Origin of the sequence: Mixta theicola, from assembly GCF_002895925.1 — a bacterium.
Lineage (GTDB): Bacteria > Pseudomonadota > Gammaproteobacteria > Enterobacterales > Enterobacteriaceae > Mixta > Mixta theicola.
In genome coordinates, this window is record NZ_NWUO01000004.1 from 115344 (window position 1) to 228816 (window position 113473).

The following is a 113473-nucleotide window of genomic DNA, read 5'->3' on the forward strand; positions in this document are numbered from 1 at the left end:
CGGGCGCACACCTTGCTCTTTGGCAACTTCGGCGATAACCGGCAGCGTAGAGAAAGCGGTATGGCCCGTGCCCGCCAGCAGCGTCATACCATAGGTGACCAGCGGCGCGAGAAAAGTAACGTAGCGGGGATGCTTACGCAGCAGCCGTTCAGCAAGGCTCACCAGATAATCCATGCCGCCTGCCACCTGCATCGCGGCAATGGCGGAAATCACGGCCATAATAATTTCGATCACGTCGAAAGGAATGGCGCCCGGCTTCATCTGGCACAGCAGCGTCAACACCAGCACGCCCAGACCGCCTGCAAAGCCGATGCCGATACCGCCCAGCCGGGCGCCCAGATAGATCGCCAGCAGGACGATAAGCAGCTCTAATCCCACCATAATGTGACTCCTTACAATAATGATAAAAAGCAGTAAATAATTTGTATGCTGCGGCAATAAAAAAGCACGTTGTTCAGGGAACAGACGTGCCTGTAAAAGATTAAGCGTCGGGCTTAGTTTTCATTTTCATCAGTATAGCGTTTTGCTTTATAGGCGGGGCGCATCAGGTTCGATACGGAAAAAATATCGTCCAGTTCGGCTTCGGTCAGCAGCCCGCGCTCCAGCACCACTTCCCTGACGCTTTTGCCGGTTTCAGCACAAACTTTTCCGACAATATCGCCGTTATGGTGACCAATATAAGGATTGAGATAGGTAACGATGCCGATAGAATTAAACACATACGCTTCGCAAACCGCTTTGTTGGCGGTAATGCCGTTAACGCATTTTTCCAGCAGGTTGTAGCAGGCGTTGGTCAGGATCTGAATAGATTCAAACATCGCCTGACCGATAACCGGCTCCATAACGTTAAGCTGGAGCTGACCCGCCTCGGAGGCCATCGTCACGGTGATATCGTTGCCGATCACTTTAAAGCAAACCTGGTTAACCACTTCCGGCACCACCGGGTTCACCTTGGCTGGCATAATAGAAGAACCTGCCTGCAGTTCCGGCAGGTTGATCTCATTCAGGCCGGCGCGCGGGCCGGAAGAGAGCAGGCGCAAATCGTTACAGATTTTCGACAGCTTTACCGCCAGGCGTTTTAGCGCCGAATGCACCATGACATAGGCGCCGCAGTCAGAGGTTGCTTCGATCAGGTCTTCAGCAGGCGTGACCGGCAGATTGCTGACCTCCGCCAGTTTCTCTACTGCCAGCTGCTGATAGCCATCGGGCGTATTCAGGCGCGTGCCGATTGCCGTGGCGCCCAGGTTGACCTCCAGCAGCAGTTCGGCGGTGCGGGTAATGTTTTTAATCTCTTCTTTCAGCAGGACGTTGAAAGCATGAAACTCCTGACCCAGCGTCATTGGCACCGCATCCTGTAGCTGCGTGCGGCCCATCTTCAGGATAGTTTCAAACTCAGCCGCTTTACGCTCAAAGCCGTCGCCCAGCTGAGCGATCGCGTCCAGCAGTTTCAGAATGGAAGCGTAAACCGCGATACGAAAGCCGGTAGGATAAGCATCGTTGGTGGACTGACATTTGTTGACATGGTCGTTAGGGTTCAGATACTGATACTCCCCTTTCTGATGCCCCAGCAGTTCAAGCCCGATGTTGGCCAGCACCTCGTTGGTGTTCATATTTACCGAGGTGCCTGCGCCCCCCTGGTAGACATCAACCGGGAACTGATCCATGCATTTGCCGTTATTCAATACCTCATCACAGGCCTGAATAATGGCGTTGGCAATATTACGAGGGATGGTTTGCAGCTCTTTATTGGCCAGCGCTGCCGCTTTTTTCACCATTACCATGCCGCGCACAAATTCAGGAATGTCGCTGATTTTATGGCTGCTGATACAGAAATTTTCAATCGCACGCAAAGTATGAACGCCGTAATACGCATCCGCCGGAACTTCGCGCATGCCTAACAGGTCTTCTTCGATACGAATGTTATTTGCCATGGGAACCTTCTTGTTAATGCTGCCGGTTACATCATTGATGATGTGTTTATCGTGTCGGGTTAAGCCAGCGCCGATAGGTTGACTCTTATCAGCCAGGCGGCAAAATCATAGGCTTAAGCGACACAAATATCTGAGCCCGGATCGCGATTCGAAGAAAAGCTGGCCCGGAGCCAGCGTTATGTTGTGATCATAATCCCAGAATCGCCGCAGGTGGGAAAAATCCTGCATACTGGTTGAAATTTAACGCCTGCGTACCCATCTCTGTAGCTTGTCTGCGTCATAGTTTGCAGTGACGTAAAACGCGCCGACGAGAGTTGAACGCGTTAGTACCGAAGAATATCGCCGCTGCGCCGCAGGCGTGACGGCCCGACGAAAGGAGAATACGGTGCGCTGGTTACCGTTGTTAATACTGTTTTTATTTGCCTGGATTGAAATCACACTGTTTATTCAGGTTGCGCACGTGCTGGGCGTTCTGCTGACGATGCTATTGGTCATCTTTACCTCCGCCATCGGCGTATCGCTGGTTAAAAATCAGGGCGTGAAGAACTTTATGCTGATGCAGCAGAAACTGGCGCAGGGTGAAAGCCCGGCGGCGGAGATGATCAAAAGCGTTTCGCTGATCATCGCCGGTTTCCTGCTGCTGCTGCCGGGATTCTTTACCGACTTACTTGGCCTGCTATTACTGCTGCCGCCGGTACAGAAACATTTAACGTTGAAGCTGATGCCGCATCTGCGCGTCTGGCGCGGGACGGGCGCTGGCCCTGACAGCGGTTACACCATGGAAGGCGAATACGAACGCAAAGAGAGCGATCGTATTGGCCATGATAAAGATCGCCACGATCGCTAAATTTTTTCACGCAGAGAATGGCGGCAATCAGCCGCCATTCTTTTTTCTTCCGTCGGTTAGCCGTATCGGCAAATTCATCCTGAACAAAAATTTTTTTTGTGTTGCCCCTTGAAAGCGATCGCGGCTGTCCCTATCTCTTGAGCCACGAGGCCGGAAGCCTATAAGCCCGGCATTCATCCCTAAAATGACTGATTGGACTTCTCAAAGGAGAGCTATCAAATGAACATTCGTCCATTGCACGATCGCGTTATCGTCAAGCGTAAAGAAGTTGAATCCAAATCTGCTGGCGGCATCGTTCTGACCGGCTCCGCGGCGGCTAAATCTACCCGTGGCGAAGTATTGGCTGTGGGCAATGGTCGCATCCTGGAAAACGGCAGCGTGAAGCCGCTGGATGTGAAAGTGGGCGACGTTGTGATTTTTAACGAAGGTTACGGCGCTAAAACCGAGAAGATCGACAACGAAGACGTGCTGATTATCTCTGAAAGCGACATTCTGGCAATCGTTGAAGCCTGATTAGGCAAAAACCACATCGAACATACGAATTTAAGGGAAATTTCAAATGGCAGCTAAAGACGTAAAATTCGGTAATGACGCGCGCGTAAAAATGCTGCGCGGCGTGAACATCCTGGCAGACGCAGTTAAAGTTACCCTGGGCCCGAAAGGCCGTAACGTGGTGCTGGATAAATCTTTCGGTTCGCCGACCATCACTAAAGATGGCGTCTCCGTTGCACGCGAAATCGAACTGGAAGACAAGTTCGAAAATATGGGTGCGCAGATGGTGAAAGAAGTTGCCTCTAAAGCGAATGACACCGCAGGCGACGGTACCACCACCGCAACCGTACTGGCTCAGTCCATCGTTAACGAAGGCCTGAAAGCCGTAGCCGCGGGCATGAACCCGATGGACCTGAAACGCGGTATCGATAAAGCCGTTATCGCCGCAGTTGAAGAGCTGAAAGCGCTGTCTGTACCTTGCTCTGACTCTAAAGCTATCGCTCAGGTTGGTACTATTTCTGCTAACTCCGATGAGACTGTCGGTACCCTGATTGCTCAGGCAATGGAAAAAGTGGGTAAAGAAGGCGTTATCACCGTTGAAGAAGGCACCGGCCTGCAGGACGAGCTGGACGTGGTTGAAGGTATGCAGTTCGACCGTGGCTACCTCTCTCCTTACTTCATCAACAAGCCGGAAACTGGCGCAGTAGAGCTGGACAGCCCGTTCATCCTGCTGGTTGATAAAAAAGTTTCTAATATCCGCGAACTGCTGCCGGTACTGGAAGCGGTAGCGAAAGCCAGCAAGCCGCTGCTGATCGTTGCTGAAGACGTTGAAGGCGAAGCGCTGGCAACGCTGGTGGTTAACACCATGCGCGGTATCGTGAAAGTTGCTGCGGTTAAAGCACCGGGCTTCGGCGACCGTCGTAAAGCGATGCTGCAGGATATCGCTATCCTGACTGGCGGTACCGTTATCTCTGAAGAGATCGGTATGGAGCTGGAAAAAGCAACGCTGGAAGACCTGGGCCAGGCAAAACGCGTAGTGATCAACAAAGACACCACTATCATCATCGATGGCGTGGGTGAAGAAGGCGCTATCCAGGGCCGCGTATCTCAGATCCGTCAGCAGATCGAAGAAGCGACCTCTGACTACGACAAAGAAAAACTGCAGGAGCGCGTAGCGAAACTGGCAGGCGGCGTAGCCGTACTGAAAGTGGGTGCCGCAACTGAAGTTGAAATGAAAGAGAAAAAAGCACGCGTTGAAGACGCCCTGCACGCAACCCGTGCTGCGGTGGAAGAAGGCGTGGTAGCTGGCGGCGGTGTTGCACTGGTGCGCGTTGCGGCGAAACTGTCTGAGCTGACTGGCCAGAACGAAGATCAGAACGTCGGTATCAAAGTTGCGCTGCGCGCAATGGAATCACCGCTGCGTCAGATCGTTTCCAACGCCGGTGAAGAGCCGTCCGTGGTGGCTAACATGGTTAAAGCGGGCGACGGTAACTATGGTTACAACGCGGCTACCGAAGAGTACGGCAACATGATCGACTTCGGTATTCTGGACCCGACCAAAGTGACCCGTTCTGCGCTGCAGTACGCTGCTTCTGTCGCTGGCCTGATGATCACCACCGAATGTATGGTGACCGACCTGCCGAAAGACGATAAAGGTGACTTAGGCGCTGCTGGCGGTATGGGCGGCATGGGCGGTATGGGCGGCATGATGTAATTGCCCCCAACGGCTTAGGTTATCTAAACCCCCTGGCAGAAATGGCAGGGGGTTTTTCTTTTGCCGCTGAAAAAGGTATAAGTAAACGCGCAGGTTTATACTGAACGTTTGTGGCAAGGGATGTTTAAGACAACGCTCTCTTTTCTGATACGCTCAGACCGGATACTGACGATAATAAATGAGGAATCACATGCGGATTAAAGTCTTGCTGGGGCTTTCTGCAGCAGCATTGCTGCTGGCGGGGTGTAGCACCTCCAAAGATCTAAGTGCGGCAGGCCAGCGCGTCACCTTTACCGATCAGCAACCGGGCAGTACCTGCCAGCTCTTGGGTGAAATCACCGGTAGCCAGAGCAACTGGCTGAGCGGCGCTGGCGGCGAAAACAGCTCTCTGCGCGGCGCGGCGAATGATTTACGCAACCGGGCGGCGGAGATGGGCGGCAACGTGATTTACGGCGCAACCAGCCCTACGCAAAATATCTGGTCAAGCTTCGCCCCGCTCGACAGCAAAATGACCGGCCAGGTCTATAAATGCCCGTAAGTTCTGTTTAACCGCCATAAATTTTAGCGTTATGCCGGTGCCTGCTGTGACGCTGCCGGCTTAACGCTGTTACCCCGCCCCCGTTTTTCTGCCGATAACAGCGCCTTCGCCGTCAGGATGGTGGCTCTGTTGCTGATATATCCTGTTAATTCACAGAGCCGCGCGATAATGCCTTAGCGCTGACGCGGGTTGATGATTTTTCACCATCATGTTGACCGTCCTGCCTTTTATTACCGGACGCCGCTTCAGGATTGCCTGAGCTGCAGATCGAGCGGCGTTTTACTCGGCTCGCCGCCGATTTCTCGCGCCAGTTTTGGCACCAGATAGCCGGAAACCAGCGCCAGCAGCTGCCGCATAATGGCGCGCGCCGCCTCGTCCGCAACATAAAAGTGCGCCGCGCCCTGAACTTTATCCAGCACGTGCAGGTAATATGGCAGGATCCCAGCATCAAACAGCGCATTGCTGAGCGCCGCCAGCGTGTGCGCATCATCATTAATGCCGCGCAGCAGCACGCTTTGGTTTAGCATCGTGACGCCGGCGCGCTTCAGCATAGTGATGCCGTGGCGCAGCGCATTATCAATTTCCTGGGCATGATTAATATGGGTCACCATAAGCACCTGCAGGCGTGAGCTTGCCAGACGCTGACATAAACCTTCGGTAATCCGCGCGGGAATAACCACCGGCAGGCGGCTGTGAATACGCAGGCGTTTTAAATGCGGGATCGCTTCCAGTTCGCCGATCAGCCAGTCCAGCTCATGATCTTTTGCCATCAGCGGATCGCCGCCGGAAAAAATGATCTCGTCCAGCTCGTGATGATCGCGAATATAGTCCAGCGCCCGCTGCCAATTGCGCTTATTGCCCTGGTTATCCTGATAAGGAAAATGACGGCGGAAACAGTAGCGGCAGTTCACCGCGCAGCCGCCTTTTACCAGCAGCAGCGCCCGGTTTCTATACTTATGCAGCAGGCCAGGCACGACGCTGCTCTGCTCATCCAGCGGATCGGTACTGTAGCCAGGCGCATCAATAAATTCCTGGCGATCGGTGATCACCTGCAGCAGCAGGGGATCGTGCGGATCGCCTTTTTTCATGCGTTGCGCAAACGCACGCGGCACGCGCAGGGCAAAAAGCCGGCGCGCATCCTCTCCGGCAGCCAGCTGCGGATGGTGATCCAATGCTAAAAAGCGTAGCAATTCATGGGGTTCAGTGATGACGTCTGCAAGTTGTTGCAACCAATCTTCTCTGGATGGGGTATTTAGGGTTACAATGTGTGCCATTTTTTTGGCTAAGTACCAGTATTAATTGTAGAGGGCCTTTATGGCGACTTATTCTAGCAACGATTTTCGCAACGGTCTCAAAATCATGTTCGAAGGTGAACCTTACGCCATCGAATTCAGTGAGTTTGTTAAACCGGGCAAAGGTCAGGCGTTCGCACGCGTTAAGATGCGTCGTTTGCTGACCGGCAAGCTGATCGAAAAAACTTTTAAATCTACCGACTCCGCCGAAGGCGCAGACGTGGTAGATATGTCCCTGACTTACCTCTATAACGACGGTGAGTTCTGGCACTTTATGAACAACGAAACTTTCGAACAGCTGGCTGCTGACGCGAAAGCCGTAGGTGAAAATGCAAAATGGCTGCTGGAGCAGGCCGAGTGCATCGTGACCCTGTGGAACGGTAGCCCGATTACCGTTACGCCGCCGAATTTCGTTGAGCTGGAGATTGTTGATACTGATCCAGGCCTGAAAGGCGATACCGCAGGTACCGGCGGCAAACCGGCAACGCTGACTACCGGCGCGGTCGTAAAGGTTCCGCTATTTGTGCAGATCGGCGAAGTGATCAAAGTCGATACTCGCTCTGGCGAATACGTATCTCGCGTAAAATAAGCTTTTATAAAGCGCATTCCACGGATGCGCTTTTTTAATGCAGGCCATTTCCTTTAAGCTCGCCAGCAAGCTGTTAATTTCGGGCTATGCTTTAGTTGCTGTACTTTCAACTGTAACCAACAAGGAAATGGCTATGTCTAAGAAAAGTATTGTCGCTATCTTTTCCGCTTTGATTCTTTCTACCCTGCTGTCCGCTTGTAATACCACGCGTGGCGTAGGCGAGGATGTAGAAGCTGGCGGCCAGGCGATTCAGCGCGGCGCCCAGTAAGTTGAACGGTGCGGAACGCTGTTCCGTACCGACATTTTCAGCCCGCCACGGTTAATCCTTACGCTCCCCGGCGGCTTTAATTTCCCATTTACGATGCCGTAGCGCCGTCCGGTACTACCTCTATCAGCCGATCTACCGGGCAACCAGCCTCTCTTGCCTGCTCTGTTAGCCGTTGTTTAACCGATTCACCCCGCTGCGGCGTCCGCAGCGCCAGCAATAATTTTTCCGCCAGCCCTGGCGGTAAGCCAATGTAAACCTGCTAAAGCCGTTCGCTTCTTCGCCGATAACCTTTCTATTCGAATAACAGTCAGTGAAGAGTTTCTTATCATGGCGACCATTTACACTAATCTGTTATCAGCCAACGTCCTGGAAAATCAGGCAAAGGGTGCCTCACAGCTTAGCCAGACTATTGCGCGTCTTTCATCAGGGTTACGAATTAATGATGCGAAAGATGATGCAGCCGGTCAGGCTATTGCTAACCGTATGACGGCCAACCTCGGTGCCGATAGCGTTATTAGCCGCGGGCTGGACGATGGGATAAGCCTGTCAGAAACCGCTGACGGCGGGCTGGATTCTATTTCTCAGCTGCTGATCCGCGCTAAAGAGCTGGCGATCCGCTCGGTGAACGATGCGTTATCGGACAGCGATCGGCAAAGCCTGCAGGGTGAGTTCCAGCAAATTAGCAGCACTATCGATCAGATCGCCGGCAATACGGAAATATTCGGTAAATATCCGCTGGCTCCGGCGGTGGCGGAACTGCCGGTTATGCTGGGCGACGTTACGCCGGCCACCAGCAAGTTTCCGCTGCCGGGCACCAGCTATGGTTTTACTTCCGGCGTGGTCTCGCTGGCCTATATTCCGGCGGGCGCAACGAACGTCGTGATGGATATTAACTCCCTCTCCTATGACGATGACATCCAGATTTTTACCCGTGATGGCAAACATCTGGTTGGCACGCCGTTACAGGGCAGCGATCCCGATCCGACATGGGTCAGTAAAGGCATTACCAGCGCAGCGCAGGCCAACAGCAGCGTGATGACCGAAGCGAACGGCTTTTTGCCGGGCGCCAGCTATGATGATGCCATGCTGACGCAGGGTGGCAGCACCTACAGCCTGAACGGCAGCGCCACGCAAAGCTATAACGGCATGACCCTGACCTACAGCGGCGATGGCGATCGTTATGAAGATGCGACCACCGGTGGCTTTAATGACGGCAGCGTCTCCAGCGCCAATACCAATGAGCGCGTGCGCATTGATAACGTTACTGAAGATCTGGTGATAATGGTGGTGGGCAACGGTTCATTTAACGCGAAAATGAGCTGGGGAAATATGCCGACGCCAACCTATACGCCCACGCAGCCGGTAAAGGTCAGCACCCCCACGCAAATTGTGACCAGCGCCAATTTTGGCGACGATTTGCAAACCAAAACCATCGCTCCGACCCCTTCCGATAGCGCATCGTTGGGGCTGGCGTCTACCCGCCTTGATCCAAAAGATGAGGCGACGAAAGCGCTGGGCGCGCTGGATAAAGCGCTGCAAACCGTTAGTGGCTATCGGGGCGAGTATGGCAGTACGATAAATAGTCTGGAATCGACTAAGGCGTCGCTGACCGCCCAGACGCAGGCGACTACCGCCGCGCGCAGTCGGATTATGGATGCGGATTATGCGCTGGAAGCCAGTAATCTGACCAAAGCGCAAATTATCCAGCAGGCCAGCAATGCGGTGCTGGTACAGGCCAACCAACAGCCGCAGCTGATGTTATCTTTACTGAAGGGATGATTTACAGCGTTACTACGCCGATAGCGGCAATCACCGTAAGGATCGCCGCCAGCCCGTAGAACCACCATTTGCTGGCGGGAATGTTGAACTGAAGATCGTGCGCGCCATGATGCAGACGATGCAGCGCGCACCACAGCGGCAGCACGATAGCCAGGAAAATCAGCCCGCGCCCAGGGATACTGGCGGCAAATTCCAGAATACGCGCATAGCTTAGCGCCTCGTTCGGCCACCAGCCCAGCGGCAGCAGCAGGCCAGCCAGCAGGACCGCAACCGGCGAAACTACGGCTGCCCACATGCCACCCGCGCCAAATAGTCCCCAAAACAGCGGTTCATCCGATCGTTGTGGTTGTTGCATTTTTCCTCCTTATATTGCCAGGGCCAGCCACAGCGCTGCCAGCGTCACCAGCAGCGTGACGATCCACAGGGCAATAATCATCGGCTGCGGCTTCAGCTTTTCACCTTTGACTATCAGGATGGCCGCTTTGGGCGCCAGCTCAAACCAGGTTTTGCTGTGCAACAGCGCGGCGGCCAGCGTCACCAGATTTAACAGCAGCGTCGCCGGATGCTGGAGAAAATCCACAAAACGCGCCCAGGATTCAGGGCCGCCCTTCAGGGCGTAAAGGCCGAAAATCAGCTCCAGGCTAAACCACAGCGCGGGGATAGCGGTGCCTTCGCGCAGCATATAAAAGCGATAAAAAGCCAGCTGCCGCCACCAGCTGGCCGATACCGGCGCCAGATAAGGTTTGCGTTTACTTATCATCAAAAGCTCCTTAATGCGGTTTTAGTTGGGCAATCAGGTAATCTTTTGCGCTTTCAACCTTGCCCTGCTGGATAGCCGCCGCCGGATCGACACGCTTCGGGCAAACCTCAGAGCAAAAGCCGACAAAGGTGCAGGGCCAGACGCCGTTAGCGCCGTTTAACAGCGGCATACGTTCGGCTTTACCGCGATCGCGGCTGTCCAGATTGTAACGATGCGCCAGGGCGATAACCGCCGGGCCGATAAACTGCGGATTAAGAGCAAACTGTGGGCAGGCTGCATAGCACAGGCCGCAATTGATACAGCCGGAAAACTGATGATAGCGCGCCATCTGCGCCGGGGTTTGTCGGTTTGCTCCCTGCGCCGGAACGCGTGGATTGCCAATAATGTACGGCTTAACCGCCTCAAGGCTTTCGATAAAGTGGCTCATATCCACCACCAAATCGCGCTCAACCGGGAAGTTAGCCAGCGGCGCGATGCGCAGGCCGTCAGGGTAATCGCGCAGAAAGGTTTTACAGGCGAGTTTGGGGATACCGTTGACCATCATGCCGCAGGAGCCGCAAATCGCCATGCGACATGACCAGCGCCAGGCCAGCTCCGGCGCCAGGTTATCTTTGATATAGCCCAGCGCATCCAGCAGCGAAGTTTGCTCATCCCACGGCACCGAAAAATGCTCATCGTGCGGTGCGGCGTCCTGTTCCGGGTTATAGCGCTGGACGATGATATTCAGGGTTGGCTGCTTATTCATTAGTCGCCTCCTGCGCCTGCGCCTGCGCGGCGTCCGCCTGTGCGCCATACAGCCGCCGGGCGGGCGGCAGCCGGGTAATCGTGACCGGGAAGGTCTCAATGCGCGGCGCGCCGTCGGCGTTGAAAAAGGTCAGCGTATGATGCAGAAAGTTTTTATCGTCGCGCTGTTGGCAACCTTCATCCAGCCGCTGATGCGCGCCGCGCGACTCTTTACGATGCATAGCCGCATGCGCCATACACTCAGCCACATTCAGGCTATGTTCCAGTTCAAGGCTGTAAAGCAGTTCAGTATTGTAAACGCTGCTGCTATCGTTGATATGCAGGCGCTGGTAACGTTCTTTCAGATCCGCCAGCGTATCGATAGTTTGCTGCATCAGCGCCGGGGTACGATAGATACCGCAGCCCTGTTCCATGCTGCGGCCCATCTCGTCACGCAGCGCTGACCAGCGTTCCGTGCCCGGCTGGTTAACGCGCGCCAGCAGGCGCTGTTCCACATCTTTCGCCTGCGCGGCTAACGCCCGTTCGCTGCCGGGCTGATGCTCCAGTGCCCGTTCCGCCGCCTGCTCGCCGGCCAGCCGACCAAAGACCACCAGCTCCGCCAGCGAGTTGGAGCCGAGCCGGTTAGCGCCGTGCAGGCCGATAGCGGCGCATTCACCGGCGGCAAACAGCCCGTTGATGCGCGTTTCGCCGCGCGCGTCGGTTTCAATGCCGCCCATAGTGTAATGCGCCGTCGGGCGTACCGGAATCGGGGCGGTAACCGGATCGACGCCGACGTAGGCTTTGCTCAGCTCACAGATAAAAGGCAGCCGCTCATGCAGTTTTTTTGCGCCGAGATGACGCAGATCGAGATGGACCACTTCGCCACGCGGGCTGGAAAGGGTGCGGCCCGCCTGCCATTCATGCCAGAACGCCTGCGAAACTTTATCGCGCGGGCCCAGTTCCATATATTTGTTTTTGGGCGCGCCGGGCGGCGTTTCCGGCCCCAGGCCATAATCCTGCAAATAGCGATAGCCATCCTTATTCACCAGAATCCCGCCTTCACCGCGACAGCCTTCCGTCATTAAAATGCCGGAGCCGGGCAGGCCGGTTGGATGGTACTGCACAAACTCCATGTCGCGCAGGGGAACGCCGTGACGCAGCGCCATGCCCATACCGTCGCCGGTAACGATGCTGCCGTTGGTGTTATAGCGGTAAACGCGCCCGGCTCCGCCCGTTGCCAGTATCACGGCGTTGGCGCGCAGCGTCACCAGCGTGCCTTCCATCATATTCAGCGCCACCAGCCCGCCGACGCGTCCCTCGTCCACCAGCAGATCCAGGACAAAATGCTCATCAAAGCGGCGGATCTGCGGGTATTTAAGCGAGGTTTGAAACAGCGTATGCAGCATATGAAAGCCGGTTTTATCGGCGGCAAACCAGGTACGCTCAATTTTCATGCCGCCGAAGCGGCGTACGTTAACCGTCCCGTCGTCTTTGCGGCTCCACGGGCAGCCCCACTGCTCCAGCTGGATCATTTCCTGCGGGCAGTGTTGCACAAAGTAATCCACCACATCCTGTTCGCACAGCCAGTCGCCGCCGGCGACCGTATCGTGGAAATGGGCATCGAAACTGTCATGCTGTTGCGTAACGGCGGCGGCTCCCCCTTCGGCAGCCACGGTATGGCTACGCATGGGATAGACTTTTGACACAAGGGCGATGGATAACTGCGGTTGCGCAACGGCAGCGGCAATCGCCGCTCGCAAACCCGCGCCGCCCGCACCGACAATCACTAAATCGGCCTGAATGCTCTGCACGGTGACCTCCCGTCGAATGTGAGTAACCCTTTTGGGTTAGGCAGTATATGTCACCTCGGTTGGCGCAAAATTGACGTACTCAGGTATTCCGGTGGGAAAGCGAGTCTGGTCAGGCGGAATAAAATTTGTTGGCTTTACCAGCGGATATTTGTCTGATAACCACGATACGAGTAGACTGCATCCCCTTGTTTGACTGAGGAGTAAACGCCATGAGCGAGACGGCAAGCTGGCAGCCGAGCGCACCCATCTCTAACCTGTTGAAACGCGCGAAAATACTGGCGGAAATTCGTCGTTTCTTTGCCGATCGCGGCGTACTGGAGGTGGAAACCCCGGCGATGAGTCAGGCAACGGTCACCGATATTCATCTGGTCACCTTCCAGACCCGCTTTGTCGGGCCCGGCGCTTCGCAGGGGTTAGATCTCTGGTTAATGACCAGCCCGGAATATCATATGAAGCGTCTGCTGGCAGCGGGCAGCGGGCCGATTTACCAGATGGGTCGCAGCTTCCGTAATGAAGAGGCGGGCCGCCACCATAATCCGGAATTCACTATGCTGGAGTGGTATCGCCCGCATTATGATATGTATCGCCTGATGAATGAGGTGGACGATCTGCTGCAACAGGTGCTGGAGTGCCAGCCGGCGGAATCGCTCTCTTATCAGCAGGCGTTTATTCGTCATCTTGAGATCGATCCGCTGTCTGCCGATAAGGCGCAGCTGCGTGAAGTCGCCGAGAAGCTGGGCGTGGGCGATTTGGCGAATGCCGAAGAGGATCGCGATACGCTGCTGCAGCTGCTGTTTATGCTGGGCGTGGAAACGAAGATTGGCCAGGATAAGCCCGCCTTTATCTACCATTTCCCGGCGACGCAGGCCGCACTGGCGGAAATCAGCACCGAGGACCATCGCGTAGCGGAGCGGTTTGAAGTCTATTTCAAAGGGATCGAGCTGGCGAACGGTTTCCGTGAGCTGACCGATGCGCGCGAGCAGCGCCAGCGCTTTGAACAGGATAACCGCCGTCGCGCCGCGCGCGGCCTGGTGCAGCAGCCGATTGACAATAATCTGCTGGCCGCGCTGGAACACGGTATGCCCGCCTGCTCCGGCGTTGCGCTTGGCGTTGACCGCCTGGTTATGCTGGCGCTGAAGGCGGACTCGCTGAGCGAAGTTATCGCTTTCCCGGTTGATCGCTGTTAAACGCCGCCGGCAGGCACACGATTAACGGCCTGCCGGAAAGCCATCAACGCTACAGCCCGCCTGATTTAAAGGTATGCGACGCGGGCGCGCCGTTACTGGCCGGCTTCCGCTTCGCCGCCGTCTCCATACGTACCTGGAACGGCGGGAACGGCATCTCAATATTATATTCGCGGAAGCCCTGCAGGATCAGCTGGTGCAGCTCATGACGCAGCGGCATACGATGCCCCATCTCCGCCGCATGGATGCGTAGCTCAAACAGTTGGATCCCCTGCTGTAAATCCACCAGGAAAACTTCCGGCGCGGGCGTATCCAGCACATAGTGACAGCGTTCACAGGCGCGTTGCAAAATTGCCGTAACCTGCTCGCTGTCTACGCCAGCCGGAGCCGGCACGGTAAGCACTACGCGCGTTACCGAATCGGAAAGCGACCAGTTAACGAACTGCTCGGTAATAAACGCCTTATTTGGCACGATAATTTCTTTGCGATCCCAGTCGGTAATGGTGGTCGCGCGCGTATTAATGCGCGTAATGCTGCCGGTCAGATCGCGGATGGTGACCGTATCGCCAATGCGGATCGGCTTTTCAAACAGGATAATCAGGCCGGAGATAAAATTGGCAAATATCTCCTGCAGGCCGAATCCCAGCCCCACGCCCAGCGCCGCTACCAGCCACTGCAGTTTAGACCACTCGATGCCGATCATTGAGAAGCCCATCAGGCCGCCAATCAGCAACAGCAGGTACTTGGTTAGCGTAGTGATGGCGTAGCCGGTGCCAGGCGTCAGGTTGAGATGCTGCAACAGCGCCAGCTCCAGCAGGGCGGGCATATTACGTACCAGCTGCGTGGTAATAATAAAAATCAGGATCGCAATCAGCACTGAGCCAAGCGTAATCGGATGCAGGCTTTCCACGCCCTGAACCGTACTGCTGACGTCCCATAGCCGAATATTTTCCAGGAAAGCGAAGGCCGAATGGATTTCAGACCACAGCACAATCACGGAAAGCAGGGCGATCAGCGTCAGAATCGAACGCACCAGACGCAGCGACTGGGCGCTAATGGCGTCCAGATCGATAACCGGTTCGTCAATTTCTATGGCGTCAGCCGTTTGTGCGCTGGTTTCCTCTTCTCCGCGCGCGCGGTGCGCCAGCATTTCAGCACGACGCTGGCGCGCACGATCAAAGGCGATGCGGCGGCGCTGAATCAGCATCCAGCGACGAATAATATGGTAAATCACCAGCAGCAGGAACCAGATGGCAACCGAGGTCTCCAGCCGCGCCAGCAGCGCCTGGGCCGTGGCCAGATAGCCGATGCAGGAGGCCAGCGCCGCCGCCAGCGGAATACAGATCAGGATATTCCAGAAGATCCGGTTAATAACGTTGTCACCGCTGCCTTCCCTATCCAGATAGAGCGGAATACCGGCGCGTTTCAGGCTGACGGTGACCAGGCTCAGCGCGCCGCAGATAAGAATAAAACAGAGACGTCCCAGCGTGGCGGAAAACTGGCGATCCTCCAGGTTAGCGAAGGTAATCAGCAGCATGATCAGCGGGACAATCAGGCCGATAGAGAGCGAGTAGTAGCGCATCGCACGCGCTACCCGCAGCTGAGGCCAGCGGAAATGGATAACAAACAGCCCGTTAGATCGCGCAAAGGCGGCGCTGATCATAAAGACCCACAGCAGCGGCAGCGTGGCGGTGACGCCATCGCCAATGGCGACCGCGACCGGATAAGGCCAGGCATGTTGCAGGCCAAAGCCGAACGCGGCCCACAGCACCGGTAAGGGTAGGGCAACCAGAATAGACCAGAAAACGGTGCGCAGCGTCAGGGTGAAGTGATCCTGCGTCACCTTGCCTACGCGGCTGGCGGCGCGAGCCAGAAAAGCGTTGTAATGGCGACGCGAGCTAATACTGAAGCCAACCAGCAGCAGCGCGCCCAGAATCGGCAGCACGGTTTCACGGCTGGTGACCATCATCATCAATGCGCCGCCCAGCTGGCCCAGCGTATCCAGCGATAGCAGCTGCGTCAGGTCACGCGCTACTTCCAGCGGATAGCTCAGGCTCAGCGGATTCACGTCGGCGGTCCAGAACAGGTAGCGATGGGTGGCTTCTTTAATTTCACCCAGCGCATCTTCCAGCTGGCTGTTCGCGACCTTCAGCTTCGTTACTTCCAGAATCAAGGTATCGCAGCCGGAGATCAGCGAGCTGAGCAGTTCACGCTGGGTTTTTATCTGGGCGTCCAGAATGCGGTTTTGCTCACTGGTCAGCGGTTCGCCGTTTTCCTGCTTCAGCTGGCGCAGCTGCTGTTGCTGGTTCAGTAGATCTTCATAATGCAGGCGCTGCACGCGCAGCTGTCCCATTTCACCGTCCAGCTGCTGCGAGCCAGGCATTTCCGGCAGGCGCGCTACCTGCGCGCGCAGCGCCTCGCCGAGCAAATTAGACGCGCCAAGCCACTGTGACTGCTCGCGGATGGTGCTGAGCGCCTGACGTACCTGAATGGTTTGATTGGTGGCCTGACGCTGTTGGGAAGCAATCAGATCGAGGCGCTGCGCCTGTTGATTCAGCGCGGTGGAAAGTTCGCGGTTAACGTGAAACTGTTCGGTGATCGACGCGGGCAAATCGCCGCTGTTTTCCGCCAGCCGTTCCGTACGCGCCAGCGCCAGCTCCGCTTCGTGCTGGCGCAGGCTGTTTAACTGATTGCGCAGCGCCTGTAGGTAATCGTCCAGCTGCTCCGCTTTTTTCTGATGCACTTCGGCGCGCATCCGCGCCAGTTCCTGGCGATTATTCGCCGACAGCTGCGCCAGCTCCAGCGCATCAACGTGAGCTTTTAACGCCGCCGACTCTGCCTGCCGTGCATAATTTTGCGCCAGGGCAAGGGCGCCTGACGCGGCGGACGGCGCCTGTAAACCGCGCTCGCTTTCGCTTAGCGCACGTCGCGCTTCGGTTTGCTGTTGCGGTAGCTGGCCCAGTGAATCGCTGATCTCTCTGGCGCGATCCTGCTCCTGCTGCGCCTGGCGTCCCTCTTCCAGCAGCTGGCTGCTGATTTGCAGGATCTCCTGATCCAGCTCAGCGCTGCTTATGCCGCTGCGTAGCGAGCGCGCACTATCATTCAAACCGGCAATCTGCTGGCGCAGTTCACGCGCCAGCTTAGGAAAATCATCAATTACCTGCTGATATTGCTTCGCCCGCTCCAGCGACTCGTCGCGCGCGTTCAGAAAGCTTAACGCCGATTCCAGCGTTTGCAGCAGTTCAGCCTGAGCGGGAGTGGGCCTGGCGGATTTCGCCTGCTCCAGCTCCTGGCGCACCTGCGCCGCGTCAGGCACGCTGGCGGCGAAGGCGGACAGGCTAAAAAGAGAGACGAAAATAAAACAGAGGATCAGGCGCACGCTAAAGTCTTATGAATGATGTAAAACGGTTTCCGCATCGGTACGCTGCAGCGCCATAGCCATCGGCTGGCCAAGACGCGTTTTGGTTTCGGCCTCCAGGCTTTCCGCCAGCTTAATACGATCCGGTGCGAACAGATTAATAACGGTAGAGCCGAGCTTAAAGCGACCCATTTCCTGACCTTTCAGCAGCACAACCGCGCCTTCCGCATCGGCGCCTGGCCAGCTCCAGCGTTTAATTACCCCTTCACGCGGCGGCGTAATGGTGCCCGCCCATACGGTTTCAATACTGCCGACAATGGTGGCGCCGACCAGAATCTGTACCATCGGGCCAAATTCGGTATCGAAATAGCAGATAACGCGTTCGTTACGGGCAAACAGGTTAGGAATATTGCGGGCGGTTAGCGGATTCACTGAATAGAGATCGCCCGGCACGTAAATCATTTCGCGCAGGATACCGTTGCAGGGCATATGCACGCGGTGATAATCACGCGGCGCAAGATAGATGGTGGCAAATTCACCATCGCGGAACTGAGCCGCCATCTGACGATCGCCCGCCAGCAGCGCTTCCAGTGAATAATCGTGGCCCTTTGCCTGAAAAATAGTTTCGCCTTCAATATGGCCCAGCTGGCTAATTGCGCCATCGGCCGGCAAAACCAGCAGGTTTGCATCGGCATCAATCGGACGCGCTTCGTCGCGCAGCGGGCGGACAAAAAAGTCATTAAAGGTGCGATAGCTGGCGGTGTCCGGCTTTTGCGCTTCGGACATATCGACCCGGTAGAACCAGACAAAAATATCAATCACTGCTTTGGTCAGCCAACCGGCACGCTTGCTGGCCGCCCAGCCAGCCAGCTCGGTGAGCCACTTTTTAGGGAGCAGATGATTCAGGCCGAGTTTAATTGAATCCAACACGTTAGCCTCCTGGCTTAATCACACGACGTTGAAGAAAAAGGGGGCGAATTGTAGCAGCGACAGCCCGTTTAGGCTAACGCGTCGATGATGCCATAACTGCAGCATTAGTCTTCGCTGCTACCGAAGTTTTTACGCGTTTTTACCTGCGCCATGCTCTCCAGAATACGGTGATAATTTTCGAAGCGGGACTCATCAATGATCCCGTTTTCTACGGCTTCACGGATTGCACAGCCCGGATCGTTATCATGCTTGCAGTCACGGAATTTGCAGCCGCCTAAAAACTCACGGAATTCGACAAAACCCTGGGTGATTTGTTCCGGCTCCAGATGCCACAGACCAAATTCGCGCACGCCAGGTGAATCGATCACGTCGCCACCGTGGGGGAAATGATACAGGCGAGCGGCGGTGGTGGTGTGCTGGCCTAAGCCGGAGGCGTCAGAGACATCGTTGGTCAGGATCGTTTGGTCGATTAACTCCAGACCCAGCAGCGCGTTAAGCAGGCTTGATTTCCCCACGCCCGACTGACCGGCGAAGATACTGATGCGTCCGGTTAGCGCGGCTTCAAGATCGGCAAGGCCCGCTTTTTCGTAGCTGGAAACCATCAGCACGCGATAACCGATATGCCGATAAATATCCATCTGCTTATCCACAAAGGCGCGGCCTTCATCATCCAGCAGATCGGTTTTATTCAGTACCAGCAACGGCTCGATGCCGAGCGTTTCACTGGCGACCAGGTAACGATCGATAATATTCAGCGACAGCTCCGGCACGATGGCGGAAACAATAATGATCTGGTCAATATTCGCCGCAATAGGTTTGATGCCGTCATAAAAGTCAGGACGCGTAAGCACCGTACGGCGCTCGTGTACCGCTTCTACAATGCCTTTTACCGTTGCGCCGCCTTCGACGCCCGGACGCCAGAGAACGCGATCGCCGGTAACCAGAGAGCGAATGGTGCGGCGGATATTGCAGCGGTGAACCTCTCCCGCGCTATCTTCAACGTCCGCATGCATGCCGAAGCGGCTAATGACGATGCCATCCTGCGCTTCACCAAACAGGCTGTCATCTGGTTCAGGCTTATCCGCACGCTGTTTTAATCGACGTTCGTGGTTAGCGTTGACGCGACGCTGCTGGCCTTTAGACAGTTTATTTTTACTCACTCTTCCTCACAGGGATTCCGACGGTTTCGCCTTGTCAGGCAAAACGTCTATGATACACCCTGGGCTGAATTACGGCGAGCGACGCGGAGTGGCTTTGCGCGGTCGGTTCCCGTTCAGCCAGATAAACCAGACTGCCAACTGCGGGATAAAACCATGAGCGGAAATGAAAACAACCTTATCTGGATCGACCTGGAAATGACCGGGCTGGATCCGGAACGCGATCGTATTATTGAAATTGCGACGCTGGTAACCGATGCCAACTTAAATATCCTGGCGGAAGGGCCGGTGCTGGCGGTGCATCAGAGCGCTGAACAGCTGGCGCTGATGGATGACTGGAACGTGCGCACCCATACGCAGAGCGGGCTGGTGGAGCGCGTCAAGGCGAGTCAGTACGGCGATCGCGAGGCGGAACTGGCCACGCTGGCGTTTCTGCGCCAGTGGGTGCCCGCTAACGCTTCGCCGATTTGCGGCAACAGCATTGGGCAGGATCGCCGCTTCCTGTTCAAATATATGCCGGAGTTGGAAGCGTATTTCCACTATCGTTATCTGGATGTCAGCACGCTGAAAGAGCTGGCGCGGCGCTGGAAGCCTGAGATTCTGGCCGGCGTTAAAAAAGCGGAAACGCATCAGGCGCTGGATGACATCCGTGAGTCGGTCGCGGAACTGGCTTACTATCGCAGCCATTTTTTACAGCTGTAGCAGCACGGGCGGCTAAAAAAACGACATTCTGCCGCTAAAATCAGCAAATGCATCGAAAGCGCAAATTTTTGCCCTCCAGGGCTTGCAGGGCAAAAGTTTTCTCGTATAATGCGCTCCCCGTACCGATGAAGTTTTTAATCGGCTACGATTGCGGGAATAGCTCAGTTGGTAGAGCACGACCTTGCCAAGGTCGGGGTCGCGAGTTCGAGTCTCGTTTCCCGCTCCAAAATTTGAAAAGCGTTGAAAAACAGAACGTCCTAATCAAGGATTTCAAGTTGCAACCAGGCGGCAACCGAACGAATCCTCAGAAGCTTACTAAAGTAAGTGACTAAGGTGAGTGAAGGCAGCCAGCGGCAGCTTGCAAGACGAAGATTATGCGGGAATAGCTCAGTTGGTAGAGCACGACCTTGCCAAGGTCGGGGTCGCGAGTTCGAGTCTCGTTTCCCGCTCCAAATTTTGAAAACTGTTGAAAAACAGAGAAGTCCTGACCAGGGATTTCGAGTTGCAACCAGGCGGCAACCGAACGAATCTTCAGACGTTTACTAAAGTAAGTGACTAAGATAAGTGAAAGCAGCCAGCGGCAGCTTGCCAGACAAAGATTATGCGGGAATAGCTCAGTTGGTAGAGCACGACCTTGCCAAGGTCGGGGTCGCGAGTTCGAGTCTCGTTTCCCGCTCCAAATTTTGAAAAACAGAGAAGTCCTGACCAGGGATTTCGAGTTGCAACCAGGCGGCAACAGAACGAATCTTCAGCAGCTTACTAAAGTAAGTGACTAAGGTGAGTGAAAGCAGCCAGCGGCAGCTTGCCAGACAAAGATTATGCGGGAATAGCTCAGTTGGTAGAGCACGACCTTGCCAAGGTCGGGGTCGCGAGTTCGAGTCTCGTTTCCCGCTCCAGTTTCATCACGCGTTGCCCTTATTTCCCCCTCCGCTGTTCAATCGCTTATCATCCCTGTTTGATTGTCGTTATGTTTCTGTCAGGCATTGTCCTGAGCGCTTTATTCATCCGCTTTGACTAATCCAACCTTATGGATCTTCTGTCCGCTGTCCGTTCAACGCGGAATGGCATTATCCTGACGGCGATGCATAATAAAATACCGTTTGCGCAATGTTGCCATCGGCAAACGGTACGGTAGCTTTCAGCGCGTTAAAAAAATAGCGTTGCCCTACCGGGAAAAAATCTTGCGGGTAAACTCTTTCCAAAACGGCTGCGTAGCTTTCTTAGTTTGCGCCGATAATTCAGGCGGCTCTTTTTCATTCACTTCCACAATAATCACGCTTTTATTTATTATCCAGCCGCTACGGGGTTGGGTGGAGATAATATTTTCAAGGCCGACCAGTTGAAAATTTTTACGTATCTCCGAGATGGTCTGGTAAAGCGTATTCGGCGTCGCATCTTTACCATGATATTCCCAGCCAGCCTGATACAGTTGCTGATGCGAAACGGTCTGTCCCGCATTTTCTATTAGCGTTAATAAACAGCGTGAAGCCGTATTATAAAGGATAAACTTTTTTTCTTTATTGAGTGTGGCGATGGTCCTTTGCTCAGGTAGAAAGATAGCTGTTCCGTTTATAATAAATGTCTTACTTGAATTTATTCCCATGATTTAAGTATTCCTTCCAAATAATTTATAATAATGTTCTTGTTTGTGCTGTGTTTATAATAATCCGACAGGCTGGATTTATGTTGTTAACCATTAAGTTATGCTTAATATTATTGGCAAAGATTTATCAGCGCCCTATACTTAAGTATTGTTCTGATAAGCAAAGTCAGCATACGCTATTTATATTGGCATCTTTTTTTAAAGTAACTATAGGGATTTGTCTTTTTTTAAAACTCTTTTATTACTCTGTATTAATTTTCCAGGGCTATTTTCTATGGCAGGATAAGGGCAGGCAGCTTCATTGCTCTGACTTAACCTTCTGGCGCAGTTTGTCGAGCGGCTTTTATGTCTGTCGTTTCGGTTGCGCGTATCGCAGGTTATCGCCAGTAGCGAACCAACAGAAAGGGGCGGGCGGTGCGATAGCGTGGAAATATCGTTGTTAAATGAGCCTGTTACTCTTAACTAAGCTTTCATTATCCATAAAGCTACGCGGCAAGATATTTGCACCGGTATAACCTTATCTTGTTACAGTATTACCGTCCCTCTACAGGCTTAAGATGTCGGAACTGGCGCCTGTGCAAATAAAGCATCTTATTTTATCTTTATTTAAGTTTGTTTGAGTGGAGAGGCGTAGACGGATACGTTATTTTAGTGAGTGACAATCCCCGTCAGGGTCATACCTGGGCAGGCTACGACCAGACCAGGATAATCGATCATAAATAGCGCTTTACAGAACTAATAACTGGGGATGTTATTTCTTTATGTATGCTTATGATGTTTTATTTTTTCCTTAATATGAAGTAGACGCGCGTAGGTCGCATTAAACATTACAGGGATTAATAAATTCAAGGGAAGGAAATGAATAAAAAATTAATGGCGCTGCTGGTTGGTGGGCTTTTTGCCGCGCAGGTGGGTTTGACACATGCAGCAGAAAATCGTGTCGTAAGTTATTTAACCATGTGGACAAGCTATAGCGAAACGGAACTGACAGAGAAGATACCAGCGTCCAAAGCCGATACTTTCCTGCTCTCCTTCGGTGAGTGGGCAGCTGATGGTAAGCTCAGTTTCTCTGAGAATGCCTTAACGATACCGGCATGGGATGCTTACTATCTACCGACGCCTTATGTCAGCTGGACGACGTTTAAATACGATCATCCCGATAGAAAAATAATGGTCGCATTCGGCGGGCAAACTTATGAAGGCATCTGGAGCCATCTTGATAGCCCAGAACAGCGCGAAAAGATTGCTCAGAGCCTGGCTTCCCTACTGAAAAAACCTTTCCCTGTCTATAAAAAGAATATGACACTGGATGAGGTCGTTGGGGAATGTCGTCAGGTGGAGTGGGATCAAACCTGTAATTTAGGTTATTACCAGTACGCGGGCGATATCTACCTGGACGGTATTGACTTTGACTTTGAAAAAGCCGAGCGTTTAACCGCAGAAGAAAACCAGAACCTGCTGGCGCTGACTACCCGTCTGCGTGAATTAGTCGGCGATAAGAAACTGCTTAGCCTGACGACTTACCATGTTGGTGCCGATCCAGAAAACTGTGCCGATCCGTCAGTAATGGAATACTGTTCTTTCATCGAGCCAGAGCGTTCTATACACCACGGTGAAGTCACTCAGCTGCTGAAAGAGAGTAAAGGCCTGTTCGATTTTTTCAACGTAATGACCTATGACGCGGGTAAAAATTTCCGCTATCAGGTAGCGCTGGAAAACTATGCTAACGCCATCGGTGATAAAAGCAAAATACTGGCAGGAGCCACGATCAACCAACAGTGGGGGCCAGAAGCCAGGTTTGTTGATACCGAGGAAAATAATCTGCGCGCGCAGCCTGGCAGGCAAAAAACGGCTATGGCGGTATCTTTGTCTGGACGTTAGGCCACTCAACGGAGAATCTGCCGTTAACCGCTCAGGTTGAATATGTCGGGCGTATTGCCGATGCGGCAGCCTCGGCGTTATCCAGTGACGTTAAGCCAGACGATAAGGCAGAGGAGAATATGGTCGAAGCAATCGACCTGGCTATTCCTGATACGTCTAAAGGCCCGATCCTCTCCTGGGTTGATTACCAGAAGGGAGGCGAAACCCGTCTGTATACCACCGTTAATGACATGAAAAGTCATTATGTCATCAAGCTGAATGGTCAATATGTTTACTCCGTTGATAACGGTAAAGCTTACTACTCTTACAAGATTGAAAATGGTAATAGCGTAAATACCATCATTCATCAGTTTACCCCCGCTGAGTTTAAAGCTGGCGATCTCTTAACCCTGCACAAGGGAAGCCACGGTAACGCTCTGCAAACACTCATCATTAGCGATAAGGTGCGCTATAACGAAGATGATGCTGTTGTGATGGTAAGCACCTTCGCCGATAGCGGAAAGGTTGCTGTTACATTGAAGGAAGAATTTTATCGCAAAGCTAACCGTTATATAGTTCGCCTCAACGGGGAAAATATAATAGAGAGCTTTAAAGGCAAAGCTTATCATTCTGCCGTTGATAAGGCGTCTAATCCTGGTGAGATCGCTATTTCTGCCAAAGTAAAATTTAAGCCTGGCGATAAAATAGAAGTTTTGCGCGCTAGCGGAAAACCGGGCGTACCGAATTATTCATCCAGCGTTATTCATACTTCCTACGTTCCAGATGGGGTTAAGTAAGGTTAATTTATGATACCAGCCCTGTTGGTGAATGCTGGCAGGGCTTTGTTTCCTGCGTAAACGATGAAAAGATGGGTTGAATGAGTGGGTAAAAGATTAATTCAGAAATTATATTATCTGCGCGGCTCAGCGCCTGATGGGCTGTTTCCCTGTTTAACGAGCGCATTATGTGTTAGCGCTATAATATTAATGATGCTTAACAGCTATAACGATTACCGCTATCAGCTGCGTAAAACTATCAATGATGAAGCGCTGGCCGAGCAAAAGCTAAGCGTACCGACGCGGGTAGATAACGATCTGCTTCTCTTACAGAAAAGCGTTTCCGGTATGTTTAAACCTCAGCATCGTCCATCGACATTAACTGAAGAGCAAAAAAAGAGTCAGCGCTATGCATTGTCGGCTAATAATTTAACCGACGACTTCTATCTGTCTTGCCCGCCAGCAAAGGTTGCCGCGCGCGTGATTGGCCTGGTGAGCGGGGATAATAAAAGTAAAGACATAGCCGTTATCAACTACCAGGGGAAAGAAGAGAGCTATAGCGTTTCTGACTCATTAGATGGAATAATTAACATAGTACGAATTTTCCCTGATCGGGTAATAGTTAATGTCCGCGGCTATTGTGCCGCTTTATTGATGGATTAATTAGCCTTGCGCAGCGGCCGTGTAACGTGTCAATGTAAAAGTATCATCCCGGATATTATTGCGTCGGGAACATAAGTTAAAATGCAGGGATTGCAATTGAAAATTTATAAATATCTAAAAATAATCGCTTACTTATGGTTGCCGATGGCGGGATGCCAGACGGTTTACGCAGAATCCTATAGCGTTAATTTTCAAAGCGTCGATATTAAAGAGTTTATTAATACCGTCAGTAAGGTGCTGAATAAAACGATTATTATTCAGCCAAATGTTAAAGGCACCGTGACGGTACGCAGTTACGAATCCCTTGATCCTGAACAATATTACCAGTTTTTTCTTAATGTACTGGATGTGCATGGCTACAGCGTTATTGATGAGGGTAACGACGTTATTAAGGTTGTGCCTGCGCAGCTGGCAAAAGGAAGCGCTTTTTTTGTAGATGAAAATAGCAGTACGGGTGATGCCTTAGTCACCCGCGTGGTTCAGGTGAAACATATGGCGGTGCGCGATATAGTACCGGCATTAAACAAAATCAATTTAAACAATGAAATATTAATCAGCAGTTTTGAGCAATCCAATACGCTGTTATTAACCGGAAAAATGACGGTAACCCGTCGGCTGATCGAAATTTTAGAGCAGGTCGATCGCGAAGAAGATAATGGTATCTCGCTGTTTTCCCTGAACCATGCCTCCGCCACTGACGTCGGCCAGCTGGCGCAAAAAATGATTAGCGATGGCCCCGGCGCTGAAGGATCGGTGGCGCATAAGCCCCGTATCATTATTGATGAACGCACTAACAGCCTGTTAGTCGCAGGGAGTAAAACCTCTCGCGATTACATTTCTAATATCATTCATCAGCTGGACCGATACCATGACCAGCAGGGCAATACTCAGGTTATTTATCTCAAGTACGCGCAGGCTAAGCCGCTGGCTGAAATTCTTTCCGGCGTCAGTGCCAGCCTTGAGGGTGGCGTTAACACCGTGAAATCCGCCGAGCCGGCCCTAATGAAAAACACCACCATTAAGGCTGATGAGCAAACCAACTCGTTGATTATTACCACCAGTCCGGCGCTGATGGCGGAACTTAAAAAGGTGATCGAGCGTCTTGATATTCGCCGGGCGCAGGTGTTGGTTGAGGCGATTATCGTTGAGCTACAGGATGCGGAAGGCCTGAATCTTGGCGTGCAATGGTTTAATAAACATGGGGGCGGCACTAACTTTCCAGATAATAACGGCTCGGCAATCAACCTGGCGAAAAACAATTCGTTGGCGGAAGTGATTAAGGGAATGAGCGGGCTGGCGCTTGGATTTCACAATAATAACTGGGCGGGATTGCTGAATGCGCTTAAGACTAACAGTAACAACGACATATTAGCGACGCCGAGCATTGTCACGCTGGATAATATGGAAGCTGAATTTAACGTTGGGCAGGAAGTGCCGGTACTAACCGGATCGCAAACCACCAATAGCGACAATATTTTCAATACGGTTGAACGAAAAAATGTCGGTATCAAGCTTAAGGTCAAGCCGCAAATTAACCAGGGCGATTCGGTGGTGCTGAAAATAGAGCAGGAAGTCTCCAGCGTCGCAGATGCCTCTAACAGTGCGACGGAAGGGCTGGGCGCCACCTTTAATACGCGAACGATTAACAATACGGTATTAGTCGGCAGCGGTGAAACGGTAGTGGTTGGCGGACTTCTGGATACTACCCAATCCGATGTGCAGTCGAAAGTGCCGCTGCTCGGCGATATTCCGCTTGTTGGCGAATTATTCCGCAGCACGACGACGAAAAAAGTGAAGCGCAATCTGCTGCTGTTTATTCGGCCTACGATTATTCGTAGCGGTGAAAATTACGGGCAGCAAACGTTGCATAAGTTCGCGCAGTTTGAGGCGCTTCAGCCTGAACGCAAACAGCCACTGGCATTGCCGACGGAGCTAACTGAATTAGCGCCTGCGAACGATAAATCCCTCACGTTTAAGCAGGTAGCAGGGCAAATTGCGCAGTTCAACCAGTATGGAAAGCATACTGATGAACAGAAATGAAACCCTGGTGCCCTTTGGCTGGGCCAGACAACACGGCGCGCTGGTGAGCTGGCAGGATAGCGAGGCGGTAATTATTTATCGCGAAGGTAGCGCTATTAGCACGCTAATCGAAGTCCAGCGCTGTTTCCCTGCTGCGCAGCGCCTGTTGCCGGTATCAGCCGAGATATTTGAAACGCGCCTGGCCGAATGCTATCAACAGACCGGGCAGGCGAGTCAGGTAATGGCCAGCATGGGCAACGAGCTGGATTTTTATACGCTGGCGGAGGAACTGCCGGTAAACGGCGACCTGCTGGAAAGCGAGGACGACGCGCCGATTATCCGTTTGATCAATGCCATGCTGAGTGAGGCGGTGAAAGAGGGCGCGTCGGATGTGCATATCGAGCCGTTTGAAAAACGCCTGCTTATTCGCTTTCGTATCGATGGCGTCTTGCACAATGTGCTGGAGCCTCAGCGTCAGCTTGCGGCTTTGCTGGTGTCGCGTATTAAGGTGATGGCAAAGCTGGATATTGCCGAGAAGCGTATTCCTCAGGATGGACGTATTCCGTTACGCATCGGCGGCCGCGCGATAGATGTGCGTATTTCCACCTTGCCCACCCAATACGGCGAGCGGGTCGTGATGCGTTTACTGGATAAGCAGAGCGTTAAGCTTGATTTACGCTATTGCGGTATGTCATCCGCCTGTCTGGCAGGCGTCAATAGTCTGGTCACCCTGCCGCACGGTCTGGTGCTGGTAACCGGGCCGACAGGATCGGGGAAAAGCACCACGCTCTATGCCGCGTTAAACGCTATCGACCGCACCGATCGCAATATCATGACCGTTGAAGATCCGGTGGAATACGAACTGGATGGCATCGCGCAAACCCAGGTAAACAGCAAAGTGGATATGTCATTTGCTCGTGGCCTGCGGGCGCTGTTACGTCAGGATCCGGATGTCGTCCTGGTCGGCGAAATCCGTGATAGCGAAACGGCACAGGTAGCGATTCAGGCTTCCATGACCGGGCATTTGGTGCTCTCCACGCTGCATACCAACACCGCCGTCGGCGCGCTTACGCGCCTGCAGGATATGGGCATTGAGCCTTTTTTATTAGCCAGTTCGCTGCTGGGCGTTTTGGCGCAGCGTCTGGTACGCACGCTGTGCCCGGAATGCCGCCAGTCGGCTCCCGCGACGCAACAGGAACGCGCGCTTTTGCAGCAGCAGGATCCTCAGCTCATGCTGTATCGGGCGGTGGGATGTCCACACTGCAAACAGACCGGCTATCGGGGGCGTACCGGCATTCATGAGCTGATTATTATCGACGCCACCCTGCGCGATTTATTGATACAGGGGAAAAGCGAGCAGGAGATGGAAACGTACCTGCATCGCACCGGCAGCAGCCTGCGTCAGGATGGCTTCGAAAAGGTCCTATCCGGCATTACCACGCTGGAAGAGATCTCCCGCGTAACCAGGGAGAGGTAACGTGGCGACATATCAGTATCAGGTATTAACGGCGGCAGGTAAGCAGCAGCAGGGCAGACTTGTTGCGGAAAATGTCCGTGATGCCCGCCAGCAGCTGCGTGAGAAAGGTCTGGTAGTGCTCATGCTGAAGGAGCAGGAAGCCGGACGTTTTCAACGGAGCAAACGGCTCTCAAGCCGCGATCTTGCCCTTGCGACGCGTCAGCTGGCGACGCTGGTAGCGGCAAGCTTACCGCTCGATCAGGCGTTACAGGCTGTCGCGCAGCAGAGTGAAAAAAAAGAGGTCAGGCACCTTTTTCAGCAGCTCAAAAACAGTATTACCGAAGGGCATTCGCTGGCGTCCGCCTTCGGCGCCTTTCCGGCGGTGTTTAATCGCATGTATTGCGCGATGATCGCCGCCGGCGAGCTATCCGGCCATTTACCGCTGGTATTGCAGCGGCTGGCGGTCTACGAGGAGCAGCGGCAAAAGCTAAAAGGGCAGCTGATGCAGGCGACTATCTATCCGCTGGTGTTAACGCTGGTTGCCTGCAGCGTGGTAACGATACTGCTTGTCGCCGTGGTGCCGAAAGTCGTTGAGCAGTTTATTACCATGAAACAGGCGCTGCCAGCGACCACGCAAATCCTGATTCTGATTAGCGACTTTTTACGCGCCTGGGGCGTGTGGATAGCATTAACCATCGGGCTGCTCGCGCTTGCTAACCGCTACTGGTTAAAAGAGCCTGGGCGATTGCTGAAACGGCATCAACAGCATTTAAGCTGGCCGATAATTGGCCGTTTAATCCGCGTGGTTAATACGGCGCGCTATGCGCGTACGCTGTTCATTCTGAACAGCAGCGCCGTTCCGCTGCTGGATGCGATGCGCATTAGCGCTTCAGTAATCAGCAATGAGTATGCGCGTCAGCTGCTAAGCCAGGCTGAGGAGAGAGTCAGAGAGGGCGAAAGTTTTTATCTGGCATTGCAAAAAACCCAGTTTTTTTCCCCCATGATGCTGCAAATGATTGCCGCAGGGGAGCAAAGCGGCAGGCTGGATGAAATGCTGGAGCGCTCGGCTGATTTGCAGGAAGAACAGCTATCGCAACAAATCACTCTCGCGCTTGGCCTGTTTGAGCCGGCATTAGTGATCGCTATGGCCAGCATCGTACTGTTTATTATCCTGGCGATTTTACAGCCGGTATTACAAATGAATGAAATGATTGGATAAGGAAATAATCATGAAATGCCGTAGGGAGCAAAACCGCAGCGCGCAGCGCGGCTTTACATTGCTGGAAATCATGGTGGTTATCGTGATTTTAGGCTTGCTGGCCAGCCTGACGATTCCACGCCTGATGGGAAGTAAACAGAAGGCGGATATACAAAAAGCCAGGAGCGATATTGCCACGCTGGAAAACGCGCTGGATATGTACAAGCTGGATAATTATCGTTATCCCACCAGCGAACAAGGACTTAACGCGCTGGTGAAAGAGCCGACCAGCGAACCGCTGCCCAAAAATTACCGTGCCGAAGGCTATATCCGCCGCCTGCCGCAGGATCCCTGGGGTAACGACTATCAGCTGCTTAATCCGGGCGAACATAGCGCGATCGATATTTTTTCATTCGGTCCCGGCGGCGAAATGCAGCCGGAACAGTTTATCGGCAACTGGCCTGATGAAAATTCGAACTGATCGCGCATATGCCAGGGGATTCACGCTGCTGGAAGTGCTGTGCGTCATCGCGCTGGTGGGAATGGCGAGCATGATGGTGATGCTCTCTATCCCGCACAACGGTCATCAGCGTCAGGATGAATACCAAAAGATTCAAACCCGGATAGCGCAGACGGCGCAGCAGGCGCAGCTTACGGGAGATGTTTACGGCTTTCGCCTGCTGCCTGATGGCTGGGAGATTGTGGTGCTGCGGCGCAACCAGTCGGCAGCTTCACTTCAACAAACGGAACAAAGCCCGGTTGCTGGCTATCACTGGCAGCTGGCCAGTTACGGCAGGCATGTCGTCAGGCATCAGCTGCCCGCAGATTTTCAGCTAACGCTGCTGACGGACACGCAGCGTTTCGATTCCGGTACGTCGGCGGATCCCGCTGCTGCTCCTCAGGTACTGTTTTTACCCGGAGGGGAAGTAACGCCATTTCGTTTTTATCTGCGGGATATTACTGACAGGCAGGCACAGGCGGTGCAACCGGTTATTCATATTAACGACCGGGGAATAATCGCTGAATCGGAAGGCCAAATTGCCGATACGCCGGGATGAATATGAAAGAGAAGGGAATGACATTATTAGAAGTGCTGGTAGCGATTTTTATTATTGCCGTTTCCGCCAGTGCCGTGGTGAGAATTGGTAGCCAGCAGGCTAATACGCTGAGCCACCTGCAACAGAAACAGCTGGGGATCTGGCTGGCGGATAACAAGCTGGTGGCGTTAAGCGAAAGTCGCACCGCCGTCAGCGCCAACTGGCGGCATGAAGAGACCATTATGGCCGATCGCCAATGGTTTGTTCGTTGGCGCAGCATCGACACAACCGATCCGCAGATCAATGCCCTGGTTGTTGAAGTCCGTAACGATAAAAAACAAAACAAACCACTGACGGCCCTACAAACCTATGTGAGCAGCAATCATGGCGAGCGCTAATCGATACCGCCGAACTCTGCAGCGCGGCTTTACGCTGTTGGAAATATTGATTGCTCTGGCGCTGACCGCTGGCCTGAGCCTGATGTGCTGGCAGGTGATGCACGGCGTGTTGTTAAACAGCGCGACGATAAAGCAACAGTCAACGCGGTTCACGCAGCTACAGTTTGCCGTCACCCTGTTGGAAAGGGATTTTAGCCAGGCGATGGTGTCCGCAACGCAGAGAAACCAGCTGACGGAGAGCGAAGCGGCCGCCAGGCAGGCGCTGTTAGCGGAAACGCAGGCGCATTTCCTGCGCCATAACTGGCTCAACCCCGGCGCGCTGTTGCCGCGCACCGAGCTTGAAGAAGTGGCATACCGGCTGAAGCAGGGCAGGCTGGAAAGATTAAGCTGGCGCTATCCGCAGCAGGGGGAAGATATGCCGCCTGCTATCACCACATTATTAACCGATACCGAATCCTTTCACATTTCTTATTATCGGGATGGGAAAGTAACGGATCGCTGGAATATGTTTAGCGCCTTGCCGGACAGCGTAAAGATTACTCTCCGGCTGACAGGCGTCGGCGAGATTCATCGTCGCATTATCGTAAAACCTACCGGTAAGGGATGAATATGTCGCGCCAAAAGGGAAGCGCTCTGCTGCTGGCATTGTTAATCATGGCGTTAATTACCGGCATCGCGGTAGTCACCGGCGATGACTTACAGCGGGCGCTGGTAAGAAATCAGACGCTGCAGTGGCAAACCGAAGCGAAGTGGGCGCTATCAGGCAATGAGGCTATTATTCTAAGCCAGCTGACCGGTCATCTGCCGTCGAGTAATGCGATACACCGGCCCGGTAAGATTGACGACATGATAATTGAATACCGTCTGCGGGATTTAAATAGCTGTTTTAATCTTAATGCGCTGCAACGCGTATCGCATCAGGCTGGATCTCAGCCGGTTGACGCCAGCGCCGAAGTTGTGGGAGCGCCGCCAAAAGCCGTTGAGCCGCCGCCGAAAACGGCAAAGAAAACGGCGGAAACCACGATGCCGCAGGCGAAAGAGCCTAATTCCGTTGCCGTATTTACACAGTTGGTGAAGTACGTAACGGGACTCGATAACGAGGCAGCGCAGCGGTTAACGCACAAAGTGGTGGAATGGGCTAATCCTGCGCCTTTGCTCGCCAGCGTCGATGGGCAGGCTGATGGGAAAAACAGGCTGCCCCCGATAATGGATATTAGCGAGTTACGTATTATCCCAGACCTTGAACTGACGCATTACCAGCAATTAAAGCCTTGGCTCTGCGTGCTGCCGGATACAGCGTTGAAAATTAATATTAACGCTCTGGAGGAGGCCAGCGCTCCGCTGCTGTCGGCGCTGACTATCGGTGAGCTAACAATAGATAAAGCCAAAACATTAATCCAAAGCCGTCCCGCGCAAGGATGGGATAAGCCTGAAGCAATAACCGCCTGGCTGACGGAAAATAATCAGTCATCAGCGGAGAAAATTATGCCGCTGTTAACGCTAACCGGTAATTACTTTTTACTCAGCCAGTGGGCGATGCGGGAAGAACAACGTTATGAGCTGCATTCATTAATAAAATATGACGGAAAAGATACTCATATTGAACAGCGTAAATACGGCATAAGCGGAATTAATTAAAACAAACGCAAAAGGGAATTTTGGATGCCTGGCCAATTATTTATCAGACCCTCCCTGTCAGTTAATGAGCGGGTTGAATGGCTGTACCAGACCCAGGGAGATGCGCCGGTTAGCGGCGAACTTACGGATATGACGCAGCTTAATAGGTTACAAACGTACGCTGCCGATGCCGAGGTCATTCTGCTGGTGCCTGGCGAAATGGTTATCTGCCTGCCCGCCGCTTTGCCGCTCATGGTTAAGGCAAAGCTGAATAAAAAGATGCTGAAGGCGCTGCCTTACCAGATTGAAGAGCAGATTATCGGCCCGGTGGAGGATCTGCACTGGACAGTGATCTCGTTTAAATCGCCTTATTATCTGCTGGGTATTAGCCAGCAGCAGCTACAGCAATGGCAAACGTTGTTTATTGAAGGCTTATTGCCATTGCATCGTATTATACCCGATAGCTTTTGTTTACCCGTTGCGCCTGATGAGGGCTGGAGTCTGTTATATGATAACCAGCGCTGCATTGTTCGGCAGCATGAATACCGCGGTCTGGTGCTAAAAGCGGGCTGGCTTGTACAGTTAGCGGGTTATGACCAGGTGCCGGTTGATGTTTACGGCAACGAGTTTTCTGCTACGCCGCCTGCGCGTTGGCAACATAAAGTACGCGGTGAAACGCTGGATATACTGGCGTATCACTCATTGCATTCGCACGTTAATTTGCTGGAAAAACCGTTACGTATCGCCGGGAAGCAAACACTGCCGGGATGGCGGATCGTGCCGGGCATAGCGGCGGCGGGGCTACTGGCTATCTGTATCGGACTGTTGTTAAGCGGCCAGAATTACTGGCAGCAGGCAGCCCGGCTGGAAGAAAAAAATATTCGCCTGTATCAGGCGCTGACCCATACGCAGAAAAAAATCAGTAATCCCCGTTTTCATCTGATGCAGCGCCTGAAAAGCAAAGCGGATCATAGTCCGCATTCTGATTTCAGACAGGTAATGCTAAAGATCGCTGAGGCCAGAAACCTGCATCCTGAGGTGACAATTAGCCGGCTACGCTATTCTGCGGCTGATAATTTACTGCAATTAACGGCTGAGGGAAAAGAATGGGAAGCTTTTTCCACTTTGTTGAACGCCCAGCCTGTTTATCAGCAAAGCGTTACCGGTGGTAATAAATCCTCCTTATTGCATGAGTAAATAATGATGAAACAACGTTTATTTCAGCGCTGGAGTGACTATTCAATACGGGAAAAGGTGCTCCTGGCGGTGCTGGCTGTTGCTGGCGTACTAATTCTGTGCTGGTTTGGATTACTGTCTCCATTGATGGATTATCAACAAAAGGGAAAAGAGAAAATGAATAAGGCGGTACAGGATTATTTATGGATGGCTGATAACGCAGCGCAATTTGATTTTATTTCTCCGGGAAAGGGAACAGAGGATCGCAACCTGGTACAGCGGGTTACGCAGGCGCTGAAAGAATATAAGCCAGAATTAACTATCGGCCCGGTGAACGAGCAGCAGCTGGAGCTGATTGGCGGCAGTGAACCCGTTGAATTTCTTCCGCTGATGCGCTTCTTAATTTATTTACAGGCTGACCAGGCTATCAAGGTAGATGAGGTCGATTTAGCTGCGGTAAAGGGTGACAGCAATCTGGTGCATATTAATAAGCTGATATTAAGCTGTGAAGCGAAAAGCATGTTGTGCAGGCAGGCAAAATAGATGGTGCTTGACGATATTTTTCTGGTATCGACAGCGAGCCTGCCGCCGTGGCTAGGGTGGAGTAGCCTGACAATTATTGGCCTGTGCGTGGGCAGTTTTCTTAACGTTATTATTTATCGTGTACCGTTGATGATCGCTGCGGCCGATCGTCTCTCCTCTACAGAGACAGGCGGCCCACAGGATATTCATCGCTTCAATTTATGGCTACCGGCATCGCATTGTCCACGCTGTCAACAAACGGTGGCATGGCACGATAATATTCCGTTAATCAGCTGGCTGTTATTACAGGCGAAATGTCGTCATTGTCGTCAGGCGATTAGTGGCCGGTATCCGACGGTTGAAGCGGCATCGCTCGTTCTGACGCTGGTGGCGGGATATTATTTCCCTCCGGGCGTCACGCTGTGTGGCGTGTTGCTGTTTGGCTGGCTATTGCTGGCGTTAACCGTTATCGATCTTGATTGCGGGCTGTTACCTGACTGGCTGACCTATAGCCTGCTCTGGAGCGGGCTGCTATTCAATCTGCACGATCGCTTTGTCCCTTTATCATCGGCGGTCATCGGTGCAGTGGCGGGTTATACGGTGCTTTGGCTGATTGTGATGTCTGCCAATCACGTCACCGGCAAACAGTGTATGGGCTACGGCGATTTGAAGCTAACCGCGGCGCTGGGCGCCTGGCTGGGATGGCAGGCGTTGCCCTTGTTACTGTTGCTGGCCTCTTCGTTAGGGGTGCTGATGATAGTGCTGCTTAATTTGCTGGCTAAGAAAAGCCTGAATACCGCTCTGCCTTTTGGTCCAGCCTTAGCGTTTAGCGCCTCAGTATTAATGGTCATGAATCAGCTGGACAACCTTTCTGGCTGGTAGGCTGGCATATTCAACGGCCGGTGCCTGGCGCGGCAGAATAACCACTAAATTAAGGAAGATTATGTTAATTAAACGATTATATTGCACCGCTGCGTTAATTCTGCTGCTTACCGGCTGCCAAAATTCAGTAAAAAAAGCAGAACAACCCGTGACGGTAAACGTTATATCGCCTGAAAGTCAGGTCAGCCAGCTGGCGGCCGTTGTTGCAGGCGGCGTTTACCTCAGGCAGCAATGTCAGGATCTCCAGGTGCCGGAGCGAGAGACTTTACTCTCACAGGTTATCTCTCTGGCGGAGCAGCGGGGCTGGGATGCATATAATAGCGTATATCTGATGCTGCCCAGCCAAAGCGAAATGTTTTACCAGGGCTTGCTCAACGATACAACCCCCTTATCTACCCAGTGTAAATTCTTCAAAAGCCATATCGGACCGTTAGTGGCAATGAAACAGGAAAAGCGTCCGGTTTATTAAGCCAGGACTGGAAAGACCGGAATGAAATCGCTTTGATGCCGTGCTTCAGTAAACCACTACACAGGCTATGGTGTCGGGCCGACAGGCGGCGGCGGCATGAACTACAAGGGAGTGCCGATGGTTAATGGTTACGTTGATACTCTTGATACCATTTATCGCGAAGAGGTTCAGCATAGCACCATTAATGTGGGTATCAATAAAGGAGAAGTGAACGGCGAGCTGAATACGGATGCGGATAAGATGTCTACCGTTACTGAAGATAAAAAAGTGGCCGGTAAGAATATCTCCTTTACGTTGGCTCCGGTTATGCCTTCTAAGAAAAAAACCGACAGTGCCGATCTACCATCTGTAACACCATCGAAACCGACAACGCCGACACAGCCCGCTAACACCTGGCCAACGGTAATACCGAGCAAGCCGATTATTACCAGCCCTGGCGGATCATCAGCCCTGGGCGGATTTACAGGAGCGGGTTCCGTGAAGCCAGTCGCCAATGCACCGGGCGGCGGCACGCGCTCGGATGTGACTCAGGCCGGTAAACCGAGTCGGTTATCTTCATCAACGCCAGCTGCGCCGGTTCAGTCTGTTAAATCCTCTTCCGGTAACAGCAGTAAAAGCGATGTCGCTGTTAAAGCCACGGGAATAGATACCCATAAGACGGAGATAAACACGACTGCTTTAGGGACAACGCCCGGCGTTGCCGGAATTTTTAAAGCAAGCCCGGCAAGCAACACACATTCACCGACGGCAGCATGGCCAGCTGTTCAACCGAACACCTCAATTGTTACCAGCATGGGATCATCAAGCATTCCGGGGCTTTTCAGTGGTAAGGGAAGTGCCAAATCGACGGCTGATGCAGGAAAAAAAATGGAGACCGTATCTGACACAGCGAAGAACCAAAAGTAATGACTAAGGACAGCCCCCTTTATATTGATACAGGCGGGCTGGTAACCAGAAGGACCTCAGCGTGAGAAGAGGTCCCTCCAGCCTGAGAAAACCGGGGAAATGACGGGTTAAATTTTTGCCAAAAAATTGGCTTGTATTTGCCTGACAATGCGTCCATAATCCGTGCCCTCTTCAGTACCAGCGAAGGGCGCGGATTAATCTTTAACGGCCTTATTCAGGATTTGCTGGGAAATTTGTTGCCGACTAACGGCAGCAGGCTGATCAATATCCTTACGGTAAAAACATTACCTCTTCTGCGAGATGCCAAAATGTTATCCACAGCGGTAAGCGGCGTCAGCTAAGCGAACAACGCATTTCGCCAAATGGGTTTAAACAGACTTATCCACAGGCTATGTTTATCTACAGCCGCACAGAGCCGTTATTGTTTACTTACATTATTACGGTAACTAACTGAAATATATAATTATGATAAGATTTCAATTTGTTATCGAGACCGCTTGCGCTTCCTGTTTCAGTTGAATGACAACGACTTTTTATTTTTATGCACAGCATGTGGAAAAGTCGGTGAGCTTACCGTGGGTGATTATATAAACAGTTACGCATCACGCGGCAGCCCTTTTTCAATAGCGCGCACCAGGCGTTTTTGCTGTGGCCGCTGCACTTCAATAGCATTCTCTGCCCGCTTAATCTTTTGCTGTTCCAGCGCCCAGGTAATATGTTCATCCAGCATGGCGTTTTCACCTAAACGGCTGGAAAGCGCAGCGATATTTTCCGCATCCCAGGGCGCATTGCCCAGCGCGACCGCAATATTGCGCAGCCAGCGTAAATGTCCGATACGGCGAATCGCCGAACCTTCAGTAATACGCAAAAATTTCGCTTCATCCCACGCAAAGAGTTCCGTTAGCGGCGGTGCATGCAGCGCGGCACGCGGGCTAAAGTCATCCTCATCGCTTAACTGAGCAAAACGATTCCACGGGCAAATCAGCTGACAATCGTCGCAGCCGTAAATGCGGTTGCCGATCAGCGGACGAAACGCTTCCGGGATCGCGCCTTCCAGTTCAATCGTCAGGTAAGAGATACAGCGGCGTGCATCGACCACATAAGGTTCAACAATCGCACCGGTCGGACAGGTGGTGATGCAGGCCACGCAGCGGCCGCACTGCTCCTCTTGTGGACGATCAACCGGCAGCGGCAAATCGATCAGCAGTTCGCCGAGGAAAAACCAGGAGCCAGCCTCACGGCTAAGGATAAGTGAGTGCTTACCTGTCCAGCCGAGACCCGCTTTGGCCGCCAGCGGCCGTTCCAGAAGCGGTGCTGAATCAACAAACGGGCGGAAATTTACCGCTTCGCAGCGCTCACGTATTAAATCGCCGAGCTTTTTCAGTCGATTGCGCAATACTTTGTGATAGTCGCGGCCTAAAGCGTAGCGGCTGACATAACCCAGACGGGGATTTTTTAGCGTGCTGGCAAAGGCGGCTTTCGCCGGTAAATAGTTCATCCGCACGCTAATTACGCGCAGGGTGCCGGGCAGCAGTTCATGCGGGCGGGCGCGCATCATGCCATGCCGCGCCATCCATTCCATCTCGCCATGATACTGCTTATCCAGCCAGGCCTGCAGACGCGGCTCTTCCAGGCTGAGATCGGTATCGCAAATGCCGACCTGCTGAAAGCCGAGCGATAATCCCCACTGTTTTATATCCTGAGCAAGCTGTTGAAGATCGAGAGGGTGTGACATGACTGACCATATTGAGAGAAAAAACGCCCGCAGTTTACCACACTCCGTCTGGCCTGCGCAGGCGCTGCGTCAGCTGGAAACCGAAGGCGCCGATCATCTTGGGATTACGCTTTATGAGCTGATGCTGCGTGCCGGTAGCGCCGCTTTTGATACTGTTTGCCAACGGTGGCCGCACGCCAGGCACTGGCTAATATTGTGTGGACACGGTAATAACGGCGGCGATGGCTATGTTATCGCGCGACTGGCGCAGGCGGCGGGATGTCAGGTCACGCTGCTGGCCTGTGACAGTAGCCATCCGCTGCCGGAAGAGGCGCAAAGCGCGCGTAACGGCTGGCTGGAGGCGGGCGGTGAAATACATGCGACGGATGCCGTCTGGCCGGAGCAGGTGGATATTATCGTTGACGCGCTGCTCGGCACCGGACTGAATCGGATGCCCGCTGCGCCTTACGATCGGCTGATTGAAAAGGCGAACCGGCATCCGGCACCGGTATTTTCTGTGGATATGCCTTCCGGTTTGGTCGCGGCCAACGGCAGCGCGCCGGGAGCCGTAATCGAAGCAGCCGTTACGCTGGCTTTGGTTGCGCTTAAACCTGGCCTGATAACCGGCAAAGCGCGCGATTATGTTGGACAGCTGCACTATCACGCGCTGGGGCTGGAGACGTGGCTTAGCGGCCAGCAGGCACCAATGGCGCGCTATGATGCGCAAGCCTTAACCCGTTGGCTACAGCCGCGCCGTCCGACGTCGCATAAAGGGGATCAGGGCCGCCTGTTGATTGTGGGCGGCGATCGCGGCACGGCCGGGGCGATTCGCATGACTGCAGAAGCCGCATTACGCACCGGCGCCGGCTTAGTGCGAGTACTCACCCACAAAGATAATATTGTTCCTGTCCTTAGCACTCGCCCGGAAATTATGGTGGATGAGCTAACCGATGAAGCGCTACAGCAACAGCTGGAATGGGCCGATATTATCGTTATCGGGCCGGGGCTGGGCCAAAAAGAGTGGGGTAAAAAAGCGCTGAGTCAGATAGAAAATTCTCAGAAACCGATGCTGTGGGATGCTGACGCGCTCAACCTGCTGGCATTCAATCCCGATAAACGTCAGAATCGCATCATTACGCCCCATCCCGGTGAAGCTGCGCGCTTGTTGAACCTGAAAACGGCGGAAGTTGAAAGTGATCGCTTACTTGCAGCTCAGCGCTTAGTAAAACGTTATGGCGGCGTGGTGGTTCTGAAAGGCGCGGGCACCATTATCGCCAGCGAAAGCGGGGAAATGGCGTTTGCCGATGTAGGAAATGCCGGCATGGCCTCGGGCGGCATGGGCGATGTGCTATCCGGCATTATTGGCGCACTGTGCGGCCAGCATCTGACGCTGTATGATGCTGCCTGTGCGGGCTGTGTCGTACATGGCGCGGCGGCAGACGCGGTGGCAGCGCGCTTTGGCACGCGCGGTATGCTGGCTACCGATCTGTTTTCCGCGCTGTATCAATTCGTTAATCCTGAGATGTTAAACAATAAAGCATGAATACCTGTGTTATCGCATTGCCTGACGAGGCGGCAACCCTCGCTCTGGGCGCCCACCTGGCCCGCGCCTGCGACAGCGCGGCGGTCATCTATCTTTATGGTGATTTAGGGGCCGGGAAAACGACCTTCAGTCGCGGCTTTTTACAGGCGTTAGGTCACCAGGGTAATGTCAAAAGCCCAACCTATACGCTGGTAGAACCTTATCAGCAGCTTGCCCGGCCGGTTTATCATTTTGATCTCTATCGTCTGGCCGATCCGGAAGAGCTGGAATTTATGGGCATTCGCGACTATTTCGCGGGCGATGCCATTTGCCTGGTAGAGTGGCCGCAGCAGGGCGCGGGCGTGCTGCCTGAACCCGATCTGTCGCTGACCTTAAGCTACGTAAACCAGGCGCGAGAAGCGAAACTGGCGGCCCATTCACCGCTGGGAGAACGCCTGCTCTCGCAGCTGCTAAACCATAAGGATCCCGCATAATGGCACGCATCAAGGTTATGCTGTTGATGCTGCTGTGCCTGTTATCCTCTACCACGCTGGCAGCCAACCTGTCTGATATTCAGGTATCGAACGGCGACAGTCAGGCAACGGTGACGCTAAGCTTTAATGGGCAGCCTATCTATGGCTTTTTCCCGTTGCATAACCCGGACCGCGTCGTGTTGGATATTCGCCAGTCCGGCGTGATTAAAGGTTTGCCGCTTAATTTTAGCGGCGATAACCTGGTCAAGCGCATCCGCACCAGCCAGCCGAAAGATAAACAGAGCATTCGCCTGGTTTTTGAATTGACGCAGCCGGGCAAAACGCGCGCGAAAACGCAGCGCAACGGCAGTGATTATAAGGTGGTATTTACGATTACCGGCAAGCCGGGCGGCGTTACGCGCGCGCCGGTCAGCACCATCGCGCCCGCGCCCGCTCAGCCGGCACATAATCCCTTTGACGGCAATCAGGTAACCGCGGTGTCCAACACCAACAGCCGCGTTGCGCCGGGCCAGAGCAACAGCGTTTCCAGCGATACGGTAATCGTCGCCATCGATGCCGGACACGGCGGCCAGGATCCGGGCGCTATTGGTATGAACGGTCTGAAAGAGAAAAACGTTACCATCGCTATCGCCCGTAAGCTGAAAGCCATGCTTAATGACGATCCCATGTTTAAAGGCGTGCTAACCCGCGATGGCGACTATTTTATCTCGGTAATGGGCCGTTCCGACGTGGCGCGCAAGCAAAACGCCAATCTGCTGGTCTCGATTCACGCCGATGCCGCACCAAACCGCAGCGCGCATGGCGCCTCGGTTTGGGTACTGTCAAACCGGCGTGCCAACAGTGAAATGGCCAACTGGCTGGAGCAGCATGAGAAACAGTCGGAGCTGCTGGGCGGAGCGGGCGATTTGCTGGCAAACAGCCAGGCGGATCCCTATCTGAGCCAGGCGGTATTGGATCTGCAGTTCGGTCATTCACAGCGCGTGGGTTATGATGCGGCGACTAAGGTTATTCAACAGCTACAGCAGGTCGGATCGCTGCATAAGCGGCGACCGGAACATGCCAGCCTCGGCGTGCTGCGCTCGCCGGATATTCCTTCACTGCTGGTTGAAACGGGTTTTATCAGTAACCCTGCCGAGGAGCGCCTGCTGGGCAGCAGCGCGTATCAGGAGAAGATTGCCGGGTCGATTTACCGTGGCCTGCGGAACTATTTCCTGACGCACCCGCTACAATCTGTCCCAAAGCAGGAAAACCGACCGTTGGCGCCTTCAACGGCGGTTGAAGTAGAAGCGAACAGCGCCAGTTCATCGGTAAGCTATACCGGCCCTGTCATGCGTCATGTGGTAAAGCGTGGCGAGACGCTGTCTGGCATTGCGGCGCACTACGGGGTTTCGATGACTGCGCTGGCGCAGCTGAACAACCTAAAAAAACAGAGCGTATGGGTCGGGCAGCGGCTTAAAGTGCCGACCAATGGCACGGTAAGCGCAGCGTCAGGCCGTGGTCCGCTGCGTCATAAAGTGGCGCGTGGTGACTCGCTGACCGCCATCGCGGTACACTATGGCGTCAGCGCTCAGGCTATTATGCAGGCCAATAATATGAAGTCGACTAACGTTATGCTGGGGCAAACGCTAAAAATTCCCGCCTCCTGATAACGCCAGCCCGGTACGCCCTGCGCCGTTTGTTTCTCGCCAGCCTCTGCGGAGGCTGGCGCCATTGCCGCCAGATTAAGGATACTGCGCTATGCCCATTCAGATCCTGCCGCCTCAGTTGGCTAACCAGATTGCCGCCGGTGAAGTGGTCGAACGTCCTGCGTCGGTGGTTAAGGAACTGGTGGAGAACAGCCTTGATGCCGGCGCCACGCGCATTGATATTGATATAGAAAAAGGCGGCGCAAAGCTGATTCGCATACGTGATAACGGCTGCGGTATCGATAAAGCAGAACTGGCTATGGCGCTGGCGCGTCACGCCACCAGTAAAATCACCTCGCTGGATGATTTAGAAGCGATTATGAGCCTCGGCTTTCGCGGCGAGGCGCTGGCCAGTATTAGCTCCGTCTCACGCCTGACGTTAACCTCGCGCACCGCCGCTCAGAGTGAAGCCTGGCAGGCATATGCGGAAGGGCGGGATATGACGGTGACGGTAAAACCGGCAGCGCACCCGGTCGGCACGACGCTGGAGGTGCTCGATCTCTTTTACAATACGCCCGCCCGCCGTAAGTTCCTGCGTACCGAGAAAACCGAATTCACGCATATTGATGAAGTGGTGCGCCGTATTGCGCTGGCGCGCTTTGATATTGCCATTTCCCTGACGCATAACGGCAAACTGGTGCGTCAGTACCGTGCGGCGACGCAGGAAAGCCAGCAGCTGCGACGTCTGGGCGCGATTTGCGGCGCAACCTTTATGGAACATGCGCTGAAAATCGAGTGGCAGCATGGTGATTTGGTTCTGCGCGGCTGGGTCGCCGATCCGGCAGGCGCGCGTCAGGTAAGCGAGCTGCAATACTGTTATGTGAATGGCCGCATGATGCGCGATAAGCTGATCAATCATGCGATTCGCCAGGCCTACCAGGAAAAGATAAGCGGAGAACATCAGCCCGCGTATGTGCTTTATCTGCATATCGATCCGCACCAGGTGGATGTTAACGTGCATCCTGCCAAGCATGAGGTGCGTTTTCATCAGTCGCGGCTGGTACATGATTTTATCTATCAGGGCGTGATCTGCGCCTTACAGGAAAGCGGGGCGGAAAGCCTGCCGTTAACGGCGGTGTCGCAGCCGCGCTGGCAGCCGGAAAATCGTCCGGCGGCGGGTGGCAACCACTTTTCCACTCCGCCGCCCGCTGGGCCGGATGCGCTACGTCAGCCAACGCAGGATGCCGGCACGCCGTCGCCGCGTCAGTCTGATTCGCCTGCGGATCGCCAGTCCGGGCAGCCAGCAGGTTCCACTCCGCGCGCTTCCACCGCTGGAGGGACGGCGCGCGCGGCTGGCGTCGCATCGGGCTGGCCGCAGCAGCAGCCGGGTTATCAAAAACGTGAAGGCGCGCTTTATCAACAGCTGCTGCAAACGCCAGCGCTCCAGGCGGAGGAGGTAACGCCCGCCGCGCCGCGCGCTGCGGCCCAGGCACCGTTGCCCGCCCATAGCCAAAGCCTGGGACGGTTGTTAACCGTTCTGCATGATTGCTATGCGGTAGTTGAGCGCCAGGGCGGGCTGGCATTAGTCGCGTTGCCCGTCGCGGCGCGCTGGCTACGCCAGGCGCAGCTGGAACCGGGACCGGAAGGCCTGAAACCGCAGCCGTTATTGATTCCTGTGCGGTTAAAGTTAGCCCCGCCTGAGCGACAGGCGATGCAGCAGCAGGCCGAATTATTGCAGCAGTTCGGTATTGATTTGCAAAGCGATGGACAGCATGTGACTCTGCGCGCGGTGCCTTTACCATTGCGCCAACAAAATTTACAAAACTTGATTCCAGAACTGTTAGGCTATCTCGCCCGTCAGCAGGAAGCTTCTTCGGGCCAGCTTGCACAATGGCTGGCGCGTCAGGCTGAGGTAGAGCTTACGCCCTGGAATCACTCGCAGGCGATTGCACTGCTGGCGGAAGTCGAACGGCTCTGTCCGGTATTATTGAAATCGCCGCCTCCGGGTTTATTACAACCGATCGACACAGAAACGGCGTTAAGCGCTCTGAAGCATGAGTGAAAGTGAAATGGCGGGCCGGCCTAAGGCGATTTTTTTGATGGGGCCCACGGCTTCCGGTAAGACGGCGTTAGCGATATCGCTGCGTAAACAGCTGCCGGTCGAGCTGATTAGCGTAGATTCAGCTCTGATTTATCGTGGTATGGATATTGGCACTGCCAAGCCTGGTGCGGAAGAGCTGGCGTTGGCGCCTCATCGTCTGTTAGATATTCGCGATCCGTTGGAAGCCTACTCGGCTGCCGACTTTCGTCGCGATGCGCTGGCGGAAATGGCGGAAATCGTCGCAAAAGGGCGAATTCCGTTGCTTGTTGGTGGAACCATGCTCTATTTCAAAGCGTTACTGGAAGGATTGTCGCCGTTGCCCTCGGCTAATCCACAAGTGCGTGAACGAATAGAGCAAGCGGCGCGTGAACAGGGTTGGGACACTCTGCACCGTCAGTTATGTGAGATCGATCCCGTTGCTGGTGCTCGTATTCATCCGAATGATCCCCAGAGACTCTCGCGAGCACTGGAAGTTTTTTTCATTTCGGGTAAAACTTTAACGGAACTGACAAAAACTGCGGGTGAGGCCTTGCCTTACGATGTGGTTCAGTTTGCTATCGCTCCGGCGAGCCGTGAATTGTTGCATCAGCGTATTGCGTTACGTTTTGAGCAAATGCTGGCTTCAGGTTTTGAAGCGGAAGCGCGTGCGCTGTTTGCACGAGGAGATTTGCATACGGATTTGCCTTCCATTCGCTGTGTTGGTTATCGCCAGATGTGGTCATATCTTGAAGGCGAAATTAATTACGACGAAATGGTTTATCGGGGAGTTTGCGCCACCCGGCAACTCGCCAAGCGCCAGATTACCTGGCTAAGAGGCTGGCAGAATGTTCACTGGCTTGACAGCGAACATCCGGAGCTGGCTCTCGGCAAGGTATTACAGGTTCTTGGTGCGAACCTTGGGTGAATGTGTACAATTGAACCGTTATCGTGCGCAAATTTTTTTACGCAGTATTTAGAGCCGTAGGGTTCTCAGTAATAAACAACAAGCATATAAGGAAAAGATAGAATGGCTAAGGGGCAATCATTACAAGACCCGTTCCTGAACGCACTGCGTCGCGAGCGTGTTCCGGTTTCAATTTATTTGGTGAATGGTATCAAACTGCAAGGTCAAATTGAGTCTTTCGATCAGTTTGTTATTTTGTTGAAAAATACGGTAAGCCAGATGGTGTATAAGCACGCTATCTCCACCGTTGTCCCGTCTCGTGCAGTCTCCCACCATAGCAACAATGCGGGTGGCAGTAGCAACTATCATCACGGCGGCAATAATCAGGCAGCGCAATCGCAGCCACAACAGCAAGACGGTGACAGCGCTGAGTAAGCCTTATCATCGTTCTGCCAAAACGGGGATAGCATTAATGACCTTCCCCGTTTTGGTCAATCTATTAGAGAGGTTTAAGCTTGTTTGACCGTTATGATGCCGGTGAGCAGGCCGTACTGGTACACATCTGGTTCTCGCAAGACAAAGAGACGGAAGACCTGCAGGAATTTGAAACGCTGGTCTCTTCCTCAGGCGTCGAAGCGCTGCGCGTGATAACCGGTAGCCGCAAAGCGCCACATCCCAAATATTTTGTCGGTGAAGGTAAAGCTGTCGAAATCGCTGAAGCGGTGAAAGCCACCGGTGCGTCAGTGGTGTTATTCGATCATGCCTTATCTCCCGCTCAGGAACGTAACCTTGAGCGTCTGTGCGAATGCCGTGTGATCGACCGCACGGGATTGATCCTGGATATTTTTGCCCAGCGCGCCCGTACTCACGAAGGTAAATTACAGGTAGAGCTGGCTCAGCTTCGCCATCTCGCCACGCGTCTGGTTCGTGGCTGGACCCACCTTGAACGTCAAAAAGGGGGTATTGGCCTGCGCGGACCGGGTGAAACCCAGTTGGAAACTGACCGTCGGTTGCTGCGTAATCGCATCAGCCAGATTTTGTCGCGCCTGGAGCGCGTAGAAAAACAGCGCGAGCAGGGGCGTCAGGCGCGAGCCAAGGCGGATATTCCGACGGTTTCTTTAGTGGGCTATACCAACGCCGGAAAATCCACGCTGTTTAATAGCGTTACCTCTGCGAATGTTTACGCCGCCGACCAGCTATTCGCCACCCTCGACCCGACGCTGCGTCGTATTGACGTCGCCGACGTGGGGGAAGTGGTACTGGCCGATACGGTAGGCTTTATTCGTCATCTGCCGCATGACCTGGTCGCCGCGTTTAAAGCGACGCTGCAGGAAACGCGCCAGGCAACGCTGCTGCTGCATGTCATCGATGCCGCCGATGTGCGACTCGATGAAAATATCGAAGCGGTAGTGACCGTGCTGGAAGAGATCGAAGCCGATGAGATTCCTGCGCTGCAGGTAATGAACAAGATCGATATGCTGGACGGCTTTGAGCCGCGCATCGATCGCAACGATGAAAACCAACCGGTACGGGTCTGGCTCTCCGCCCAAACGGGCGCGGGATTGCCGCTGCTGTTTCAGGCGCTGACCGAACGGCTGTCCGGTGAAATCGTGCAGCATCAGCTGCGTCTGCCACCCGAACTGGGACGTCTGCGCAGCCGTTTTTATCAGCTGCAGGCGATTGAGAAAGAATGGAATGAAGAAGATGGCAGCGTAAGCCTGTTGATACGCATGCCAATTGTTGACTGGCGCCGCCTGTGTAAACAGGAGCCGACGCTGGTGGATTATATTGTTTGACTGATGTTGCCTGAGAGGCGTATCCCGGACTGGGATACCACCGCACACACAATAAATGGAGTATAAACATGGCGTGGAATCAGCCCGGGAATAACGGACAAGACCGCGACCCGTGGGGAAGCAGCAATAATCAAGGCGGCAACTCTGGGGGTAACAAAGGAGGACGCGATCAGGGACCTCCCGATCTCGACGATATCTTCCGTAAGCTGAGCAAAAAGCTTGGCGGTCTGGGCGGTGGCAACAAGGGCGGCGATCACTCACGCAGCTCAGGTAACGGCGGTAAGCTGGTTGGTATTGTAGTCGTGGCGGCCGTGGTTATCTGGGCCGCCAGCGGCTTCTATACCATTAAAGAAGCGGAACGTGGCGTGGTGACGCGCTTTGGTCAGTTCAGCCATCTGGTTGAGCCAGGCTTGAACTGGAAACCGACCTTTATCGATCAGGTTCGCGCCGTTAACGTTGAAGCGGTACGTGAACTGGCTGCTTCCGGCGTTATGTTAACGTCGGACGAAAACGTGGTCCGCGTAGAGATGAACGTGCAGTATCGCGTTACCGATCCGGAGCGCTATCTGTTTGCGGTGACCAGTGCCGATGACAGCCTGCGTCAGGCGACCGACAGCGCGCTGCGCGGCGTTATTGGCCGTTCCAGCATGGATCGTATTCTGACCGAAGGGCGTACCGTGGTGCGTAGCGAAACGCAGCGCGAAATCGATGAGACCATTCGTCCTTACAACATGGGTATTACCGTGCTGGACGTAAACTTCCAGGCGGCGCGTCCGCCAGAAGAAGTGAAGGCCGCGTTTGATGATGCGATTGCCGCCCGTGAAAACCGCGAGCAGTACGTACGCGAAGCGGAAGCCTATGCGAATGAGGTTCAGCCGCGTGCTAACGGTCAGGCGCAGCGTATTCTGGAAGAGGCGCGTGCGTATAAAGCTCGTACCGTTTTAGAAGCGCAGGGTGAAGTCGCGCGTTTCGCTAAGATCCTGCCGGAATATAAAGCCGCGCCGGAAATCACTAAACAACGTTTGTATATCGAAACCATGGAACGCGTGCTGAGCAATACGCGCAAGGTTTTGGTAAACAGTAATAACAATAACCTGATGGTGCTGCCGCTGGATCAGCTGATGCGCGGCGAGGGCGCAACCAGCTCCACCCGCAGCAGCCAGGAGAGCAGCAGCCTGATGCGTCTGCCGCCAGCTGCAGGCAGCAACGATCGCGCCAGCAGCGGTTCGTCGTTCTCGCAGGACGACATTATGCAAAGCCGCCGTGCTAACGCACTGCGCAATGACACCCAGCGCGAAGGGAGAGAGTAAGCGATGCGTAAGCCATTAATCGTATTAATTATCGTTGTGCTGGTGGTGCTTTACGCGTCATTGTTTGTGGTACAGGAAGGTGAGCGCGGGATCGTGCTGCGTTTCGGCAAAGTTCTGCGCGATGATGAAAACAAGCCGCTGGTCTTTGCGCCGGGCCTGCATTTCAAGATTCCATTCCTGGAATCGGTTAAAACGCTCGACGCGCGTATCCAGACGATGGATAACCAGGCCGATCGCTTTGTGACCAAAGAGAAAAAGGATCTGATTGTGGATTCTTATATTAAATGGCGCATCAGCGACTTCAGCCGTTACTACCTGGCAACCGGCGGCGGCGACGTTTCGCAGGCCGAGGTATTGCTGAAGCGTAAATTCAGCGACCGCCTGCGTTCTGAAATGGGCCGTCTCGATGTGAAAGACATTGTGACCGATTCGCGTGGGCGTTTGACCACCGACGTGCGCGATGCGCTGAACACCGGCAGCGCCGGACGTGACGATGAAGTACAGACGCCGGCGGCGGATGATGCTATTGCTCATGCCGCAGCGCGTGTAGAACGCGAAACCAAAAGCAGCGAGCCATCAATTAACCCGAACAGCATGGCTGCATTAGGTATTGAGGTGGTAGATGTGCGTATTAAGCAGATCAACCTGCCAACTGAGGTTTCAGATGCCATTTACAACCGTATGCGTGCCGAGCGTGAAGCGGTAGCGCGTAGCCAGCGTTCGCAGGGTCAGGAAGAGGCGGAAAAACTGCGTGCTCAGGCGGATTATCAGGTAACCCGCACCCTGGCGGAAGCGCAGCGTGAAGGGTTGATCACGCGTGGTGAAGGCGATGCCGAAACGGCCAGGCTGTTTGCCGATGCGTTTAGTCAGGACCCCGGCTTCTATGCCTTTATCCGTAGCCTGCGCGCCTACGAAAAAAGCTTTAATAGCAATCAGGATGTGATGGTGTTAAGCCCGGACAGCGATTTCTTCCGTTATATGAAATCGCCTGGCGGCGCCACAACCCGCTAAGCCTGTGAACAGAGCCGACATGATGTCGGCTCTTTTTTTCTTTGCGTGTAAGGTTTGTCACGAGCGCGGGTTATCGTTGATTAATTTCCTGAACGCCACCGGCTAAAGGCGTGATATATCCCGTCACGCTTTTTACTTCCGCTTCAGCCAACCCCGTATTTACTGATTCTGTGCCAGTGTGCATAATCGCCTGCTTCTGCCCGTTTGCTATTGAGAAATAATGAATACGACCATATGGATGGCGCTGGCGTTAGTGCTGGTATTAGAAGGCCTTGGGCCGATGCTATGGCCGCGTGTTTGGCGGCGTATGATCCTGGCGATGACACAATTACCGGATCGTCTGTTGCATCGTTTCGGCGGTGGGATTGTGGTCGCCGGTGCGGTGGTCTACTACATGTTGAGTGTTCACGGCGGCAGCTGATGCCATATCCAGGAAAGGCTTCTGACAGAGCCAAAATGGCAGGGAATGCCTGACGTAATCATCCGCAAAAAACTGCGCAATCGTATGCTAAAAGTGCTGAAAGTGAAAAATCATGGTGGTAGAATCCATTTTTAAGCAATCGGTGGTTTCAAAAAAATGGGTAAGAACGTTGTCGTACTGGGCACCCAATGGGGTGACGAAGGCAAAGGTAAGATTGTTGACCTTCTGACAGAGCGCGCTAAATACGTTGTGCGCTATCAAGGCGGCCATAATGCGGGTCATACGCTTGTCATCAACGGTGAAAAAACCGTTCTCCACTTAATTCCCTCTGGTATCCTGCGTGAAAACGTCACCAGCATCATCGGCAACGGTGTTGTGCTGTCTCCGGCTGCGCTGATGAAAGAGATGAAAGGGCTGGAAGAACGTGGCGTCCCGGTACGTGAACGTCTGTTACTTTCTGAAGCCTGCCCGCTCATCCTGCAATACCATGTTGCGATGGACCAGGCGCGCGAAAAAGCGCGCGGCGCGAAGGCGATCGGCACCACCGGTCGCGGCATCGGTCCCGCTTATGAAGATAAAGTTGCCCGTCGCGGCCTGCGCGTAGGCGATCTGTTTAATAAAGAGACCTTCGCCGCGAAGCTGAAAGAGATCGTTGATTTCTATAACTTCCAGCTGGTGCATTACTACAAAACAGACGCGGTCGACTATGACACCGTGCTGAAAGATGTGCTGGAAGTCGCTGATATTCTGACCGGCATGGTGGTTGATGTTTCCGATCTGCTGGATAACGCGCGCAAGCGTGGCGATCTGATTATGTTTGAAGGCGCTCAGGGTACGCTGCTGGATATCGATCACGGTACCTATCCGTACGTGACCTCTTCCAACACTACCGCAGGCGGCGTAGCCACCGGCTCCGGTATTGGCCCGCGCTACGTGGACTATGTGCTGGGTATTATCAAAGCCTATTCAACCCGCGTCGGCGCAGGTCCGTTCCCGACCGAGCTGTTTGATGAAACCGGGGAATTCCTGTGTGAAAAAGGCAACGAGTTCGGCGCCACCACCGGACGTCGTCGCCGTACCGGCTGGCTGGACGTGGTTGCCGTGCGCCGTGCGGTGCAGATTAACTCGCTGTCTGGCTTCTGCATGACCAAACTGGACGTGCTGGACGGCCTGAAAGAAGTTAAAATCTGCACGGGCTACCGTATGCCGGACGGTCGTGAAGTCACGACAACGCCGCTGGCAGCAGAAGGCTGGGAAGGCATTGAGCCGATCTATGAAACCCTGCCGGGCTGGAGCGAAAGCACTTTTGGCGCGAAATCCGTTGACGCGCTGCCGCAGGCGGCACGTGATTATATCAAACGTGTTGAAGAGCTGACGGACGTACCGGTGGATATTATTTCTACCGGCCCGGATCGCAGCGAAACGATGATCCTGCGTCATCCGTTTGACGCCTGATTATGCAAAAGGCCGGACGCTGTCCGGCCTTTATCTTCTGGCTTACTGCAGACGCACCGCGCTTTATTCCCGTCCTTTTTGCTTACCGCTTTTCCCTGCAATCCGGCTTGCTTAAAAAATTGCCCTGAATCTTATGGGCTGGTTTATCATCATTAGATAATAATTATGCTAAACGGATGAAATACACCGGAAATTCACCGAGGTTATTGTGCAACTGACGAGTTTTACCGATTTTGGCCTGCGTGCGCTGATTTACATGGCGTCGTTACCGGCCGGACAGATGACTAATATTACTCAGGTTACCGACACCTACGGCGTGTCACGTAATCATATGGTCAAAATCATTAACCAGCTGAGTCGTCTGGGCTATGTGGCCGCCGTCCGTGGTAAAAACGGCGGCATTCGCCTCGGAAAACCCGCTACAGAAATTATTGTTGGGCATGTTGTCCGGCAAATGGAGCCGCTACAGCTGGTGAATTGCGATGCTTGCGCCATCACGCCCGCCTGCCGTCTACGTCAGGCGCTGAATGCCGCCACCGAACAATTTCTGCGTGAGCTGGACAACTACACGTTGGCCGACCTGGTGAAGGATAACCATCCGCTTTATAAAATTTTGTTGCCGGAGCCTGGAATACCCACGCTGACCGGCTACTGACAACGGAGGAGCCGCTATGTCAAAAGATCCTTTTCAGGAAAGAGAAGCTGAAAAATACGAAAATCCTATTCCCAGTCGCGAATTTATCCTCGCCCATTTAGAAAAACGTGAAAAACCGGCCAGCCGTGAAGAGCTGGCTGCTGAAATGAATATCAGTGGCGAAGAGCAGCTTGAAGCGCTGCGCCGCCGCCTGCGCGCCATGGAACGTGATGGCCAGCTGGTGTTCACCCGTCGTCAATGTTATGTCCTGCCCGAACGTCTCGATCTGCTGCGCGGTAAAGTCATTGGTCATCGCGATGGCTACGGCTTCCTGCGCGTTGAAGGGCAAAAGGACGATCTTTATCTCTCCGCCGAGCAGATGAAGTTCTGCATGCATGGTGACGTAATTCTGGCGCAGCCGCTGGGCGCCGATCGTAAAGGTCGCCGTGAGGCGCGCGTAGTACGCGTGCTTGAGCCGCGTAACAGCCAGATTGTCGGGCGCTACTTTACCGAAGCCGGCGTTGGCTTCGTGGTGCCGGATGACAGCCGTCTGAGCTTTGATATTCTGATCCCGCCAGAAGAGATCATGAATGCGCGCATGGGCTTTGTGGTGGTGGTGGAGCTGGTACAGCGTCCGACGCGTCGCACCAAGGCTATTGGTAAGATTATCGAAGTGCTGGGCGACAATATGGGCACCGGTCTGGCGGTCGATATGGCGCTGCGCACGCACGAAATTCCTCACGTCTGGCCGGCTGAAGTGGAAGAGCAGGTCGCTAAGCTGCGTGAAGAAGTACCGGAAGAAGCGAAGCAGGGGCGCGTTGATTTACGCCAGCTGCCGCTGGTCACCATCGACGGCGAAGACGCCCGCGACTTTGACGATGCCGTGTACTGTGAGAAAAAACGCGGCGGCGGCTGGCGCCTGTGGGTCGCAATTGCCGACGTCAGCTATTACGTACGTCCCGGTACGCCGCTGGACAACGAAGCGCATAACCGCGGCACCTCGGTTTATTTCCCGTCGCAGGTCGTCCCGATGCTGCCGGAAGTGCTCTCTAACGGCCTTTGTTCACTGAACCCGCAGGTGGATCGTCTGTGCATGGTCTGCGAAATGACCATCTCCGCCAGCGGCAAGCTGACCGGCTATAAGCACTATGAAGCGGTGATGAATTCCCATGCGCGCCTGACTTACACCAAAGTCTGGTCGATTTTGCAGGGCAACCCGGAACTGCGCGAACAGTATGCGCCGCTGGTTAACCATCTCGAAGAGCTGCATCGTATGTATCAGGTGCTGGAAAAAGCACGTGAGCAGCGCGGCGGCATCTCTTTCGAGACGGAAGAGGCCAAGTTTATTTTCAATGCCGAGCGCCGTATTGAGCGCGTGGAACGTACCGTACGCAATGATGCGCATAAGCTGATTGAAGAGTGCATGATCCTCGCCAACATCGCCTCGGCGCGTTTTGTTGAGAAACATAACGAGCCTGCGCTGTTCCGCGATCACGATCGCCCCAGCGATGAAAGCATTAAAAGTTTCCGCTCGGTACTGGCCGAACTGGGCCTGTCGCTGCCGGGCGGCAACAAGCCGCAGCCGCTGGACTATGCCGAACTGCTGGAAACCATCGCCGATCGTCCCGATCACGAAATGCTGCAAACCATGCTGCTGCGCTCCATGAAGCAGGCGGTTTATGATCCGGAAAACCGTGGTCACTTCGGCCTGGCGCTGGCCTCCTATGCGCACTTTACGTCGCCGATCCGCCGCTATCCCGATCTGTTGCTGCACCGGGCGATTAAGTATCTGCTGGCGCAACAGCAGGGTACGCTGCAGGGCAACAGCACGCCCACCGGCGGCTATCACTATGAAATGCAGCAGATGCTGCAGCTGGGCCTGCACTGTTCATTAACCGAACGCCGTGCCGATGAAGCCACGCGTGACGTGGCTGACTGGCTGAAGTGTGACTTTATGCAGGATCAGGTTGGTAATACCTTTACCGGCGTGATTGCCAGCGTAACCGGCTTTGGTTTCTTCGTCCGTCTGAACGATCTGTTTATCGATGGACTGGTGCATGTGTCCACGCTGGATAATGATTATTACCGCTTTGACGCCGTAGGGCAGCGGCTGATTGGCGAATCGGGCGGACGCACCTACCGTCTCGGCGACACCGTTGAAGTACGCGTAGAGGCGGTACATATGGACGAGCGTAAAATCGACTTTGCGCTGATTTCCAGCCAGCGCGGCCCGCGCAACGAAGGCAAAACCGCGCGCGATAAGGCGAAGAAAGGCGTCTCCGGTAGCCATAACAAGCGCCGCCGTGAAATGCGTAAAAACGCCAATTTCGAGCCGGATGCAGCGTTCCGCGGCGAAAAGAAAACCGCGAAGCCTAAAGGCGAGAAAAAAGCGCAAAAACCGTCGGAAAAAACGCGTAAAATCGCCGCCGCAACCAAAGCAAAGCGTGCAGCGAAGAAAAAAGAGGCATAAGCGGTAACAGGTGAACCCTGTCGCGCCGCGGGCCAAAGGGCGGCAGGGCCGCCCGTAACCAGCATCGGATAAAACATGAGTGAAGTAATTTTCGGCATTCACGCCGTACAGGCGCTTTTAGAGCGCGATCCGCAACGTTTCCAACAGGTCTGGATCCTGAAAGGCCGCGACGATCGCCGTCTGCAGCCGCTGATTTCTGCGCTGGAAGCGCAGGGGATTATGGTTCAGGTTGCTACGCGCCAGTGGCTCGACAGTAAAACAGAAGGCGCGGTGCATCAGGGCATCGTGGCGCAGGTCAAACCGGGAAGGCAATATCAGGAAGGCGATCTGCCGGATCTGCTGGCGTCGATCGAATCGCCGCTGCTGTTGATCCTGGATGGCGTCACCGATCCTCATAACCTTGGCGCCTGCCTGCGCAGCGCGGATGCCGCTGGCGTTCATGCGGTTATCGTCCCGAAAGATCGCTCGGCGCAGCTTAACGCGACGGCGAAAAAGGTCGCCTGCGGCGCGGCGGAAAACGTCCCGCTGATTCGGGTTACCAACCTGGCGCGCACCATGCGCCTGCTGCAGGAGTACCATGTCTGGATTATCGGCACTGCGGGTGAAGCGACCCATGAAATATGGGAAAGCAAAATGGCCGGCCCGCTGGCGTTGGTGATGGGTGCTGAAGGCGAAGGCATGCGCCGTCTGACGCGCGAGCACTGCGATGATTTGATTAAACTGCCGATGGCGGGCAGCGTCTCTTCGCTGAACGTTTCGGTGGCGACCGGTATCTGCCTGTTTGAAGCGGTGCGGCAGCGTCGCGGCTGATATAGCAGGGGCGTGATGAGCGCCCCGAATATCCTCTCTGACTGCGGGCATTTTCTGCGGCTTTCTGCATAATTAATCTACTGCAGGATAATTCAGAAGCCCTGGCCGTTGGCTAATCGGGCTTTCCGCGTGGAGATCCCCGGTTATGTCTGTTACCCATACCGTTTTTAATCAGCCTCGTCCTCTTAGCAATAGCAACCTGTTTCTTTCCGATACGCCCCTGCGTGAAGCCGTGGTGCGCTTTGACGCGGAGTGGGATCTGGAGCTGCTGGCATCGGTGGGGCAGCAGCTTGGCAGCAGCGAGTCGCTGGAGCTGGGAAGGCTGGCGAATGCTTTTCCACCGGAGCTATTGCGTTACGACGCGCGCGGCGAACGGCTGGACGATTTACGTTTTCATCCGGCCTGGCATTTACTGATGCAGGGGCTGTGCGCTAACCGCGTCCATAATCTGCCCTGGCAGGCAGATGCGCGCTCAGGCGCGTTCGTTGCCCGCGCCGCGCGTTTTATCCTGCATGGACAGGTGGAATCCGGCACGCTCTGTCCTCTCACCATGACCTTTGGCGCGACGCCGCTGCTGCAGGCCAGCCTGCCGCCGTTATTTGCCGACTGGCTGCCGCCGTTATTGAGCGATCGTTACGATGCGCACCTACAGCCCGCGCCGCAAAAGCGCGGCCTGCTGATCGGTATGGGCATGACGGAAAAGCAGGGCGGTACCGATGTTCTCAGTAATACCACGCGCGCCGAACCGATTGCGGCGCGCGCCAGCGGCGAAGCCTGGCGCCTGGTTGGGCATAAATGGTTTTTTTCCGTGCCGCAAAGCGATGCGCATCTGGTGCTGGCGCAGGCGCCGGGCGGCATCAGCTGTTTTTTCCTGCCGCGCCTGCTGCCGGACGGCACGCGCAACGCGGTACGCATTGAGCGCCTGAAAGATAAGCTGGGCAATCGGTCTAACGCCAGCAGTGAAGTGGAGTTCGACGGCGCAATCGGCTGGCTGCTGGGCGAGGAGGGCGAGGGCGTCCGTCAGATTCTAAAAATGGGCGGCTATACCCGTTTCGACTGTGCGCTGGGTAGCCACAGTCTGATGCGTCGCGCCTTTTCTGTCGCGCTCTACCATGCGCATCAGCGTCAGGTGATGGGAAAAACGCTGGTTGAGCAACCGCTGATGCGTCAGTTGCTGTGCCAACAAGCGCTCCAGCTGGAAGGGCAGACGGCCCTGTTAATGCGCATTGCTCACGCCTGGTCGCAACCGGCGGATGAGCAGCAGCGCGCTTATGCGCGTCTGTTTACCTCTGCCGCAAAGTTTGAAATCTGTAAAAACGCTACGCCGTTTATTGCGCAGGCGATGGAGGCGTTAGGCGGTATCGGCTACTGCGAAGAGAGCGAGCTGCCGCGTTTGTATCGCGAAGCGCCGGTAAACAGTATCTGGGAAGGCGCCGGTAATGTGATGTGTCTGGATGTGCTGCGGGTGCTTAGAAAGCAGCCAGCGGTAACAGAGATGCTGGCTGCTCAGTTTGATGGCGTTAAAGGGCTTAACCGCCATTTCGATAGTCGTTGGCGTCAGCTCAGGCTGCGTCTGCGTAAGCCTCAGGAGGCGCAGGCGCGGGAGATTGCCAGCCAGCTGTTGTTATTAGCGACCGGCCAGCAGCTGCTGACGACGCTGGAACCGCCGCTGGCGGATGCCTGGTGCCGTCAGCATTTGGATACGCGCGGTGCCACGCCCATCGCTGAAGCTGTTGGCGAACGCTTACTGCTGCGTGCTACCGGTAGCTGAGGCGGCGGGGCCATACAGCACTGCTGAGGCGTACCACATTCCAGGCATCACCGTTTCGCTGAGCGCGACTATTTGATAATAGGTTGCGCCAGCCTGATTGGCTTTTTGCGCTATCTTGCGCTGGGCATCGTCCGGCGAACCGCGCGTGGAGCTGGTAATGCTGCCCAGTCTTGGCAGGTTAGCGGTTTGCGCCCGGCTAATCTCCTGCGCCTGTTGCGTTGGCGCAGGCGGCGCTTCCGGCTTTGAACGCAGCGTACTACATGCGCTTAGAGTCAGAGTTAATAACAGTAAAGGCAAATAACGCATCGTAAATTCCTCACGGTAGAAGGATCGCTAAAGTGTATGCGATCCCCTCTGTTCCGTTAGCCTTTCAGGGTAAAAACACTCACCAGCTCGGTTAAATGATGGCCTTTTTTACTTAGCTCCTGAGCGGTCTCTTCTGACTGAGCAACCAGCCCGGTATTTTGCTGCGTCGCCTGGCCAATCTGCGTCATCGCAATATTGACCTGGCCAATGCCGGCGGACTGCTCCTGAGAGGCGATATTAATTTCACCTATCAGGGCCTTAACCTGCTCAATCCGGGAAACAATATTGTCCATTGCGCTGCGCGTCTGTTCAGAAAGCGTATGCCCCTGATTTACGCTGCTGATTGAGTTAGTAATCAGCGCATCGATCTCTTTCGCTGCCTGCGCGCTGCGGCTTGCCAGAGCGCGGACTTCAGCCGCAACGACCGCAAATCCTTTACCATGTTCACCTGCGCGTGCGGCTTCCACCGCCGCGTTAAGCGCCAGGATATTGGTCTGGAAGGCAATGGATTCAATCACCTGAGTAATATCAGCGATACTCTGCGAAGAGACCTTAATCGCCGACATGGTATTTACCGAATGCGCGACCGTTTCGCCGCCATGCTGCACCGCGCTCGCGGCTTCCGCCACCAGCTGCAGCGCCTGGGCGACGTTTTCTGCATTCTGGCCGACGGTAGCGCCCAGCTGTTCCATGCTGGCAGAGGTTTCTTCCACGCTACTGGCCTGGCGGGTAATTTGCTCGCTGATATTTTCACTGCTCACGACAATCGCGTCGGTGCCCTGGCTAATATCCTGCGCGGCGGCGCGTACCTGAGAGACGATACGCTCAAGCCCATCGCCGATGCCGTTAATGGCGGTAATCAGCTGGCCCACCTCATCTTTACGCTCTGTTTGCAGCGTTGCCTGCAGGTTGCCGTCCGCATACTGTTCGGCCAGATGAATCACCTGCTGTAGCGGTACGCTGACCCAGCGGCGGGCGATCACCACAAAACCAATGGCAAACAGCATCACCAGCCCCAGCCCAAGCAGCAGGAAAGTATTGCGGGCAGAGGTAATAGGCGCCAGCAGGCTATTTTTATCCACGTCGCCAAGGATGATCCAGTTCCAGCCGGGCAGACGCTGCCAGGCAACGATACGCGGCTCGCCGTCCTGCAAGGTTTCCAGCGTACCGCTTTGCTGCGTGACGAGCTGTTGCATGACTTCCGGCGACCAGCGCGCCATTTTCCCTTCCTCCTGCGGGTGGAACAGCCAGAGGCCGCGCGAACCGCCTGCTGCGCCGTTCATCACCATAAAACGGCCGGTATCGCTAAACGTTTTACTCAGCACTTTATCGCGCATCAGCGCGACCTGTTTGCCAATCTCTACGCCAACAAACAGAATACCAACGACCGTACCGCTGGCATCTTTTACCGGCTGATACTGAGTGATATAGCGTTTGCCAAACAGGGCGGCCAGGCCGCGATACGCTGCACCCTTATTGATTTGGGCAAAGGCCGGGCTTTGGCGATCGAGCTGGGTTCCCATCGCGCGCGTGCCGTCTTCCTTGCGCAGTGAGGTGGCAATACGCACGTAGTTATCACCGTCACGCACGAAGATCGTTGAAATTGCGCCGGTACGCGCCAAAAAGTTATCAACGACGGTTTCATCCAGATTCAGCGTGTTCAAACCGGCGCGTAAGGTTGGGGTAGAAAAATTGCCTACCGTGATACGTGAGCTTTCATCCCGGCTGAAATCTTTCGGCAGGAAGCTTTGAAACAGGTTGGTATAGCTCGCAACTTCTTCACTCAGCGTGGCGTTAAACATACCGGCCATATCGCCAATACCCGCCACCTGGTTTTGCATATTTTCCAGCGTTAATGCCTGCAGCTGTTTTGCAGCATTATTACTTAAAGTGAGCGTGAGGATGAAAAAAAGTACGGCCACGCTCAAAGAGGTCATGACAGACAGCTTGACGCCCAGACTGGCGCGGCTGAGTGAGAGACGCTTCATGAGTTTTTACCTTTTGATAATATTTTGGGATCTCGTTAAACGGCCAAAAACGGCGGATTTTTACCCTGCAAACCGCAAGGAAAAGGATCTTTTTTTTCAAGGCCAATAAAGAGCTAACGTAATACTTTATAATCAAAGGCTATTTTTTAAAAAGGACGTGAGAAGATGAAAGTGATGGCAGAACAAAAAGTTGCGGGCAAAATGATCGATATCGTGACCGAATCGTTTAGCGGCATTGAATGTCTGCATGCGGCGCCCGCTGGCCTGCGCGATGTCGCCTTGCCCACGGTGCTGTTCTGGCATGGCTATCTCTCTTCCAAAGAGGTTTACGCCTGGGCTGCCGTGGCGCTGGCGCAGGCAGGTTTTCGCGTTATCATGCCGGATGCCGATGAGCATGGCTCCCGCTATCGCGGCGACAGCGCATACCGGCTGGCCCATTTCTGGGATATTTTGCGCAGCAATATCGATGAGCTGCCGCAGCTGGAAGCCGCGCTACGGGCGCGAGGATTAATTGCCGACGGCCGCTTCGGCGTGGCGGGCGCCTCAATGGGCGGCATGACCGCGCTGGGCGCAATGGCGCGCTACCCGCATATCAATCGCGTCGCCTGTTTGATGGGTTCGGGTTATTTTATGTCGCTAAGCCAGACGCTGTTCCCGCCGCTGCAGGCTCGGACGTCAGAAGAACAGGCGGAACTGGCGCGCCGTCTGGCGCCGCTCGCCGATTACGATCCCAGCCGTCAGCTAACCCGGCTGGCGGATCGCCCGCTGTTGCTGTGGCATGGCGAAGCGGATGAGGTCGTACCCGCGGCAGAAACTCAGCGGCTGGTCCAGGCGCTGGCCAGCGCACAGCTTGATCGGCAGCTTACCTGGCTAACCGAGCCGGAAGTCGGGCACAAAATAACGCCGCAGGCGTTGGCCGCGCTGGTGACGTTTTTCGCATCCTGTTGATAGTACAGACTAAGCGCGCAGGCCTGAGGCCATTATTGGCTACCGCCTCGGCCCGGCGCGTTTTTTCCGTGATTCCCGCTTGAGTTTCCCTCGCCGGGCCAGTATGATTACGCGTCAATTTTTCAGCCGTACACTTAAAACGTTCCTTGCTTCCATGGGCCACGGCTGACCCTGACAGGAGGCTGAATAATCCGTAAGGAGCAAATTCGATGCGTCATTACGAAATCGTCTTTATGGTTCATCCTGACCAGAGCGAACAGGTTCCGGGCATGATCGAGCGCTACACTGGTGCCATCACTGGTGCAGAAGGTAAGATTCACCGTCTGGAAGACTGGGGTCGCCGTCAGCTGGCTTACCCGATCAACAAACTGCACAAAGCCCATTACGTTCTGATGAACGTTGAAGCGCCGCAGGAAGTGATCGATGAGCTGGAAACTAACTTCCGCTTCAACGACGCCGTTATCCGCAGCATGGTTATGCGTACCAAAAACGCAGTAACCGAAGCATCTCCGATGGTTAAAGCGAAAGACGAGCGCCGTGAGCGTCGTGAAGATTTCGCTAACGAAACCTCTGACGATGCAGATGCCGGGGATTCTGAAGAGTAATCGACCGTGACGGCGAACCGGCTGCGTTTGTCTGGCACTGTGTGTCGGACACCGTTGCAAAAAATAAGTCCGTCAGGGATTCCACACTGCCAGCTGGTGCTTGAGCATCGCTCGCAGCAGGAAGAGGCCGGATTCTTCCGGCAGGCCTGGTGCCGTATGCCCGTGATTATTAGCGGTCAGGCGCATCAGGTGATTACTCAACATATAACGGTCGGCACGCAGCTTACCGTTGAAGGCTTTATTTGCAGCCATCAAGGGCGCAATGGCCTCAGTAAAATTGTGCTGCATGCCGAGCAGATTGAATTGATAGATTCTGGAGACTAGCCAAATGGCACGTTATTTCCGTCGTCGCAAGTTCTGCCGTTTCACCGCGGAAGGCGTTCAAGAGATCGACTACAAAGATATCGCTACGCTGAAAAACTACATCACTGAAAGCGGTAAGATTGTACCGAGCCGTATCACCGGTACTCGCGCTAAATACCAGCGTCAGCTGGCTCGTGCTATCAAGCGCGCGCGCTACCTGTCTTTGCTGCCGTACACTGATCGTCATCAGTAATCGGCCACTGTCCAATTATCGACTTTGAGAGGATAAGGTAATGCAAGTTATTCTGCTTGATAAAGTAGCAAACCTGGGCGGCCTGGGCGATCAGGTCAACGTTAAAGCGGGCTACGCTCGTAACTTCCTGGTTCCGCAGGGCAAAGCTGTGCCGGCAACCAAGAAAAACGTTGAGTTCTTCGAAACTCGCCGTGCTGAACTGGAAGCCAAACTGGCTGACGTTCTGGCAGCAGCCAACGCTCGTGCTGAAAGCATTAACGCACTGGGCACCGTAACCATCGCTTCTAAAGCGGGTGACGAAGGCAAACTGTTCGGTTCTATCGGTACCCGTGACATCGCTGACGCTGTAACTGCAGCTGGCGTTGAAGTGGCGAAGAGCGAAGTTCGCCTGCCGAACGGCGTTCTGCGTACCACTGGTGAACACGAAGTGAGCTTCCAGGTTCACAGCGAAGTGTTTGCTAAGCTGAACGTGAACGTAGTTGCTGAATAAGTTATTTCAGTAACATGAAAATGCCGGCCCTGGGCCGGCATTTTTGTTTGGCGTATTTATCTGCCTTAGTCTGTGGCGCTGTTTATTGCGCCCGCAGAAAAGAGCCGTCCGGCTGGCGGGTAAACAGCACCGGACCGTTATCGCCTTCTACCGTAAGCCCGGTCACCACGCCATTACTGTCCTGGCGAATTTTTATCTGCTGTCCGCTGTGCAGGCTGCTTAGCGGCTTATCATCGCCTTCAACGCGCGCCATCGCGAAAACGTCATTCACCTGTAAATTATTATCGCGGAATAGCTGAGCCAGCGTTTGGCCTGCGGCGATCTCATAGCTGCGCCACCGATCTTTATCCGGCACCGGCTGCGTTGCTGGCGAGTTATTATAAATTTCCGCCTGTAGCGGCACTTCTTTGCCGTCATTATCATTGACCGGGCGCGGCGTACTGTCGCGCGGCGCTGAGACGGGCCAGAGAAAAGCCAACAGCACAACGATAAGCGCCAGTATAATGCCGCGCCGATGCGCTGGCGGCAGCGGTTGCATCCAGCTAATGCGATCCGGCAGATGCCAGAGGCGGGACAGCCATAAGCGGATGCCAGAATGGGGGGCCTTTTGCATAATATTACCTCCGACACCTCGTGCGCGTCGCCGTTGCTTTCCCCGATGCAGTATGGGCAAAAAAGACGCAAAGTGCCTGTCTGGGTTATAAAAATTGCGATAGCGTTATTGTTTCCTTTTCATTACAAAAAGTCATCGGAAGAATGCATATTTTACCCCTGCAACGCAGGCTGTTATGCTGCGTCTTCTTTTGATTTATTGGTGAAAGGATAAAATATGACAACCCCTTCTTTTGACAGCCTTGAAGCGCAGGCGAGTTACGGTATTGGTTTGCAGGTAGGGCAGCAGCTGCTGGACTCTGGCCTGCAGGGATTACTGCCGGAAGCGATGGTGGCGGGCCTGCGTGATGCGCTGGAAGGGAACGCGCCAGCTGTACCGGTTGATGTGGTACATCGCGCGCTGCGCGAAGTACATGAGCGTGCCGATGCCGTGCGCCGTGAACGTCAGCAGGCGATGGCGGCGGAAGGTCAGACGTATCTGCAGGAAAACGGCCAGCGCGAAGGGGTGAACAGCACCGAATCCGGGCTGCAGTTCCGCGTCATCAATCAGGGTACCGGCCCGATTCCTTCTCGTCAGGATCATGTACGCGTTCACTATACCGGTAAGCTGATCGACGGCACGGTATTTGATAGCTCGGTTGCCCGTGGCGAGCCAGCGGAATTTCCGGTAAGCGGCGTGATTGCCGGCTGGATTGAAGCGCTGACGCTGATGCCGGTGGGTTCCAAATGGGAGCTGACCATTCCACATAATCTGGCCTACGGCGAGCGCGGCGCGGGCGCTTCAATTCCGCCGTTTAGCACTCTGGTATTCGAAGTGGAATTATTAGACATTATCTAACTAATTTTATCTAAATAATAAAAGGGCAAATGGGATTAATTATTTGCCTTTTTTATTATGTGAAGATATTTTTCATTAAATATTTCCTGCGATGCTTTTATTTTTGTTTATCTATATATGTCCTTAATCTGACTGCCAGGTTGTTGCTTTGATAAATTGATTTTCACTATACTCTCGTTGCCTTAATTGTAAGGATTTATTATACCAACCTACACATAACAAGAGGGAGTATTATGCGTCAGTTAAATGATAAGGAAATGGAGCAAATCGCCGGCGGCCTGTTTGGCGTGTTCGATAAAATTGGTATGGATATTGGCGCCGCTATCGGTGGCATTATCGACAAAGGTACCGCTCTGGGCGGTCTGGTAACCAATGCAACAGAAGCAGGTACGCTGCTGGGCGGAGGCATTGGTAAGCTTCTGGAGCTGAACGTTACCGGGGCGATTAGCGACATCGGCAACGGTATAGTCAGTATCGTAGATAATGGGCTCAGCGCCATTAAGCAGCTGTTCGGAAATAAATAAGCCCGTTTGGGTAGCCTGTTAATTTTCCGGCGGACTGTTTACGCAGATGACACGGATTATTTCAATCAGGTAAATTAAAATCTCATCCTGCTTTAAGTCATTCGCTATGAATGTCAACAATAATGAAAAGCCAGCGCCTGCTGGCTTTTTTTATTATTTCTGCAAGTCGATACGATAAATGGCAAAGCCATTTGCATCCTGGTTAATATATTTCAACGGATAATGACCATAATGGGAGATAAATTCTGCGGCTTTTGATGAAGGTGAAGTTTCAAAACGTATATCCAGCGGAACCGCGCTCTGAATCGGAGCCAGTCGCCAGTTGTTATCCGCCTGCGGATGTACTTCACCCTGCGCCTTAGTTTGCGCGCTAATCCACGCCGAAACGATCGAGCGGTTCTCATCCGGTGCGGCGAAAGCGATATATTTTTCTCCTGTTCCGGCGAACTTACCGCCCCATGCGCGATAGTTATTGGTCGCTATCAGGAAAGTTGCGTCGTCCTTGATGGGCTTACCCTGCCAGGTTAGATGTTTAATGCGCGAAGCCTGCGGATGAATTAACCGGCATTCTTCATCATAGCGGGCTGGCTGCGTCACATCGATCTGGTAGTTCACTCCATCAATCACATCAAAATTATAGGTGCGGTAGTTCCAGTTAATCAGCGCCTGTGGCTGTCGCTGTTGCGGATCAATCTGATTAAACTGCCCGGCAGAACATTCCAGCCACTGTTTCACCTGCTCGCCGTTTACTTTCATCACTACCAGCGTATTGGGATAAAGATAAAGATCGGCAGCATTACGAAACGTTAGCTGGCCTTTCTCCACTTCCACATAGCTGGCCGGATCGTTTTTACGTCCGCCCGCTTTAAAAGGCGCGGCAGCAGAAAGTACCGGTAAGTTAGCCAGATCGGGATCGCCCTGGATAAAATGCTCAACGTAGGCGCGCTGCGCATTATTCACAATTTGCACCGTAGGATCGTCCTGCACCAGCGACAGATAGCTGTACATCACCTCTGCCGATTTGCCGATCGGCTGCGCGACAAAATCGCGCGTGGCGCGATGGGCATCGGCCAGCACCTGAACCAGGGCGCTATCTTCCTGCGCCAGCGATTTTTTCGCCGTCTTATCATAAATCGGGCGCGCCTCGGCGCGTGCCTGAGCGACTTTCCATTGTCCCTGATCGTTATTAAGCGTCAAATCCACGATGCCAAGATGATTGCCCCACATGCCCGGCATCACCGCCGGAATACCGTTAAGCGTGCCCTGTTTAAGATCCGCGCCGGGAATGGCGGCGAAATCAGCGCTGGGAAATACCGCATGCGCATGGCCAAACATAATGGCGTCGATGCCCGGCACTTTGCTGAGATACCACACGGAGTTTTCCGCCAGCGCCTGATAAGGCGCGCTGGATAAACCGGAATGCGCGACGGCAACCACCACGTCCGCGCCCTGCTGACGCATGACCGGCACCCAGCGACGGGCGGTTTCGGTTATATCATCAACCGTTATTTTGCCCTGCAGGTTAGCCCGGTCCCACACCATAATTTGCGGTGGAACAAAACCGATATAGCCAACGTTAAGCGTATAGGTTTTCCCATCCCGCCCGGTCACTTTTTCCGGCTTTATCAGCCAGGGCGTAAAGCGCGGTTTACCGGTTGCCGTATCAATAATATTGGCGTTGATATAGGGGAAATGCGCCCCCGCCAGCGCCCGCTGCAGATAGTCCAGGCCGTAGTTAAATTCATGATTGCCCAGATTGCCGACGCTGTAGCCCAGCGTATTCATGGCCTGATAAACCGGATGCGTTTCACCCGGTTTCAGCCCTTTAGCGGCCATATAATCGCCAAGCGGGCTGCCCTGTATCACGTCGCCGTTATCTACCAGCACGCTGTTTTTTACTTCCGCGCGTGCCGCAGCGATGAGCGTAGCGGTACGCACCAGACCAAATTTATCGCTGGGCTTATCCTTGTAATAATCGAAGTCCATCATATTGCTGTGCAGATCGGTGGTTTCCATAATGCGAAAATCCACCGTCGCGGCGGAAAGCGGAATCGAAACCGTTGCCATAACCAGAAGCGCAGTGCCCTTAATCATTTTTTCCTCCTGAAAGTAATCGCTACAAACTTCTCAAATTAATCTGCAAACGTTATGTTTCATCGTATAGATTTGTGACAGCGAACAGATAAATCATCCTTTATTAAGGTATGCGGCAATGAGCCAGGGGTTGCCCTATGGTAAGGGTAATGACAGTGACGCGTGAATTATGCTATTGATAACTAAACGATCTGCGAGTGCGCCTGGCTGACCGCCGCTTACCGCGGCATCTGAACGCCAGCTGCTATGATTAAATAGCATGATCAATTAACGTAAGTCCCGACGCTAACGTCAGGCTTACTGCGGTCATCGACAAAGAGGTGAAAAATGTTAGAGCAAATCTGCCAGCTGGCGCGCGAAGCGGGCGACGCCATTATGAATGTTTACAATGGCGAGGCTCCGCTCGACGTTTCTCACAAATCTGACGACTCGCCCGTGACCGCTGCCGATATTGCAGCGCACGGCGTGATTATTCGGGGTTTGCAGCAGCTCACGCCTGAGGTGCCGATTGTTTCCGAAGAGGATCCGCCTGGCTGGGAAGTGCGTCAGCACTGGCAGCAATATTGGCTGGTCGATCCGCTGGACGGCACCAAAGAATTCATTAAACGTAACGGTGAATTTACCGTGAATATCGCGCTGATCGATCGGGGCAAACCGGTGCTTGGCGTGGTGTATGCGCCGGTGCTGGGCGTAATGTATTCCGCAGCGGAAGGCAAAGCCTGGAAAGAAGAGCGCGGGCAAAAAACGCAGATTAAAATCCGTGATGCGCGCCCGCCGTTGGTAGTCGTTAGCCGTTCCCATCAGGATGGCGATGAGCTGAAGGAATATCTGAAGCAGCTGGGCGAGCATCAGACGGTAGCCATTGGCTCATCGCTAAAATTTTGCCTGGTCGCGGAAGGCAAGGCCCAGCTCTATCCGCGCTTTGGGCCCACCAACAGCTGGGATACCGCGGCCGGACATGCGGTTGCTTTGGCCGCAGGCGCCCATGTTCATGACTGGAAAGGGCGCTCGCTGGACTATACGCCGCGCGAATCTTTCCTTAATCCCGGCTTTCGCGTCTCTATTTTTTGAGGCGGATTTATTTAAGCAGTTGATGCAGCAGGGCAATAACCTGCTGCGTTTCTTCCGATGTCAGCGCGCCATCTTTCGCAAAATGCACCCTGCCATTTTTATCTAACACCACGACGGCGGATCCGCCATCTTCCAGCTGCCAGGCTCTTTTCGCGGTGCCGTTGCTGTCGACAATAAACTGTGACCAGGGATACTGTTTCTTATTACTTTCAATGCTGCTGCGCACAAACATACCGGTGCCGGGAATGGCATCATCCGTATTGATAATGGTGGTGGTTTGATAGCGATCCGGTGGCAGATGCGCCTGTTTTATCGCTTCCACCAGCGCTGCATTTTGCTCTTTAGCTGATGAACGCCCGGCAATATGTTGCACCACGCGCACTTTACCGATTAGCTGCGCGCTATTCCACGCCCGATAGCTAAACTTATCCTGTTGATAGTTAAGTTCTCCTTTATCGCTGATGCTTACCGGCGCGACGCGCTGGCCGTTAACGAAGTCATGGGCGCTGCCGGCGAAAGGCAGCAGCAGGCTAAATGCAAGGGCGAGCGGGGCGCGTGTCATTATTTTCTCCACTTCGGCAGGTGATCCGACCACTTAGTCATGTTTTTGAAATAATAAGCAGCCATTATGCTGCTGTCTCATCGACCTGCCAGCTTTGCGGCAGACTGCACAAATTACCTCAGGCAGAAGGTTTATACTGCTTTATGTGACGGTGCTAACAGAGTGTCCTGTAATGTTGTGTCAAATCAGTAAAAAAATTTAATTTTAGGAACACAGGTAACGGACGATGATCTATATTTTATCGGCACTTTGCGCTTCAAGGGCTCGTACCGATTTTGGCAACGGCGAAGCGTATTAATTTTTCAGGAGTTGAAAGCAACATGAAGATTTTTCAGCGTTATAATCCCTTCCAGATCGCCAAATACGTTAAAACGTTGTTTAAAGGAAGGATTTACATCAAAGATGTCGGCGCGTTCGAGTTTGATAAAGGCAAAATCCTCGTTCCGCGCGTTAAGGATAAACAGCATTTTAGCGTAATGTCGGAAGTAAACCGCCAGGTGCTTCGACTGCAGGCAGAGTATCAGTAATAAAACAGGGCGCGATTAACGCGCCCTTATGCTATCTGGCGGTATACAACCGCCGCCTGACCAGATAGTTCTTTTTTATTCTTCCACTTCTTTACTTATCGTCAGGCTCGCCGGACGCTCATCGATACGCGTTACCAACAGCTGATCGATGCGATAGCTATCAATATCAACCACTTCAAACTTATAGCCCGCGAACTTAACGAAATCGGTGCGCTTGGGGATTTTACGCAGCATATACATCATAAAGCCGCCGATGGTTTCATAGTTGCCGGACTGCGGAAACTCATTAATATCCAGCACGCGCATCACATCATCGATTGGCGTGCCGCCTTCGACCAGCCATGAGTTTTCATCACGGGCGACGATCTGCTCTTCCAGCCCCTGACCCACCAGATCGCCCATCAGCGTGGTCATCACATCGTTCAGCGTAATGATGCCCACCACCAGCGCGTATTCATTCATGATGACCGCAAAGTCTTCACCGGCGGTTTTGAAACTTTCCAGGGCTTCAGAAAGCGTCAGGGTATCAGGTACGATTAGCGCAGAACGGATCTGCAGGCCGCTATTCAGGGCCATACTCTGATTACCCAGCACGCGCAGCAGCAGCTCTTTTGAATCGACGTAGCCCACGATATGGTCAATATCGCCGTTACAGACTAAAAACTTCGAGTGGGGATGAAGCGCAATCTTCTCTTTCAGGCTGCTTTCTTCTTCATGCAGATCGAACCAAATAATGTTTTCGCGCGAGGTCATGGAGGACGGCACCGTACGCGATTCCAGCTCGAACACGTTCTCGATCAGCTCATGCTCCTGTTTGCGCAGCACGCCCGCCAGCGCGCCGGCTTCCACCACGGCATAAATATCGTCAGAGGTAATATCGTCTTTACGCACCATCGGGATTTTGAACAGGCGGAAAATCATATTGGCCATGCCGTTGAAGAACCACACCATCGGGCGGAACAGCAGCAGACAGAAGCGCATGGGATTAATGATGCGCAGCGCGATAGCTTCCGGCGAGATCATCCCAATACGCTTCGGCGTCAGGTCGGCAAACAGAATAAACAGGCTGGTCACCAGGGTGAAGGAACAGATAAAGCTCAGCTGCTCCGCCAGCTCAGGAGAAACCAGGCCATCGAACAGGGTTTGAAAAGAGGGGGAAAAGGCGGAGTCGCCGACGATACCGCCAAGAATAGCGACGGCGTTCAGGCCAATTTGCACCACGGTAAAGAACATACCTGGCGTTTCCTGCATTTTCAGCACGCGCTGCGCGTTGATATTCCCGTCATCGGCCAGCAATTTAAGTTTAATTTTACGCGCGGCCGCCAGCGATATTTCTGACAGTGAAAAGAAGGCGCTGATCGCAATCAGCACGAGTATGACAAGCAAGCTATCTAACATAAAGATTCCGTTGGTTTTTGATACTTGTCATTTTTGGCCTGGGCAGCGCGCGATGCGGCATCACTGTGACTTTCCGGTTATGCTGAGCTATCCGTGCCAAAAATGTCTGCGCCGGTTCGACACGCAGGTCGGGGCAGAAAGGGATGACAACAGCCGCGTAAGCGGCCGTTGACGATTATAGCAGTAGCTCAGCTCAGCCCGCCAGCGCTGTTACTGCGCCATCTTGTTTAATAAATAAGCGGGCATTCCCGGCGCATCAAAACAGCAGTATTCGCCGCCAGCGTGCGAAGAATCAGTATTGTTGGTTGTAACGCAGCGCGGCTTTACCGACAATAATGGCAAAATTTGCTTTAGCGTCGCTTTTTTATCTGTCATGCGCATAGCCGCAACGGCAGGGCGAAAGCTATGCTGTTAACCAAACTCGACGTCGACATTAGCGCCCGTTGGTTCGCGATGTTATTTGTCCCCTGAATAAAAAGGGGATTCGGCAACATTAACAGGAGTAAGCGTGCCACGATTTCATGTCTATTGCATAGCCTGTTTGCTGATTGCCGCGCCTGGCGCTCAGGCCGCGAATATTCGCCTACAGCTTGAAGGGTTAACCGGGGATCTCCAGAAAAACGTCAGGGCAAGTCTTTCTACCATCGATACCGATGAAGTGACCGCTGACGGCCGTTTTCGCGCACGTGTTAAAAAAGCCATCGAAGAAGGGCTACGTGCGCTGGGCTACTATGAGCCTGATATTGAGTTTGAAAGCCGTCCAGCCCCGGCAAACGGCGGCAGACCGGTGCTGATTGCTCACGTTTCCGCAGGCGAGCCGGTAAAAATCGCCGGCAGTACCATCATTTTGCGCGGCGATGCGCGTAATGATGCGGAGTATCAGCAGTGGGTGAAAGAAGGGCGTCCCCAAAACGGCACCATTCTTAATCACGGCAAGTATGAGAGCTTTAAAAAAGGCTTTACCAATCTGGCGCTGCGCAACGGCTATTTTGACGGTGATTTTAAGCAAAGCCAGCTGGGCGTTTCCGTAGAGCGACGCGAAGCTTTCTGGGATCTCGACTATGACAGCGGCAAGCGCTATCGCTTTGGCGACGTGACCTTTGAAGGATCGCAGATCCGGGATGAATATCTGCAAAATCTGGTGCCGTTCCACAAAGGCGATTACTACAGCTCACGCGATCTGGCCGAGCTGAACCGTCGCCTGTCGGCCACCGGCTGGTTTAATTCGGTGGTCGTGGCGCCGGAGTTTGATAAAACCACGGCGGATAAAGTGTTACCGCTCAGCGGCGTGGTCTCGCCGCGCACCGAAAACACCATTGAAACCGGGATCGGCTACTCTACCGACGTCGGGCCACGCCTGAAGACGACCTGGCGTAAGCCGTGGGTGAATTCGCGCGGGCACAGCCTGACCACCAGCGCCAATATTTCCGCACCTGAGCAGCAGCTCGATTTTAGCTATAAAGTGCCGCTGCTGAAGAGTCCGCTGGAACAGTATTATCTGATTCAGGGCGGCCTGAAGCGCACCGATTTGAACGATACTAAAGCTGACTCCACCACGCTGGCCCTGTCGCGCTACTGGGATAACAGCTCCGGCTGGCAAAAAGCCATTAACCTGCGTTGGAGCCTGGATCACTTTACCCAGGCGAACGTCACCAATACCACCATGCTGATCTATCCCGGCGTCAGCGTTAACCGTACCCGCTCGCGCGGCGGGCTGATGCCAACCTGGGGCGATTCTCAACGCTATTCGGTTGATATTTCCGATACCACATGGGGATCGGATGTCGATTTCCTCGTTTTACAGGCGCAAAACGTCTGGATCCGCACGCTGGCGGATCGGCATCGCTTTGTGGCGCGCGGCAACCTTGGCTGGATCGAAACCAACGATTTTGAAAAAGTGCCGCCCGACCTGCGCTTCTTCGCCGGGGGCGATCGCAGTATTCGTGGCTACAAATATAAAGGCATCTCTCCGCGCGATGATGACGGCAAGCTGACCGGTGCGTCGAAACTGGCGACCGGCTCGCTGGAGTATCAATACAATGTCACCGGCAAATGGTGGGGCGCGGTATTCGTTGATTCCGGCGAAGCGGTGAACGATATCAAGCAAAGCAACTTTAAAACCGGCGCCGGTATCGGCGTGCGTTGGGCATCGCCGGTCGGGCCGATTAAGTTCGACCTGGCGCGGCCCGTTGGGGATAAAGAGGAACACGGATTGCAGTTTTACATCGGACTGGGGCCTGAACTATGAAGCTATGGAAAAAGGTCCTGATTGGGATTTTGATCTTGTTAGCGGTGCTGGCCGGCGGCGTGCTGCTGCTGGTAGGCACCACGCCCGGCCTGCATTTACTGCTGAACGGCGCGGCGCGTTGGGTGCCGGGATTATCTATTCAGCAGGTGGACGGCGGCTGGCGCAACCTGACGTTAAAAGGCGTGCGGTATGAAATGCCTGGCGTAACGGTTAACGCCGGCGAGTTTCATCTGGCGGTGCAGCTGGGCTGCCTGAAAAACTCCGCGTTCTGCGTTAACGATCTTGGGCTGAAGGATCTGAATGTGGTAGTCGATAGCAGCAAAATGACGCCAGCCAGCGAGCCGCCGCCGCAAGAAGAGAGCAGCAGCGGCGAGTTCAGCACGCCTTATCCCATTACGCTGCGTCATCTCAGCCTGCATAATATTAATCTCAAAATCGATAACACCGCGATTTCCCTGCTCGATTTCTCTACCGGCCTGCACTGGCAGGAGCGGGCGCTTACCTTAACCCCGACGCATATTCAAAGCCTGCTTATCGCCCTGCCGAAGGCGGCGCAGGTAGCCAATGAACAGGTGGTGCAGCCCAAAATCCAGCAGCCGCAGGCGCAGGAGAAGCCGCTGGGGGAAACGCTGAAGGCGATGTTCGATCGGCCGCTGCTGGCGACCATGCCAGATTTCCGGCTGCCGCTGGATATTGAGGTGCAGGAGATCGTCGGCGAGCAGCTACGCATCACCGGCGATACCGAGCTGGCGATAAACCGTTTACTGCTGAAGGCGAAAACGCAGGATCGTCTGCTGCAGCTGCAAACGCTGGATATTGATTCGCCGCAGGGGCAGCTTAAAGCCAGTGGACAGGCGCGGCTTGCCGATAACTGGCCGGTAGACCTCAACCTGAACGGCGCGTTAAACGTCGAGCCGCTGAAAGGTGAGAAGATCAAAATGACGCTCGGCGGCGCCATGCGTCAGCAGCTTCAGCTGGGGCTCAATCTCTCCGGCCCGCTAAATGCGCAACTGACAGGGCAAACCGAGCTGGCAACCGTCGGCCTGCCGCTGCAGCTAAAGCTGACCAGTCCGCAGCTGCGCTGGCCGCTCAGCGGCGCAACGCAGTATCAGGCGGATAACCTGGATTTCAGCTTCAGCGGTAAGGCGACCGACTACGTGATGTCGCTGCGCACCGCCCTGAAGGGCGAAGCCATTCCGCCAGCCGATCTGGCGCTGGATGGTAAGGGCAATATCGAACAGTTTAGCCTTGATAAGCTGCGTTTATCAGCGTTGAAAGGCCATGTCGATCTTAGCGGCCTGGTGGACTGGAGCAAGGCAATCAGCTGGCGCAGCGAGCTCACGCTGAGCGGGATCGATACCGCCCGGCAATATCCTGACTGGCCCGCCACGCTGGACGGTAAAATCACCACGCGCGGCAGTCTGTATGGCGGTAGCTGGCAGATGCGCGTGCCGGAGTTAAAGCTGCGCGGTAAGGTGCGGCAGAATGCAGTCTCGGCAGACGGCACGCTGTACGGCAACAGCTATAACCAGTGGAATATTCCCGGCGTTAAGCTGGTGCTGGGACGTAACAATATCAATCTTAAAGGCGAGCTGGGCGACGCGCTTAATCTGGACGCTAACATTGATGCGCCGCATCTGGACAACGCGCTGCCTGGCCTGGGCGGCGTGGCGAAAGGGATCATTAAAGCGCGCGGTACGCTACAGGCGCCGCAGCTGCTGGCCGATGTTACCGCCACCGGCCTGCGTTGGCAGGAGCTGTCTATCGCCCGCGTGCGGCTGGATGGCGATGTAAAATCGAGCGACCAGGTGGCAGGTAAGCTGCAGCTGCGCATTGAACGGCTGAAACAGGCGTCGCTGACGATTAATCAGCTGACGCTAAATGCGGACGGCAATGAGCGCAAACACCAGCTGAAGCTCAGCGTTAACGGCGATCCGGTTTCCGGCCAGCTGGCGCTGAACGGCAGTTTCGATCGGCAACAGCAGCGCTGGCAGGGCACGCTGAATAATACCTTCTTCGATACGCCGGTAGGCGAATGGCGACTGACCCGCGCCATCGCCATCGATTATCAGAACGCGCGCCAAACCGCAACGATTGGCGCGCACTGCTGGCGCAATCCGAACGCGCAGCTGTGCGTGCCGCAGCCGATTGAGGCAGGGCCGGACGGCCATGCGCGCGTGGCGCTAAACCGCTTCGACCTGGCGATGATTAAGCCCTTCCTGCCGAAAGAGACGCAGCTGGTGGGCATATTCAGCGGTGATGCCGATGTGAGCTGGCACAGCGACGGTTCACTGCCCACCGGACGGCTAGCGCTGAAGGGCAATGGCGTTAAGGTAACGCAGGATGTGCAGGGCAACGCGCTGCCGATCGCCTTCGATACCCTGAACCTTAATGCCGCGCTGCGCGACGGTAAGGCGCAGCTGGACTGGCTGCTGCGCATTGCCAACAATGGTCAATTTGACGGCAACGTTCAGATTAGCGATCCGCAGAACCGGCGCAACCTGTCCGGTAATATCAATATCAACAATCTGTCGCTGGCGCTGTTTAATCCGGCGCTGATGCGCGGCGAGCAGGTAACGGGCATGCTCAACAGCAGCCTGCGACTTGGCGGTAACCTGCAAAAACCGCTGGTGTATGGCCAGCTGGGCTTACGTAACGTGGATGTGGAAGGCAGCTTTATGCCGGTTGATCTGTCCAGCGCCAACCTGACTATGGCGTTTAACGGGATGAGCTCAACGCTGCAGGGCCTGATCCAAACCGCGCGCGGGCAGATTAACCTTGACGGCAATGCCGACTGGAGCCAGCTGAACAACTGGCGCGCCCATATTGCCGCACGCGGCGATCGCGTACGGGTGACCGTACCGCCGATGGTGCGCATGGACGTTTCGCCGGACCTGACGTTCGATGCATCGCCCATCGCCTTTACGCTCGACGGTAAGGTAGATGTGCCCTGGGCGCGTATTATCGTTCAGGAGATGCCGGAGAGCGCCACCGGCGTCTCTTCTGATGAAGTGCTGCTGGATGAAAACCTGAAGCCGGTAACCGCGCAAACGGCGGCGATCCCGATTAACAGTAACCTGATTATTCACGTGGGCGACGATGTCCGCCTCAGCGCTTTTGGCCTGAAGGCGAAGCTGAACGGCGATCTGAAGCTGGTACAGGATAAGCGCGGGCTGGGCCTTAACGGTCAGATCAATATTCCGTCCGGTCGCTTCCACGCCTACGGACAGGATTTGCTGGTGCGTAAAGGCGAGCTGCAGTTTGCCGGCCCGCCGGATCAGCCTTACATCAACCTGGAAGCCATTCGCAATCCGGAGGCTACCGAGGATGACGTGACCGCCGGGTTACGCGTGACCGGGCTGGCGGATGAGCCGAAAGCGGAGATTTTCTCCGATCCGGCGATGTCGCAACAGGAAGCCCTTTCTTACCTGCTGCGCGGGCAGGGGCTGGATACGGATGGCGACAGTAACGCGCTGACTTCCGCCCTTGTTGGTTTAGGGGTTGCACAAAGTGGGCAAATTGTGGGTAAAATCGGCGAGACCTTTGGCGTTAGCAATCTTGCTCTTGATACTGCCGGCGTTGGTGATAGTCAGCAGGTTCAGGTCAGCGGTTATGTTCTGCCGGGTCTACAAGTAAAATATGGAGTGGGTATCTTTGATTCACTGGCGACCTTAACCCTGCGTTATCGCCTGATGCCTAAGCTCTATTTGGAAGCAGTGTCCGGCGTCGACCAGGCACTCGATTTGCTCTATCAGTTTGAGTTTTAGCAATGCGAATAATGGTTTATGGCACTTTACGGCGCAAACAGGGAAACAGTCACTGGATGACAAACGCGCAGTGGCTCGGCGATCATCAGATTGAGGGCTACGATCTTTACAACATCGGACTTTATCCAGGCGTCGTGCCGGGAGAGGGCTCCGTGTATGGCGAGGTTTACCGGATTGATGCCAGTACGTTAGCTGAACTGGACGCGCTTCGAACCCGCGGCGGCGAATATAAGCGCCAGCTGATTCAGACGCCGTACGGTAGCGCCTGGCTGTACGTTTATCAACGTTCGGTAGCAGGACTGACGCACATCCCCGGCGGCGACTGGCTGCTGCGGGATGAAGCCTCGTCAGGTGAATAAAAGGCCACCTCCTTTGGAGGTGGCCTTATCTGTTGCCTTCTGAAAAAGGGGGCAATATTCGTGTTGATGCCATAACCGTTCCGGCTGTTATTCATGCCACATTATGATTTTTTGACGTGGCAGAATACTTTTATCACAAGTAAATAGATAATCATGCTCACCGCGATATTCAGCGCTGTGGTTATCATACTATCAATAAATTCAAAGGGTTCCGGATAAGCTTCACCCAGCACGGTTTCTGAAATTTTTATCGCTGTATCCAGGCTCATACTACCAGCCAGCAGGTCGGTTAATGGTTCATATGGAACAGATAGGGCGCAGGCAATTAAGATGGCAAGAAACAGAGCGACCTTTTTGGGAATCATTGCACATGCCCATGATTACGGTAAGGGCCCGTCCCGGAAAAAGCCATAAATGTTCCAACTCCGTAGAACATTAATGGAGAAAAATCTGCGTCATTGATAACAAACTTTCCTTGCAAAGCCATAAGACACTCCCTGTTTTAGAAAAAGAAAATTATCAAAACATCTTAAACAAAAGGCCTCCAGCCCCAACGATAGTGCCATTTAATAATCAAATTCTGTTAGTGCAATCAAAAAAACAGAAAGCAGATACATACTCAATGACGCTGGGCGGAGACGGCATTGAGCAATCAGGAACTGGCTTACCGTGGCCCATAAAAAACACCGCCCTTTTGGGCGGTGTTTTTTGAGCATGGTAGTGAGACAGCGCTCACCCGATGGGCATTACTTCTTCGCTGCACGTTCGAAAGAGGTACGAATCTCTTCTTTAGCCGCTTCCGCGTTATCCCAACCGTCAACTTTAACCCATTTGCCTTTTTCCAGATCTTTGTAGTGTTCAAAGAAATGGGTAATCTGGGCACGCAGCAGTTCCGGCAGATCGTTCACATCTTTAATGTGATCGTATTCTTTAGACAGCTTGGTGTGCGGTACAGCAACCAGCTTCGCATCTTCACCCGATTCGTCGGTCATTTTCAGTACGCCAACCGGACGGCAGCGGATGACTGAACCCGGCTGCAGCGGATACGGCGTCGGCACCAGTACGTCAACCGGGTCGCCGTCCAGAGACAGCGTGTGGTTGATATAACCGTAGTTACACGGATAGAACATGGCCGTTGACATAAAGCGGTCAACAAACAGCGCGCCAGACTCTTTATCTACTTCATATTTAATCGGATCGGCATTGGCCGGGATCTCGATAATGACATAAATATCTTCTGGCAGGTCTTTACCGGCAGGAACCAGGTTCAAACTCATCTCGCTTTCCTTCATTCATCATAAGTTGAGTGACGGCTATTATAGCCAACTGGCAATGAAAGTATGCCCCCTTTTTCCGCTTTCGGAATGCTCCAGCCGCGGTTATTTATTGAAAATAAACAGTGAAACCAGTCCGGCGGCGATCAGCGGACCCACCGGCACGCCGCGAAACAGGGAAACGCCGATAATGGTACCAATCAGCAGGCCGCCGACAATGGTTGGCTGGCTACTCATCAGCGTTACTCCGCGCCCGCCAAGCCAGGAAACCACGATCCCTACCACAATCGCCAGCAGCGATTTCCAGTCGAGAAAAGATTTCAGCAGCGTGCCGGGCGGCAGGGAACCGCTGACCAGCGGCGACAGCACGCCAACGGTAAGAATAACGATCCCTACGGTCAGCCCCTGCTTTTCTATATAGGGAAAAAATTGAGATAACGGCGTTAGTTTAATCACCAGCAGCGCCGCGACGGAAAGGGTAACTGCGGTATTGTGAACCAACAAACTCAATCCACCGAGAACCAGTAAAATAAATATCGAGGCAAAAGCTGTCATCTGACGCTCCCTGACCAGACAGAAAGGAAAAATTACTATAACAACGGGCGCGGGCAGAGGCGAGAAGGAATGGCGCAAAGCGCGAATAAACTTCAATAAATATAATTAGCTATCAAACTAATAAATTATATCAGTTATAGCGTTTATTAAATATGCCGATATTTATAATGAAGATGAGTCATTTATTATAATCTTCAGGCAAAGGACCTTAGCCTTTTTTATTTTCAGGGAAAAATCGCGCATGTTGAAAAATATATCTGTACGCACGGCATTAATTTGCTTGCTTACCGCAGTCGCTATGCTATTGCTGATCGTCAGTTTTATTGGCCTTAATGCGGTGCAAAAATCAAATAACTTTCTGGAGGAAATTGACTATGTCGACAGAGAAATACTGGATCCGCTTTATGAAAGCAACAGTTATCTGTTTCGGGCCCGTGCAACGGCGGCTACGGCGGTTCATCAAATCGTCATCGACAGAATGCCGGAAGCGGAAAAGAATATTGCTCGCGTAGTCAATTACGTCCAGCAAGCGCAAAAGACGATGGACAGGGTTATTAACAGCCGTCTCGATACCGAAAAAAGTAAAGCTTTGCTGGCAATGGTTGCGACCAGTTACCAAAGCTATATGCAGCAAGGGATACATCCTTTACTACGCGCGCTGGAAAATAAGGATACCGAAGCCTATTACCAGCTGCTGGGACATGCGCTTACCTCTTCTACCGGCGGCTATCAGCAGGCGTTAGAGACATTCACCCAGGATGCTTACCAAATCAGCGATATGCATCTGGAGGAGGCGAGGAAAAACGAGCTATTTATGAAGGTCAGCATTACGCTTTGCTGCCTGTTAACCCTGACGCTGCTGGTTACCGCCTGGTTTACATTAAAAGCCGTGCTGCTAAAGCCGCTGAATCAGGCTATTGAACAGCTGGAGCATATTGCTATTGGCGATCTGACGCAGTCGATACCGAATATGGGGCGTAACGAACTGGGACGCTTAATTGATGCGATGAGGAAAATGCAGCGGGGGCTTCTCGATTCGGTCAGTCGGGTACTGGACGCATCGCAGAAAATCGACGTTGGCAGCCGGGAACTATCGTTGGGCAATCTTAATCTGTCACAGCGTACGGAAGAGACTGCATCGTCGCTTGAGCAAACGGCGGGCAGCATGGAAAAATTGACCGTAACGGTGAAGCTGAACGCTGACAATGCGCAGCAGGCTCACCAGCTGGCGCGCAACGTTTCCACCACCGCCGCAACGGGTGCGGACGTGGTTAGCTGCGTTACCGGGAAGATGCAGGAAATCGCCGAAAGTGCCAGCCATATTGCCGATATTCTCAGCGTTATTGATGGCATCGCTTTCCAGACCAATATCCTGGCGCTAAACGCCTCGGTAGAGGCGGCGCGCGCCGGTGAGCAGGGTCGCGGCTTCGCCGTCGTCGCGAGCGAGGTCCGCAACCTGGCGCAGCGCAGCGCGGAAGCGGCAAAAGAGATTCGACAGCTGATTAGCGAGTCGCAGGGCCGGGTAAAAGAGGGGAGCGAAATGGCGCAGCGAGCCGGCGAAACCATGAATGCTATCGCGACAGAAGTGAAGCACGTTACCGAACTGATGAAAGAGATCTCTGGCGCGTCACTGGACCAGAGTTATGGTATCGAGCAGGTGAATCAGGCCATTAATCAAATGGATGATGTGGCGCAGCAAAATGCTGCGTTAGTGGAGCAGGCAGCGACGGCCACGCAGTCGCTGGAGGAGCAGTCGCGTCAGCTGGTCAGCAGCATGTCGCAGTTCCGGGTGAACATCGCGAAGTAAGCGTACGGTCCGGCGTGCGCGTCGGCCCATAACGAAAGAGGCCGCCCGTTATGCAGGCGGCCTCGTTTATCTCTTAAGCATGATTCGCGTCTGGATATTCGCGCATAAAGCGCTCCACATCCTCAACCATCGCGTCGTTGCCGACAAAGAACGGGCAACGCTGATGCAGCGCTTCCGGCTGCAGATCAAGGATCCGGTTTTTACCGTCGCTGGCTTTACCGCCCGCCTGCTCGGCAAGGAAGGCCATTGGGTTGCACTCATACAACAGACGCAGCTTACCGCTGGGGTGGCTCGCAGTGCTGGGATAAAGATAGATGCCGCCCTTTAGCAGGTTACGGTGGAAATCCGCCACTAAAGAGCCGATATAACGCGAGGTGTAAGGACGATGGGTCGCTTTATCCTCTTCCTGACAGAATTTCAGGTATTTCTTCACGCCCTGCGGGAAACGAATATAGTTGCCTTCGTTAATGGAGTAGGTGTAGCCCTGCTTCGGGAACGTCATACGTTCCTGACTCAGACAAAATACGCCCAGCGAAGGATCGTAAGTAAAGGCATGTACGCCGCAGCCAGTGGTATAAACCAGCATGGTTGAGGAGCCGTAAACGACATAACCGGCAGCGACCTGCTTATTGCCCGGCTGCATAAAGTCCGCTTCGGTCACTGGCGTACCGGGCGGCGTCACGCGGCGGTAGATAGAAAAAATCGTACCGACAGAAACGTTTACATCGATATTCGACGAGCCATCCAGCGGGTCCATTAAAACGACATACTTACCGTTTTCCACACCTTCAAAGATGACAATTTCGTCTTCTTCTTCAGACGCGATGCCGGCAACGATGCCGCGCGCTTTCAACGCCGCCTTGAGTTTTTCATTGGCAAACAGATCGAGCTTCATCTGTTGTTCGCCCTGAACGTTTTCAACGCCGCTGGCGCCCAGAATATCAACCAGCCCGGCTTTATTAATATCACGATGGATAATTTTAGCGCCGAGCTTAATAGCGGAGATCAGCGCCGTCAGTTCACCTGTGGCATGCGGAAAGTCGTGTTGCTTCTCGACGATAAATTCGCCTAATGTTTTCATAACACAATCCCTGAATCTACGTTGGAGTCGCAGCATAGGGTACAAAGCTGCAACGTATGCCATCGCAGTTTAACGGAATGAACTATAAAGGCCATAGGTCAAATCCGTTTCTTCCCGCGCCGCTCGGCGCTACACTGTGCCTCGAAACTTTTTCGAAAACGGACCTTTTATGCGTATTCATATCCTTGGTATCTGTGGCACTTTTATGGGCGGGCTGGCAATGCTGGCACGTGCGATGGGCCATGAAGTCACCGGCTCTGACGCCAACGTTTATCCGCCAATGAGCGTGCTGCTGGAGAATCAAGGCATTGATTTAATTCAGGGTTACGATGCCAGCCAGCTCGATCCCGCGCCCGATTTAGTGATTATCGGCAACGCGATGACGCGTGGTAACGCCTGCGTTGAAGCGGTGCTGGAGCGCAACATTCCCTATATGTCCGGGCCGCAGTGGCTGCATGATTTTGTCTTGCGCGACCGCTGGGTGATCGCCGTTGCGGGAACGCATGGAAAAACCACCACCGCGGGCATGACAGCGTGGATTTTACAGGCCTGCGGGCTGGAGCCGGGTTTTGTTATCGGTGGCGTGCCGGGAAATTTCTCAGTATCCGCAACTTTAGGAAAAAGCCCATTCTTCGTGATCGAGGCTGACGAATATGACTGCGCCTTTTTCGATAAGCGCTCCAAGTTTGTACACTATTGCCCGCGCACGCTTATTCTGAATAACCTTGAATTCGATCATGCCGATATTTTTGACGATCTGCGTGCTATTCAGAAGCAGTTCCATCATCTGGTTCGTATTGTGCCGGGCTCTGGCAAAATCCTGTTGCCGGAACACGATACCCACCTGAAACAGGTGATGGCGATGGGATGCTGGAGCGAGCAGGAAACGGTAGGAGAGAACGGTCGCTGGCAGGCGAAAAAACTGACGCCGGACGCCTCACGTTGGGAAGCCTGGCTGAATGGCGAACGCGTAGCGGAAGTGAACTGGTCGCTGGTGGGCGAACACAACATGCATAACGGTCTGATGGCCATTGCCGCCGCGCGCCACGTTGGCGTGAAGCCGGAAGATGCCGGACGCGCGCTGGATGAGTTTATCAACGCGCGCCGTCGTCTGGAGCTACGCGGCGAAGCCAACGGCGTTAAAGTCTATGACGACTTTGCCCATCATCCTACGGCGATTCTGGCGACGCTGGCCGCGCTGCGCAGCAAAGTTGGCGGCACCGCCCGTATCCTTGCCGTGCTGGAGCCGCGCTCTAATACCATGAAGCTTGGCGTCAGCAAAGAGGATCTCGCGCCTGCGCTGGGACGTGCCGATGAGGTATTTCTGTTCCAGCCGCATCATATTCCCTGGCAGGTCGCGGAAGTGGCGGATGCCTGTATCCAACCCGCTTTCTGGAGCGCCGATATTGATGCGCTGGTTGAATTAATTGCTAAACATGCGCATCCGGGCGATACCATCCTGGTTATGAGCAACGGCGGCTTTGGCGGTATTCATCAGAAACTGCTGGAACGTTTAGCGAAGTAACAGGACGTTACAAGCAAACCGCGCCGTTAGCGGCGCGGAACTCTTTGAAACAGCCGCCACCCGAACAGAACAAGTTGGTGGGCGATAATGGTCAGAACAATACTCATTATAAAGACCATGGTTGACCATGCGTCATCCGGATGTTCCATAGCAAAAAAATCGGCCATATAAAGTAAAAAGGCTCGGATTTTTTCAGTTACCGGGATCAAACTTATACAGGCGATCATCAGCAAGAGCAGAATAATAAAAAGAAGCGTTTTACAGAGGTAGCGAAAAATAAGGTTTATTATTTTACGTTTCTGCGCTGACATCGCTATCTTCCCTATATTGTTACTACATTAATGTAGCCGTATGCGTGTAGTCCCGTAGTGTTAATCGGAACGGTGCTGGTGTTAAGAAGGGCATTTCGTAACATCATAAAATCAGAATGATGTTGAAAAGTGATACAGCCCTTAGGTGTTTGTGAAGGGCCAAGAGGATGCAGCCGAAAGAGCCCGCGTTTAACCCCGCTAACCCAGGTAAAGTCGTCAATGTTTGTGTCATCGCGATACAGGGCAAACCATTCGTTGTGATTTAACGAATGCTTCATCATAAAAGTCATATTATCTTTTATGCTTAGCCATAGTTGTCCTAATTTACCGCCACGCGGCCGATCCACAATCCAATATTTTCCCGGAGGCAAAGGGCCTTTATCAGGCACGCTTATACAACTACTCTGGTTGCGACAGTTTTGATCGCCGGAGAACGCCATAAAAGTCCCAACACCGTACATAATAAGCGGTGCAAACTGCGCCTCATTAATAACAAACTTTCCATACAGCGCCATAAAATTCCCTTTTTATAATTAATCCGCTTTCTTAAGCTACCGCGCTGCCCCGGTATGTAAATTACCGCTTGGGAAACGCATGTTTAATCTGGCGTTATTAAGTGCGTGAAAGCGTGGCGGGGTAGGGCAGCGGGAAGCCAGCGCTACGCTCAGAGAGAAAGAGCGTAGCGCCGTTACTGCGGGGTCGATAACTTAAGCTGTTTCGGCCAGTTCGCGCAGATACTGGAAGATCTGACGATACGATTTCGGCGGCTTGTTGGCGGCCTTCTCTTTTTGCGCGTTGCGGATCATGCTACGCAGCTGTTGGCGATCGGCGTGTGGATAGAGACTCAGCACTTCAGGCATCGCGTCATCGCCCTGTTCCACCAGACGATCGCGCATCGCTTCCAGTTTATGAAACAGCGCAACCTGCTGGTTATGCCGGTTTTTCAGCTTATCCAGCGCCTGGTAGATCGGATCGGGATCGCGCGCGCGCAGCAGCTTGCCAATCAGCTGCAGCTGACGGCGGCGGCCCTCTTTCTTGATGCGCTGCGCCAGCTCTATCGCGTCGCGTAGCTCCTCGTCCAGCGGCAGGCGATCGAGAGCGTTTTTCCCTAAATCGACCATCTCCGCACCGAGTCGCTTCAGCTCCTCGGCATCACGTTTAATCTCACTCTTACTGACCCAGATAATCTCTTCATCTTCTTCTTCTTGATTATCCGGTACGTCGTCGAGCCACTCTTCGGGGTGTTTCGTCATTATCAGGCTCCTGAAAAAGAGGCTAATGCTAACAGGTTACGCGGCTACTGCGAAATTGTTCTCTGACTCTGTTAGACTCCAGATAAGGATACAACTCGCGCGTTGCCTTGCAATGGCTGGCTGCCAGCGCGGGCAGACCGTACTCATCATATTATGGTAGATCAATGAAAATACTCACTCAGGTTGCAGAACAACGTAAAGTGCTGGAGCAGGCAGTAGCCCAGGCGCTGGAGCTGGCGAAAGCAGGTACCGACGGCGCTGAGGTAGCGGTCAGTAAAACCACGGGTATTGGCGTCAGTACCCGTTATGGTGAGGTAGAAAACGTTGAGTTTAACAGCGATGGTGCGCTGGGTATTACCGTCTACTATCAAAACCGCAAGGGCAGCGCCTCTTCTACCGATCTTAGCCCCGACGCGATCAAACGCACCGTGCAGGCGGCGGTTGATATTGCCCGTTACACTTCACCCGATCCGTATGCCGGCATGGCCGATCGCGAGCTGCTGGCCTTTGAGGCGCCGGATCTCGATCTTTTCCATCCGTGGGAGATCGATCCTGACAAAGCGATCGAACTGGCGGCGCGTGCGGAGCAGGCTTCGCTGCAGGCGGATAAGCGCATTACCAATACCGAAGGCGGCAGCTTCAACAGTCACGTCGGGATCAAAGTTTTTGGCAACAGCCACGGCATGCTGCAAAGCTATTGCTCCAGCCGACATTCGCTCTCCAGCTGCGTGATCGCGGAAGCGGAAGGCGATATGGAACGTGATTACGCCTATACTATTGGCCGCGCCTTAGACGATCTTCAGTCGCCGGAGTGGGTTGGGCAAGAATGCGCGCGCCGTACGCTGTCGCGCCTGGCGCCGCGTAAGCTGCCGACAATGAAAGCGCCGGTAATTTTTGCGGCGGAAGTGGCGACCGGCCTGTTTGGGCATCTGGTCGGCGCGATCAGCGGCAGCAGCGTTTATCGTAAATCAACGTTCCTGCTGGATGCGCTGGGCACCCAGATCCTGCCGGAATGGTTAACTATTGAAGAACAGCCGCACCTGTTAAAAGGGTTGGCTTCCACACCGTTCGATAGCGAAGGCGTGCGTACTCAGGATCGTGAAATTGTGAAGGCTGGCGTGCTGCAAACCTGGCTGCTGACCAGCTACGCCGCGCGTAAGCTGGGGCTGCAAAGCACCGGTCATGCGGGCGGCATACATAACTGGCGTATCGCCGGCCAGGGCAGCAGCTTTGACGACCTGCTCAAACAAATGGGCAAGGGCCTGGTCGTTACTGAGCTTATGGGACAAGGCGTAAGCGGCATCACCGGCGACTATTCACGCGGCGCGGCGGGATTCTGGGTCGAAAACGGCGAAATCCAGTATCCGGTAAGCGAAATCACCATTGCCGGCAACCTGAAAGATATGTGGCGTAATATTGTGACCGTTGGCAACGATATTGAAACGCGCAGTAATATTCAGTGCGGCTCCGTACTACTGCCGGAAATGAGCATCGCCGGGCAATAATGGCTAATTATAAAAAACGGGCACAATAGCGTGCCCGATTCTTTTATTGCTCCCGGTAAGCATTCTAATTATTCAACTTGTTAACTAATAATGAACCGCGTTTAAACATTTACCGCCAACGTTATTCATATCTTTTCCTTATTCCTGAAAAAATAGCCTTTTTCTTTCTGTGCCGCTTCCCCTGTTTATTCCTGCTTTTTGCGTAAATGCGCGTTATTCTCTGCATGAAAGGGGTTTCTTTTGCCCTTATTTCGCACAAAATAATCTTTTTGCGACCTTGCGCACCTGATGCGCTGTTATTTCCACTTTGAGGCGGAAAAAGTCGGACTACAAACCCGCAGAGGATAGCGCTACTTTGTTTTCAACGCGAAACAAATGGAAATTCAGGTAATCAGGAGTGGGAAAGGTGAATAACAGTGCGGTGCAAAAGCCGGCCAGCGATACAGAAATTGATGCGCTGGCCGAACGGGTAAAGAAACAAATAGACCAGCTCTTTATCGCGGAGGCTATTTATCCCAATGAGGTACAGCAACAAATGTTGGCCTCTCACGTACGCGCTATGGCGCTGCGCTCATTAACCGGTGAGCCGCTGCCGGAAGTTGAAGCCGAACTGTTTGAGGATATTTCTCCTGAATCAATGCGTCTGGCACAGCAGGTGGTCGATCTGTTCGGCAACCTGCCGCGCGAAGAAGCATGGCTGCTTTCGGTCCACTTTGAAGTGGCGAAATCCAATTAAACAACGGCAGGCCGAGGCCCGCCAGCAGTTAGCAACCCCAAAAGAAGGAACGCAATATGGTAACCGTAGTTATTGGCGATCGTTTAGGTAAAGGACAAAAAGTTGCGGCCGGGATCGAAAAAGCGGGCGGGCGCGCGGTAGTGGTGCCTGGCGTCGCGGCGGATATGAAACTTGGCGATGTGATGAAGGCGGAAAATGCCGATTTCGGCATCTCTTTCTGCGGCAGCGGCGGTGCGGGCGCGATCACGGCGCAAAACAAATATGGCTATAAGGCCAAACACGGTATGCGCTCTATTGATGAAGGCGTGACTGCTATTAACGAAGGCGCCAACGTGCTGGGGTTTGGCTTTATGGATAAAGAGGAGTTGGGCGAGAAGCTGGTGCTGGCCTGGAATAAAAAGTACGGCAGCTAAACATGAAACAGCAATTCACCACTTCGGTTCTGGTCAGCGGCAAAGGCGATACGCAAAGCAGAGCCTTTGCCGATGCGCTTAGCCACGTGCAGCACAAGGTGCTGCAGTCCACCCAGAAAGTTTTGCTGCGCATCGAGCCACAGGACGTAAAAGTTGTCCGTGCGCAGCAGAGCGTCAGAAAAGAAAAGTTTCTGTTCTTCTTTCTGCCGCGTGAGCGACGGAGTTACAGCGTGGAGCTGGAAATTACCGTTAACGTGACCGTGATTGATACCGACAAGGTGGAATTTACGATCGCACAATAAAAACGTTAGGCGATAAGACATAAGGAAAGACTGATGTTTTTAATTATTTTGCTTAAGTCGCTGGTGATTGGGGGGCTGGTCGGCGTGGGCGTCGGCGCAGGTGCCGCGCGTATGTTCCATGCGCCAACCTCTCAAGGCATGGGCGCATTTCGTACACTGGGCGAACTTAACTCCTGTGAAGGCGATCCCGCCTCTCACTTCTCCTTTGGCCTCGGCTTCTTCTTTAACGCATGGGCTTCCTCCGTGGCAGCCGGTTCTTTTACTCAGGATGTTGACCACCGCATTATCCCTAACTGGGGCGCGGCAGCGTTGATGATCAAAAACCGCAACGTCGCCGAAACGCTGCACGATCCGAAAAAAATGGCGATTGCCTGCGGCATCATCGGCATGTTTGTGGTGGCCTTCCTGAATTCAACCGCTTCGGCGGTGCCTGAAGCGCTACAGGTGACGGCGGTCAAGGTATTGGTTCCGGCAGCCAATCTGCTGGTTAACACGGTAATGCCGGTAATTTTCTGGCTGGCGGCGATTGACGCCGGTAAAAAATCAGGCTTTTGGGCCACGATTTTCGGCGGCCTGGCGCAGCTGATTATGGGCAACGCCGTACCGGGCCTGGTGCTGGGCATCCTGATTGGTAAAGGCGTGGAAGAAAGCGGCTGGAACAAAGTCACCAAAGTCATGATGGTCTCGATTGTTCTGCTGTTTGTGCTGAGCGGTTTCTTCCGCGGTTTCGATATGAAACTACTGGAATCGTTCCAGATGGGCGTGCCGGGCTGGCTTGAGATGATCCATAACGGCCTGAGCGGAAAATAACCGGGAGCATACGATGAACGAGACTAAAAGTGGATTTTGGTACGCCGACTGGTCATTCCCGATCTTTGTTGGCCTGCTTTCCGCCGGCGTATTCGCCGGTACCCATATGTATTACCTGTACGGCATCGGCGCCTTTAACGAAGTCGCCTTTGTTTCCATGCTGCGTGCCGGCATGGAAACCGGCGCGTACGGCGCGGTTGCCGCCTTTGGCGCCAGCTTTCTGTTCGCCCGCATTATTGAAGGCTCGCTGGTCGGCATTCTGGATATTGGCGGCGCCATTCAGACCGGCGTCGGGCTGGGCGTTCCGGCGCTGCTGCTCGGTGCGGGCATCATCTTTCCCGTGGCTAACTTTGCCGCCTCGCTGGCTACCGGCCTGATTATCGGCCTGGCGATTGGCTACGTCATTATTCTGGCGCGTAAATTTACTATCAACCAGAGCGATTCCACCTATGGCGCAGACGTCATGATGGGAGCAGGTAATACCTCCGGACGCTTTCTGGGGCCGTTAATCATCCTGTCCGCGATGGGCGCGTCTATTCCAATCGGTCTTGGCTCGCTGGCCGGCGCGCTGCTGTTTTACCTGTGGAATAAACCGATCACCGGCGGCGCGATTCTTGGCGCAATGGTGCTGGGCGCTATTTTCCCGGTAGCGCTGTAAACCACAGCGGGCTTGCCGCTCTGGCAGGCCCGCCAGAAGGAGTTCTCATGTTCGATCTGATTATTCGCCGCGCCCGGCTGGTTGATGAACGGCTGGTCGATATCGCCATTCAGGATGGAAAAATCGTTGCCGTTGGTCAGGTATCAGGAGAAGCAAAAGATGAACGGCTGCTGGACGGCACCGTTTATCTCAGCGCCGGCTGGATTGATTCGCACGTTCACTGCTATCCCAAATCGCCGATTTATCACGATGAGGCGGACAAAATTGGCGTCGCGACCGGCGTGACCACCGTCGTCGATGCCGGCAGTACCGGCGCGGCTGACGTCGATGATCTCTGGCAGCTGACGCGTAAGGCGCAAACGCAGGTCTATGCGCTGCTTAATATCGCCCGTACCGGTATCGTCACGCAAAATGAGTTGGCCGACCTGAAGCAGATAGATAAGCCTGCCGTGCGCGCTGCGCTGCAGCGTCTGCCGGGTTTTATCATCGGTATTAAGGCGCGGATCAGCAGCAGCGTGGTGGGGGGAAATGGCATCCGGCCGCTGCAGCTGGCAAAAGAGATCCAGCAGGAAAACGGCGGCCTGCCGCTGATGGTGCACATCGGCAATAATCCGCCGAATCTGGATGAAATCGCCGAACAGCTTACCGCTGGCGATATTATAACCCACTGCTATAACGGCAAGCCGAACCGTATTTTGACGCCGGAAGGCGAGCTGCGACTGGCGGTGAAAAAAGCGCTGCAGCGCGGAGTACGTCTGGACGTCGGCCACGGCAGCGCCAGCTTCAGCTTTGAGGTTGCGCGTCGCGCCATCGCCCAGGGCATTCTGCCCGATACCATCAGCTCCGATATTTATTGCCGTAACCGCATTGATGGTCCGGTGAAGAGCCTGGCACACGTTATGTCGAAGTTCTTCAGCATCGGCATGACGCTGCCGCAGATTATCGACTGCGTCACCTGGAAAGCGGCGGACGGTCTGCGCCTGCAGCATAAAGGGCGGCTGGAGCCGGGCTTTGATGCCGATCTTACCCTCTTTACGCTTAGCAATGAGGTACGCCCGCTGCTGGATTCAGAAGGTGAAACCGTACAGGGCCAGCAGCATTTTATCCCGCTGGCGGCGGTCGTTGCCGGACAGTGGAAGGTTACCGAGGAAGGGAAAGCAAAAAATGTCTTCGATTTATGAAAAATATAGTCTGAAACAGGTGATCAACGCCTCCGGGCGCATGACGATCCTTGGCGTTTCTACGCCATCGGCAGACGTGGTGGATACGGTGAAATATGGCCTGAACCACTATTTTGAAATGAAAGATCTGGTAGATAAAACCGGCGCCTATATAGCTAATCTGCTCGGCGCGGAAAATGCGCTGGTGGTCTCCTGCGCTTCCGCAGGCATCGCCCAGTCGGTGGCGGCGGTGATTGTTAAAGATAACGCCTGGCTGCTGGATAATTTACACGGCGCGCCGCTGACGGTGCCGCACGATATTGTGTTGCCTAAAGGGCATAACGTTAATTTTGGCGCGCCGGTGGGCACCATGGTTACGCTGGGCGGCGGTCGTCTGGTGGAGGCGGGATACGCCAATGAATGCTCCGCCGAGCAGCTATCTGCGGCGATTACGCCGCAAACGGCGGCCATTCTGTATATCAAATCGCATCACTGCGTACAAAAAAGCCATCTGAGCGTTGAGCAGGCGGCCGTCGTGGCGCGGAAACATAATGTCCCGCTAATTGTTGATGCCGCAGCGGAAGAAGATTTGCAGCGCTACTACCAGTGCGGCGCCGATCTGGTGATCTATAGCGGCGCTAAAGCGATCGAAGGGCCGACCAGCGGGCTGGTGGTGGGAAAACATCAATACGTCGAGTGGGTTAAGCGTCAGTCGTCGGGCATTGGCCGGGCGATGAAAGTCGGGAAAGAGGGCATTCTTGGCCTGACGCAGGCTATTGAAAACTATCTGACGCGGGAAAAAGAGAGCGGCGCGCAGATGGTAGAAAAAATGACGCCCTTTATCAACAGCCTGAACGGGCTGGATGGCGTTAGCGCACGCGTCGTGTGGGACGCCGCCGGGCGCGATATTGCCCGTGCGGAGATTCATTTTGACGAGGCGGCCATCGGTCAGACTACCGGCGAGCTGGTACAGGCGCTGAAAAACGGCGCGGTCGCGATCTACTTCCGTGGCTACAAGGCCAATGAAGGCATCGTCGAGGCTGACGTGCGCAGCGTAACGCCGGAGCAGCTGAACACCATTTTCCTTAGCATTAAGGCTTTACTCACAGGAGAGAAACAAGCATGACGCTGACGCCTAATTTTTATCATCACCGGGTTTGCCTGAATGTTCTGGCAGGATCAAAAGATAACGCGCAGGCCATTTGGCAGGCGGCTGAAGGCCATGTGCTGGTTGGCGTGTTATCGAAAAACTACGCCAGCGTGGAGAGCGCCGTCGACGATATGCGCCAGTATGCCGCGCTGATTGATAACGCGCTTTCCGTTGGGCTGGGAGCGGGCGATCCGCGTCAGTCGGCGATGGTTAGCGAGATTTCCCGTGAGGTACAGCCGCAGCACGTTAATCAGGTATTTACCGGCGTAGCCACCAGCCGCGCCCTGCTGGGACAGCAGCAAACCGTGGTCAACGGCCTGGTATCGCCTACCGGTACGCCAGGCAAAGTAAAAATCTCCACCGGACCGCTAAGCGCCCAGGCGGCAGATGCCATCGTGCCGGTCGAAACCGCCATCGCCATGCTGAAAGATATGGGCGGCAGCTCGATTAAATATTTCCCAATGGGCGGCCTGAAGGCGAGAGATGAGTTTACCGCGGTTGCGCAGGCCTGTGCCGAGCACGATTTCTGGCTGGAGCCGACCGGCGGCATCGATCTGGACAACTATGAGGCGATTTTACAGATTGCGCTGGACGCGGGCGTCAGCAAAATCATTCCGCATATCTACAGCTCTATTATCGATAAAGCCTCTGGCGATACGCGGCCTGAAGATGTCAGGACGCTGCTGGCGATAACGAAAAAGCTGTTGGGCTAACGCCCCGGCAGAGGCGGCGTAACGGTACTATAATCCGGGATAAAATTATGCGAAAACATTTGATTACCGCGTTATCTATGGCATTGTTTGGCGTTGCGCCGCTGGCTACGGCAGCTCCTTATGCGTTTGTAGGAACCTATCAGCCGCACGGCGAGGGCGTGTATCGTTTCAGGATTGCGCCGGACGGCGCTCTGAGCGACAAAACCCAGGTGAGCCAGCTGCATAACGCCGCACAGCTCACGGCTAACGCACAGAAAAAAGTGCTGTACGCCGCCAGCGAAAGCGATCCAGGGATTATCGTGGCCTATCGCCTGGCGGAGGATGGCAGCCTGACAGAAATTAATCAGGTGAGCTCAGCAGGCAGCGGTCCGGTTTATCTCACGCTGACGCCGGACGGCAGACATTTGCTGGTGGCTAACTATGTTAGCGGTTCTGTTGCCGTACTGCCGGTACGCGCGGACGGCGGGCTGGAGCAGGCCAGCGACCATCAGCAGCATCAGGGCACGCCTGGCGCCGCACAGCCGCAGGCCGCCGTTGAGGGCAGCTTTGCCAGCAGCGACCATGATGGGCCGCATGCCCACATGATCGCCAGCGATCCGCACGGGCGCTACGTATTCAGCACCGACTTAGGGTTAGATCGAATTTATCAGTATCGGCTAAGCGAGCAGGGCAAGCTGATGCCGAATACGCCGCCGTGGCTGGCCGCTTCCTCTGCGGGCGCGGGTCCGCGACACTTTGTCTTTACGCCGGATGGCAAAGCGCTTTATTTGATAAATGAAGAGGCGTCGACCCTTACCCATTATCGGCTTGATACGCAGCACGGCACGCTGACCGAGGGCGCGACGGTATCGTCTTTACCGCCGGGCTATAAAGGCACCAGCTTTGCCGCCGGTCTGGCGATAGACCAGCGCGGCAAGCATCTGTATGTGCTTAACCGCCTGCATAACAGCATTGGGCATTTCCGGATTGAGCCGAACGGGACGCTGACGCCGATCGAAAATGTCTGGACGCGCGGTGACTACCCGCGCACGCTGACGCTGTCAGAGGATGGCAAAACGCTTTATGTGCTAAATCAGCGTAGCGATAATATTACGCGTTTTTATATTGACAGCGACAGCGGGAAGCTGCGTTTTAGCGATGATTACACCGCAATTGGCGCGCCGTCACAGATGGTGATAATGCCATGATGATGAGATAATTTGCCGCGCCGATGCGCTGCCAACAGGGGAGAGCTGCCGTGAGATTTCCAAACCAGCGACTGGCTCAGTTATTTGATACGTTGCAAAAAGAGACGCTGCCGCAGGATGAGCTGGCGCGCCGTTTTGCGGTTTCCACGCGCACCGTGCGCACCGATATTAACATGCTTAACGAGATGCTGGCCGATCACGGCGCGCTGTTTGTACTCTGCCGCGGCGAAGGGTATCAGCTGCGTATTCTCGATCCGGCCCGCTATCAGCGCCTGACTCAGCAGTCGCCAGCTCATCTGCGTGTTCCCCGTACCTCGACGGAGCGTATTCATTATCTGCTGACGCGCTTTTTGACCTCGGCCTGGGCCATCAAGCTGGAAGATCTGGCGGAAGAGTGGTTTGTCAGCCGCGCCACGCTGCAAAGCGATATGGCGGAAGTCAGGGAGTGGCTCAACCGCTATCAGCTGACCATTGAGGCGCGCCCACGCTATGGTATGAAGCTGTTCGGCAGCGAAATGGCGATCCGCACCTGTCTGACCGATCTGCTGTATCAAATTGCTCAGGAAAATAGTGAAAACCCGCTGCTGCAGATGGAAGCGCTCAACAGCGGCATGCTGCTAACGCTTCAGCCGCTGCTGCTGCATTGCTTCGCGCGCTTTAATATTCGCATGACCGACGAAGGCGAGCTTTACCTGCGCCTTTACTGCGCGGTCGCGGTGCGCCGCATTAGCGAAGGCTATCCGCTTTCCGATTTCAGCGCCGACGAGGTGGACGGCGATGTTCAGGCGGCGGCTCGCCATATTATCAACCTGATGCGCCCGATTACCGGTAAGGTGATTGCGCCTGCGGAAGAGGCCTGGCTGCGCCTGAATATTGCCGCCCGGCGGGTAGAGGAGATAGCGCCCAGCGCGATCAGCGCCGACGACGGCGATTCGCTGGTGGACTATATCCTCAGCTATATCAACACCCACTACAACTATAACCTGCAGGACGACCAGCAGCTGCGCGCCGATCTGCTGACGCATATCAAAACCATGATTACCCGCGTCCGCTACCAGATAACCATTCCGAATCCGCTGTTGACCAATATCAAGCAGCACTATCCGATGGCGTATGACGTGACGCTGGCGGCGGTTTCCAGCTGGAGTAAATATACGCCGTACGTGATCAGTGAAAACGAGATCGGGTTTCTGGTGCTGCATATCGGCGTTGGGCTGGAGCGCCATTATAACGTGGGCTATCAGCGTCATCCTCAGGTGATGCTGGTATGCGATACCGGCAATTCAACCATACGCATGATCCAGGCAATGCTGCTGCGTAAGTATCCGCAAATCGTCGTGACGTGCATCATTTCGCTGCGTGAATATGAGATGCAGGAAAGCATTGAGGAGGATTTTGTTATCTCCACCGTCCGGCTCAGCGAGAAGGGCAAACCGGTGGTGGTGATGTCGCCTTTTCCTACCGACTATCAGCTGGAACAGCTGGGGAAACAGGTGCTGGTAGACCGTACCAAACCTTACATGCTGGAACGGTTTTTCGACGCGCGCCATTTTTGCATTATCGATCGGCCGATGGAGCAGGCGCAGCTGTTTCGTCTGCTGTGTCAGCAGCTGGAGCAGGAAGGCTTTGTGGACGAGACGTTTTATCCTTCGGTTGAGGAGCGCGAAGCGATTCTCAGCACCATGCTGGGGGAGGGGATTGCGCTGCCGCACTCGCTGGGGCTGCTGGCAAAAAAAGCGTGGTGTACACCGTGCTGGCGCCGCAGGGCATCGTCTGGGGCGAAGAAACCGCCTATGTCATTTTCCTGTTAGCCATCAGCAAAGATGACTATGAGGAAGCGATGGCGATCTACGATCTGTTTGTCACCTTTATGCGCGAGCGCGCCATGACGCGTCTGCGCGACAGCAGCGACTTCGCCAGCTTTAAAAGCGTGGCGCTGGATTGCCTGAGCCGCCTGTAAGATCCACGCATTGGTTCGCCGTCGCGCAAAGCAAAAACCCCGCCGAAGCGGGGTTTTATAAAGAGTGAAGCTGACCGGTAAGCCGGGTTCTGTCTTGGACAGTCATTCATCTAGGCCAGCAATCGCTCACTGGCTCAAGCAGCCTACCCGGGTTCAGTACGGGCCGTACCTTGTGAACCCCTATTTGGCCTTGCTCCGGGTGGAGTTTACCGTGCCACGAACTGTTGCCAGCCGCGCGGTGCGCTCTTACCGCACCCTTTCACCCTTACCTGTGCTCACGAATGAGCCATCGGCGGTTTGCTCTCTGTTGCACTGGTCGTAGGCTTGCGCCTCCCAGGCGTTACCTGGCACCCTGCCCTATGGAGCCCGGACTTTCCTCCCCTCTGCCCGTCTCCCCCGAAAGGGGACGGCGACAAAGCGGCGACTGTCTGGTCAGCTTCGGCGCGAAGTATAGAGGTTTTAAGCGCCGCTGTCACTCTTCGCTACTTCAACTGAACCAAAACAACATCGATTCCGTTTTTACGTAATCCCTCCAGGCTTTCCGCCGGGATCCCCTCATCAACGATAATCATATCGATGCGCTGTGTATCAATGATTTTATGCAGGCTTGAGCGGTTAAATTTCGTGGAATCGGTCACGACAATAATCCGTTCCGCCACTTCGCACATGCGGCGGTTGAGCCGCGCTTCGTCTTCATTGTGCGTGCTCACCCCGCGATCGAGATCGATAGCATCGACGCCGAGAAACAGCATATCGAAATGGTAGTTCTGCAAAGATTGCTCTGCGCGATCGCCGTAAAACGACAGGGACTGACGGCGCAGGTGGCCGCCGGTCATCAGCAGTTCCACGCCTTCGGCTTCCAGCAGCGCGTTGGCGACATTCATGCCGTTAGTCATGGCAATCACATCCGTATGCTGGCGCAGCAGGCAGGCAATTTCGTACGTTGTCGTGCCTGAGTCGAGAATGATACGGTGCCCCGGCTGAACCAGCGCCGCCGCCGCCTGCGCGATGCTACGCTTCACCGCGGTATTCAACGCGCTTTTATCCTCTACCGAAGGTTCGCTGCCCGGCGTATTGCTATCGCAAATCAGCGCGCCGCCGTAGGCGCGCACGGCGATGCCCTGTTTTTCAAGAAACGCCAGATCGTTACGGATAGTCACCGTCGAGACGCCGAACAGGGCGGACAGATCGTTAACCTGAACGCTTCCCTGCTGCCGCAGCCGCTGAATGATGTGCTCGCGCCTTTCGCTGGTACCGGGAACACGCTTTTCTGCGGAGGAGTCGCTGCTGCTCATAAAAAGGTCCTTTAATTAAAACTTTCGTTTCATTTCTTTTTACATATTAAGGCTTTTCTTCTACCGGAATGCAACCCTGCCGGCACCTTATAAATCCGCTTAAATCACAATAAATAGTTTCACTATGCTTCTTTTGTGAAACAGATCGGAAAACCATTGCCTTTCGTTTTATTTTTATGACGCCATGATGCAGTATCAAATGAAACAAAACGAAAGGTAGTGGTCATTGCCATCCGAAATGGAGAGGAAAGTGAAACATCTGACAGAAATGGCGGAGCAACATAAGCGGGGAAAAACGAACGGGATTTACGCCGTTTGCTCCGCGCATCCACTGGTACTTGAAGCAGCAATTCGCTATGCCCATGCCGGGCGCACGCCGCTATTGATTGAGGCAACGTCTAACCAGGTTGATCAGTTCGGCGGCTATACCGGCATGACGCCGGCCGATTTTCGCGGCTTCGTCTGCGGCCTTGCCGACTCACTCGGCTTTCCACAGTCTCAGCTTATCCTCGGCGGAGACCATTTAGGCCCCAACCGCTGGCAGCATCTGCCGGCAGCCGAGGCAATGGCTAACGCAGATGAGCTGATTAAATCCTATGTCGCGGCGGGCTTTAAGAAAATCCACCTCGATTGCAGCATGTCGTGCGGGGATGATCCGGTGCCGTTAACCGATGAAATCGTTGCTGAACGCGCGGCGCGGCTGGCGAAAGTCGCTGAAGCCGCCTGCCGCGAACACTTTGGCGAGTCGGATCTGGTGTATGTCATCGGCACCGAGGTGCCGGTGCCCGGCGGGGCGCACGAGACGCTGGCGGAGCTGGAAGTTACCACGCCCGATGCAGCGCGCGCCACGCTGGAAGCGCACCGCCACGCTTTCGAAAAACACGGGCTAAACGCTATCTGGCCGCGCATCATCGGGCTGGTGGTTCAGCCGGGCGTCGAGTTCGACCACACCCATGTTATCGACTATCAGCCGCAAAAAGCCGCGGCGCTGAGTGCGATGGTAGCAGCGTATGACACGCTGGTATTTGAAGCGCACTCCACCGACTACCAGACGCCGCAGGCGTTGCGCCAGCTGGTAAAAGACCATTTCGCCATTTTAAAAGTTGGCCCGGCGCTCACCTTTGCGCTGCGCGAAGCGCTGTTTTCGCTGGCGGCAATGGAAGAGGAGCTGCTGCCCGCCAAAGCCTGTTCCGGCCTGCGTCACGTGCTGGAAAGCGTCATGCTCGATCGCCCGGAATACTGGCAAAGCCACTACCACGGCGACGGCCACGCGCGTCGGCTGGCGCGCGGCTATAGCTACTCCGACCGCGTGCGCTACTACTGGCCGGATAGCCAAATCGACGAGGTTTTTGCGCGACTGGTGCAAAACCTGGCCGATGAGCCGATTCCACTGCCGCTGATCAGCCAGTATCTGCCGCTGCAATATGTAAAAGTTCGCGCCGGGACGCTTAATGCAGCGCCGCGAGAACTCATTATCGACCACATCCAGGACATCTTGCGTCAGTACCACGCCGCCTGTGCGGGTATGACCTCCTGTAACGCATAACAACGAAAAGGAAAACGCTATGCCAAACATCGTTTTAAGCCGTATCGATGAACGTCTGATTCACGGACAAGTGGGCGTTCAGTGGGTCGGATTTGCCGGGGCAAATCTGGTGTTGGTCGCGAATGATGAGGTGGCTGAAGATTCGGTCCAGCAAAATCTGATGGAAATGGTACTGGCCGAAGGGATTGCCGTACGTTTCTGGTCGGTGCAAAAAGTTATCGACAATATCCACCGCGCCGCCGATCGGCAAAAAATCTTGCTGGTCTGTAAAACGCCAGCAGACTTTCTTCGGCTGGTTGAGGGCGGCGTTCCCGTCAGCCGTATCAACGTAGGGAATATGCACTACGCCGATGGCAAACAGCAGGTTGCCAAAACGGTTTCCGTCGACGCTGGAGACATCGCTGCATTTAACGGCCTGAAGGCCGCCGGGGTGAAGTGCTTCGTTCAGGGCGTCCCGACTGAGCCCGCCCTGGAACTCTTTAAACTAATCTGAGGGATTCACAGTGGAAATCAGCCTGTTGCAAGCTTTTGCGTTGGGTGTCCTCGCCTTTATTGCCGGCCTCGATATGTTCAACGGATTAACGCATATGCACCGTCCTGTTGTGCTGGGGCCGCTGGTCGGCCTGATCCTGGGCGATCTGCATACCGGTATTCTCACCGGCGGTACGCTGGAGCTGGTCTGGATGGGGCTGGCCCCGCTGGCGGGCGCGCAGCCGCCAAATGTCATTATCGGCACCATCGTCGGCGCCACGTTTGCGATTACAACCGGCGTGAAGCCTGATGTCGCCGTTGGCGTCGCCGTCCCGTTCGCCGTAGCGGTGCAGATGGGCATCACCTTCCTGTTTTCGATAATGTCCGGCGTAATGTCCCGCTGCGACCGCATGGCGGCCAATGCCGATACGCGAGGCATTGAGCGCGTTAACTATCTGGCATTGCTGGCGCTGGGCGGCTTCTACTTCCTGTGCGCGTTCTTGCCGATTTACTTCGGCGCGGAACATGCGAAAACGGCGATTGATGTGCTGCCGGAGCGCCTGATTGACGGTCTGGGCGTTGCGGGCGGCATTATGCCTGCCATCGGTTTCGCCGTACTGCTGAAAATCATGATGAAGAATGTCTACATCCCTTACTTCATCATCGGCTTCGTGGCTGCCGCCTGGCTCAAACTGCCGGTGCTGGCCATTGCCGCCGCCGCGCTGGCGATGGCGCTGATCGACCTGCTGCGTAAATCACCTGAACCGACTGCGTCTGTGGCCCAGAAAGAGGAATTCGAAGATGGCATCTAATCAAACTGTTCTGCCAAACGTCTCCGATACGGAAGAGACGCTGCTTACCGGCGTGAATGAAAACGTCTATGAAGATCAAAAAGTGGGTGCGGAACTGACGAAAAAGGATATCAACCGCGTGGCCTGGCGCTCAATGCTGCTGCAGGCTTCCTTCAACTATGAACGTATGCAGGCTTCCGGCTGGCTATATGGCCTCCTGCCGGCGCTGAAAAAGATCCACACCAACCCGCGCGATTTAGCCCGCGCCATGAAAGGCCATATGGGGTTCTTTAATACCCATCCGTTTCTGGTGACCTTCGTCATCGGCATTATTCTTGCGATGGAGCGTTCCAAGCAGGATGTAAACAGCATTCAGAGCACCAAAATCGCCGTAGGCGCGCCGCTCGGCGGTATCGGCGACGCCATGTTCTGGCTAACGCTGCTGCCGATTTGCGGCGGTATCGGCGCAAGTCTGGCGCTTCAGGGATCTATCCTTGGCGCGGTGGTGTTTATTGTGCTGTTTAACATCGTGCATCTCGGCCTGCGTTTTGGCATGGCGCATTATGCTTACCGCATGGGCGTGGCGGCGATCCCCTTGATTAAAGCCAATACCAAAAAAGTAGGTCATGCGGCGTCTGTGGTCGGAATGATGGTTATCGGCGCGCTGGTTGCCACCTATGTGCGCCTTAACACGACGCTGGAAATTACCGCAGGCGATGCGGTGGTGAAACTGCAAACGGATGTTATCGATAAGCTAATGCCCGCGTTTCTGCCGCTGGTCTACACCCTGACCATGTATTGGCTGGTGCGCCGCGGCTGGAGTCCGTTACGTTTGATCGGCCTTACGGTTTTGCTGGGCGTTGTCGGCAAATTCTGTCATTTCCTGTAAAAAGCGAGGTTTGCAATGTTAGGTATCATTTTGACGGGCCATGGCGGATTTGCCAGCGGTCTGGAAAAGGCGATGAAGCAGGTCCTCGGCGAGCAGGAGCAGTTTATCGCCATCGACTTTCCGGAAACCTCCACCACCGCGCTGCTGACTTCGCAGCTGGAGCAGGCGATGCGCGAGCTGGACGCTAAGCACGATATTGTGTTTCTCACCGATCTGCTGGGCGGTACGCCGTTTCGCGTGGCTTCCCAGCTGGCGATGCAAAAACCAGGAGGCGAGGTGATTACCGGGACGAATCTGCAGCTGCTGCTGGAGATGGTGCTGGAGCGTGAAGGGCTGAGCAGCGAAGCGTTCCGTCTGCAGGCGCTGGAGTGCGGTCACCGCGGCCTGACGAGCCTGGTGGATGAACTGGGACGCTGTCGTGAAGAAGCGTCCATAGAGGAAGGAATATAAGCACGCTATTGCGCGCACGACGTCTGCTTACCGAACGTGGCTGGCTGGATGATCACCAGCTACGCATCGAAGAGGGCGTTATCGCGGCGATGCGCAGCGGAATTGTGCGTAACCCTGGCCTGCGACGTTAAGCCGTAAGGCCTTTCTTTTTCTTTCGAAAAACCTGCCTTATTTACGCAGATAAAAACTAAATCTTTATATATTAATTGGTTAGATTATGTTCCCCGCGCATCCTCTCAGTTTTCGTTTTATTTCACTTTCTTTCATTGAACTTTCGGTTTCTTTTCTATAGATTTTATTTAACTGCTTAAGTGAACAAGTGAAACGAAACGAAAGATGGCGACCCCGTTTGTCAGCGTCTGAAGTGGAATTCACCCGACCAAGGATTGAGTTATGCCAGAAACCTACACCCCTTCCACCGCCGTAACCGGCACCTGGACAGAAGAAGAGATTCGCCAGCAGCCCGCCAGCTGGATCCGTTCGCTCACCAATATTGACCGCTGCCGACCGGCGATCGATGCTTTTCTTACTCCGCTGCTGCGCAAAAACGATCTGCGCATCGTTCTGACCGGCGCGGGTACCTCCGCGTTTATCGGCGATATCATCGCGCCGTGGCTTTCCCGCCATACCGGTAAAAATTTTAGCGCGGTGCCGACCACGGATCTGGTGACCAATCCTGTGGATTACCTGAACCCGGCGCACCCGCTGCTGCTGGTCTCTTTTGCCCGCTCCGGCAACAGCCCTGAAAGCGTGGCTGCCGTTGAGCTGGCCAATCAGTTTGTATCGGAGTGCTACCATCTTTCGATAACCTGCAACGAAGCGGGCAGCCTGTATCAAAACGCGGTTAACAGCGATAACGCCTTTGCGCTGCTGATGCCTGCTGAAACGCACGACCGCGCGTTTGCGATGACCAGCAGCATTACCGCCATGATGGCAAGCTGCCTTGCGGTGTTCGCGCCGGAGGCGATCAACAGCAGCACCTTTCGCGACGTAGCCGATCGCTGCCAGGGGATCATTAGTTCTCTGGGCGATTTCAGCGACGGCGTATTTGGCAACGCGCCCTGGAAACGGCTCGTTTACCTCGGCAGCGGCGGCCTGCAGGGCGTGGCGCGCGAATCTGCTCTGAAGGTGCTGGAGCTGACGGCGGGGAAACTGGCCGCGTTTTACGACTCCTCTACTGGCTTCCGCCACGGACCGAAATCGCTGGTGGATAGCGAAACGCTGGTGGTGATGTTCGTTTCCAGTCATCCCTATACCCGCCAGTACGATCTCGACCTGCTGGCGGAACTGCGCCGCGACGGGCAGGCGATGCGCGTCGTGGCTATCTCCGCCGATACCGACGCCGTCATCGAAGCCGGCTCGCATATCCTGCTGCCGCCTTCCCGTCACTTTTTGGATATTGAGCTGGCCTTCTGTTTCCTGATGTATGCGCAGGTGTTTGCCCTGACGCAATCCATCAGCGTGGGCAATACGCCAGATAACCCGTCCGCCAGCGGCACGGTAAATCGTGTGGTGCAGGGCGTTGTTATTCATCCATGGCAGGCATAAGAGGATCGCAACATGAGCATTATCTCAACCAAATATCTTCTGCAGGATGCGCAGGCAAAAGGCTATGCGATCCCTGCGTTTAACATCCATAACGCCGAAACGATCCAGGCGATCCTTGAAGTCTGCAGCGAGATGCGATCGCCGGTGATCCTCGCCGGTACGCCGGGCACCTTTAAACATATCGCTCTTGAAGAGATTTATGCCCTGTGCAGCGCCTACTCCGTCAGCTACGACATGCCGCTGGCGCTGCATCTCGATCATCATGAGTCGCTGGAAGATATTCGCCGTAAGGTTCACGCGGGCGTGCGCAGCGCAATGATAGATGGCAGCCATCTGCCCTTTGAAGAGAACGTTAAGCTGGTGAAATCGGTGGTCGATTTTTGTCATCTGCACGACTGCAGCGTTGAGGCCGAGCTGGGCCGTCTTGGCGGGGTGGAAGATGACATGAGCGTGGATGCGGAAAGCGCCTTTTTGACCGACCCGCAGGAGGCGAAGCGTTTTGTTGAACTGACGGGCGTCGACAGCCTTGCGGTCGCTATCGGCACCGCCCACGGCCTCTACGCCAAACGGCCAAAAATCGACTTTCAGCGCCTGGCGGAAATCCGCGAAGTGGTGGATGTCCCGCTGGTGCTGCACGGCGCAAGCGATGTGCCGGATGAATATGTCCGTCGCGCCATTGAGCTTGGCGTCTGCAAAGTGAACGTGGCGACAGAACTAAAAATCGCCTTCGCCGCCGCCGTGAAAGAGTGGTTTGCCGAAAACCCGCAGGGCAACGATCCGCGCTATTACATGCGCGTCGGTATGGATGCGATGAAAAAAGTGGTTAAAGACAAAATTACCGTTTGCGGCTCGGCAACGCGCCTGCTGTTGCCCGCCGAAGCTTGATGAGCCTGGCGATAACGACAAAACCGCGTTGTTCCTCACCGGGCGGCGCGTTATGGCCAGTGCAACGAAAAAACGCGTCCTTATGAAAATATCTGGCCCGGAGCCGCATCCGGGCCGGTTGATTTACTCTTCCTGCTGCTCAAGCGCATATTTATATAGCGCGTTTTTCTTCACGCCGTGAATCTCCGCCGTCAGCGCCGCCGCTTTCTTTAACGGCAGCTCTTTTTGCAGTAGCGCCAGGGTGCGCAGCGCTTCGATCGGCAGCGCCTCTTCATCAGCATGGTGGCCTTCGACAATCAGCACCATTTCGCCTTTACGACGGTTCTCGTCCTCTTCAATCCAGGCGAGCAGCTCCGCTACCGGCGCGCCGTGGATCGATTCCCAGGTTTTGGTGATCTCGCGCGCCAGCACTACATAGCGATCCGCGCCCAGTTCGCTGACCATATCGCGCAGACTATCAAGCAGACGATGGGTTGATTCATAAAAAATCAGCGTGCGCGGTTCCTGAGCCAGCGCGCGCAGCGTATCGCAGCGCGCTTTGCTTTTGGCTGGTAAAAAGCCCTCATAGCAAAAGCGGTCGGAGGGCAAACCGGCGGCGCTAAGGGCGGCAATAGCGGCGCAGGGGCCAGGCAGCGGCACCACGCGGATGCCCGCTTCGCGACAGCGGCGCACCAGATGATAGCCAGGATCGTTGATTAATGGCGTACCCGCATCGGAAACCAGCGCAATGCTCTGGCCTTCCTGCAGTTTCGTCAGCAGCAGTTCCGCTTTTTGCTGCTCATTATGATCGTGTAATGCGAACAGTCGCGCATTGATGGCGAAATGTTGTAGCAACAGTCCGGTATGACGTGTATCTTCCGCAGCCACCAGATCGACGCTTGCAAGCACCGCCAGCGCCCGCTGGGTGATATCGCCCAGGTTGCCTATCGGGGTGGGTACAATATAGAGCGTGCTGGCAGAAATCTCTGCCCGATCGTGTTGTTTCATTGTTTCATCCGAATTGCCGATTTAATATTGAGCATCCTGAAAAAAACTTACTGGATACAGTATGCTTCCTTCAAAAGTCGTTCGAAAAAAAGCAGGGCGCTTCGTGCCTGTTCTCCTGGCCGGGCTAATTCTGGCAGCCTGTACCGGCCAGACGCCGCAGGCTCCCTCGGTAAATATTCAGGGGCCGGCAACGGGCACATCCAGCTATTACCTGCAGCAGGTACAGCAAAGCCCAGATGATAACAAGGCTGACTGGCAATTACTTGCGATACGTGCACTGCTTAACGAAGGGAAGTATCCCCAGGCATACCAGCAAATCACCCAGCTGCCGCAGCAGCTAAGCGACACGCAGCGTCAGGAGCTACAGCTGCTGACCGCCCAGCTGCGTCTCGGCAGTCAGGATTTCCCCAGCGCGCAGGCGATTCTGGCGAAGCTTAATCCTTCTTCCATGTCGAAAGATCAGCAGCAGCGCTACTACGGCATGAAGATTGCCGCTAATCAGGGGCGACCTTCGCTGGATCTGGTGCGCATGCTGATCGCGCAGGAGCCGCTGTTAACCGATAAAGCGCATCAGGATAATATCGATGCCACCTGGCAGACGCTGACGCAGCTGCCGCCGGAGCAGATGAGCAGCCTGGTAATTAATGCGGATGAAAATACGCTGCAGGGCTGGCTCGACTTGCTCAATGTTTACAAGGCGAACCGTACCGATCCCGATATGCTGAAAGCGGGCATCAGCGACTGGCAGATGCGTTATCCGCAAAACCCGGCGGCAAAAACGCCGCCGACGGCGCTCGGGCAGGTGCAGAACTTCCAGCCCGCTTCTACCGGTAAAATCGCGCTGCTGCTGCCGTTGAGCGGCCAGGCGCAGGTTTTCGCCAGCGCTATCCAGAAGGGCTTTAACGATGCGAAAAACGGCCTGCTGAATACGCAACCGTCGCCTGCCGTCGGCAGCGCGCAAAATCCGGTGGCGTTACCCAGCGACGGCGCGCAAAACAGCGCCGAGCCTGCGAGCAACAGCGCGAACAACAGCGCCGAACCGGCAAATGGCAGCGCTCAGCCGCAGGCTGCGAATACGGATGCGGTAGTCAGCCCCTCCGCCGCGCCGGCTGACCCTGACTCATCGCCGCCCGCCGCACCGCCTGCGGCCAGCGCCACTACTGCGCCAGCCAGCAATGCCGAAGTGAAAGTGTATGACACCAGTTCGCAGCCGATTCAGCAGATAATAGCCCAGGCTCAGCAGGACGGCGCGACGCTGGTGGTTGGGCCGTTGCTGAAGGATAACGTGCAGCAGCTGGCGGACTCCTCCACGCCGCTGAATGTGCTGGCGCTTAATGAGCCGGAAAAAATCCAGAACCATCCGAATCTTTGCTACTTTGCGCTTTCTCCTGAAGACGAAGCGCGGGATGCTGCGCATCATATCTGGCAGCAGGGCAAACGCATGCCGCTGCTGCTGGTGCCGCGTAGCTCGCTGGGCGATCGCGTCAGCAAAGCCTTTGCGCAGGAATGGCAAACGCTGGGCGGCAGCACGGTGCTGCAACAAGGGTTCGGTTCCGCCGCGGATCTGAAGCAGGGCATCAACAGCGGCGCGGGCATAAGCCTGAGCGGTACGCCAGTGACGCCGCCGGTCAGTGAGCCGCAGGGCGTCACTATTGCTGGCCTGACCATCCCGGCGCCGCAGAGCAGCACGCCGCCTGAAACCGCCGCCAGCGGCGGCGCGGTGGATGCGGTTTATATCGTCGCCACGCAGGGTGAGCTGCAGTTGATTAAGCCGATGATCGCCATGCGCATCAGCAGCCGCAGCAACGTGGCGCTGTATGCCAGTTCGCGCAGCTTCCAGGCCGGTGCCGGTCCTGACTTCCGTCTGGAGATGGAAGGGCTGCAGTTTAGCGATATTCCGCTGCTGTCGGGCGCTAATCCGGGGCTGATGCAGCAGGCGGCGCGCAGCTTTAATAATGATTTCTCGCTGGTTCGCCTGTATGCGATGGGCATTGACGCCTGGACGCTGGCTAACCACTTTAGCGAAATGCGTCAAATGTCCGGTTTCCGTATCGATGGCAATACCGGTCAGCTGAGCGCCACAGAAAATTGTGTTATCAACAGGAAGTTGATATGGAGCCAGTATCGTCAGGGACAGGTGGTCCCGGCCAGCTAAGTCGTCAGCTAAAAGGCGCGCGCTATGAGCTGATAGCGCGTCGTCATCTGGAGCAGGCGGGGCTGGTATTTGTAGCCGCCAACGTGCGTTATCGCGTTGGCGAGCTGGATTTAATTATGCGTGACGGGCGACAGTGGGTGTTTGTCGAGGTACGCTATCGGCGCGACGCGCGTTTTGGCGGCGCGGCAGCCAGCGTTACCTGGCGCAAACAACAGAAACTGTTACGCAGCGCCGCCCTGTGGCTGGCGGCGCGCAATGCCAGTTTTGATACGGTAGACTGTCGTTTCGACATCGTCGCCATTACCGGGCAGCAGCTAACGTGGCTGCCCGATGCGTTTCAAGCCCACATTTAGAACCAGGTGGTAGTGTGCTGGAAAGAATAAAAGCCTGTTTTACGGAAAGTATACAGACGCAGATAGCCGCAGCGGAGGCGTTACCCGATGCCATTTCCCGCGCGGCAATGACCATGGTGCAATCGCTGCTGAACGGCAACAAGATCCTCTGCTGCGGCAACGGCACCTCGGCGGCGAATGCTCAGCATTTTGCCGCCAGTATGATTAACCGTTATGAAGCAGAGCGTCCCAGTCTGCCGGCGCTGGCGCTAAGCGCGGACAATATTCTGTTGACCGCGATTAGCGACGATCGGCTGCATGTCGAGGTTTATGCTAAGCAAGTCCGGGCGCTGGGCCAGACGGGGGATGTGCTGCTGGCGATCTCTACGCGCGGTAACAGCCGTGATATTGTTAAGGCGGTAGAAGCGGCGGTCACGCGTGATATGACGATTATTGCCCTGACCGGCTATGATGGCGGCGAGCTGGCTGGACTGCTGGGCCCGCAGGATGTAGAGATTCGCATCCCATCACACAGAAGCGCCAGAATTCATGAAATGCATATGCTTACCGTGAACTGTCTGTGTGATTTGATTGATAACACTCTGTTTCCTCACCAGGAATAAACAAGGAGATGTAATGAAGGTATTATCTGCACTGGCAGTGATCTTTGCCGCCCTGTTATTACAGGGCTGCGCCGCCGTCGTGGTCGGCAGCGCGGCGGTGGCGACCAAGAGCGCAACCGATCCGCGTACCGTAGGAACCCAGGTGGATGACGGCACGCTGGAACTGCGCGTCAGCAACGCGCTGGCGAAAGATCAGCAAATAAAAAATGATGCGCATATCGTAGCCACCGCCTATCAGGGCAAAGTGCTGCTGACCGGCCAGGCGCCGAGCGCGGAAGTTGCGGATCGCGCGAAACAAATTACGATGGGCGTGGATGGCGCAACGGAGGTTTATAACGAAATTCGCCAGGGGCCGAAAGTTACGCTGGGCACCGCCTCTTCCGATACCTGGATCACTACCAAAGTGCGCTCACAGCTGTTGGGCAGCGATCGGGTGAAATCCTCTAACGTGAAGGTCACCACTGAAAACGGCGAAGTGTTCCTGCTGGGGCTGGTTACGCAGCAGGAAGCCAGTGCGGCGGCGGATATCGCCAGTCGGGTAAGCGGCGTGAAGCACGTCACTACCGCCTTTACCATCCTGAAATAATCCTGTCAGGGGCGACATCTGCGTCGCCCCGCTTTTTCGTTAGCTCATCAAATCAACGACCAGCGCGCGTAGCGGCGTTTGCGCCTGCAGGCGGATGCTGGTTTCATCGCGGATAAAAGCGCCGTCGCCGCAGCCCAACTCTTCCCGTTCGCCGTTGGCCGACAGCGCCTGAAATTGACCGTGAATCGACTGTAGCCAGGCGCGCGAGCCTTGTAGCGGCTGTTGCCATTCTTGCCCTGGTTCCAGCGTGATGTGATGGATCCAAACCTGCTGACGCACCTGCAGACTGCCTTTTTCGCCATCGGGCGAAGCGATCAGCTGGTGGGGCCGATCCAGCGTCAGCGGCAGCTGTTGCACCAGCGGGTTTTCGCGATCCGGACAGGCGTCCAGCCAGAGCTGGATACGCGTCAGCGGGGCATCCCGGTTTACGTTCAGCTCGCTCCAGGCCACCCCCGTCTGCGTTGACAGCAGCAGGACGTCGCCATCGCCCGCGCGACAGTAGTTGCCTTCGCTATCGCGGTATTCCGCTTCGCCCCGCAGGATCAGGTTAAGAATATCCACAGGTGGATAGGTACGCGGCTGGAAAGCGGCGCCAGGGGCGAGCACTTCCTGATTCAATACCCGCAGCGAGGCATAGCCCAGAAGTTTTGGATCAAAATAGTGGCCAAAAGAAAATGTATAACGCGCCTGCAGCCAGCCGTAATCGGCCTGACCACACTGTTGCGCGGTGCGTGATGTCATCATTGTTAGATTACCCCCATCAGCGCCTGTTTATGCCGCCAGGTCACCTGTCAGGTTTCTATGGTAAATATCTGGACGGCGGATTGTTAGCCAGTTAATCTGCCTGGCATATTCAAAATTACTGACAGAGACGCGCTATGGCAAAAGATCGGGCCCTGACTTTGGAAGCACTACGCGTGATGGACGCTATCGATCGGCGCGGCAGCTTTGCTGCGGCCGCTGACGAACTGGGCCGCGTGCCTTCCGCACTCAGCTACACCATGCAAAAACTGGAAGAAGAGTTGGACGTGGTGCTGTTTGATCGCTCTGGTCACCGCACTAAATTCACTAACGTTGGTCGTATGCTGCTGGAACGCGGCCGGGTGCTGCTGGAAGCGGCCGATAAGCTAACCACCGATGCGGAAGCGCTGGCGCGCGGCTGGGAAACCCATCTGACCATCGTTACCGAGGCGCTGGTGCCCACCGAAATGCTGTTTCCGCTGGTGGAAAAGCTGTCGGAAAAGGCCAATACGCAAATCTCGCTAATTACCGAGGTGCTGGCGGGAGCCTGGGAGCGGCTGGAACAGGGACGGGCAGATATTGTCGTGGCGCCGGATCTGCATTTTCGCGCCTCAACCGAGATCAACACCCGCAAATTATATAGCGTTATGAATGTTATCGTTGCCAGCCCGGATCATCCGATTCATCAGGAGCCGGAGCCGCTTTCTGAAACGACGCGCGTAAAATATCGCGGTATTGCGGTGGCGGATACCGCTCGTGAAAGACCGGTACTGACGGTTCAGTTACTGGATAAGCAGCAGCGTTTGACGCTCAGCAGCATAGACGATAAGCGCCGCGCCTTGCTGGCGGGGCTGGGCGTGGCAAGTATGCCTTATCCGCTGGTGGAGCAGGATATTGCCGAAGGCCGTTTGCGCGTGGTCAGCCCTGAAAACACGCAGGAAATTGATATTATTATGGCCTGGCGGCGCGACAGCATGGGCGAGGCTAAAGCCTGGTGCCTGCGTGAAATCCCGCGTCTGTTAGCTAAAAAAGGGTAACCGGCAGGCCAGATTTTAGGGGAAACATCGCAATGAGGCCGTAGCGGCATGAGCCGCCAGAGCGCCTCGCGGGATGGTCGCCCAGGGAATCTCTATCTGACAGACGACTTTGTTATTAATCCCGTAACTCGTGTCAGTTGCGGGTCAGGAAAAGCGTTCGTCACGCCCGTGCGGCTCATCCCAGTCAAAGGCCGGCCCTATGGAAATAACGCCGCTGGGGTTAATGGTTTTATGACTGCAATAATAGTGATGGCGGATATGTTGCAGATTTACCGTCCCGGCGATGCCCGGCATTTGCCAGATATCACGTAAAAATCCGTTCAGATTGAGATAGTCGCCGATGCGATGCCTGTCGCATTTAAAATGGGTGGCATACACCGGATCGAAGCGCACCAGCGTGGTCCACAACCGCAGATCCGCTTCGGTAAGCCGATCGCCGGTCAGCCAGCGATGCTGGCCAAGTATCTGCTCCAGACGATTCAGCGAACGAAACAGCGCCTCTACGGCTTCGTCATAAGCCGCCTGTGAGGTAGCGAAGCCCGATTTATAAACGCCGTTATTAACCGTATCGTAGATCCAGCCGTTCAGCTCATCGATCTCCGCGCGCAGGGCAACGGGATAATAGTCCCCGGCGCGTGCGCCGACGGCGTCAAAAGCGGAATTAAGCATACGAATGATGTCGGCGGATTCATTGCTAACGATGGTCTGCTGCTGCTTATCCCACAGTACCGGCACCGTCACCCGGCCGCTATAGTCCGCGTCGGCATGTAGATAAAGCTGATAGAGGAAATCATGCTGATAAAGCGTATCGCCGGTTGCTGCTGGAAAATCGGTAGCGAACGTCCAGCCATTCTCCAGCATCAGCGGATGCACCACCGAAACCGAAATCATCTGCTCCAGCCCTTTTAACTGACGCATTAACAGCGTGCGATGCGCCCACGGGCAGGCGAGCGATACATACAGATGATAGCGATCGCGCCCGGCGGTAAACCCCGCCTTGCCGGTTGGGCCCGCGCTGCCGTCAGCGGTAACCCAGTTACGAAACGCGGACTCGGAGCGCTTAAAGCGGCCGCCGTTCGATTTGGTGTCATACCAGGTATCCTGCCAGACGCCATCAACCAGTTGTCCCATAAAGCCTCCAAAATGAAAGGGGCGAGAATGAAACCATTCTCGCCCGTAGATGATGAAGTATAGCTATCGCTTACCATTTTTTCCCAAGCAGGCGATCGATGCTGTAAGCGCCAGGACCGCTGATCCCCAGCAGCAGCAGGCCGCCTGCGATCGACAGATTTTTCATAAACATAATTGAGTTAACGCCTTCAGCGAAATTGCTGTGGAACAGAAAAGCGGTCAGCAGCGTAAAGACAGCGGTAAACAGCGCGGTAAAACGCGTCAGGAAGCCGAACAGGATCGCCAACCCGCCGCCCAGCTCAAGCAATATCACCAGCGGCAGAATAAACGCCGGAACGCCCATTGCCTGCATATAATGCGCGGTTCCGTCATAGCCGGTAATTTTGCCCCAGCCAGAAACGATAAACAGGATCGGCAGTAAAATACGCGCCGCCAACAGGCCAATATCTTCGAATTTTTTCATGGTTTTCCCCAGTGCTGTTTTGCCCCAGGCGAAAGACGCCTGAGCGGTTAAATAGCGTGATTGCAGGCGATTAGTCGCTGCTCTCGGTAACTGAGGAGGATAATAAGTGGGCGAGGGAAGTTTTGTAAGCGAGATAAACTGTCAAAGTAGTTCAGGAAAATTGATATAGATTGCCTGCGCGATACGCAGGCAATCAGAGGAGGCGCTAATTCCTGTGCGGCAGATTCGCTTTTATCAGCCGCCAGGTACTCCATGCACCCAGACCGCGCTTCGCCCAACGCATCAAAAAGTTGGGATTGCGCACCGACCAGATCGCTAACGCGCTGCTACCGATAGCCAGATAGCTACGCAGACTAAGCAGCGTCATCCAACCGCGATCGTAACGGGCGGTTTCCAACAGCCATTCCCGACGCGCCATACTAAGATCGAGGCGCTGCTGGTGAATAGTGATTAACAGATCCGCTTTACGTTGTTCACGGTCAGCACGATTCATGGGTGACGGTCCTCCAGCATTTGACGATCGGAGGAGAGCTCTTTCCGCGTATGGTGAAGCAGCGTGGATTTACGTGACTTACGCAGCGTCCAAAGGCCAAAAATAAGCGCCAGCACAAACAGCACGGCAGTAGTAATGCCAATGGCTGTCAGGCGATACTGCGCATCAACCGCCCAGATAATTAATACCATCAGGCTCATCAGGCCAAACGCGGTGAACAGCATCGTCAGGCCAATCATCAACAGCATCTGTATCAGATTAGCCTTTTCCTCTTCCAGCTCGACCACAGCAAGGCGCACACGGGTTTCTACCATGCTAACCAGCGTTGTGACGAGACGCTGTCCGATGTTTATGACCCCTTTGCCTGGGCCGTGGCTCTGCTGAGAATCGGCCATAATTAACGACGCGAAATCAGCATGCCGATGGCCAGCCCGATGGCTGCGCCAATACCTACGCCGTGCCAGGGATTTTCACGCACATAATCATCGGCGTGGCTAACCGCTTCACGGGTGGTCTGTGACAGACGATCGCCGGTTTCACCGAGACGCAGGCGCGACTCATCCAGCGCGGCACGCGCTTTGCTACGCAACTTATCCAGTTCTGATTTTGATTTATCGGTGGAATGGCTAAGCACTTCTTCCAGCGTATCCGCCAGGTTCTTCAGTTCGGCGCGCAGGTGTTCTGACGTAGTATCTGTTGACATGAAACACTCCTTTATTCGCAGGCATGTACGCTGTAAATGGGTTACCAGGCAGCAGACTGAAGCGCTTTAAGCTCTTCACGCTCTTCCTGTAATTTTTGTTGGCGTTTAGCGATTTTTTTCTTATCGCCATCCTCCTCGGCATCTTTTAAATCTTGTTCTCGCTCTGCTACTTCCCGCTTTTTCGCGTTAATGTTTTCCTGATGAGCCGCTTTTAGCTTTTCATCAGTGCAGCTGGCGCGTACTTCCGTCAGAGCGCGTTCGAGGCCGTTCACCCGGCGTTGATTATCATGCTGTTTTGCATAGGCAATTTCTCGCTCAATATTTTTCTCTTTCTGCAAACAGAGTACGCCAGCGGCCTGGGTAAAGCCGGAAAGGGAAAAAAGAGCCAGAAAAAGCGAGGTGCGAAATTTCATCCGATCATGACCTTCCATTGTTAAATTCAGCCGTTCCCTGTGAACGGTAAAGATGCAGCAGGTATGAGGCTGGCAGCCATGCCGCCTCATAACCTTTTGTAAGAATAGACACTCTTTACGGAAAGCTCAAAAGTGTTGCTGAAGAAAGCGTGTTCGGGAAGAGAAATCGCGCTACGCGGCGGGGTTAGCCAACGGATTGCGAACGCAGCGAGATTTTATTCAGCCAGCCGCTGCTGTTTTCCAGCTGGGCAATATTAAAACCATGCGGCAGAATTTTAAGCAGGGCGCGCTGGGCCGCCAGGCTCTGCTCCTGCGACTCAAAGCGCAGTACCAGCGAGTCCTGTGCGGGCGTGATGCTTTTCACCTGAATGCCCTGCGCGTTAAGGCGCTGCCAGACATAAAAGCCATCCGGCAAACTAACGCCCTGTTCGGCAACGCGGATTTGCAGGGCATTTTCATGGCGAAACAGCGCTGGCAGCAGGGCAAAGGTGATAATCGCCAACAACCCGACCAGCAGCCAGCGCAGCGGCTGGCGTAAAACAGGCTGTAACCATTGCATTATGGTTGACCTTTTTGCTTGCCGTTACCGTTCCGTTTGCGCCACAGCACCACCAACGATCCCACCAGGCCAACCACCAGCAGCACCAGCGGCAACAGCATCAGGCAGAACATCAGTTCATCTTCATAACGGCGGAAAATCGGCGTTTTACCCAGCGCAAAACCCATGACCGTCAGAATCAACACCCATATGAAGCCGCTCATCCAGTTAAAGAACTGAAAGCGGGTACTGCTCAGGCCGGAAAGGCCGGCGATGGTAGGCAGCAGCGTGCGTACGAAAGCGATAAAGCGGCCAATTAACAGCGCGGAGAGGCCGTGGCGATGAAACATTTGATGGGCCCGTTGATGATATTGCGCGGGCAAATGGGATAGCCAGTTTTGCACGGTGGGCGTATTGCCCAGCCATCGTCCCTGAATATAGCTAACCCAGCAGCCAAGGCTGGCCGCGGTCGTCAGGATAAACAGGGTAAGCGGAAAATTCATGGTGCCTTTGGCAATCAGGACGCCGACCAGAATAAGCAGGCTATCGCCGGGAAGAAAGGCGGCGGGAAGCAGGCCATTCTCCAGAAACAAAATCATAAACAGTACGCCATAAATTGCCCAGACCAGCGTCGGATCGGCCAGGGTCTCAAAATCTTGTTGCCATAATGCTTGCAACAGCGCTTTTAAAATATCCATTCATTATTCCTGAACTTCATTGTTAACACTGGCTCATCAATAAAGAGGCCGGGAGGGCAGGCTGGCAGTTTTTGTTAATTGTAGTCGCCGCTACCGCAGGCCGGGCGATCGTCTTTTGCCTGTATGGGCTGTAAAAACGATGCATTCTTCTTTCCCGCCGCGAAAGGGTAAGAAAAGGCAGATAACTGTAACAAAATCCACCTTTACGAGACAGGGAAAGTTACTTCTGACTGAGAGTTTTACCGTTGAAAATCATTAGCAGAAAGGAGCTTTACACTGGCTGACACTAAAGTAACTTAGCTGACTTTAGACGCTTTGTTATCCAAAGCGTCCTTTTTTAGCGGGAAGAAGAGGTATTGGGCAGGATAACCGGGTTTTCAGCAAACATGTAACGGTCAACGTTGAATTCAAAATCGTCGGTCGTGGCGTTAAATAACATCTGACGGGTATTTTCCAGATGTTGCCACATCGCCAGCTTGGCGGCGGCCGGATCTTTGCGCATTAAGGCTTTCAGGATCATATCGTGGTCGTTGCACCAGCTGCCGATGGCTCGCTCGTCAATGTGCTCATGCAGTTTCAGCCAGTAAGGGTTATGCATACGGTGCAGCCACATTTTCTCGACGATAGCCGCCAGCGCGCTGTTTTGCGTCGCCATGGCAATTTGTACGTGAAAGCGCATATCCCATTCGGAATCGCGGAAGTGATCTTCTTTGCGCGCCTCCTGCTGGATT

114 protein-coding genes, 4 tRNA genes, 1 other RNA gene and 2 pseudogenes (2 of these 121 only partly in view) are annotated in these 113473 nt (G+C 54.4%); 82 read left to right on the forward strand and 39 right to left on the reverse strand.

Translation table 11 applies throughout. The features are described 5' to 3' along the window. Together COO59_RS07170 and aspA are read right to left on the reverse strand one after the other, a co-directional pair. Positions 1-381, reverse strand: partial view of an anaerobic C4-dicarboxylate transporter gene (locus COO59_RS07170; protein WP_103059129.1) — the beginning only. Its footprint begins 921 nt before the window's first position; the window shows 381 of its 1302 coding nt (coding positions 1-381); its start codon is at positions 379-381; its stop codon lies beyond the left edge, outside the window. Positions 382-494: 113 nt separating this feature from the next. Further along, positions 495-1931 carry an aspartate ammonia-lyase gene (gene aspA / locus COO59_RS07175; RefSeq protein WP_103059130.1) on the reverse strand — a complete coding sequence of 479 codons (1437 nt, stop codon included), beginning with the start codon at positions 1929-1931 and terminating at the stop codon, positions 495-497. 385 nt (positions 1932-2316) lie between these two features. Between aspA and COO59_RS07180 the strand changes: the two genes are divergently transcribed. From COO59_RS07180 to COO59_RS07195, 4 genes are all read left to right on the forward strand, one after another. Next, a complete protein-coding gene (locus COO59_RS07180) occupies positions 2317-2778 on the forward strand; it encodes an FxsA family protein (protein WP_103059131.1) in 462 nt (153 codons plus the stop codon). A gap of 219 nt (positions 2779-2997) precedes the next feature. After that, positions 2998-3291, forward strand: a complete 294-nt coding sequence (locus tag COO59_RS07185; protein WP_103059132.1) for a co-chaperone GroES — start codon at positions 2998-3000, stop codon at positions 3289-3291. Between the two features lie 46 nt (positions 3292-3337). Next, on the forward strand, positions 3338-4984 hold the full coding sequence (gene groL / locus COO59_RS07190; protein ID WP_103059133.1) for a chaperonin GroEL: 1647 nt from the start codon (positions 3338-3340) through the stop codon (positions 4982-4984). Positions 4985-5174: 190 nt separating this feature from the next. After that, positions 5175-5522: a DUF4156 domain-containing protein gene (locus tag COO59_RS07195; protein ID WP_103059134.1), complete on the forward strand. Its 348-nt coding sequence runs from the start codon at positions 5175-5177 to the stop codon at positions 5520-5522. 245 nt (positions 5523-5767) lie between these two features. On the opposite strand, the gene epmB is transcribed toward COO59_RS07195, so the two are convergent. Then, complete coding sequence (epmB, locus tag COO59_RS07200; RefSeq protein WP_103059135.1) at positions 5768-6796, reverse strand: EF-P beta-lysylation protein EpmB; 1029 nt, start codon at positions 6794-6796, stop codon at positions 5768-5770. A gap of 40 nt (positions 6797-6836) precedes the next feature. Here epmB and efp point away from each other — a divergent pair, with 40 nt between their 5' ends. The 3 genes from efp to COO59_RS21465 all read left to right on the forward strand — a co-directional run bounded on the left by efp (position 6837) and on the right by COO59_RS21465 (position 9450). Beyond that, entirely contained in the window at positions 6837-7403 is a 567-nt protein-coding gene (gene efp, locus COO59_RS07205; RefSeq protein WP_103059136.1) for an elongation factor P, read from the forward strand. A 133-nt stretch (positions 7404-7536) separates the two neighbouring features. Continuing rightward, positions 7537-7671 carry an entericidin A/B family lipoprotein gene (locus COO59_RS07210; protein WP_038623848.1) on the forward strand — a complete coding sequence of 45 codons (135 nt, stop codon included), beginning with the start codon at positions 7537-7539 and terminating at the stop codon, positions 7669-7671. 327 nt (positions 7672-7998) lie between these two features. Continuing rightward, positions 7999-9450 (forward strand): flagellin N-terminal helical domain-containing protein, encoded by a 1452-nt coding sequence (locus tag COO59_RS21465; RefSeq protein ID WP_103059137.1) that lies wholly within the window; start codon positions 7999-8001, stop codon positions 9448-9450. Position 9451: 1 nt separating this feature from the next. On the opposite strand, the gene frdD is transcribed toward COO59_RS21465, so the two are convergent. The 4 genes from frdD to frdA are packed head-to-tail and all read right to left on the reverse strand — an operon-like array spanning position 9452 to position 12744. Further along, positions 9452-9805, reverse strand: a complete 354-nt coding sequence (frdD, locus tag COO59_RS07220) for a fumarate reductase subunit FrdD (RefSeq protein WP_103059138.1) — start codon at positions 9803-9805, stop codon at positions 9452-9454. Positions 9806-9814: 9 nt separating this feature from the next. Further along, positions 9815-10210, reverse strand: coding sequence for a fumarate reductase subunit FrdC (frdC, locus tag COO59_RS07225; protein WP_103059139.1), 396 nt, complete (start codon positions 10208-10210; stop codon positions 9815-9817). A 10-nt stretch (positions 10211-10220) separates the two neighbouring features. Further along, positions 10221-10955: a succinate dehydrogenase/fumarate reductase iron-sulfur subunit gene (locus tag COO59_RS07230; RefSeq protein WP_103059140.1), complete on the reverse strand. Its 735-nt coding sequence runs from the start codon at positions 10953-10955 to the stop codon at positions 10221-10223. Further along, positions 10948-12744 (reverse strand): fumarate reductase (quinol) flavoprotein subunit, encoded by a 1797-nt coding sequence (frdA, locus tag COO59_RS07235; RefSeq protein WP_103059141.1) that lies wholly within the window; start codon positions 12742-12744, stop codon positions 10948-10950. Before frdA ends, COO59_RS07230 begins: the two co-directional genes overlap by 8 nt. A 209-nt stretch (positions 12745-12953) precedes the next feature. On the opposite strand from frdA, the gene epmA reads away from it, so the two are divergent. Next, complete coding sequence (gene epmA, locus COO59_RS07240; RefSeq protein ID WP_103059142.1) at positions 12954-13931, forward strand: elongation factor P--(R)-beta-lysine ligase; 978 nt, start codon at positions 12954-12956, stop codon at positions 13929-13931. Between the two features lie 49 nt (positions 13932-13980). Here epmA and mscM read toward each other — a convergent pair whose 3' ends face one another. The 3 genes from mscM to rsgA all read right to left on the reverse strand — a co-directional run bounded on the left by mscM (position 13981) and on the right by rsgA (position 19376). After that, on the reverse strand, positions 13981-17307 hold the full coding sequence (mscM, locus tag COO59_RS07245) for a miniconductance mechanosensitive channel MscM (protein ID WP_103059143.1): 3327 nt from the start codon (positions 17305-17307) through the stop codon (positions 13981-13983). A 9-nt stretch (positions 17308-17316) separates the two neighbouring features. Further along, positions 17317-18216, reverse strand: coding sequence for an archaetidylserine decarboxylase (gene asd, locus COO59_RS07250; protein ID WP_103059144.1), 900 nt, complete (start codon positions 18214-18216; stop codon positions 17317-17319). Positions 18217-18320: 104 nt separating this feature from the next. Next, positions 18321-19376, reverse strand: coding sequence for a small ribosomal subunit biogenesis GTPase RsgA (gene rsgA, locus COO59_RS07255; RefSeq protein ID WP_103059145.1), 1056 nt, complete (start codon positions 19374-19376; stop codon positions 18321-18323). Positions 19377-19529: 153 nt separating this feature from the next. On the opposite strand from rsgA, the gene orn reads away from it, so the two are divergent. From orn to COO59_RS07280, 5 genes are all read left to right on the forward strand, one after another. After that, positions 19530-20075 carry an oligoribonuclease gene (orn, locus tag COO59_RS07260; protein ID WP_103059146.1) on the forward strand — a complete coding sequence of 182 codons (546 nt, stop codon included), beginning with the start codon at positions 19530-19532 and terminating at the stop codon, positions 20073-20075. 150 nt (positions 20076-20225) lie between these two features. Continuing rightward, positions 20226-20301: transfer RNA gene (locus tag COO59_RS07265), tRNA-Gly, on the forward strand. 150 nt (positions 20302-20451) lie between these two features. After that, positions 20452-20527: transfer RNA gene (locus COO59_RS07270), tRNA-Gly, on the forward strand. A 151-nt stretch (positions 20528-20678) separates the two neighbouring features. Further along, positions 20679-20754 (forward strand) — tRNA-Gly (locus COO59_RS07275). A gap of 141 nt (positions 20755-20895) precedes the next feature. Beyond that, positions 20896-20971 (forward strand) — tRNA-Gly (locus COO59_RS07280). 269 nt (positions 20972-21240) lie between these two features. On the opposite strand, the gene COO59_RS07285 is transcribed toward COO59_RS07280, so the two are convergent. After that, positions 21241-21678, reverse strand: coding sequence for a winged helix-turn-helix domain-containing protein (locus tag COO59_RS07285; protein WP_103059147.1), 438 nt, complete (start codon positions 21676-21678; stop codon positions 21241-21243). An 858-nt stretch (positions 21679-22536) separates the two neighbouring features. Here COO59_RS07285 and COO59_RS07290 point away from each other — a divergent pair. The 16 genes from COO59_RS07290 (at position 22537) to COO59_RS07365 (ending at position 36657) form a co-directional block, all read left to right on the forward strand. Continuing rightward, complete coding sequence (locus COO59_RS07290; RefSeq protein WP_103059148.1) at positions 22537-23559, forward strand: glycosyl hydrolase family 18 protein; 1023 nt, start codon at positions 22537-22539, stop codon at positions 23557-23559. Between the two features lie 119 nt (positions 23560-23678). Beyond that, complete coding sequence (locus tag COO59_RS07295) at positions 23679-24335, forward strand: hypothetical protein (protein ID WP_103059149.1); 657 nt, start codon at positions 23679-23681, stop codon at positions 24333-24335. Between the two features lie 189 nt (positions 24336-24524). Next, complete coding sequence (locus COO59_RS07300) at positions 24525-24977, forward strand: type II secretion system protein N (RefSeq protein ID WP_133158593.1); 453 nt, start codon at positions 24525-24527, stop codon at positions 24975-24977. An 81-nt stretch (positions 24978-25058) separates the two neighbouring features. Then, a complete protein-coding gene (gene gspD, locus COO59_RS07305; RefSeq protein ID WP_103059151.1) occupies positions 25059-27017 on the forward strand; it encodes a type II secretion system secretin GspD in 1959 nt (652 codons plus the stop codon). Further along, a complete protein-coding gene (gspE, locus tag COO59_RS07310) occupies positions 27004-28473 on the forward strand; it encodes a type II secretion system ATPase GspE (RefSeq protein ID WP_240614103.1) in 1470 nt (489 codons plus the stop codon). Before gspD ends, gspE begins: the two co-directional genes overlap by 14 nt. 1 nt (position 28474) lies before the next feature. Continuing rightward, positions 28475-29671, forward strand: a complete 1197-nt coding sequence (gene gspF, locus COO59_RS07315) for a type II secretion system inner membrane protein GspF (protein ID WP_103059153.1) — start codon at positions 28475-28477, stop codon at positions 29669-29671. 10 nt (positions 29672-29681) lie between these two features. Then, entirely contained in the window at positions 29682-30131 is a 450-nt protein-coding gene (gene gspG, locus COO59_RS07320; RefSeq protein WP_103059154.1) for a type II secretion system major pseudopilin GspG, read from the forward strand. Then, the gene (gene gspH, locus COO59_RS07325; RefSeq protein ID WP_103059155.1) at positions 30115-30708 is read left to right on the forward strand and encodes a type II secretion system minor pseudopilin GspH; all 594 of its coding nucleotides are present in this window, start codon (positions 30115-30117) and stop codon (positions 30706-30708) included. Before gspG ends, gspH begins: the two co-directional genes overlap by 17 nt. 2 nt (positions 30709-30710) lie before the next feature. Then, complete coding sequence (gspI, locus tag COO59_RS07330) at positions 30711-31085, forward strand: type II secretion system minor pseudopilin GspI (RefSeq protein WP_276308261.1); 375 nt, start codon at positions 30711-30713, stop codon at positions 31083-31085. Further along, a complete protein-coding gene (gene gspJ / locus COO59_RS07335; RefSeq protein WP_103059157.1) occupies positions 31072-31692 on the forward strand; it encodes a type II secretion system minor pseudopilin GspJ in 621 nt (206 codons plus the stop codon). Before gspI ends, gspJ begins: the two co-directional genes overlap by 14 nt. 2 nt (positions 31693-31694) lie before the next feature. Further along, positions 31695-32723 carry a type II secretion system minor pseudopilin GspK gene (gene gspK / locus COO59_RS07340; RefSeq protein WP_165786500.1) on the forward strand — a complete coding sequence of 343 codons (1029 nt, stop codon included), beginning with the start codon at positions 31695-31697 and terminating at the stop codon, positions 32721-32723. Between the two features lie 24 nt (positions 32724-32747). Next, positions 32748-33899 (forward strand): type II secretion system protein GspL, encoded by a 1152-nt coding sequence (gene gspL / locus COO59_RS07345; RefSeq protein ID WP_103059159.1) that lies wholly within the window; start codon positions 32748-32750, stop codon positions 33897-33899. Between the two features lie 3 nt (positions 33900-33902). Beyond that, a complete protein-coding gene (gene gspM / locus COO59_RS07350) occupies positions 33903-34421 on the forward strand; it encodes a type II secretion system protein GspM (protein WP_103059160.1) in 519 nt (172 codons plus the stop codon). Then, on the forward strand, positions 34422-35282 hold the full coding sequence (locus tag COO59_RS07355; protein WP_103059161.1) for a prepilin peptidase: 861 nt from the start codon (positions 34422-34424) through the stop codon (positions 35280-35282). It begins immediately after the preceding gene. Between the two features lie 61 nt (positions 35283-35343). Further along, positions 35344-35751 carry a type II secretion system pilot lipoprotein GspS gene (gene gspS, locus COO59_RS07360; RefSeq protein WP_103059162.1) on the forward strand — a complete coding sequence of 136 codons (408 nt, stop codon included), beginning with the start codon at positions 35344-35346 and terminating at the stop codon, positions 35749-35751. A gap of 96 nt (positions 35752-35847) precedes the next feature. Then, positions 35848-36657, forward strand: a complete 810-nt coding sequence (locus COO59_RS07365) for a hypothetical protein (RefSeq protein WP_103059163.1) — start codon at positions 35848-35850, stop codon at positions 36655-36657. Positions 36658-37252: 595 nt separating this feature from the next. Here the strand turns inward: COO59_RS07365 and queG are convergent. Further along, positions 37253-38392, reverse strand: coding sequence for a tRNA epoxyqueuosine(34) reductase QueG (gene queG / locus COO59_RS07370; protein ID WP_103059164.1), 1140 nt, complete (start codon positions 38390-38392; stop codon positions 37253-37255). On the opposite strand from queG, the gene nnr reads away from it, so the two are divergent. The 15 genes from nnr to COO59_RS07445 all read left to right on the forward strand — a co-directional run bounded on the left by nnr (position 38391) and on the right by COO59_RS07445 (position 56674). Then, positions 38391-39914, forward strand: a complete 1524-nt coding sequence (gene nnr / locus COO59_RS07375; protein WP_103059165.1) for a bifunctional ADP-dependent NAD(P)H-hydrate dehydratase/NAD(P)H-hydrate epimerase — start codon at positions 38391-38393, stop codon at positions 39912-39914. The two genes, queG and nnr, sit on opposite strands and share 2 nt — an antisense overlap. Next, positions 39911-40387, forward strand: a complete 477-nt coding sequence (gene tsaE / locus COO59_RS07380) for a tRNA (adenosine(37)-N6)-threonylcarbamoyltransferase complex ATPase subunit type 1 TsaE (protein ID WP_103059166.1) — start codon at positions 39911-39913, stop codon at positions 40385-40387. The genes nnr and tsaE overlap by 4 nt, the downstream gene beginning before the upstream one ends. Continuing rightward, positions 40387-42033 (forward strand): N-acetylmuramoyl-L-alanine amidase AmiB, encoded by a 1647-nt coding sequence (gene amiB, locus COO59_RS07385; protein WP_409371603.1) that lies wholly within the window; start codon positions 40387-40389, stop codon positions 42031-42033. Before tsaE ends, amiB begins: the two co-directional genes overlap by 1 nt. Positions 42034-42124: 91 nt before the next feature. Next, positions 42125-44074 (forward strand): DNA mismatch repair endonuclease MutL, encoded by a 1950-nt coding sequence (mutL, locus tag COO59_RS07390; protein ID WP_103059168.1) that lies wholly within the window; start codon positions 42125-42127, stop codon positions 44072-44074. Next, complete coding sequence (gene miaA / locus COO59_RS07395) at positions 44067-45017, forward strand: tRNA (adenosine(37)-N6)-dimethylallyltransferase MiaA (RefSeq protein WP_103059169.1); 951 nt, start codon at positions 44067-44069, stop codon at positions 45015-45017. The genes mutL and miaA overlap by 8 nt, the downstream gene beginning before the upstream one ends. 102 nt (positions 45018-45119) lie before the next feature. Further along, positions 45120-45431: an RNA chaperone Hfq gene (gene hfq / locus COO59_RS07400; RefSeq protein ID WP_103059170.1), complete on the forward strand. Its 312-nt coding sequence runs from the start codon at positions 45120-45122 to the stop codon at positions 45429-45431. Between the two features lie 80 nt (positions 45432-45511). Beyond that, entirely contained in the window at positions 45512-46792 is a 1281-nt protein-coding gene (gene hflX, locus COO59_RS07405) for a ribosome rescue GTPase HflX (RefSeq protein ID WP_103059171.1), read from the forward strand. A gap of 68 nt (positions 46793-46860) precedes the next feature. After that, positions 46861-48102: an FtsH protease activity modulator HflK gene (gene hflK, locus COO59_RS07410; RefSeq protein WP_103059172.1), complete on the forward strand. Its 1242-nt coding sequence runs from the start codon at positions 46861-46863 to the stop codon at positions 48100-48102. 3 nt (positions 48103-48105) lie between these two features. Continuing rightward, positions 48106-49113, forward strand: a complete 1008-nt coding sequence (gene hflC / locus COO59_RS07415) for a protease modulator HflC (protein WP_103059173.1) — start codon at positions 48106-48108, stop codon at positions 49111-49113. Positions 49114-49333: 220 nt separating this feature from the next. Continuing rightward, positions 49334-49534: a DUF2065 domain-containing protein gene (locus COO59_RS07420; RefSeq protein WP_103059174.1), complete on the forward strand. Its 201-nt coding sequence runs from the start codon at positions 49334-49336 to the stop codon at positions 49532-49534. A 156-nt stretch (positions 49535-49690) separates the two neighbouring features. Next, positions 49691-50989: an adenylosuccinate synthase gene (locus tag COO59_RS07425; protein ID WP_103059175.1), complete on the forward strand. Its 1299-nt coding sequence runs from the start codon at positions 49691-49693 to the stop codon at positions 50987-50989. A 208-nt stretch (positions 50990-51197) separates the two neighbouring features. Continuing rightward, positions 51198-51644 carry a nitric oxide-sensing transcriptional repressor NsrR gene (gene nsrR, locus COO59_RS07430; RefSeq protein WP_103059176.1) on the forward strand — a complete coding sequence of 149 codons (447 nt, stop codon included), beginning with the start codon at positions 51198-51200 and terminating at the stop codon, positions 51642-51644. A 16-nt stretch (positions 51645-51660) separates the two neighbouring features. Beyond that, positions 51661-54093, forward strand: a complete 2433-nt coding sequence (rnr, locus tag COO59_RS07435; protein ID WP_103059177.1) for a ribonuclease R — start codon at positions 51661-51663, stop codon at positions 54091-54093. A gap of 75 nt (positions 54094-54168) precedes the next feature. After that, the gene (gene rlmB, locus COO59_RS07440) at positions 54169-54903 is read left to right on the forward strand and encodes a 23S rRNA (guanosine(2251)-2'-O)-methyltransferase RlmB (protein WP_103059178.1); all 735 of its coding nucleotides are present in this window, start codon (positions 54169-54171) and stop codon (positions 54901-54903) included. A 145-nt stretch (positions 54904-55048) separates the two neighbouring features. Next, positions 55049-56674 (forward strand): isovaleryl-CoA dehydrogenase, encoded by a 1626-nt coding sequence (locus tag COO59_RS07445; protein WP_103059179.1) that lies wholly within the window; start codon positions 55049-55051, stop codon positions 56672-56674. Here the strand turns inward: COO59_RS07445 and bsmA are convergent. Both bsmA and COO59_RS07455 read right to left on the reverse strand, forming a co-directional pair. Next, the gene (bsmA, locus tag COO59_RS07450; RefSeq protein ID WP_103059180.1) at positions 56648-56980 is read right to left on the reverse strand and encodes a biofilm peroxide resistance protein BsmA; all 333 of its coding nucleotides are present in this window, start codon (positions 56978-56980) and stop codon (positions 56648-56650) included. The genes COO59_RS07445 and bsmA overlap by 27 nt on opposite strands. A gap of 56 nt (positions 56981-57036) precedes the next feature. Then, a complete protein-coding gene (locus COO59_RS07455) occupies positions 57037-58968 on the reverse strand; it encodes a methyl-accepting chemotaxis protein (RefSeq protein WP_103059181.1) in 1932 nt (643 codons plus the stop codon). 201 nt (positions 58969-59169) lie between these two features. On the opposite strand from COO59_RS07455, the gene yjfP reads away from it, so the two are divergent. The 5 genes from yjfP (at position 59170) to rplI (ending at position 61567) form a co-directional block, all read left to right on the forward strand. Beyond that, positions 59170-59916, forward strand: a complete 747-nt coding sequence (gene yjfP, locus COO59_RS07460; protein WP_103059306.1) for an esterase — start codon at positions 59170-59172, stop codon at positions 59914-59916. Positions 59917-60125: 209 nt separating this feature from the next. After that, complete coding sequence (gene rpsF, locus COO59_RS07465; RefSeq protein WP_038623908.1) at positions 60126-60521, forward strand: 30S ribosomal protein S6; 396 nt, start codon at positions 60126-60128, stop codon at positions 60519-60521. A gap of 6 nt (positions 60522-60527) precedes the next feature. Continuing rightward, positions 60528-60845 carry a primosomal replication protein N gene (priB, locus tag COO59_RS07470; RefSeq protein WP_103059182.1) on the forward strand — a complete coding sequence of 106 codons (318 nt, stop codon included), beginning with the start codon at positions 60528-60530 and terminating at the stop codon, positions 60843-60845. 4 nt (positions 60846-60849) lie between these two features. Further along, complete coding sequence (gene rpsR, locus COO59_RS07475) at positions 60850-61077, forward strand: 30S ribosomal protein S18 (RefSeq protein WP_000135199.1); 228 nt, start codon at positions 60850-60852, stop codon at positions 61075-61077. Between the two features lie 40 nt (positions 61078-61117). Beyond that, positions 61118-61567 carry a 50S ribosomal protein L9 gene (rplI, locus tag COO59_RS07480; RefSeq protein WP_085069879.1) on the forward strand — a complete coding sequence of 150 codons (450 nt, stop codon included), beginning with the start codon at positions 61118-61120 and terminating at the stop codon, positions 61565-61567. A gap of 82 nt (positions 61568-61649) precedes the next feature. On the opposite strand, the gene COO59_RS07485 is transcribed toward rplI, so the two are convergent. Continuing rightward, entirely contained in the window at positions 61650-62183 is a 534-nt protein-coding gene (locus COO59_RS07485; RefSeq protein ID WP_409371606.1) for an OapA family protein, read from the reverse strand. Between the two features lie 213 nt (positions 62184-62396). Here COO59_RS07485 and fklB point away from each other — a divergent pair, with 213 nt between their 5' ends. Together fklB and COO59_RS07495 are read left to right on the forward strand one after the other, a co-directional pair. Next, positions 62397-63017: a BamJ family beta-barrel-assembly machinery protein gene (gene fklB, locus COO59_RS07490; RefSeq protein ID WP_103059184.1), complete on the forward strand. Its 621-nt coding sequence runs from the start codon at positions 62397-62399 to the stop codon at positions 63015-63017. A 233-nt stretch (positions 63018-63250) separates the two neighbouring features. Next, positions 63251-63541, forward strand: a complete 291-nt coding sequence (locus tag COO59_RS07495; protein ID WP_103059185.1) for a hypothetical protein — start codon at positions 63251-63253, stop codon at positions 63539-63541. Between the two features lie 153 nt (positions 63542-63694). Here COO59_RS07495 and COO59_RS07500 read toward each other — a convergent pair whose 3' ends face one another. Beyond that, positions 63695-65635, reverse strand: coding sequence for a bifunctional 2',3'-cyclic-nucleotide 2'-phosphodiesterase/3'-nucleotidase (locus tag COO59_RS07500; RefSeq protein WP_103059186.1), 1941 nt, complete (start codon positions 65633-65635; stop codon positions 63695-63697). Positions 65636-65962: 327 nt separating this feature from the next. Here COO59_RS07500 and cysQ point away from each other — a divergent pair, with 327 nt between their 5' ends. Beyond that, positions 65963-66706, forward strand: coding sequence for a 3'(2'),5'-bisphosphate nucleotidase CysQ (gene cysQ, locus COO59_RS07505; protein WP_103059187.1), 744 nt, complete (start codon positions 65963-65965; stop codon positions 66704-66706). A gap of 7 nt (positions 66707-66713) precedes the next feature. Here cysQ and COO59_RS07510 read toward each other — a convergent pair whose 3' ends face one another. Further along, positions 66714-67268, reverse strand: a complete 555-nt coding sequence (locus COO59_RS07510) for a YtfJ family protein (RefSeq protein WP_103059188.1) — start codon at positions 67266-67268, stop codon at positions 66714-66716. Between the two features lie 320 nt (positions 67269-67588). On the opposite strand from COO59_RS07510, the gene COO59_RS07515 reads away from it, so the two are divergent. After that, positions 67589-67795: a DUF1107 domain-containing protein gene (locus tag COO59_RS07515; protein ID WP_085069893.1), complete on the forward strand. Its 207-nt coding sequence runs from the start codon at positions 67589-67591 to the stop codon at positions 67793-67795. A gap of 75 nt (positions 67796-67870) precedes the next feature. Here the strand turns inward: COO59_RS07515 and paeA are convergent, their stop codons facing one another. After that, the gene (gene paeA / locus COO59_RS07520; RefSeq protein ID WP_103059189.1) at positions 67871-69193 is read right to left on the reverse strand and encodes a polyamine export protein PaeA; all 1323 of its coding nucleotides are present in this window, start codon (positions 69191-69193) and stop codon (positions 67871-67873) included. A gap of 508 nt (positions 69194-69701) precedes the next feature. Here paeA and tamA point away from each other — a divergent pair. From tamA to COO59_RS07535, 3 genes are read left to right on the forward strand one after another with little or no spacing between them, the layout of a single operon-like run. Continuing rightward, on the forward strand, positions 69702-71441 hold the full coding sequence (gene tamA / locus COO59_RS07525) for an autotransporter assembly complex protein TamA (RefSeq protein ID WP_103059190.1): 1740 nt from the start codon (positions 69702-69704) through the stop codon (positions 71439-71441). Then, entirely contained in the window at positions 71438-75208 is a 3771-nt protein-coding gene (gene tamB, locus COO59_RS07530; protein WP_103059191.1) for an autotransporter assembly complex protein TamB, read from the forward strand. The genes tamA and tamB overlap by 4 nt, the downstream gene beginning before the upstream one ends. A 2-nt stretch (positions 75209-75210) precedes the next feature. After that, on the forward strand, positions 75211-75567 hold the full coding sequence (locus COO59_RS07535) for a gamma-glutamylcyclotransferase family protein (protein WP_103059192.1): 357 nt from the start codon (positions 75211-75213) through the stop codon (positions 75565-75567). A gap of 101 nt (positions 75568-75668) precedes the next feature. Here the strand turns inward: COO59_RS07535 and COO59_RS07540 are convergent, their stop codons facing one another. From COO59_RS07540 to COO59_RS07550, 4 genes and pseudogenes are all read right to left on the reverse strand, one after another. Beyond that, positions 75669-75932, reverse strand: coding sequence for a hypothetical protein (locus COO59_RS07540; RefSeq protein ID WP_103059193.1), 264 nt, complete (start codon positions 75930-75932; stop codon positions 75669-75671). An 8-nt stretch (positions 75933-75940) separates the two neighbouring features. Then, a pseudogene (locus COO59_RS21210) lies at positions 75941-76054 on the reverse strand (DUF2778 domain-containing protein); the annotation flags it as partial. 259 nt (positions 76055-76313) lie between these two features. Next, positions 76314-76844, reverse strand: coding sequence for an inorganic diphosphatase (gene ppa / locus COO59_RS07545; RefSeq protein ID WP_103059194.1), 531 nt, complete (start codon positions 76842-76844; stop codon positions 76314-76316). A 102-nt stretch (positions 76845-76946) separates the two neighbouring features. Next, positions 76947-77396: a DUF441 domain-containing protein gene (locus COO59_RS07550; RefSeq protein WP_103059195.1), complete on the reverse strand. Its 450-nt coding sequence runs from the start codon at positions 77394-77396 to the stop codon at positions 76947-76949. Between the two features lie 241 nt (positions 77397-77637). On the opposite strand from COO59_RS07550, the gene COO59_RS07555 reads away from it, so the two are divergent. Next, positions 77638-79203 carry a methyl-accepting chemotaxis protein gene (locus COO59_RS07555; protein ID WP_103059196.1) on the forward strand — a complete coding sequence of 522 codons (1566 nt, stop codon included), beginning with the start codon at positions 77638-77640 and terminating at the stop codon, positions 79201-79203. Between the two features lie 73 nt (positions 79204-79276). Here the strand turns inward: COO59_RS07555 and fbp are convergent, their stop codons facing one another. Then, entirely contained in the window at positions 79277-80284 is a 1008-nt protein-coding gene (fbp, locus tag COO59_RS07560; RefSeq protein WP_103059197.1) for a class 1 fructose-bisphosphatase, read from the reverse strand. A gap of 169 nt (positions 80285-80453) precedes the next feature. On the opposite strand from fbp, the gene mpl reads away from it, so the two are divergent. Further along, positions 80454-81809, forward strand: coding sequence for a UDP-N-acetylmuramate:L-alanyl-gamma-D-glutamyl-meso-diaminopimelate ligase (gene mpl / locus COO59_RS07565; protein ID WP_103059198.1), 1356 nt, complete (start codon positions 80454-80456; stop codon positions 81807-81809). Between the two features lie 26 nt (positions 81810-81835). Here mpl and COO59_RS07570 read toward each other — a convergent pair whose 3' ends face one another. The 3 genes from COO59_RS07570 to yjgA form a co-directional block, all read right to left on the reverse strand. After that, a complete protein-coding gene (locus tag COO59_RS07570) occupies positions 81836-82120 on the reverse strand; it encodes a hypothetical protein (RefSeq protein WP_103059199.1) in 285 nt (94 codons plus the stop codon). An 11-nt stretch (positions 82121-82131) separates the two neighbouring features. Then, the gene (locus COO59_RS07575) at positions 82132-82635 is read right to left on the reverse strand and encodes a DUF2778 domain-containing protein (protein ID WP_103059200.1); all 504 of its coding nucleotides are present in this window, start codon (positions 82633-82635) and stop codon (positions 82132-82134) included. A gap of 192 nt (positions 82636-82827) precedes the next feature. After that, positions 82828-83373 carry a ribosome biogenesis factor YjgA gene (gene yjgA, locus COO59_RS07580; protein WP_103059201.1) on the reverse strand — a complete coding sequence of 182 codons (546 nt, stop codon included), beginning with the start codon at positions 83371-83373 and terminating at the stop codon, positions 82828-82830. A 164-nt stretch (positions 83374-83537) separates the two neighbouring features. Here yjgA and pmbA point away from each other — a divergent pair, with 164 nt between their 5' ends. From pmbA to COO59_RS07635, 11 genes and pseudogenes are all read left to right on the forward strand, one after another. Next, on the forward strand, positions 83538-84878 hold the full coding sequence (gene pmbA, locus COO59_RS07585; RefSeq protein WP_103059202.1) for a metalloprotease PmbA: 1341 nt from the start codon (positions 83538-83540) through the stop codon (positions 84876-84878). Between the two features lie 406 nt (positions 84879-85284). Then, on the forward strand, positions 85285-85614 hold the full coding sequence (locus tag COO59_RS07590) for a glycine dehydrogenase (protein WP_103059203.1): 330 nt from the start codon (positions 85285-85287) through the stop codon (positions 85612-85614). Between the two features lie 56 nt (positions 85615-85670). Continuing rightward, positions 85671-86027, forward strand: a complete 357-nt coding sequence (locus tag COO59_RS07595) for an SFCGS family glycine-rich protein (RefSeq protein ID WP_085069919.1) — start codon at positions 85671-85673, stop codon at positions 86025-86027. Between the two features lie 2 nt (positions 86028-86029). Further along, positions 86030-86329, forward strand: a complete 300-nt coding sequence (locus COO59_RS07600; RefSeq protein ID WP_103059204.1) for a DUF4312 family protein — start codon at positions 86030-86032, stop codon at positions 86327-86329. A gap of 33 nt (positions 86330-86362) precedes the next feature. Then, the gene (locus tag COO59_RS07605) at positions 86363-87139 is read left to right on the forward strand and encodes a DUF4311 domain-containing protein (protein ID WP_103059205.1); all 777 of its coding nucleotides are present in this window, start codon (positions 86363-86365) and stop codon (positions 87137-87139) included. Between the two features lie 13 nt (positions 87140-87152). Continuing rightward, a complete protein-coding gene (locus tag COO59_RS07610; protein ID WP_103059206.1) occupies positions 87153-87797 on the forward strand; it encodes a DUF4310 family protein in 645 nt (214 codons plus the stop codon). A 47-nt stretch (positions 87798-87844) separates the two neighbouring features. Next, positions 87845-88978 carry an amidohydrolase/deacetylase family metallohydrolase gene (locus COO59_RS07615; protein ID WP_103059207.1) on the forward strand — a complete coding sequence of 378 codons (1134 nt, stop codon included), beginning with the start codon at positions 87845-87847 and terminating at the stop codon, positions 88976-88978. After that, the gene (locus COO59_RS07620; protein ID WP_103059208.1) at positions 88962-90083 is read left to right on the forward strand and encodes a DgaE family pyridoxal phosphate-dependent ammonia lyase; all 1122 of its coding nucleotides are present in this window, start codon (positions 88962-88964) and stop codon (positions 90081-90083) included. The genes COO59_RS07615 and COO59_RS07620 overlap by 17 nt, the downstream gene beginning before the upstream one ends. Then, positions 90080-90820 (forward strand): 2-dehydro-3-deoxy-phosphogluconate aldolase, encoded by a 741-nt coding sequence (gene dagF / locus COO59_RS07625; protein WP_103059209.1) that lies wholly within the window; start codon positions 90080-90082, stop codon positions 90818-90820. Before COO59_RS07620 ends, dagF begins: the two co-directional genes overlap by 4 nt. A gap of 47 nt (positions 90821-90867) precedes the next feature. Beyond that, on the forward strand, positions 90868-92007 hold the full coding sequence (locus COO59_RS07630) for a lactonase family protein (RefSeq protein WP_103059210.1): 1140 nt from the start codon (positions 90868-90870) through the stop codon (positions 92005-92007). 50 nt (positions 92008-92057) lie between these two features. Next, positions 92058-93967 (forward strand): annotated as a pseudogene (locus COO59_RS07635) (BglG family transcription antiterminator). Between the two features lie 62 nt (positions 93968-94029). Here the strand turns inward: COO59_RS07635 and rnpB are convergent. Next, positions 94030-94407: RNase P RNA component class A (gene rnpB / locus COO59_RS07640), an RNA gene on the reverse strand. Positions 94408-94449: 42 nt separating this feature from the next. Further along, the gene (locus COO59_RS07645) at positions 94450-95262 is read right to left on the reverse strand and encodes a DeoR family transcriptional regulator (protein ID WP_103059211.1); all 813 of its coding nucleotides are present in this window, start codon (positions 95260-95262) and stop codon (positions 94450-94452) included. Between the two features lie 238 nt (positions 95263-95500). Between COO59_RS07645 and kbaZ the strand changes: the two genes are divergently transcribed. From kbaZ to kbaY, 8 genes are all read left to right on the forward strand, one after another. Beyond that, positions 95501-96808: a tagatose-bisphosphate aldolase subunit KbaZ gene (kbaZ, locus tag COO59_RS07655; RefSeq protein WP_205960855.1), complete on the forward strand. Its 1308-nt coding sequence runs from the start codon at positions 95501-95503 to the stop codon at positions 96806-96808. Between the two features lie 19 nt (positions 96809-96827). Beyond that, positions 96828-97301 (forward strand): PTS N-acetylgalactosamine transporter subunit IIB, encoded by a 474-nt coding sequence (gene agaV / locus COO59_RS07660; RefSeq protein ID WP_103059213.1) that lies wholly within the window; start codon positions 96828-96830, stop codon positions 97299-97301. 10 nt (positions 97302-97311) lie between these two features. Next, the gene (gene agaW / locus COO59_RS07665; RefSeq protein ID WP_103059214.1) at positions 97312-98091 is read left to right on the forward strand and encodes a PTS N-acetylgalactosamine transporter subunit IIC; all 780 of its coding nucleotides are present in this window, start codon (positions 97312-97314) and stop codon (positions 98089-98091) included. Next, positions 98081-98959, forward strand: a complete 879-nt coding sequence (gene agaE, locus COO59_RS07670; protein WP_103059215.1) for a PTS N-acetylgalactosamine transporter subunit IID — start codon at positions 98081-98083, stop codon at positions 98957-98959. The genes agaW and agaE overlap by 11 nt, the downstream gene beginning before the upstream one ends. A gap of 15 nt (positions 98960-98974) precedes the next feature. After that, entirely contained in the window at positions 98975-99409 is a 435-nt protein-coding gene (agaF, locus tag COO59_RS07675) for a PTS galactosamine/N-acetylgalactosamine transporter subunit IIA (RefSeq protein WP_103059216.1), read from the forward strand. 8 nt (positions 99410-99417) lie between these two features. Then, positions 99418-99540 (forward strand): hypothetical protein, encoded by a 123-nt coding sequence (locus tag COO59_RS21470; RefSeq protein ID WP_276308262.1) that lies wholly within the window; start codon positions 99418-99420, stop codon positions 99538-99540. A 262-nt stretch (positions 99541-99802) separates the two neighbouring features. After that, a complete protein-coding gene (locus tag COO59_RS07685) occupies positions 99803-100957 on the forward strand; it encodes an AgaS family sugar isomerase (protein ID WP_103059217.1) in 1155 nt (384 codons plus the stop codon). A gap of 12 nt (positions 100958-100969) precedes the next feature. Next, a complete protein-coding gene (gene kbaY, locus COO59_RS07690; RefSeq protein ID WP_103059218.1) occupies positions 100970-101842 on the forward strand; it encodes a tagatose-bisphosphate aldolase subunit KbaY in 873 nt (290 codons plus the stop codon). A gap of 123 nt (positions 101843-101965) precedes the next feature. Here the strand turns inward: kbaY and rsmI are convergent, their stop codons facing one another. Then, positions 101966-102829, reverse strand: coding sequence for a 16S rRNA (cytidine(1402)-2'-O)-methyltransferase (rsmI, locus tag COO59_RS07695; protein ID WP_103059219.1), 864 nt, complete (start codon positions 102827-102829; stop codon positions 101966-101968). Positions 102830-102890: 61 nt separating this feature from the next. Between rsmI and COO59_RS07700 the strand changes: the two genes are divergently transcribed. The 4 genes from COO59_RS07700 to dolP are packed head-to-tail and all read left to right on the forward strand — an operon-like array spanning position 102891 to position 106525. Then, positions 102891-104984 carry a penicillin-binding protein activator gene (locus COO59_RS07700; protein WP_103059220.1) on the forward strand — a complete coding sequence of 698 codons (2094 nt, stop codon included), beginning with the start codon at positions 102891-102893 and terminating at the stop codon, positions 104982-104984. Further along, positions 104942-105337 (forward strand): YraN family protein, encoded by a 396-nt coding sequence (locus tag COO59_RS07705; RefSeq protein WP_103059221.1) that lies wholly within the window; start codon positions 104942-104944, stop codon positions 105335-105337. The genes COO59_RS07700 and COO59_RS07705 overlap by 43 nt, the downstream gene beginning before the upstream one ends. 14 nt (positions 105338-105351) lie before the next feature. Continuing rightward, a complete protein-coding gene (gene diaA / locus COO59_RS07710; RefSeq protein ID WP_103059222.1) occupies positions 105352-105939 on the forward strand; it encodes a DnaA initiator-associating protein DiaA in 588 nt (195 codons plus the stop codon). Positions 105940-105952: 13 nt separating this feature from the next. Further along, positions 105953-106525 carry a division/outer membrane stress-associated lipid-binding lipoprotein gene (gene dolP / locus COO59_RS07715; RefSeq protein ID WP_103059223.1) on the forward strand — a complete coding sequence of 191 codons (573 nt, stop codon included), beginning with the start codon at positions 105953-105955 and terminating at the stop codon, positions 106523-106525. 39 nt (positions 106526-106564) lie between these two features. Here dolP and COO59_RS07720 read toward each other — a convergent pair whose 3' ends face one another. After that, positions 106565-107269, reverse strand: a complete 705-nt coding sequence (locus COO59_RS07720) for a pirin family protein (RefSeq protein ID WP_103059224.1) — start codon at positions 107267-107269, stop codon at positions 106565-106567. Between the two features lie 134 nt (positions 107270-107403). Between COO59_RS07720 and COO59_RS07725 the strand changes: the two genes are divergently transcribed. Continuing rightward, positions 107404-108303 (forward strand): LysR family transcriptional regulator, encoded by a 900-nt coding sequence (locus COO59_RS07725; RefSeq protein WP_103059225.1) that lies wholly within the window; start codon positions 107404-107406, stop codon positions 108301-108303. Between the two features lie 144 nt (positions 108304-108447). Here the strand turns inward: COO59_RS07725 and COO59_RS07730 are convergent, their stop codons facing one another. From COO59_RS07730 to exuR, 9 genes are all read right to left on the reverse strand, one after another. Further along, the gene (locus COO59_RS07730; protein ID WP_103059226.1) at positions 108448-109434 is read right to left on the reverse strand and encodes a glutathione S-transferase family protein; all 987 of its coding nucleotides are present in this window, start codon (positions 109432-109434) and stop codon (positions 108448-108450) included. 70 nt (positions 109435-109504) lie between these two features. Continuing rightward, positions 109505-109897 (reverse strand): DoxX family protein, encoded by a 393-nt coding sequence (locus COO59_RS07735; protein WP_103059227.1) that lies wholly within the window; start codon positions 109895-109897, stop codon positions 109505-109507. 205 nt (positions 109898-110102) lie between these two features. Further along, the gene (locus COO59_RS07740) at positions 110103-110390 is read right to left on the reverse strand and encodes a YqjK-like family protein (protein ID WP_103059228.1); all 288 of its coding nucleotides are present in this window, start codon (positions 110388-110390) and stop codon (positions 110103-110105) included. Further along, positions 110387-110785 carry a phage holin family protein gene (locus COO59_RS07745; protein WP_205960853.1) on the reverse strand — a complete coding sequence of 133 codons (399 nt, stop codon included), beginning with the start codon at positions 110783-110785 and terminating at the stop codon, positions 110387-110389. The genes COO59_RS07740 and COO59_RS07745 overlap by 4 nt, the downstream gene beginning before the upstream one ends. A 2-nt stretch (positions 110786-110787) precedes the next feature. After that, positions 110788-111093: an ElaB/YgaM/YqjD family protein gene (locus tag COO59_RS07750; RefSeq protein ID WP_103059230.1), complete on the reverse strand. Its 306-nt coding sequence runs from the start codon at positions 111091-111093 to the stop codon at positions 110788-110790. A 41-nt stretch (positions 111094-111134) separates the two neighbouring features. Beyond that, positions 111135-111506, reverse strand: a complete 372-nt coding sequence (locus COO59_RS07755; RefSeq protein ID WP_165786501.1) for a DUF1090 domain-containing protein — start codon at positions 111504-111506, stop codon at positions 111135-111137. Positions 111507-111690: 184 nt separating this feature from the next. Further along, positions 111691-112065, reverse strand: a complete 375-nt coding sequence (mzrA, locus tag COO59_RS07760) for an EnvZ/OmpR regulon moderator MzrA (protein WP_103059232.1) — start codon at positions 112063-112065, stop codon at positions 111691-111693. After that, positions 112065-112742, reverse strand: a complete 678-nt coding sequence (locus COO59_RS07765) for a DedA family protein (protein ID WP_103059233.1) — start codon at positions 112740-112742, stop codon at positions 112065-112067. The genes mzrA and COO59_RS07765 overlap by 1 nt, the downstream gene beginning before the upstream one ends. 337 nt (positions 112743-113079) lie before the next feature. Beyond that, positions 113080-113473: the 3' portion of a transcriptional regulator ExuR gene (gene exuR, locus COO59_RS07770; protein WP_103059234.1), read on the reverse strand. 377 nt of this gene lie beyond the right edge of the window; only the last 394 of its 771 coding nucleotides appear in the window; the start codon falls outside the window, past its right edge — the gene reads right to left on this strand; the stop codon is at positions 113080-113082.

What these genes read in the sequence shown, in the direction of transcription:
- mpl (WP_103059198.1), top strand. Translation starts at nt 80,454, where the DNA reads ATGCGTATTCATATCCTTGGTATCTGTGGCACTTTTATGGGCGGGCTG.
- COO59_RS07285 (WP_103059147.1), bottom strand. Translation starts at nt 21,678, where the DNA reads ATGGGAATAAATTCAAGTAAGACATTTATTATAAACGGAACAGCTATC.
- COO59_RS07210 (WP_038623848.1), top strand. Translation starts at nt 7,537, where the DNA reads ATGTCTAAGAAAAGTATTGTCGCTATCTTTTCCGCTTTGATTCTTTCT.
- COO59_RS07510 (WP_103059188.1), bottom strand. Translation starts at nt 67,268, where the DNA reads ATGACACGCGCCCCGCTCGCCCTTGCATTTAGCCTGCTGCTGCCTTTC.
- hflK (WP_103059172.1), top strand. Translation starts at nt 46,861, where the DNA reads ATGGCGTGGAATCAGCCCGGGAATAACGGACAAGACCGCGACCCGTGG.
- COO59_RS07610 (WP_103059206.1), top strand. Translation starts at nt 87,153, where the DNA reads ATGAACGAGACTAAAAGTGGATTTTGGTACGCCGACTGGTCATTCCCG.
- aspA (WP_103059130.1), bottom strand. Translation starts at nt 1,931, where the DNA reads ATGGCAAATAACATTCGTATCGAAGAAGACCTGTTAGGCATGCGCGAA.
- agaF (WP_103059216.1), top strand. Translation starts at nt 98,975, where the DNA reads ATGTTAGGTATCATTTTGACGGGCCATGGCGGATTTGCCAGCGGTCTG.
- COO59_RS07555 (WP_103059196.1), top strand. Translation starts at nt 77,638, where the DNA reads ATGTTGAAAAATATATCTGTACGCACGGCATTAATTTGCTTGCTTACC.
- rsmI (WP_103059219.1), bottom strand. Translation starts at nt 102,829, where the DNA reads ATGAAACAACACGATCGGGCAGAGATTTCTGCCAGCACGCTCTATATT.
- efp (WP_103059136.1), top strand. Translation starts at nt 6,837, where the DNA reads ATGGCGACTTATTCTAGCAACGATTTTCGCAACGGTCTCAAAATCATG.
- COO59_RS07745 (WP_205960853.1), bottom strand. Translation starts at nt 110,785, where the DNA reads ATGGCCGATTCTCAGCAGAGCCACGGCCCAGGCAAAGGGGTCATAAAC.
- yjfP (WP_103059306.1), top strand. Translation starts at nt 59,170, where the DNA reads ATGATCGATATCGTGACCGAATCGTTTAGCGGCATTGAATGTCTGCAT.
- COO59_RS07725 (WP_103059225.1), top strand. Translation starts at nt 107,404, where the DNA reads ATGGCAAAAGATCGGGCCCTGACTTTGGAAGCACTACGCGTGATGGAC.
- kbaZ (WP_205960855.1), top strand. Translation starts at nt 95,501, where the DNA reads ATGGAGAGGAAAGTGAAACATCTGACAGAAATGGCGGAGCAACATAAG.
- COO59_RS07700 (WP_103059220.1), top strand. Translation starts at nt 102,891, where the DNA reads ATGCTTCCTTCAAAAGTCGTTCGAAAAAAAGCAGGGCGCTTCGTGCCT.
- gspK (WP_165786500.1), top strand. Translation starts at nt 31,695, where the DNA reads ATGTCGCGCCAAAAGGGAAGCGCTCTGCTGCTGGCATTGTTAATCATG.
- miaA (WP_103059169.1), top strand. Translation starts at nt 44,067, where the DNA reads ATGAGTGAAAGTGAAATGGCGGGCCGGCCTAAGGCGATTTTTTTGATG.
- COO59_RS07500 (WP_103059186.1), bottom strand. Translation starts at nt 65,635, where the DNA reads ATGATTAAGGGCACTGCGCTTCTGGTTATGGCAACGGTTTCGATTCCG.
- COO59_RS07765 (WP_103059233.1), bottom strand. Translation starts at nt 112,742, where the DNA reads ATGGATATTTTAAAAGCGCTGTTGCAAGCATTATGGCAACAAGATTTT.
- COO59_RS07495 (WP_103059185.1), top strand. Translation starts at nt 63,251, where the DNA reads ATGCGTCAGTTAAATGATAAGGAAATGGAGCAAATCGCCGGCGGCCTG.
- gspS (WP_103059162.1), top strand. Translation starts at nt 35,344, where the DNA reads ATGTTAATTAAACGATTATATTGCACCGCTGCGTTAATTCTGCTGCTT.
- agaE (WP_103059215.1), top strand. Translation starts at nt 98,081, where the DNA reads ATGGCATCTAATCAAACTGTTCTGCCAAACGTCTCCGATACGGAAGAG.
- epmB (WP_103059135.1), bottom strand. Translation starts at nt 6,796, where the DNA reads ATGGCACACATTGTAACCCTAAATACCCCATCCAGAGAAGATTGGTTG.
- frdC (WP_103059139.1), bottom strand. Translation starts at nt 10,210, where the DNA reads ATGATAAGTAAACGCAAACCTTATCTGGCGCCGGTATCGGCCAGCTGG.
- COO59_RS07540 (WP_103059193.1), bottom strand. Translation starts at nt 75,932, where the DNA reads ATGATTCCCAAAAAGGTCGCTCTGTTTCTTGCCATCTTAATTGCCTGC.
- rpsR (WP_000135199.1), top strand. Translation starts at nt 60,850, where the DNA reads ATGGCACGTTATTTCCGTCGTCGCAAGTTCTGCCGTTTCACCGCGGAA.
- epmA (WP_103059142.1), top strand. Translation starts at nt 12,954, where the DNA reads ATGAGCGAGACGGCAAGCTGGCAGCCGAGCGCACCCATCTCTAACCTG.
- COO59_RS07735 (WP_103059227.1), bottom strand. Translation starts at nt 109,897, where the DNA reads ATGAAAAAATTCGAAGATATTGGCCTGTTGGCGGCGCGTATTTTACTG.
- COO59_RS07705 (WP_103059221.1), top strand. Translation starts at nt 104,942, where the DNA reads ATGGAGCCAGTATCGTCAGGGACAGGTGGTCCCGGCCAGCTAAGTCGT.
- COO59_RS07605 (WP_103059205.1), top strand. Translation starts at nt 86,363, where the DNA reads ATGTTTTTAATTATTTTGCTTAAGTCGCTGGTGATTGGGGGGCTGGTC.
- tsaE (WP_103059166.1), top strand. Translation starts at nt 39,911, where the DNA reads ATGAATACCTGTGTTATCGCATTGCCTGACGAGGCGGCAACCCTCGCT.
- queG (WP_103059164.1), bottom strand. Translation starts at nt 38,392, where the DNA reads ATGTCACACCCTCTCGATCTTCAACAGCTTGCTCAGGATATAAAACAG.
- yjgA (WP_103059201.1), bottom strand. Translation starts at nt 83,373, where the DNA reads ATGACGAAACACCCCGAAGAGTGGCTCGACGACGTACCGGATAATCAA.
- COO59_RS07455 (WP_103059181.1), bottom strand. Translation starts at nt 58,968, where the DNA reads ATGAAGCGTCTCTCACTCAGCCGCGCCAGTCTGGGCGTCAAGCTGTCT.
- COO59_RS07630 (WP_103059210.1), top strand. Translation starts at nt 90,868, where the DNA reads ATGCGAAAACATTTGATTACCGCGTTATCTATGGCATTGTTTGGCGTT.
- bsmA (WP_103059180.1), bottom strand. Translation starts at nt 56,980, where the DNA reads ATGCGTTATTTGCCTTTACTGTTATTAACTCTGACTCTAAGCGCATGT.
- orn (WP_103059146.1), top strand. Translation starts at nt 19,530, where the DNA reads ATGAGCGGAAATGAAAACAACCTTATCTGGATCGACCTGGAAATGACC.
- COO59_RS07300 (WP_133158593.1), top strand. Translation starts at nt 24,525, where the DNA reads ATGATGCTTAACAGCTATAACGATTACCGCTATCAGCTGCGTAAAACT.
- COO59_RS07515 (WP_085069893.1), top strand. Translation starts at nt 67,589, where the DNA reads ATGAAGATTTTTCAGCGTTATAATCCCTTCCAGATCGCCAAATACGTT.
- COO59_RS07425 (WP_103059175.1), top strand. Translation starts at nt 49,691, where the DNA reads ATGGGTAAGAACGTTGTCGTACTGGGCACCCAATGGGGTGACGAAGGC.
- COO59_RS07230 (WP_103059140.1), bottom strand. Translation starts at nt 10,955, where the DNA reads ATGAATAAGCAGCCAACCCTGAATATCATCGTCCAGCGCTATAACCCG.
- tamB (WP_103059191.1), top strand. Translation starts at nt 71,438, where the DNA reads ATGAAGCTATGGAAAAAGGTCCTGATTGGGATTTTGATCTTGTTAGCG.
- COO59_RS07600 (WP_103059204.1), top strand. Translation starts at nt 86,030, where the DNA reads ATGAAACAGCAATTCACCACTTCGGTTCTGGTCAGCGGCAAAGGCGAT.
- COO59_RS07750 (WP_103059230.1), bottom strand. Translation starts at nt 111,093, where the DNA reads ATGTCAACAGATACTACGTCAGAACACCTGCGCGCCGAACTGAAGAAC.
- rpsF (WP_038623908.1), top strand. Translation starts at nt 60,126, where the DNA reads ATGCGTCATTACGAAATCGTCTTTATGGTTCATCCTGACCAGAGCGAA.
- mzrA (WP_103059232.1), bottom strand. Translation starts at nt 112,065, where the DNA reads ATGCAATGGTTACAGCCTGTTTTACGCCAGCCGCTGCGCTGGCTGCTG.
- dagF (WP_103059209.1), top strand. Translation starts at nt 90,080, where the DNA reads ATGACGCTGACGCCTAATTTTTATCATCACCGGGTTTGCCTGAATGTT.
- COO59_RS07595 (WP_085069919.1), top strand. Translation starts at nt 85,671, where the DNA reads ATGGTAACCGTAGTTATTGGCGATCGTTTAGGTAAAGGACAAAAAGTT.
- COO59_RS07185 (WP_103059132.1), top strand. Translation starts at nt 2,998, where the DNA reads ATGAACATTCGTCCATTGCACGATCGCGTTATCGTCAAGCGTAAAGAA.
- COO59_RS07755 (WP_165786501.1), bottom strand. Translation starts at nt 111,506, where the DNA reads ATGAAATTTCGCACCTCGCTTTTTCTGGCTCTTTTTTCCCTTTCCGGC.
- COO59_RS07575 (WP_103059200.1), bottom strand. Translation starts at nt 82,635, where the DNA reads ATGGCGCTGTATGGAAAGTTTGTTATTAATGAGGCGCAGTTTGCACCG.
- hflC (WP_103059173.1), top strand. Translation starts at nt 48,106, where the DNA reads ATGCGTAAGCCATTAATCGTATTAATTATCGTTGTGCTGGTGGTGCTT.
- COO59_RS07730 (WP_103059226.1), bottom strand. Translation starts at nt 109,434, where the DNA reads ATGGGACAACTGGTTGATGGCGTCTGGCAGGATACCTGGTATGACACC.
- COO59_RS07355 (WP_103059161.1), top strand. Translation starts at nt 34,422, where the DNA reads ATGGTGCTTGACGATATTTTTCTGGTATCGACAGCGAGCCTGCCGCCG.
- COO59_RS07195 (WP_103059134.1), top strand. Translation starts at nt 5,175, where the DNA reads ATGCGGATTAAAGTCTTGCTGGGGCTTTCTGCAGCAGCATTGCTGCTG.
- COO59_RS07445 (WP_103059179.1), top strand. Translation starts at nt 55,049, where the DNA reads ATGTCTGTTACCCATACCGTTTTTAATCAGCCTCGTCCTCTTAGCAAT.
- gspD (WP_103059151.1), top strand. Translation starts at nt 25,059, where the DNA reads ATGCAGGGATTGCAATTGAAAATTTATAAATATCTAAAAATAATCGCT.
- paeA (WP_103059189.1), bottom strand. Translation starts at nt 69,193, where the DNA reads ATGTTAGATAGCTTGCTTGTCATACTCGTGCTGATTGCGATCAGCGCC.
- fbp (WP_103059197.1), bottom strand. Translation starts at nt 80,284, where the DNA reads ATGAAAACATTAGGCGAATTTATCGTCGAGAAGCAACACGACTTTCCG.
- COO59_RS07685 (WP_103059217.1), top strand. Translation starts at nt 99,803, where the DNA reads ATGCCAGAAACCTACACCCCTTCCACCGCCGTAACCGGCACCTGGACA.
- ppa (WP_103059194.1), bottom strand. Translation starts at nt 76,844, where the DNA reads ATGAGTTTGAACCTGGTTCCTGCCGGTAAAGACCTGCCAGAAGATATT.
- gspE (WP_240614103.1), top strand. Translation starts at nt 27,004, where the DNA reads ATGAACAGAAATGAAACCCTGGTGCCCTTTGGCTGGGCCAGACAACAC.
- mutL (WP_103059168.1), top strand. Translation starts at nt 42,125, where the DNA reads ATGCCCATTCAGATCCTGCCGCCTCAGTTGGCTAACCAGATTGCCGCC.
- COO59_RS07720 (WP_103059224.1), bottom strand. Translation starts at nt 107,269, where the DNA reads ATGATGACATCACGCACCGCGCAACAGTGTGGTCAGGCCGATTACGGC.
- COO59_RS07290 (WP_103059148.1), top strand. Translation starts at nt 22,537, where the DNA reads ATGAATAAAAAATTAATGGCGCTGCTGGTTGGTGGGCTTTTTGCCGCG.
- rplI (WP_085069879.1), top strand. Translation starts at nt 61,118, where the DNA reads ATGCAAGTTATTCTGCTTGATAAAGTAGCAAACCTGGGCGGCCTGGGC.
- gspI (WP_276308261.1), top strand. Translation starts at nt 30,711, where the DNA reads ATGAAAGAGAAGGGAATGACATTATTAGAAGTGCTGGTAGCGATTTTT.
- COO59_RS07645 (WP_103059211.1), bottom strand. Translation starts at nt 95,262, where the DNA reads ATGAGCAGCAGCGACTCCTCCGCAGAAAAGCGTGTTCCCGGTACCAGC.
- amiB (WP_409371603.1), top strand. Translation starts at nt 40,387, where the DNA reads ATGGCACGCATCAAGGTTATGCTGTTGATGCTGCTGTGCCTGTTATCC.
- gspG (WP_103059154.1), top strand. Translation starts at nt 29,682, where the DNA reads ATGAAATGCCGTAGGGAGCAAAACCGCAGCGCGCAGCGCGGCTTTACA.
- gspH (WP_103059155.1), top strand. Translation starts at nt 30,115, where the DNA reads ATGAAAATTCGAACTGATCGCGCATATGCCAGGGGATTCACGCTGCTG.
- COO59_RS07420 (WP_103059174.1), top strand. Translation starts at nt 49,334, where the DNA reads ATGAATACGACCATATGGATGGCGCTGGCGTTAGTGCTGGTATTAGAA.
- agaV (WP_103059213.1), top strand. Translation starts at nt 96,828, where the DNA reads ATGCCAAACATCGTTTTAAGCCGTATCGATGAACGTCTGATTCACGGA.
- frdD (WP_103059138.1), bottom strand. Translation starts at nt 9,805, where the DNA reads ATGCAACAACCACAACGATCGGATGAACCGCTGTTTTGGGGACTATTT.
- COO59_RS07570 (WP_103059199.1), bottom strand. Translation starts at nt 82,120, where the DNA reads ATGTCAGCGCAGAAACGTAAAATAATAAACCTTATTTTTCGCTACCTC.
- cysQ (WP_103059187.1), top strand. Translation starts at nt 65,963, where the DNA reads ATGTTAGAGCAAATCTGCCAGCTGGCGCGCGAAGCGGGCGACGCCATT.
- rlmB (WP_103059178.1), top strand. Translation starts at nt 54,169, where the DNA reads ATGAGTGAAGTAATTTTCGGCATTCACGCCGTACAGGCGCTTTTAGAG.
- nnr (WP_103059165.1), top strand. Translation starts at nt 38,391, where the DNA reads ATGACTGACCATATTGAGAGAAAAAACGCCCGCAGTTTACCACACTCC.
- rnr (WP_103059177.1), top strand. Translation starts at nt 51,661, where the DNA reads ATGTCAAAAGATCCTTTTCAGGAAAGAGAAGCTGAAAAATACGAAAAT.
- gspJ (WP_103059157.1), top strand. Translation starts at nt 31,072, where the DNA reads ATGGCGAGCGCTAATCGATACCGCCGAACTCTGCAGCGCGGCTTTACG.
- COO59_RS07535 (WP_103059192.1), top strand. Translation starts at nt 75,211, where the DNA reads ATGCGAATAATGGTTTATGGCACTTTACGGCGCAAACAGGGAAACAGT.
- COO59_RS07365 (WP_103059163.1), top strand. Translation starts at nt 35,848, where the DNA reads ATGAACTACAAGGGAGTGCCGATGGTTAATGGTTACGTTGATACTCTT.
- kbaY (WP_103059218.1), top strand. Translation starts at nt 100,970, where the DNA reads ATGAGCATTATCTCAACCAAATATCTTCTGCAGGATGCGCAGGCAAAA.
- COO59_RS07295 (WP_103059149.1), top strand. Translation starts at nt 23,679, where the DNA reads ATGGTCGAAGCAATCGACCTGGCTATTCCTGATACGTCTAAAGGCCCG.
- fklB (WP_103059184.1), top strand. Translation starts at nt 62,397, where the DNA reads ATGACAACCCCTTCTTTTGACAGCCTTGAAGCGCAGGCGAGTTACGGT.
- pmbA (WP_103059202.1), top strand. Translation starts at nt 83,538, where the DNA reads ATGAAAATACTCACTCAGGTTGCAGAACAACGTAAAGTGCTGGAGCAG.
- COO59_RS21465 (WP_103059137.1), top strand. Translation starts at nt 7,999, where the DNA reads ATGGCGACCATTTACACTAATCTGTTATCAGCCAACGTCCTGGAAAAT.
- COO59_RS07615 (WP_103059207.1), top strand. Translation starts at nt 87,845, where the DNA reads ATGTTCGATCTGATTATTCGCCGCGCCCGGCTGGTTGATGAACGGCTG.
- groL (WP_103059133.1), top strand. Translation starts at nt 3,338, where the DNA reads ATGGCAGCTAAAGACGTAAAATTCGGTAATGACGCGCGCGTAAAAATG.
- dolP (WP_103059223.1), top strand. Translation starts at nt 105,953, where the DNA reads ATGAAGGTATTATCTGCACTGGCAGTGATCTTTGCCGCCCTGTTATTA.
- COO59_RS07620 (WP_103059208.1), top strand. Translation starts at nt 88,962, where the DNA reads ATGTCTTCGATTTATGAAAAATATAGTCTGAAACAGGTGATCAACGCC.
- gspL (WP_103059159.1), top strand. Translation starts at nt 32,748, where the DNA reads ATGCCTGGCCAATTATTTATCAGACCCTCCCTGTCAGTTAATGAGCGG.
- hfq (WP_103059170.1), top strand. Translation starts at nt 45,120, where the DNA reads ATGGCTAAGGGGCAATCATTACAAGACCCGTTCCTGAACGCACTGCGT.
- COO59_RS07740 (WP_103059228.1), bottom strand. Translation starts at nt 110,390, where the DNA reads ATGAATCGTGCTGACCGTGAACAACGTAAAGCGGATCTGTTAATCACT.
- gspM (WP_103059160.1), top strand. Translation starts at nt 33,903, where the DNA reads ATGATGAAACAACGTTTATTTCAGCGCTGGAGTGACTATTCAATACGG.
- COO59_RS07550 (WP_103059195.1), bottom strand. Translation starts at nt 77,396, where the DNA reads ATGACAGCTTTTGCCTCGATATTTATTTTACTGGTTCTCGGTGGATTG.